This window comes from Bradyrhizobium sp. RD5-C2 (assembly GCF_019972155.1).
GTDB lineage: Bacteria > Pseudomonadota > Alphaproteobacteria > Rhizobiales > Xanthobacteraceae > Bradyrhizobium.
On sequence record NZ_BOVL01000019.1, the window covers coordinates 267,665 to 351,817 of the forward strand.

The window sequence follows — 84,153 nt, forward strand, 5'->3', positions numbered from 1 at the left end:
ACAACGGCACGATCACGACGCAGAACGGCACCTCGCGCGGGCTTGCCATCACCGGTCTCGCGCAGCACAACAACAACACGCTGATCAATACCGGGACCATCACGACCCAGGGCCCGCAGTCGCACGGCATGTACGTGCAGACCGGCGACAGCAACAGCTTCACCAATAGCGGCACCATCACCACCGCCGGCGCGGGTGCGCGTGCGATCTTCTCCACCGGACAATTCGTGACCATCACCAACACCGGCACGCTGCTGACGACCGGCGGCGATGCGGGTGGCACCGCCAACAACACCGTCTTCATGCAAGGCAATGCCGGCGTGCTGCGGAACAGCGGCACCATCGAGGCGCGCGGCGTCAATGCCGACGGCGTGTTCTCCAACACCGCGGGATCGTCCTTCACGGCGACGATCCAGAATCTCGCCGGCGGCAGGATCATCAGCCAGAACGGGCCCGCGATTCGCACGCTCAACGGCGCCACCACCATCGTCAATGCCGGCCTGATCGCCGGCAACAGCGGCACGGCGCTCGCGGGCGGCGGCGGTGCGGTGACCATGATCCTGCAGACCGGCTCGCAGATATCAGGCCTTGCCGATGGCGGCGGCGGCAACAACCAGGTGCGGCTGCAGGGCAGCGGCACGGTCGACAATGCGTTCGCGCGATTCCAGACGCTGACGATGGAAGGCTCTGACTGGACCTGGGCCGGCACCGGCACGTTCGCCAACACCTTCATCAACAGCGGCTCGCTGACCTTGCAGACCTCGCTGACCGGCAATGTGTCGATCGCGGCAGGGACCAGCCTGCTGGCCGGCAACGGCGCCAATCCGTCGATCACGTCGTTTCCGGGTGGACCGCCGGTCACCGTCACCAATGCCGGCGTCATCAACCTCACCAATGGCGGCGCCACCGCAGCGAACAACCTGACGATAGCAGGCAACTATGTTGGCACTGGCGGCGGCCTTTTTCTGCGCAGCGTGCTCGGTGGCGACGGTTCGCCGTCGGATCGGCTCGTCATCTCCGGCGGCAACGCGTCGGGCTTGACCGCGGTGACCGTCAGTAATGCCGGCGGCGCAGGCGCGCTGACCACCGCCGATGGAATCATGGTGGTGCAAGCCGTCAACGGCGGCAGCACGGCGCCGGGTGCATTCGGCCTCTCAAGCGCCGTCGTTGCCGGCGCGCACGAATATCTGCTGTTTCGCGGCGGCGTCTCCGCGGGCAGCGGCGACAATTGGTACCTGCGCTCGCAGCTGTTGCCCGGCACATCGCCGCCTGCGCCACCGGCAGCGCTCGGCGGGGGCGTGACGCCATCAGGGCTGCCGGCAGAGGATCTGTCGTCGCTGACGCCGCCGCCGGCAGGCGCTGCGCCGGTCGAGCTCTACCGCGAGGAAGTCGCGGTCTATTCGGCGTTGCCGCAAGTCGCGCAGAAGCTCGGGCTCGCGACGCTCGGCACCTTCCATCAGCGCCAGGGCGATCAGGCCTTGCTGACGGGTGGCGGCGAACAGCCGGCGGCGTGGGCGCGCGCGTACGGCTCGCACAGCACGCAGAGCTGGGCCGGCACGGTCAGCCCCTCCTTCGACGGCACCATGGCGGGCGTGCAGGTCGGCGTCGACATCCTGCGCTTTGAGTCCGCTCCCGGGCATCATGATCGCGCGGGCTTGTTCTATGCGTATGGCTGGGCCAGCGGCAGCATCAACGGCTTCGCGCTCGGCATGAACAACGTCCGCACCGGCACGCTCTCGATCGACAGCCAGAATGTCGGCGGCTACTGGACCCATATCGGCCCCTCAGGCTGGTACGTCGACGCCGTGCTGATGGGCAGCTTCTATGGTGCAAGCCCGCGGTCGGATCGTCAGGTCGGCGCGCTCGTGTCGGGCACCGGCGTTGCGGCGTCGCTGGAAACCGGCGCGCCGCTACAGCTGAACCGCTTCCTCGCGATCGAGCCGCAGGCGCAGCTGATCTGGCAGCGCCAGTCGTTCGACAGCTTCAACGACATCTTCTCGAGCGTCGCGCCCGGCAGCGCCGATACGCTGACCGGCCGGCTCGGCGTGCGCGTTCCCGCGACCTTCATTGTCGGCACCGCCGAACTGCGCCCCTATCTCGAGGCCAATCTCTGGCACACCGCCGCGAACGACCGCAGCATCGCCTTCGCAACGACCGACTTGATCGGCGTGCAAAGCCGCGGCACCGCGGTCGAGATCGGCGCCGGCGTTACCGCGCAGCTCAATCGCACGATCAGCGCCTATGCCAGCGCGGGTTACACGACGTCGGTGGACAGCCTCCGTCGCGACGACATCACCGGCCGGTTCGGGCTGCGCGTCAGCTGGCAATAATGGTGCGCTTGCGTGGGCGCTCTGGAGTGCCCAAGCCATTGTCTCCGCTGCACAATGGCGCTAAACCCGGAACCATCTGTGCGTGCGCAATGAGGTTCGCGTTGCCGGTGCTCCGCCCTTGATGGGCTCGGATACCGAGATGCAACAAGGCTTGATGCACGCTCGCCTGTCGGGGAATTGAACGATAGCTTGTCCCGAGAGCGATTCGACGAGGTTTTTGACAGCATGACCATCCGCCTGCATCGCGGCGACCTGCCCGATCTCACTCGCTACACCGATTCCGTTGCGATCGACACCGAGACCATGGGACTGCATCCGCATCGCGACCGGCTCTGCGTGGTGCAGATGTCGAACGGCGACGGCACCGCCGACGTGATCCAGATTCCGAAGGGACACACCGACTCGCCGAACCTGAAGGCGCTGCTCGCCAACCCTGCGATCACCAAGATCTTCCATTTCGCCCGGTTCGACGTCGCGGTGCTCTACAACACGTTCGGCGTGATGCCGGCGCCGGTGTATTGCACCAAGATCGCCTCGCGCCTGTCGCGCACCTATACCGACCGTCATGGCCTGAAGGATCTGGTGCGCGAGGTGCTGAACGTCGACTTGTCGAAGCAGCAGCAGTCGAGCGACTGGGGTGCGCAAAGCCTCACCGAAGCCCAGCTCGCCTATGCCGCCTCCGACGTGCTGCACCTGCATGCGCTGCGCGAAAAGTTGAATGTGATGCTGGCGCGCGAGGGACGCACTGATCTCGCCAAAGCCTGCTTCGATTTCCTGCCGACGCGCGCGAGACTCGATCTCGACGGCTGGGAGGCCGAGGACATCTTCGCCCATTCCTGATTTCGTCCGTTCCTGATGGGCGCCGAATTCGTCGCAGTGGGGCCGGTTCCGCCCCGTTTCGGCCAAACTGTTCACGCGTGGTCCGCCTTGAAGTCGGCTTGGGGGGCGCGACGCGAGGTCCGGGCTGCATATTGGGGCGGCTCCGGCTAGAATAGGGGCAATTTCGCGCCTCTGGAGCTCAGGTGAATTCGGTTCAGAATCCAGCCCAGCATCCCAGCTATGTCACGGGCCTCGAGGCGCGCTTTGCCGCCGCCGCGCGGCACAGCCGCATGGTGCGGATCCTGCGCATCGCCGTGCCTGCGGTGGTGGGGCTGTCGATGGCCTCGATCATCTTCGTCTCGGTCTACAATCCATTCCGCGAGATGATCCCCAAGCTGCCGGTCGAGATGGACAACCTCGTGGTGTCAGGCACCAAGATCACGATGGAATCGCCGCATATCGCCGGCTTCTCGGCCGACGGCCGACCCTATGAGATGTGGGCAAAGGCGGCGATCCAGGACGTCACCGATCCTGATCACGTCGAGCTGAAGACGATCCGCGCCAAGGTCGCGCAGCAGGATCAGTCGACGGTGACGATGGATGCGCGCACCGGCTTCTTCGACAACAAGAAGCAGCTGCTCGACCTGCGCCAGGATATCTTCCTGCAGTCGTCCACCGGCTATGAGGCCAAGCTGACGCAGGCCCTCGTCGACATCAACAAGGGCAACGTGTCGTCGGACGAGCATGTCGACGTCAAGCTGCTCCAAGGCACGCTGACTGCCGACCGCCTCAGGATCTACAACAGCGGCGAGCTCGTGCGGTTCGAAGGCAATGTCGTGATGAATCTGGACAAGCTCGGCGACAACAATCCGAGCCCGGCCGCCGAGCCCGCGCCACCTCCGCCGTCACCGAAGCCGCGCAAATCCGCCAACCCGAAATGAATTTGATGATGAAACGTTTTCCGCATGGCATCGCGATCGCGGCCTTTCTGCTTACCTTGTTCGCAGTTGGCGCCGCGTCCGCGCAGGGCTCGATGAGTGGCGTTCCCAACGCCATGCAGGGCTTTTCGCAGAACCGCGACCAGCCGATCCAGATCGAGGCCGCCTCGCTCGAAATGCGCGACAAGAAGAAGGAGGCGACCTTCGCCGGCAATGTGAAGGTCGTGCAGGGCGACACCACCATGACCTCGAAGGTGCTGGTGGTGTTCTACGAGGATAAGTCGACCCAGACGCCGGCGCCTGCTCCGGCCGGCACCAAAGGCGCGGCCGCCAAGGGCGCTGCGCCGATACAGTCGGCAACGCCCGGCCCCGGCGGCGCGTCCTCGATCAAGCGGCTGGAGGCGAAGGGCAATGTCGTCGTCACCCAGAAGGATCAGGTCGTCACCGGCGAGACCGCGATCTTCGACACCAAGACCAATCTGATCACCATGCTCGGCGGCGGTGGCGGCCAGGTGGTGCTGACCCAATGCCAGAACGTGCTGCGCGGCGACCGCCTGCTGGTCGACATGACCACCGGCGTCTCGCGGGTGGAATCCGACAGCGGCAAGGTGCAGGGCCTGTTCATGCAGTCGCAGGGCGGACAGAACGGCAAGGGTGGCTGCGGCACGCCGGCGGCCCCCGGCACGGCCCCTGCAGCCCCGTCGCCGCTTCAACTGCTTCCGGGTAGCAAGTCGAAATAGGATCCACAAAGTAAGCTTCACGTAAGGTGAAGTAGAATCAATAAGTTAGATAATATTTTGCGACCGCGAGGTTGAAGCGCGCGGGGCGAGACTGTATCTACTCCAGCGGCCCGGCCGGACGATGTGCCTTTGAGGGGAGTTATTTCGGCCGGGACAGGGGCATCCATTCATTCAAGGCGCGGGTGATCGCGCTTTGCCGTGCGAATCGATCGGTCCGCAGGCAAGGTCGCGGGATCACCGTGAAAGGCTGAAGCGAAGCGGGGATGGTGGATTTTCTCGGCATGTTCCGGCGGCGCCCTGCGAAACGCAGTTCCGGATTTGCGCGTGCGCATGACGACATCACGGCGCTCGACGACCAGTTCGGCGAGATGCTGACGTCACCGGTGCGCGACGCGCCGCCGATGGCGCGTGCCGCTCCGGTTCCCGCCGTCGAGCTGCCGCGATCCCAACCCGCAGCAGCGCCCGCCCCGGCGCGGGCGAGGCCCGCCAGGAACAACGCCGCTTCGGCGCCGCAGCTCATCAAGCGGCCGGGCTATCTGGCTGTGCACAGCGTGGAAAAGAGTTTTGGCAGCCGCCAGGTGGTGCGCGGCGTCAGCATCTATGTGCGCCGCGGCGAGGCGGTCGGCCTGCTCGGGCCGAACGGCGCCGGCAAGACCACGGTGTTCTACATGATCACCGGCCTGATCAAGGCGGATCGTGGCGCGATCGAGCTCGACGGCCACGACGTCACCAAGCTGCCGATGTATCAGCGCGCGCGCCTCGGCATCGGCTATCTGCCGCAGGAAGCCTCGATCTTCCGCGGCCTGACGGTCGAGCAGAACATCCGCGCGGTGCTCGAGGTCGTCGAGCCCTCGAAGAAGAAGCGCGAGCATGAGCTGGATTCGCTGCTCGACGAATTCAACATCACGCGGCTGCGCAAGAGCCCGTCGATCGCGCTGTCCGGCGGCGAGCGCCGCCGCGTCGAGATTGCGCGCGCGCTGGCGACGCGTCCGAATTACATGCTGCTCGACGAGCCGTTCGCCGGCATCGACCCGATCGCGGTCGGCGACATTCAGGACCTCGTCCGACATCTGACCAATCGCGGCATCGGCGTGCTCATCACCGACCACAATGTCCGCGAGACGCTCGGCCTGACCGACCGCGCCTACATCGTCTATGCCGGTGAGATCTTGACTGAGGGAAGCCCGGAGGAGATCGTTAACGATCCCGATGTACGCAGGCTTTACCTTGGCGAGGAATTCCGCCTTTAGCCCAAATTTTGCATACGTCAAGCCGTGTACATCCCAAGCGGACTAAGATAAGCAAGAATCGAGCCAATTTTTGGAATCGATCTTGCCTCCATGGCACTGACGCAAAGACTAGAGTTCCGCCAGTCGCAGTCGCTGGTGATGACGCCGCAGCTGATGCAGGCGATCAAGCTGCTGCAACTGTCGAACCTGGATCTGTCGGCCTTTGTCGAGGAAGAGCTGGAGCGCAATCCGCTGCTCGATCGGGCCGCCGATGGGCCGGAACCGCCGGTGGCGGGCGAGCCGGCCATGGAGCGGCCGGACTACGGCGATTCCGACGGTTCCTCGAGCTATGGAGACGACGGCGACGCGTCCGACATGGCCGCAGGCTCGGGCGGCGAGGCCGCCTTTGAGCCCGGCCAGGAGGAATGGCTGAACCGCGACCTCGGCACCCGCGCCGAGATCGAGCAGACGCTCGATACCGGGCTCGACAACGTGTTCTCCGAGGAACCGGCCGAAGCCGCCGCGCGCGCCGCGCAGGACGCAGCTCCGTCGGTCTATACCGAATGGGGCGGTGGCGCCTCCAGCGACGACGAATACAATCTCGAAGCCTTCGTGGCCGCCGAGCTGACGCTTGCCGACCACCTCGCCGAACAGCTCGCGGTGGCGTTCTCGGCGCCGGCGCAGCGCATGATCGGGCAGTATCTGATCGACCTGGTCGACGACGCCGGCTACCTGCCGGCCGATCTCGGCCAGGCCGCCGAGCGGCTCGGTGCCTCGCAGCAGGCAGTCGACGAGGTCGTCGCGGTGCTGCAGAAGTTCGATCCGCCGGGCGTGTGCGCGCGAAACCTCAGCGAGTGCCTGGCGATCCAGCTGCGCGAGCTCGATCGCTACGATCCGGCGATGCAGGCGCTGGTCGAGCATCTCGATCTGCTCGCCAAGCGCGATATCGCGGCCTTGCGAAAGCTGTGCGGCGTCGATGACGAAGACATCACCGACATGATCGCCGAGATCCGCCGGCTCGATCCGAAGCCCGGGCTGAAGTTCGGCACCGCGCGGACGCAGACCATGGTGCCCGACGTCTATGTGCGTCCGGGCCCCGACGGCGGCTGGCATGTCGAGCTCAACAGCGACACTCTGCCGCGCGTCCTGGTCAACCAGACCTATTACTCTGAGCTGTCGAAGACGATCCGCAAGGACGGTGACAAGTCGTACTTCACCGATTGCCTGCAGAACGCGACCTGGCTGGTCCGCGCGCTCGATCAGCGCGCCCGAACCATCCTGAAGGTCGCAACCGAAATCGTCCGCCAGCAGGACGGATTCTTCACCTATGGCGTCGCGCACCTCCGGCCGCTCAATCTGAAGGCGGTGGCGGATGCGATCCAGATGCATGAATCGACAGTGTCGCGCGTCACCGCCAACAAATACATGGCGACCAATCGCGGCAGTTTTGAATTGAAGTATTTTTTCACCGCGTCGATCGCGTCCGCCGACGGCGGCGAGGCGCATTCGGCCGAAGCGGTGCGTCACCACATCAAGCAGTTGATCGACGGCGAGGCGCCGTCGGCGATCCTGTCTGACGACACGATCGTGGAACGTTTGCGCGCTTCAGGCATTGATATTGCTCGCCGCACCGTCGCGAAGTACCGCGAGGCGATGCGGATACCATCCTCGGTGCAGCGCCGCCGTGACAAACAGAGCATGCTCGGTAATGCCCTTTCGGCTCCTGCCGCCTCGCCCGACCGCTCGCGCGATACAGCCCCCGTTTAGGTTACTTCTAGAGCATGACCCCGTCCGAGTACGGGCAGGTTCATGCGCTCGTTGCGTTCGCGTCAAATCGCGATAGTCTCAATCTTTCCTGGCGAAGCGTCGTCCAGCAAGGGAGGTGACCGGAAGCCCAGCAAAAATCATGCTCCTGCAAGAGTGATCGAGGCATCCAGCAATTGAGGCATCAAATGACCCTTCGAATCTCGGGAAAGAGCATCAGCATCGGCGAGGCGCTTCGTGCGCGCGTCAGCGAGCGCACCGACGAGGTCCTGCGAAAGTATTTTGATGGCAACTATTCCGGTCACATCACGCTGAGCAAGGATGGCTTCGGTTTCCGCACCGACTGCTCGCTGCATCTGGATTCCGGCATCACATTGGAAGCTGAGTCCAACGCCGCCGACGCCTATGCCAGCGCGGACGCCGCGCTCCTGATGATCGAGAAGCGCCTGCGCCGCTACAAGAGTCGGCTCAAGGACCGCTCCGCCCGCAAGACCTACACCGCGAACGCTGCGTTTGCCGAATTGAACGGCGTCGGGCTCGACGCGCCGAGCTACGTCATCGAGGCGCCGGAGAACGAGGACGAGGTCACCGAATACAGCCCCGTGATCATTGCCGAGGCAACCACTGCGCTGAAGCGGCTGTCGGTCAGCGAAGCCGTCATGGAGCTCGATCTGACCGGCGCCTCCTGCCTGGTATTCCAGCATGGCGGCAGTGGCCGGTTGAACATCATATACCGCCGTACGGACGGCAATGTCGGCTGGGTCGATCCGCCGGCGGTGAGCCCCTGAGGATAGTTGGCCCATGGCATTGACGTCCGAAGCCAGCCCTGCTTATGGTCCGCCGCCTCCAGCAATAATGGGGGCGGAACAGGGTTCGCAGGTGTTGGCACCGCCGATACGTTGGAGTAGAAGCCCTGCCAGTTGGACCCGGGCTAAGCCCGCATCCCGCCTCAACTTCTTGACGCCGCCGCTGTAAAGCCTATTTCGCAACCTGACGGTTCATTCACCTCGGAACGCCCCAATGCCGATTACCGATTTGGTCGCACCCGAGGCGATACTTCCGGCTTTGAAAGTCATCAGCAAGAAGCAGGCGCTGCAGGAACTCGCGGCGCGCGCGTCTGCGCTGACCGGGCAGAACGAACGCGCCGTGTTCGAGGTGCTGCTGCAACGCGAGAAGCTCGGCACCACGGCGGTCGGCTATGGCGTCGCCATTCCGCACGGCAAGCTGCCCAAGCTTGAGAAGCTGTTCGGCTTCTTCGCCCGCCTCGAGCGCCCGATCGATTTCGAGGCGATGGATGGCCAGCCGGTCGATCTGATCTTCCTGCTGCTGGCACCGGAAGGTGCCGGCGCCGATCACCTCAAGGCGCTGGCGCGCATCGCTCGCCTGCTGCGCGACCAGGACGTCGCCAAGAAGCTGCGTGCCTCGCGCGACGCGCAGGCGATCTACTCGGTGCTCGCGCTGCCGCCGGCGAGCGCGGCGTAGTCATCCGCACTCGCGAATTCGCTCGCGCGACTGACATCGGTGCGTAGTCAATACGTCACGCATTGACGCATGCCGATGCGCAATCGTCGGGCTACGAAGCGTTCGCAATTCTCTCAGCAGATCGTCGGCAGCAGACGGCGGACTTCGTCGAGCAGATCGGGGACGGCCTTCTCGTCGCTGGCGAGGTGCCTGAGCAGCGCGCTCTGGAACAGGCCGTCGAACAGCGCGTAGAGCGCGGCCGGAGACGATGCCGGCTTCCTGTTGCCCAACTCTGCGTAGCGCGTGGCGATGCGCCAGATCATTGCTTCCAGGCTCTTGTCGATCTCGAGCACGTCCTTGCGGAACGCCGGCTCGAACATCGCCTGCGAGCGCAGATCGTACCAGAGCCGGTGCATGCGGGCTTCGTCCTGCAACGTCGCCGCGAGCTTGGCGAGGAAGCCTTCGGTCAATTCGTCGCGGCTTCGTGCCGTCGTCACCACCTCGTCGTAGCGCGTCACGCATTTCGCCTTGTAGTGACGGACACAGCAGCAGATCAGATCGAGCTTGTCGCTGAAGTAGTAGTGAAACACGCCATGCGTGAACGCGGAGTTTTGCGCGATCTCGCGCAGGCTGGTGCGCGCGAAGCCGAGCTCGCCGAGCGTTTCCAGCGCGGCCTCCGCAAGTTCGATGCGCCGCGCGTTGAACTTCTCGTCGCGCAGCGTCTCGGCCGCCACCGCCACGCGTTGGGCCGCTCCTGTCGCTTGCCGCGCCATCTCGTGCCTTTCCTGTCTCTTCCCTCAAGCAAACTTATACCGCGCGAACCGCGGCGCACTCCACCTCTTCACAATCATCCTCTTTGACACTTGTCAAATTCAGGCTTGACAAGTGTCAAGTTACTGGACGAGGGTTGGCCCAATAATTTGGACAACCGTCAAGACGGCTGACCTAACGACATCAGGAGGAAATGCACTGCCCGGGCGCGCCTACGCTGCGCCCCGCCGACGCCGGCCGCCACCACCAATGCGCTGAGAATCTGCAGACCGCCGGCCCGTGCTGCCGCCGGCTGCGGCACCGATCAAAATCATCAAGCAAAGGGAGGACTACGTCATGAGTGGGAAGAGCCTTGAAGGCAGGAAAGCCCTGGTCACCGGCGGTGCCCGGGGAATTGGCGCAGCCATCGCGCAGGCGCTGGCGCGGTCCGGCGCCGCGGTCATGATCGGCGACATCCTTGACGATGCCGGCAAGGCAAGCGCCGCCGAGATCGCCAAGGCTGGCGTCAAGACCGGCTTCATCAAGCTCGACGTCACCGACGACGCGCAATGGGAGCGGGCCGCCGCTGCGACGGTCGAAACGCTGGGCGGCTACGACATCCTGATCAACAATGCCGGCATCGAGATCACCTCGCTGGTCGCCGACATCAAGGCCGAGGACGCGCGCCGCATGTGCGAGGTCAACATCGTCGGCACCGTGCTCGGCATGAAGCACGCCTTCCGCGCGATGCGGCCGGGCGGAGCCGCGGGCAAAGGCGGCGCGGTCGTCAACATCGCCTCGGTCGCGGCGACGATCGCCTTTCCGAGCATCGCGGTCTATTCCGGCACCAAGTCCGCAGTCGATCGCATGACGCGGGTCGGCGCGATGGAAGCCGGCAAGCTCGGCTATGGGGTGCGGGTGAACTGCATCTACCCAGGCCTGATCCCGACCGACATGGGCCTCCAGCTCGCCAATGACATCGTGAAGATCGGTCTCGCGCCCGACGTCAACGCCGCCGTCGGCTCGGTGGTGGAGCAGACGCCGCTCGGCAAGCTCGCCGAGGTCTCCGACATCGCCGACGCCGCGGTGTTCCTGTGCTCGAACGAGGCCCGCTTCATCACCGGTATCGGTCTGCCGGTCGATGGCGGAATGGGCATGTAGCAACAAAGCCGACAACACACATTTCGGAGGATCGCAATGAGCGAGAAGAAGCCCGTCATCGTCTATGGCGCATCCGGCTACACCGGCCGGCTGGTCTGCGAATATCTGCGCGAGTACAACATCCCCTTCATCGCCGCCGGCCGCAGCGGCGAGAAGCTCAATGCCGCGATGAAGTCGAACGTGGCCGGCATCGAGACCGCCGACTACGAGGTGGTGACGGTGCCGCACACCGCGGCCGCGCTGACCGAATTGTTCAAAGGCGCCTCGGTGGTGCTCAACACCGTGGGTCCGTTCGCCAAATTCGGCACCGAGGTGGTGCAGGCCTGTCTGGCTGCCAAGTGCCACTACACCGACACGACAGGCGAACAGGACTGGCTGATCACGCTCGAACAGGAGTTCGGCACCAAGTTCGCCAATGCCGGCCTGCTGCTCGCGCCGGGCATCGCGCAGATGTACACCACCGGCGAGATCGCCGCGCAGCTGTGCCTGGAAACGCCCGGCCTCGACACGCTTGATATCGCCGTGTTCTGGGGCGGCAGCCCGACCATTGCCTCGACGCAGACCATCCTGGTCAACGCCGCGATGGCCAAGGCCTACTACCTGGAGCAGAACAAGTACGTCGAGCATCAGCCCGATGCCGGCCTCTACAATCTCGCCATCCCCGGCCAGCACGAGCTGGCGCTGGCGCTGCCTTGGGGCGGCACCTCGCACCCGGTGTGGTTCAAGCGCGATCCGCGCGTGGCCAACGTGAAGGTGCTGGGCGGCGTGTTCAACCGCGCGCTGATGCTGGGCGTGCCGCAGATCGTCGCCGCCGCGCTGGAGGCGACCAAGGACATGAAGCCCGACGAGCGCTACGCCGCGCTGGCGCAGACCGCGGCCGGCGTGATGAACACCATGCCGCCGCGCGAGAACCCGCGCGTCAACAAGTCGATGGATTCGGTGTACGCCTCCGGCCCGCTGGGGCGCGCGCACTGCGTCATCTACGGCAACAGCAACTACAAGCAGACCGGCCTGATGCAGGCCTTTGCCGCGGCGTATTTGCTGCAGCAGCCGCCCAAGCGCGTCGGCTTCGCCTCCGGCTGCCAGGCGTTCGGGCATCACGAGCTGCTCGGGCAATTGCGCAGCTTCGGTCTGGTCGGCAAGCCGGTCCTGACCGTGCACGATTGAGCTTGAACCCCGATCGGATCGGGGCTCAACACGCCGCTCCCTGAAGCGTTTTCGTCAATCGGACCGGTATCCGATTTGCTCGAAAACGCCGCCTCCGCGGGTGACGCAGTCGCGCGTCACCCGCCCCTCGCGCGAGACCTGCCATGCGCTTCATCGATTATCTCGACAAGGGTGCCTCGCTAGGCGCCGACGCGCCGTGCCTCACCATGGACGGTCGCGACCTCAGCTATGGCGACGTACAGCGGCTGAGCTACCGGGTCGCGCGCGGGCTCGAGCGATCGGGCGTCGCGCCCGGTGAGAAAGTCGCGATCCTGTCCGGCAACGATCCACTCGCCTTCGCCTGTGTGTTCGGCATCTCGCGCGCGGCCGCGGTGTGGTGCCCGATCAATCCGCGCAACGAGGCGACCGAGAACAAGTTCATCCTCGACCAGTTCGATTGCAGCCTGCTGTTGTTTCATTCGAGCTTCGCGCCGATGGTTGAAGCCGTGCGGCAGGATCTGCCCAAGCTGCGCGCGCTGGTCTGCCTCGATACTGAATTGCCGTTCGCGCCGTCGTTCGAGCGCTGGCTCGGCGGTCTCGCCGATGATGTCTATCAGCGCGACACGATCGACGATCTCGCGATGATCCCGGGCACCGGCGGGACCACCGGCAAGCCCAAGGGCGTGATGCTCTCCGGGCGCAACATCGAGGCGATGACCGCGCTGACCCTGATGGGCTACCCGTTCAAGGGCCGTCCGATCTATCTCGCGCTGGCGCCGCTGACCCATGCCGCCGGCGTGCTTTGTTTTCCGATCATGACGTTGGGCGGCCGCGTCGTGATCATGCACCACCCTGACATTGGCGAATTCCTCGCGCTGATCGCGCGCTATCGCGTCACGCATACGTTCTTGCCGCCGACCGTGATCTACATGCTGCTCGATCATCCCGGGCTCGATGCAGCCGATCGCAGCTCGCTGCAATGCTTCTGGTATGGCGCGGCGCCGATCTCGGCGACGCGGCTCGCCGAGGCCCTGAAGCGGATCGGGCCGATGGCGCAGCTGTTCGGCCAGACCGAGGCGCCGATGATGATCTCGATGATGGCACCCGCCGATCACTACAATCCGGACGGCAGCATCGCGATGGAGCGCCTTGCCTCCGCGGGGCGGATCGGCCCGCTGGTGCAGGCCGGCATCATGGATGGCGACGGCAAGCTGTTGCCCGCCGGATCGCGCGGCGAGATCGTGGTGCGTGGTTCGCTTGTCATGGAAGGCTACTACAAGAACCCGGAGGCCACGCGCGAAGCTTCGGCGCATGGCTGGCACCACACCGGCGATATCGGCTACATCGACGGCGACGGCTACCTCTATATCGTCGACCGCGCCAAGGACATGATCATCACCGGCGGCTTCAACGTCTATTCGATCGAGGTCGAGAACGCGTTGCGTGCCCACGAGGCGGTGCAGGATTGTGCCGTCATCGGGCTGCCCGACGACAAATGGGGCGAGCGCATCGTCGCGGTGGTGCAGCCGCGCGCCGGCCAATCCGTCGACGCGACGGCGCTGGCTGCGTTCGTCAAGCAGCAGATCGGCAGCATCAAGACCCCGAAGCAGATCGAGGTCTGGGACGATCTTCCGCGGTCCAAGGTCGGCAAGGTGCTCAAGCCGGACATCCGCGCGCGTCTGGCGGAGCGTTCGAGCAGCTAGGGCAGCGCTTGATGTCGATGCTGTCGACCAGACGCTGTTGCCGCACCGGGTTTTAAACGCTCGCTATTCGCCGGCCTTGAGCGTAGAGTCGCGTCATCACCGCCTATCCACGGCATCCACCGGTGACTGAGGGTAACGTAGGGCTCCCGCCAACAGATGAGGAGCATACGTGTCTGGATTTCGTCTGGCCGATTGGATCGTGCCGCCGGTGATCGTTCCCCTGTTTCTTCTGCTCCTGGTGGCCGCTGCCGCTCTCCTGCATGGATAGGGCGACACGACGATGAATTCGGCAGCGCCGGCGTTTGGCCACGCCAGCGCTTGATGTGGCCGGCAACGCGCAAGCGCGCAGCCGGCGCACAACCAAAATCATGAAATGCTCAGTGTGATGATCGCCCGGAAAGGCACTTGTATGAAAACGCTGCTATTCGCCGCGGTTGCGGCCGGCCTGCTTGCACAAGGCGCGTTCGCCGCCGAACCGGCCTGCCACAAGATCGAAGGCACGGTCGGTCGTCTCGCCTGCTATGATGCAGCGTTCCCTCCGACGGTCAAGCAGCCTCCGGCCATCGATAGCAACGCGCCGCGATCCGAATACAAGGACCCGTTGATCGCGGAGGATGCCCGCGTTGCGGCGAAGCTGAAGAATATCTGTCGCGGTTGTTGAGATTTGCGACGAGATATGCGCGTGGCCGGCGACGAGCGCACCGCGTCGTCCTTGGCGTCACCGCGTCCGGCGGAAGGAGCCTTGATGGCAAGCGAAACAACCTACGTCGTACAGGCGTTCAACGCCGGCAAGGGCGGGCATCTCAAGCCGGACCCTCCGATCGTCTGCAAGACGGCAAATGGCGCACTGCGAACGGCAGAGCGCCTGGCGCTGAGCAAGCTCGCAGTTGTTGCATTCTCGTCTACCGGCGATCCCGAAATGGGTGACTATGATGATGAGCCGATGGTCTTCTTCCGGAAAGGCGATCTTCCAGCGGTGTTCGGCTAAAGGCCCGGTTGCGAAAGCTACGTAAGGGAGAACCCGGATGAGCGAACGACTCGAAACGCTGAAGAAAGCCCGCGATCGCATGATCGAGGAGAGGGACGCGCATGCGAAAGTGCTGGCCGCTCCGTTCGATCGTGACAAGGCGGAGCGGGCCCGCAGCAAGTTCGTCGAGGTTCAGGCGTTGGTCGAAGCCCTCGACCGCGCAATCAGCGCCGAGAACTCCGTTCCAACGAGAAGCTGAAGCTTGATATCCGCACGCGGCTAACGGAGCGCCAGCTCGCGCGATCGGCATTCACCTCTTGCCGTATTCGGTGAACACGTAATCGCGATTCTGTACCACGGTGTGGCACGCATACCCGCACTTCGCGTCGTTCTCCTGCGGCGGATTGTCCGCCGTGGTGGCGGGCTTGAATACATCCGAGGCCGCGTCATACTCGAACGCGCCGTATCCCCATCCGCCGCTATCCGCAAACCGCTTGCTGTCCTTCAGCATGAAGTCGACATCGTGTTGTACGCCCGGCACCGTTGGCTGACCGGGATACGCTTCCTGCTTTTTCGGAATCCAATGGATCTTCGCCATCCTGGCGCCGTCCGGGAACGGCTTGCCATTGCCGGGCACGCCCTCGCGGTAGGCGCCGATCATCGCCGGATTGCCCAGGATCACGGCGATGACGCCTTCGTTCTCGCTGATCGCGATCACCGACCAGTCCTCGTATCCCCTGAACTCGGAGAACGCGAGCCCACCGGGCACTTGCAGGCTATATTTGTCCTGTGCGGAAATCGCGACGCCGGTCGCGAGGACCGAAATCGACACCGAAGCAACGAGATTGATCAGCGAGCTCCTCTGCATGGTCGCATCTCCCTCAATCGATAATCTCTTGCTGGAAATTCTTCTTTATCGCGTTGCCTTCTCCGAGGCTCAGGACTGCGCGGACCGTTGGTCACGGGAACGAATTACAGCATGGAATGGCGCGGAGCGAAATGGGGCCGCTGCCATGGTCGGCGGCCCGAAGCACCGGCGTGAGCGCCTATTGACAACCGTCCCATCGCGCCAGAAGAGTCAAGGGTCATCGTCGTGCATGCGCCCGTAGGGGATAACCGATGTCCCTCGACTTTCGCTTCCATCGCACTCCCGTCGACGTTCTCGCTTACGAGCTCGCCGAGGAGAAGGCCTCCGCGCTCGGACGCATGGGCCGCGCGCTTGAGCAGGCGCTTGTCAAGCTGCGCGAGTTCGATGCCGCTCATCCGCGCGCCGAAGCACCGGCATCCGTCCAACAGGCCCGGCGCATCCTGGTGCGGGAAGCCGGCCACGCGCTCTGGATGTTCGTGGTGCAGCGGGAAGCTTGCGGCATGCGCGACAGCCGCGCGATCATGCGCACCTACAATGTGCCCGGCGAAGTGCAGCACTGCATGGGCCCGATGCTCGCCACATCGACCGCATCGCCATAAAGGCGCGGACCGCCACCGCGCTGCAGCAGTGGTCGACGAGCATGTTCGACGAGCATTCCCACAGACCAAGGTCGAATTTACCGGGCGGACCGAAGGACTAGATTTCGTCGTGCAAGACCGTGTCATGAGGGATGTCGTACTCCCGCGATGGCGATCGGTTAGGCCGCGCGCAATCCAGGACCGGCTTCCTTAAGGCCTGCATGGGCACGCCCCGCGCATTTGCGGCCCTGCCCCAACCAAACAAATAACCGGGCATCGATACCGCCTTCCACTGCCGTGGACGGTGGATGAAACGCATTCCAGATGGCCCGAACATGTCGGGCCAGGGAGATGTACGATGACGACATTGGACATTGCGGTCGCCCCGCTCCCGGAAGCCGAGCATCATGCGCAATTGCGTCGCGCATTGATTGCCAGCACGGTAGGTACCACCATCGAATGGTACGACTTTCTGCTCTACAGCACGGTGACCGGCCTGGTCTTCGGCAAGCTGTTCTTTCCCAAGTCCGATCCCCTGGTTGGCGTGCTGGAGGCCTTCGCCATCTACACGGTGGGCTTCATCGCGCGGCCGATCGGTGCCGCGATCTTCGGCCACTTCGGCGATCGCATCGGCCGCAAGGCGACGCTGATCGCCACGCTGCTGATGACCGGCATCGCCACCGCGGCGGTTGGCCTCGTCCCCACCTATGACCAGATCGGCATCTGGGGTGCCGTCATCCTGACCGTCATCCGTTTCATCCAGGGTATCGGTGTCGGTGGCGAGTGGGGTGGCTCGGTGCTGCTCTCGATGGAGTGGGCGCGGACCAACCAGCACCGCGGCTTCATCACCTCGTGGCCGCAGCTCGGCGGCCCCGCCGGGTTGCTGCTGGCAAATATCGCGGTGCTGGTGTTCAGCCGAATCTCCGGCGACCAGTTCCTGGTCTGGGGCTGGCGCATCCCGTTCCTGCTCAGCCTCGTGATGATCGCGATCGGGCTCTACATCCGGCTCGGCATCATGGAGACGCCGACGTTCCGGCGGATCGTGGCCGAGAATCGCGTCGCACGCGTTCCGGTCCTCGAGGTGATCAAGCGGCAGCCGCGGTCGATCATCCTCGCGGCGCTGGCGCGGATGGCCGAACAGGCGCCGGCCTACATCTATCTCGCCTTCGTGTTCGCCTACGGCACCCAGGTCATCCATCAGGACCGCGACTTCCTGCTGATCTGCCTGATCTGTGCCGGTCTCGTCTCGCTCGTCACCATCCCGCTGGCCGGGCACCTGTCGGACCGCATCGGGCGCAAGCGGATGTATCTGATCGGCGCAGTTCTGACCGGGCTGTTTGGCTTCGCCTATTTCGGCCTGCTCAACACCGCGGCGCCGGCGCTGATCTTCATCGCCATCGTGCTGTCATTCGTGCCGCACGACCTGATGTATGGTCCGCAGGCGGCGCTGATCGCCGAATGCTTCACGCCGCGACTGCGCTACAGCGGCTGCTCGATGGGCTACCAGCTCTCCTCGGTCATATCGGGCGGACCGGCACCGTTGATCGCCACCGCGCTGCTGGCCGCCACCGGCTCCGGCTACGTGATCGCGCTCTACATTCTGTTCTGCGCGGTGGTCAGCATTGTCGCGACCGCGATGATGCCCGACTACACCAACAAGGACATTTCGGAGGAGCACGACAGGTCCTGATCGATTGATCCGGGCGGCGTCGTCATAAAAAATGCGCGGGCCGCCTCGATCGGTGTCGAGGCGAGCCCGCGCATTGAACTCGCGGATGCTGAATTAGCCGTCCTTCAGTAGATTTGCGTTAGTGAACGCTGACGGCCTGCAACTCGTTGCTCCAGGCGTTCGCGATCGCGGCTTCGCGGCTGTCGGTCAGCATGATCGGCGTGCCGTCGGCGGCATGCAGTGCGAACAGCTTGAGGCCCGGCGCGATCTTCGGCGCCTGCGGAAAGAGATCCGGCACGTCTTCGGAACGGACCTGCTTCACATAGGCGATATGGCCCTCGCCCAGATGGGCCAGTGCTTCCGGCGTGACGCTCTCGGACTGGTAGATGATATTGGCTTCACTCATGGTCTCGACTCCTCAGTCAGATAAGCGGTCGAGTCCGCTCGTTGTTTCTATTATTCGTGCTCATTGATAGCGATTGTCTTAACGACCCGTTCAGGTTCTGGCCTGGCCAGGTCGATCGACAACAACCCGTTCTTCAGATCCGCGCCCAGCACCTGCATCCCCTCCGCCAGCACGAAGGTGCGCTGGAAGTGGCGCGCGGCGATGCCGCGATGGATGTATTGCCGAGCCTTGTCGTCCTGCTGGCGGCCGCGGATGACGAGCTGATTTTCCTCAATAGTTACATCGAGTTGGTCGCGGGTGAAGCCCGCCACCGCCAACGTGATGCGCAGCCTTTCGGGCTGCCCGTTGGTACGGTCGCACCGCTCGATATTGTACGGAGGATAGCCGTCAGCGCCCTTCACGACGCGGTCGAGCGCACGCTCGATCTCGTCGAATCCCAGAAGGAACGGACTGGACAACGATGGAACACGAGACATTACAAAGTCCTCTCGAAGCGACTTTGAGGGGCCCTTGCGGCACCCCATGCAACCGGCGGGCCGCTTGCCCGTCGGTCATAAGCCAATATGGGAGTGATCTGGATAGCGTTCAAGCGCCTCTGAAACCAGCGTAAATGCCGCCTGGCGCATATCGGTTCTGATCAAATCAGGACCGATATGCTCCACTATTTGTTTTGGGCGCGTTTTCTTCGCGCGAACCGGTGTCCACTTCGCTCCAAAACGCGCCAGGATGGCCCCCAATCGTTCCTGATCGGTTACGGGCCGACGCGCTTGCGACCGTCAGCGGTAAAAAGATGCAGTTTGTCGCGGGGCGCGACCGCCCGGATCTGCTCGCCGATCGCAGGCCCCGTGGCGCCGGGAACCCGGACGATCACTTCGCCCGGCGGCAGCTCGCCCGGATTGGCGGCGATGGCCCGTTCCTCGCGCTGGCGGCTGCCGTAGACGAAGGTCTCGGCGCCGACGTGCTCGATCGCCTCGACCGTCAGGCCGAGCGCGACGCCGCCGGATGCGGTCTCGCTTGTGATCACGAAATCCTCCGGCCGGATGCCGACGATGCCGGCGCCGTCGGCGCCCGCGATCTGGGAGGTCAGCTCGTCCGAACGCAGCGGCATCAGGTTCATCGGCGGGGCGCCGATGAAGGAGGCGACGAAGGTGGTCGCCGGCTTCTGATAGATATCCAGCGGATTGCCGATCTGCTCGACCTGGCCACCATTCATGACCACGAGGATGTCCGCGAGCGTCATCGCCTCGAGCTGGTCGTGGGTGACATAGATCGAGGTGGTGTTGAGCCGGCGCTGCAGCTTGCGGATCTCGACTCGCATCGCGATGCGTAGCTTGGCGTCGAGGTTCGACAGCGGCTCGTCGAACAGGAAGACTTTCGGCTGCCGCACGATGGCACGGCCCATCGCGACGCGCTGGCGCTGGCCGCCGGAAAGCTGCCGCGGCTTGCGCTCCAGCATCGGCGACAGCTCGAGGACGCGCGCGGCTTCCTCGACGCGGGTCTTGATCTCGGCTTCGGCCATGCCGCGGTTGCGCAGGCCGTAGGCCATGTTGTTGTAGACGCTCATATGCGGATAGAGCGCATAGTTCTGGAACACCATCGCGATGTCGCGATCGGCGGGCTCGATCTGGTTGACGATGCGGCCGCCGATGTCGATCTCGCCGCCGGTGATGGTCTCGAGGCCAGCGACCATGCGCAGCAGGGTGGACTTGCCGCAGCCGCTTGGCCCGACCAGCACGCAGAACTGGCCGTCGCCGACGTCGACATCGACGCCCTTGATGGCCTCGAAGCCGCCGGGATAGGTCTTGCGGACGCTGCGCAGCGTGACGTTAGCCATTACTTTTCCGTCTCCACCAATCCGCGCACGAACAGTTTCTGCATCACGACGACGACGAACACCGGCGGCAGCATCGCGAGCAGCGCGGTCGCCATCACCACGGGCCATTCGGTCAGCGCGTCGGTCGTGGTGATCATCTTGCGGATGCCGACCTGGATGGTCTGCATGTCATCGCGCGTGGTGATCAAGAGCGGCCAGAGATACTGATTCCAGCCGAGGATGAACAGGATCACGAACAACGCGGCCATGTTGGTGCGCGACAGCGGCAGCAGCGTATCCCAGAAGAAGCGGAACGGGCCCGCGCCGTCGATCCGCGAGGCTTCCAGCAACTCGTCCGGCACGGTCATGAAGAACTGCCGGAACAGCAGCGTCGCGGTGGCGGAGGCGATCAGCGGCAGCGACAGGCCGGCATAGCTGTCGAGCAGATGCAGATCGGCGACGATCTTGTAGGTCGGATAGATGCGCACCTCGACCGGCAGCATCAAGGTGATGAAGATGATCCAGAAGATCGCCATCCGGAACGGAAAGCGGAAATAGACGATCGCGTAGGCCGAGATGATCGAGATCGCGATTTTGCCGACCGCGATCAGGAGCGCCATGATCAGCGAGTTCAGCATCATGTTGAGCACCGGCTCGCGGGTCGAGCCGCTCGTGCCGACAAACAGTGTCTGGTAGTAGGTCTCGAAGAAATGGCCGCCGGGCAACAGCGACATCTGGCCGTTGGCGATGACGGCGTTGTCCTGGGTCGAGGCGACGATTGCCAGATAGACCGGGAAGGCGACGATCGCGATCCCGATCCACAGGATGGCGTGAGCCAGATAGCGCTGGAAGCCCTCCTCCTCGACCATCAGTAGGTTACCTTGCGTTCGACGAAGCGGAACTGGATGCCGGTCAGCACGATGACGATGACCATCAGGATGACCGACTGCGCCGCCGAGGAGCCGAGATTGCCGCCGAGCAGGCCATCGGTATAGACCTTGTAGACCAGCGTTTCGGTTGCCTTGCCGGGGCCGCCGCGGGTCATCGTGTCGATGATGCCGAAGGTGTCGAAGAAGGCGTAGACGATGTTGATGACCAGCAGGAAGAAGATGGTCGGCGACAGCAGCGGGAAGATCACGGTCCAGAACCGCCGCATCGGGCGGGCGCCGTCGATCGCGGCGGCCTCGATCACGCTCTTCGGTATGCTCTGCAGCCCGGCAAGGAAGAACAGGAAATTGTAGGAAATCTGCTTCCAGGCCGCGGCGAGGATGATCAGGGCCGCCGCCTGGTCGCCGTTGAGCAGCGGATTCCAGTCGACGCCCATGGCGCGCAGATAGCGCGACAGCACGCCGAGCGAGGGGTGCAGCATGAACACCCAGAGCACGCCGACCACTGGCGGGGCGACGGCATACGGCCAGATCAGCAGCGTACGGTAGAGCATCGAGCCGCGCAGCGGCTTGTCGGCCATGACAGCGAGCAGCAGCGCGAACGACAGCGAGGAGACCGCGATCGCAAGCGAGAACGCGAAGGTTCGGACGATCGCCGCGAAATAGGCCGGGTCCTTGAACAATTCGAGATAGTTCTCGAACCACACGAAGGTGGTCGAAAGGCCGAAGGCGTCCTGCAGCAGGAAGGATTGGATCACCGCCTGCGCGGCCGGCCAGTAGAAAAAGATCAGAACGATTGCGAGTTGCGGGGCAACCAGCGCGTAAGGCAACAGCTTTGATTGGAAAATCGATTGCTTTTGCATGATCTCGGCAAAATGGCAGGCCGCTTGTCGCGGCCTGCCGGTTGAGGTCTCAAGACATCATGTCAGTGGACGGCGGTCTTTTCAAACTGCCGCAGCATCTGGTTGCCGCGCTCGACGGCCGAGTCCAGCGCCTGCTTGGCGGTCTTCTTGCCGGCCAGCGCCTGCTCGATCTCTTCCGACCACATGTCGCGCAGCTGCACCATGTTGCCGAGGCGTAGACCGCGGGAATTCTCGGTCGGCTCCTTGTTGGTGAGCTCGAGCAGCGGCGTCTCCAGATAGGGCTGGTCCTTGTAGAAGCCCTCTTCCTTGGCCTTGGCGTAGGCTGCCTTGGTGATCGGCAGATAGCCCGAGGCCTTGTGGATCCAGATTTGGCGATCGGTGTCCGAGAGGAAGGTCAGGAACTTGGCCACGCCCTTGTATTCCTCGGCCGACTTGCCGCCCATCACCCAGAGCGAGGCGCCGCCGATGATCGAGTTTTGCGGCGCGCCCTTGACGTCGGGATAATACGGCATCGGCGCGGCGGTGAAGTTGAACTTGGCCTGCGCCTTGACGTTGCCGAAGAAGGCCGACGAGGTCAGGTAGATCGGACACTCACCCGCGGTAAAGCGGCCTTCGCCGGTGTTGGTGCGGCCGGCGTAGTCGTAGGTCTTGTCCTTCTGCAGCTCGACCAGGTTCTCGAGATGCTTGACTTGCAACGGGCCGTTGAATTCGAGCACGGTGTCGAAGCCGTCGAGGCCGTTGGCCTTGCTGGCGAGCGGCACGTTGTGCCAGGCCGAGAGCTGCTCGAGATTGACCCAGGTGACCCACGAGCCGGAGAAGCCGCAGTTGGTGTAGCCGGCCGCCTTCAGCTTCTTGGCGTCCTCGAACACTTGCGGCCAGGTCTTCGGGATCTCCGCGATGTTGGCCTTCTTCAGCGCGTCGAGATTGACCCACATCACGGTCGACGACGAGTTGAAGGGGAACGACAGCATCTCGCCCTTCGAGGTCGAGTAGTAGCCGGTGATCGCGGGCAGATAGACACTCGGATCGAACTTCTCGCCGGCATCGGCCATCAGCTTGTAGACCGGTTTGACGGCGCCGGTGGCGGCCATCATGGTCGCGGTGCCGACCTCGAACACCTGCATGATGTGCGGCGCGTTGCCGGCGCGGAATGCGGCGATGCCGGCGTTCATGGTGTCGGCGTAGCCGCCCTTGTAGGTCGGGATCACCTTGTAGTCGGACTGCGAGGCGTTGAAGTCGTTGGCCAGCTTGACGATGACGTCGTTGTTGGCGCCGGTCATCGCGTGCCACCACTGAATCTCGGTCACAGCAAACGCAGGCGACGCGAATACAAGCGTGGCAGCGGCTGCCGCAGCAGCGCCGAGTCGTCGAAGAATCATCAAAAGCCCCTCCCGGTTGGAACGTCATCTTTCGTTGCGCGCGTTAACAGCGCCGGATGACGTTCAAATGACCGTATAAACGAAAGCCATGGTAGGGGGGAAGCCGAAGCAAAGGGAAGCGGTAAAAAAGGCTGACATCGCGGCCCACGTGCGTGCGGTGCAACGCCGGACGCGACGTTGCACCGCAGGGGCTGATGTGCTGGCGTGACGCGAACCGGTGCCCATCCCGCATCAGGTGCGGGACGGGCTTTGCTCGAATACGCTGTCAGCGCTTGCGCTGGGGACCGCAGACCACGCCCTTGTCGACCAGGCCGTTGATCTCGTCCTTGGAGTAGCCGAACTCGCCGAGCACTTCCGCAGCGTGCTGGCTGAACTTCGGCGGCGTGCGGCGCAGGCTCGGCTTGGTGCGTTCGAGCCGGATCGGCGAGGCGACGCCCTTGTACCAATCCTTCTCGATGACGTCGCCGCGATGGATCGTGTGCGGGTTGGTCAGCGCCTGGTCGATCTTCTGTACCGGGCCGGCCGGCAGGCCGGCGGCGAGCAGCCGGTTGCACAGCGGCTCGGCCTCGTGCTGGCTGAAGACAGCGGCAAGCTCGGCGCGCAGCGCATCGCGGTTGGCGATGCGGTCCTTGTTGCGGGCAAAGCGCGGATCGGTGCCGAGCTCGGGCTTGCCGATCTCCTTGGCGAGCTTGCGGAAGGTGCCGTCATTGCCGACGCCGATGAAGATGTTGTCGGTCTTGGTCGGGAAGATCGCATAAGGCACAAGGTTCGGATGCTCGTTGCCGGTGAGCGATGGCGGCTTGCCATGCATGAAATAGTTCGCGGTGTGCGGATGCATGATCGCAAGCCCGGTTTCATACAGCGTGGTTTCGATGAACTGGCCGAGCCCGGAGCGCTGCCGCTCCGACAGCGCCATCAGGATGCCGATCGCCGCATAGAGCCCGGTCGTGATGTCGACCAGCGGCACGCCGATGCGCATCGGGCCGCTCTCCGGCGAGCCGGTCGCCGCGATCATGCCGGTCATCGCCTGGATGATCGCGTCATAGCCGGGATTGCCGCCGCGCGGGCCGTCGGCGCCGAAGCCGGAGATCCGGCAATGCACGAGGCGCGGAAATTTCGCGCGCAGCACGTCGTTGCCGATGCCCCATTTGTCGAGCGTGCCCGGCTTGAAATTCTCGATCAGCACGTCGGCGGTCTCGAGCATCTTCATCAGCACCGCGCGGCCGCCCTCGGAGGCGAGGTCGAGGCCGATCGAGCGCTTGTTGCGGTTAATGCCGACGAAATAGGCCGCGTCTTCCTCATGGAAGGGAGGGCCCCAGTCGCGCACCTCGTCGCCGGCAGGCGGCTCGACCTTGATTACGTCGGCGCCGTGGTCGGCAAGGATCTGGGTGCAATACGGGCCGCCGAGCACGCGCGTCAGATCGATCACGCGCAGTCCGGTCATCGCGCCCGTAGCCGCTGGGGTATTCATGGAAACAACCTTCGCTCAGTTGGGACTAGAAGACGAGGTCCCAGAGCTAACGGTCTTCAGGCGAGGCAGCAATGCTTCCGTCGGCGCAGGCCCATGCAGCAGGCGGCGCATGCGTTCGCCAAGCGAACTGAAAAGAGCGAACTGGCATTTGCAATGCAATGCTCTCTTGAATGCAATAGTCCGCCACGCGGGACGTGGCGGACTATTGGCGTCGGTGAATTAGACGACGCTCAGCTTGACGTCGACATTGCCGCGGGTCGCGTTGGAATACGGGCACACATGGTGGGCCTTCTCGACCAGCGCTTCGGCGTCGGCGCGGGACAGGCCGGGCAGCGAGACGGCGAGGTCAACGGCAAGGCCGAAGCCGCCTTCCGAGCGCGGGCCGATGCCGACCGTCGAGGTCACCGAGGCGTCGGCGGGAACCTTGGGGCCGCCCTGTGAGGCCACGAACTTCATGGCGCCGATGAAGCAGGCGGCATAGCCGGCTGCGAACAGCTGCTCCGGATTGTTGCCGGCGCCACCGCCGCCACCGAGCTCCTTCGGGGTCGTGAGCTTGACGTCGAGTGCGCCGTCGAGCGTTGCCGCATGGCCATCGCGGCCGCCGGTTGCCTTGGCGCTGGTCTTGTAGAGCACGTTCACAGACATCGTGGTCTCCCTTGGGTTTTGCACTTGGGTAGTTTCGACTTGGGTTTGAATTCGATCTCAGATGTATTGCATGCGGTTAAATTGTGCGCAATATAATTTATGCGGCCTCACATTTAATTGTTCGCAATTGAATCCGTGGTCCCGAGAGGCCAGAATGACGCGGAAACGAGATGGATTCGATGGGAATCATGGTCAGGAAACAGACGGCGGCGGATCAGGCGCTGCGGCTCGATAACCAGATCTGCTTTGCGGTCTATTCGACCGCGCACGCCTTCAACCGCGTCTACAAGCCGCTGCTCGACCGGCTCGGGCTGACCTACCCGCAGTATCTCGTGATGCTGGCGCTGTGGGAGCGCGACGACGTGCCGGTGAAGGACCTCGGCGAGCGGCTGTTCCTGGATTCCGGTACGCTGACGCCGCTCTTGAAGCGGCTGGAGGCGGCGGAGCTGATCAAGCGGACCCGCAGCACCGAAGACGAGCGCGTTGTGCTGATCGCGCTGACGCCGCAGGGCCACGCGCTGCGCGAAAAGGCCAAGGCCGTTCCGCAGTCGATCCTCGCGGCCTCGGACTGCACGGTTGGCGAGTTGATGACGATGAAGAACGAGATCGTCGCGTTGCGCGACCGGCTCAATGCGGTGCTGGGGGAGTAGGCGGCGTGCAACGAGCCGCGCCCGTCAGGGCAGCACCGGCACGCGACAAGTCGCGCACTGGAAATCGCTGCCGCGCTCGTCGTGACGAATCTCAAAGCCCTCCGGGACCCGATCGATCCGATTTCTAAAGGGAGCGATTTCCGAAAGCCGGGCATGGCCCGTGCGTTGGCACCTCGGGCACCGCAAGAATTCCGTCCAGCTGGAATCGCGCATGGCTTGGCGTCCGTTGGCGACGGACAAGATAGCAACCAATGGACGCTCGAGCTTTGTTCTGGATCAAAGATGCGGGGCGGAGGCTGCTAAAGGCGCTTCTTGGCGAAGGCGCGGCCACTGTGGGACTTGAGGTATTTCTCGAACGCCAGCGCTTTGTACTTGTCGGGAAACGCGCAGTACCAGACGAGCTGCCACGGCTTGAATTTTGAAGTGTGCGCGGACTTGCCGGCATTGTGCTCGGGAATCCGTCGTTTCAGATCCTCGGTGGCGCCAACGTATTCCTGATCAGGGAAGTCGATGCTGCGGATGATGTAGACGTACCACATGCGCATCCACAGTTGGCCGGAGTACCGAACCGTTCGTGATATCGATAAAGGGGTGTGTTGACCCGTCCGTCTTCGCCCTTCGGGCTACGCCGGACACCACGCTTCGCCCTTCAGGCAACCCGTGGCTGCGCCACGCGTAGCCCGAAGGGCGAAGCGTGGTGGAGCCAGGCGGGATCGAACCGCCGACCTCTTGCATGCCATGCAAGCGCTCTCCCAGCTGAGCTATGGCCCCTTATCCAGTTGGGATGATCCTGGGGGGATCAATCCCGGCCCGCGCGGCCTGGATGACTCGCGCGGCAGCACCGTTGATCATAGATCGGCGCCGATCTCAAGTCTCTTCGTCGCCGCCGACGTCACCAATAATATCGGTCACGTCCTCATCGCCCTCTTCCTCGTCGGCGATGAAGGTCGAATCGTCGTCGTCATCGTCGTCGATGGTCTCATCGACCTCGATATCGTCCTCGGATTCGGGAACCACGGCCTTGACCTTGCCGGTGTTCTCCTCGGCATCGGCCTCCTCGAGCGAGACCAACTCTTCGGTCTCGGCCGCCTCGGGCATCTCGGCGGCGGTCGCAGGCGAACTGACGGTGGCGCCACGGCCGCCCCGCGGCGGGGCGACAGGCGCGATCGGCACGACCTCACCGGTGTAGGGCGAAATCACCGGATTCTTGTTGAGGTCGTAGAACTTCTTGCCCGTGGTCGGGCAAATGCGCTTGGTTCCGAGCTCGGACTTAGCCAACGTGGTCATCCCAGAATTTTGCTGAAAAACGGTGCTTCACTTGGCTAGTTGAGGAGCCGCTGTCAATAGCGGTTTGCGCGCAAGTGACGGGCGCGTGACGCGGTGTTGCCTATGTGATACCTGCCGCGGCGCGAGAGGACACAATCTTGGCCCATTCCGACACCCCGACCCCGCTGGAATCGCGCGTTTGCGGCCCCCTGGCCGGCAAGGTCCGCGTTCCCGGCGACAAATCGATTTCCCACCGTGCCCTGATCCTCGGGGCGCTTTCGGTAGGCGAAACCCGCATTTCCGGCCTTCTGGAGGGCGAGGACGTCATCAATACCGCCAAATCCATGCGCGCGCTGGGCGCCAAGGTGGAGCGGACGGCGCCGTTTGCCTGGTCGGTCTCGGGCGTCGGGGTCGGCGGCTTCGCGCAGCCCGCAGCCCCGCTCGATTTCGGCAATTCCGGCACCGGCTGCCGGCTGGTGATGGGCGCGGTGGCCGGTTGCCCGATCGCGGCCATTTTCGACGGCGACGCCTCGCTGCGTACGCGGCCGATGCGCCGGATTCTCGATCCCCTGGAGCTGATGGGGGCCCGGACCAGCGACATCCGGGACGGTGGCCGGCTGCCGCTCACCCTGCACGGCGCCCGCTATCCGGTGCCGATCGTCTACAAGACCCCGGTCGCCTCGGCCCAGATCAAGTCCGCGGTGCTGCTGGCGGGCCTGTCCGCGCCCGGCATCACCACGGTCATCGAGCAGGAGGCGAGCCGCGACCACACCGAGCTGATGCTGAAGCATTTCGGCGCCGAGATCTCCACGGAGAAGGAAGGCAGCCACGGCCGCAGGATCTCGCTGAACGGCGAGCCCGAGCTGCACGGCGCCGAGGTCGTGGTGCCCGCCGATCCGTCCTCGGCGTCGTTCCCGATCGTGGCGGCGCTGATCGTCGAAGGATCCGACGTCGTGTTCTCCGACGTGATGACCAATCCGCTTCGCACCGGCCTGTTCACCACGTTGCGTGAAATGGGCGCCTCGATCGAGGAGAGCGATCTGCGCGGCGATGCCGGCGAGCCGATGGCGCAATTGCGCGTGCGTGCCTCGAAGCTGAAGGGCGTCGAGGTGCCGCCGGAGCGCGCGCCGTCGATGATCGACGAATATCTGGTGCTGGCCGTCGCCGCCGCATTTGCCGAGGGCACCACGATCATGCGCGGCTTGCAGGAGCTGCGCGTCAAAGAGTCCGACCGTCTCGAAGCCACCGCCGACATGCTGCGCGTCAACGGCGTCAAGGTCGAGGTTTCCGGCGATGACCTGATCGTCGAGGGCCGCGGCCACGTTCCAGGCGGCGGCCTCGTTGCCACCCACATGGATCATCGCATCGCGATGTCGGCGCTGGTGATGGGCTGCGCTTCGGATCGGCCGGTGAAGATCGATGACACCGCCTTCATCGCCACCAGTTTCCCGGATTTCATTCCGATGATGCGCGCGCTCGGAGCTGACTTCGCATGATCATCGCCATCGACGGACCCGCCGCCTCCGGCAAGGGCACGCTCGGCAAGCGGCTCGCCCACCACTACGGCTACCGCCATCTCGACACCGGCGTGATCTACCGCGCGGTGGCCTATGCGATGATGGCGCAGGGCGCCGACCTCAACGATGAGGCGCTGGCGGTGGCCGTCGCGCTCGAGCTCGATCCCGAGAAATTCGGCAATCCGATCCTGAAGACCCAGAAGGTCGGCGAGGGCGCATCCGTCGTCTCGGCCTTTCCGAGGGTGCGCGAGGCGCTGGTCAGCTTCCAGCGCCAGTTCGCCGCCGATCCGCCCGGTGCGGTGCTGGATGGGCGCGACATCGGCACCGTGATCTGTCCGGACGCCGACGTGAAGATCTTCGTGGTCGCCGATCCGCGCGTGCGGGCGCGGCGGCGCACCCTGGAGGCCCGCGCCCGCGGCGAGGATGCCGACGAGGAGGCGGTGCTGGCCGACATCCTCAAGCGTGACGATCGGGACAAGAACCGCGCGATTGCGCCCCTGCGGCCGGCGGCGGACGCCCACACGCTGGACAATTCCAATCTCGACATCGAGGCCGGTGTCCGCGCCGCTATCGCCATTGTCGAGGCGGCGCGCGCCCGGCGCTGATCGGTCAGGCTCCGGACAAGAAAAAGCGCGATGACGAGGTCATCGCGCCAAGCTCGTTTTTAGACCGGCCCGCTTTGGACCGTCTGCTTTTGGACCCGTTGGATCAGTTCTTCGACCAGTAGCGGTCGAACGGCAATTCCTGCTCGGCCATGCTGAGCAGCGGCTGCGCCACCGTGGCAGACGCGCCGTCCGCGGCCGGAGCAGCGCCGGGCATCCCGGCAATCGCATTTCCGATCGTCAGGACGGCGATCGCCGCCAGCACCACAAAGCTTTTCATTGGTAATCCCCCTGTTTTGAACGGTGCTATCGTATGGGGTGCTGCTTAAGGGCGGGTTCCGCGGCGTTCTCCTGCGGGGGCATTTCACGCGACTCGGTCAACAGCGCGTTGCGAGGCCGGATCTGGAGCGCCGTCGGGGCGAGATTAGCCTTAAGCGCCCGTAAATCGGGCATTTCCGGCTTGCCCAAAATGGGCCCCGGAGCTATATCAGCGCCGTTCGGAGCGCCATCGACCGTGTCGAGGCCGTGTCTGAGCGGGCCGGCGCCGGGTTTGAACCCTCGCCGCATCTGGAGGAACGCCCGCTCCCAGGTCTTGAAGTCGATATTTTCGTTTCAGGCTCCGGACAATTCAAACGTACCGAACGTGCAGTTTTACTGCCGGCCCGCTGTTGCACCTCCTGCAATGAGCGGTCGTCAGGGTTTGCGGAACCCTGACACTTCACGCGCGGTGCGCCCATCAACCCGAACGGCCGGCACGATCCCGCATTTGGAGAACAAATGGCTTCGAATACTGTGTCTTCCTATACCCCCACCCGCGACGACTTCGCGGCGATGCTTGATGAATCCTTTGCCGGCGGCAATTTGCAGGAAAGCTCGGTCATCAAGGGCAAGGTGGTTGCAATTGAGAAGGACATGGCCGTCATCGACGTCGGCCTGAAGACCGAAGGCCGCGTGGCGCTGCGCGAATTCGCCGGCCCCGGCCGTGAAAGCGATCTGAAAGTCGGCGACGAGGTCGAGGTGTTCCTCGACCGGATCGAGAATGCGCTCGGTGAAGCCGTGCTGTCGCGCGACAAGGCGCGCCGCGAGGAAAGCTGGGGCAAGCTCGAGAAGGCGTTCCAGAACAACGAAAAGGTCAACGGCGTCATCTTCAACCAGGTCAAGGGCGGCTTCACGGTCGACCTCGACGGTGCGGTGGCCTTCCTGCCGCGCTCGCAGGTCGACATTCGCCCGATCCGCGACGTCGCGCCGCTGATGAACAACTCGCAGCCGTTCCAGATCCTCAAGATGGACCGCCGCCGCGGCAACATCGTGGTGTCGCGCCGCACGGTTCTCGAAGAGACCCGCGCCGAGCAGCGCCAGGAGCTGGTGCAGAACCTCGAAGAGGGTCAGGTGATCGACGGCGTGGTCAAGAACATCACCGATTACGGTGCGTTCGTTGATCTCGGCGGCATCGACGGCCTGCTCCACGTGACCGATATCGCCTGGCGTCGCGTCAACCACCCGACCGAGGTGCTGACCATCGGCCAGACCGTGAAGGTCAAGATCATCAAGATCAACCACGAGACGCACCGCATCTCGCTGGGCATGAAGCAGCTGCTGGATGATCCGTGGCAGGGTATCGAAGCCAAGTACCCGCTGGGTGCCCGCTTCACCGGCCGCGTCACCAACATCACCGACTACGGCGCGTTCGTCGAGCTCGAGCCGGGCATCGAAGGCCTGATCCACGTCTCCGAGATGTCGTGGACCAAGAAGAACATGCACCCCGGCAAGATCGTTTCGACCTCGCAGGAAGTCGAAGTGCAGGTGCTCGAAGTGGATTCGGTCAAGCGCCGCATCTCGCTCGGCCTCAAGCAGACCATGCGCAATCCCTGGGAAGTCTTCGTCGAGAAGTTCCCGGTCGGTTCGGTGGTCGAGGGCGAGGTCAAGAACAAGACCGAGTTCGGTCTGTTCCTCGGTCTCGAGGGCGACGTCGACGGCATGGTCCACCTCTCCGACCTCGACTGGAAGCTTCCGGGCGAGCAGGTCATCGACAACTTCAAGAAGGGCGACATGGTCAAGGCCGTGGTGCTCGATGTCGATGTCGAGAAGGAGCGTATCTCGCTCGGCGTCAAGCAGCTCGAAGGCGACCCCTTCGCCGAGCCGGGTGACGTCAAGAAGGGCGCGGTCGTGACCTGCGAAGTGCTCGAAGTGAAGGAGAGCGGCATCGAGGTCCGGATTTCGGGCACCGAGTTCACCACCTTCATCAAGCGGTCCGAGCTGGCCCGCGATCGCAACGACCAGCGCGCCGAACGCTTCGCCGTCGGCGAGAAGGTCGATGCCCGCGTCATCCAGTTCGACAAGAAGGCCCGCAAGGTGCAGGTCTCGATCAAGGCGCTGGAAGTTGCCGAAGAGAAGGAAGCCATCGCGCAGTACGGCTCCTCCGATTCGGGAGCGACGCTTGGCGACATCCTCGGCACCGCGCTGAAGAACCGCGGCACCGACAAGTAAGCATTCGTCTCGTTGAGGCGAACATCGGGGCCCCGGCGCAAGCCGGGGCCTTTTTTGTTGTCCCGTAGCCCGGATGAAGCGCAGCGAAATCCGGCAGGTACCGTCAGGTCGCGGGCCTTGTTTTCTTCATATTGCGTCGCAATTGATGTATTTGGCTAAGCTGATAGTGACGCTGCGACGGCAAAACGCGCGGATTGCGCGCTGACTATTTCTGGAGAGATCGGATGTCGCTGGATTCAGACGTGATCGTCGACCGTCGCCGGATCAGGCGCAAGCTGACATTTTGGCGCGTCGCCGCTGCGGTCATTGCAATCGCGGCCATCGTCGGCGTGGGTGTGATCGCCGCCGGCGGACGCGGCGCCTTCTCGACGTCGAACGCGATCGCGCGGATCAATATCGACGGACTGATCCGCAGCGACCAGGAGCGCGTCGAGGCGCTGGAGCGGCTCGGCAAGTCGAGCTATGCGGCCGTTGTCGTGCACATCAATTCGCCCGGCGGCACCACCGCGGGCTCCGAGCAGCTTTACGATTCGCTGGTGCAGTTGAAGGCGAAGAAGCCGCTTGTCGTCGTGGTCGAGGGATTGGCGGCCTCGGGCGGCTACATCACGGCGATCGCCTCCGACCATATCGTCGCCCAGCAGACCTCGCTGGTCGGCTCGATTGGCGTGCTGTTCCAGTTTCCCAACGTGTCCGAATTGCTCAAGACCGTCGGCGTGAAGATGGAAGAGATCAAATCTTCCCCGCTGAAGGCGGCGCCCAACGGCTTCGAGCCGACCAGCCCGGAGGCCCGCGCCGCGATCGACGGCCTGGTCAAGGATTCCTATGCCTGGTTCCGTGGATTGGTGAAGGAACGGCGCGGCATGGATGACGCCCTGCTGGAGAAGGTCGCGGACGGCCGCGTCTTCACCGGCCGGCAGGCGGTCGATCTCAAGCTGATCGATCAGCTCGGGGATGAAAAGACCGCGATCGCCTGGCTGGTTGCGGAGAAGAAGGTCAAAAGCGACCTGCCGGTGCGCAATTACAAGCTTAATCCGCGATTCAGCGACCTGACCTTCCTGCGCACCGCCGCGTCGATGACGCTCGATGCGTTCGGTCTTGGTGGCATCGCGCGGCGGATCGAGCAGGGTGGCGTGGCCCAGGCGGTCGACCGATTCGGGCTCGACGGCATGCTGGCGCTGTGGACTCCCGGAGGAACCGACTAGTCGAGAGCGAAAGGCGTACTGATCAGGGTATTCCCGCTCAGCGGGAATCGCCGCATGCCCCAATTGGGCTATTTGTCACGCGATTTCGCGGCGCCCTAAATCGATTTAGCGTCTTGACAGTGCACGGCATTTTCACGGAAATGGGTTTCCGCAAGAGCCCGGATCCCATTTTCGATGATCAAATCCGAACTTGTTCAGCGTATCGCCGAGCACAACCCGCACCTCTACCAGCGGGACGTCGAGAACATTGTGAATGCGATTCTCGATGAAATCGTCGCGGCGCTGGCGCGTGGCGACCGCGTCGAGCTACGCGGTTTTGGCGCGTTCTCGGTGAAGCATCGCCCGGCCCGTGCCGGCCGCAACCCGCGTACCGGCGAGCATGTGCCGGTCGACCAGAAGAGCGTGCCGTTCTTCAAGACCGGCAAGGAAATGCGCGAGCGCCTCAATCGCGACGAGGCTGAGGCGGGAGCCTCCAAGATCGACGCGCCCAAGGCTGACGCCTAACAAGGCGGACGGTTGGCGCGCGACGTCCGGCGTTGCCGTGCGGCGGGCGATGCGCCCGCACTTTCTCCATCGCTGCGAGAGACGGTCATGCGAAAGTTCTTCACGGCAGTCGTCGTCGTTCCGCTCGGACTGATCTTCATCATCTTCGCCGTCGCCAACCGTCACTGGGTGACGGTGTCGTTCGATCCCTTCAACTCTGTGACGCCGACGGTTGCGGTCACACTGCCGCTGTTCGTCGTCATCATCGCGTCCGCCATTCTTGGCGTGATCGCCGGTGGCATCGGAACCTGGTTCAAGCAGGGGCGCTGGCGCCGTGCCGCCCGCCAGCATGAGGCCGACGCCCGCCACGTCCGTGCCGAGCTCGCCGACCTCAGGGCCGTTGCCTCCCGGGACGACGCGCAGCGTCGTTCGGCCCCGGCCCAGCTTGGGTTTTACGGGCCCAATGGGCGAGACAAGCAGGGCGCGACGTTGTAGAACCCGCCCCGTCGGACCGGGTTCAGCCCTGTTCCGGACGCCCGAAAACCCGCTTTGAGACCCGTTTCGAGACCATGCCCCTGCTCGTCAAAATCTGCGGCCTGTCCACGCGCGAGACGCTCGACGTCGCGCTTGAGGGCGGCGCGGACATGGTGGGGTTCGTGTTCTTCCCGCCGTCGCCGCGCCATATCAGCCTCGAGACCGCGCGTGAGCTTGGCAAACAGGCCAAGGGCCGCGCCGTCAAGGTCGCGCTGACCGTCGATGCCGACGACGCTACGCTGGAAAACATCGTCGAGACGCTGCGGCCGGATATCCTGCAATTGCACGGCAAGGAAACCACCGCGCGGCTGCGCGACATCAAGCAGAAGTTCGGCCTGCCGCTGATGAAGGCGCTCCCGGTCGAGACCGCGGCCGACCTCGCCCCGCTGCCGGGCTATGCCGGCGTCGCCGACCGTATCCTGTTCGATGCCCGCGCGCCGAAGGATGCCACGCGGCCGGGCGGTCTCGGTGCGCCGTTTGATTGGCACCTGCTGGAAAATCTCGATCTCGCGCTGCCCTACATGGTCTCCGGCGGGCTCAACGCCGACAACGTCGCCGAAGCTGTCCGCGTCACCCGCGCCGGCGGGGTCGACGTGTCGTCGGGCGTCGAGCGCACGCCGGGCGTCAAGGATCCCGAGCTGATCCGCGCCTTCATCCGCGCCGCACGCGCAACCCAAAGAACGACCCAAGAACTGATGGTTCGATGAATCAAAACCTGCCCAATTCCTTCCGCAGCGGCCCCGACGAACGCGGGCATTTCGGCATCTTCGGCGGACGCTTCGTCGCGGAAACGCTGATGCCGCTGATCCTCGATCTCGAAAAGGCCTATGCCGACGCCAAGGCCGATCCGGCGTTCCAGGCCGAGATGAATGTCTATCTGAAGGATTATGTCGGCCGGCCCTCGCCGCTGTATTTCGCCGAACGGCTCACCGAGCATCTCGGCGGCGCCAAGATTTATCTGAAGCGCGAGGAGCTCAACCACACCGGTTCGCACAAGGTCAACAACGTGCTCGGCCAGATCATGGTCGCGCGCCGCATGGGCAAGAAGCGCATCATCGCCGAGACCGGCGCGGGCCAGCATGGCGTGGCGACGGCGACGCTGTGCGCGCGCTTCGGGCTCGAATGCGTGGTCTATATGGGCGCCGTCGACGTCGAGCGGCAGCAGCCCAACGTGATCCGCATGGAGATGCTGGGCGCCAAGGTCGTCCCGGTGCAGTCGGGTGCGCGCACGCTGAAGGACGCGATGAACGACGCGCTGCGCGACTGGGTCACCAACGTGCACAACACCTTCTATTGCATCGGCACGGTGGCGGGTCCGCACCCCTATCCGATGATGGTGCGTGACTTCCAGTCGATCATTGGCCACGAGACGCGCAACCAGATGCAGGAGGCCGAGGGCCGCCTGCCGGACTCGCTGATCGCCTGCATCGGCGGCGGCTCCAATGCGATGGGCCTGTTCCATCCGTTCCTCGACGATCCCTCGGTCGAGATTTTTGGCGTCGAGGCGGCCGGTCACGGTCTGACGCAGCTGCATGCGGCCTCGCTCGCCGGCGGGCGCCCCGGCGTGCTGCACGGCAACCGCACCTATCTTTTGATGGACGCCGACGGCCAGATCGAGGAAGCGCATTCGATCTCGGCCGGCCTCGACTATCCCGGCATCGGCCCCGAGCACGCATGGCTGCATGAGGCAGGCCGCGTCAAATATCTCTCGGCCACCGACGAGGAAGCGCTGGCAGCATTCCAGCTGCTGTCGCGCCTCGAAGGCATCATCCCCGCGCTGGAATCCGCGCACGCGATCGCAAAGCTGTCCGAACTCGCGCCGCAGCGGCCGAAGGATCACCTGATGGTGGTCAACCTCTCGGGCCGTGGCGACAAGGACGTGCCGCAGGTCGGCGATATCTTGAAGGCGAGGCAAAAGTGACCACCCGTATCGACGCACGTTTCGCCGAGCTGAAGCAGCAGGGCCGCTCCGCCTTCGTCACCTTCGTGATGGCCGGCGACCCCGACGCAAAAACCTCGCTCGACATCCTCAAGGCGCTGCCGAAGGCCGGCGCCGACGTCATCGAGATCGGCATGCCGTTCACCGATCCGATGGCCGATGGCCCGTCGATCCAGGCCGCCGGTTTGCGCGCGCTCAAGGGCGGCATGACGCTGCGCAAGACGCTGGCGATGGTCCGCGACTTCCGCAAGGACGACAACGCGACGCCGATCGTGCTGATGGGCTACTACAATCCGATCTATATCTACGGCGTCGAGAGCTTCCTCGCCGATGCCAAGGCCGCCGGCGTCGATGGCCTGATCATCGTCGATTTGCCGCCGGAGGAAGACACCGAGCTCTGCATCCCCGCGCTGAAGGCCGGTTTGAATTTCATTCGCCTCGCGACGCCGACCACCGACGACAAGCGTCTGCCGGCGGTGCTCGCGAACACCTCGGGCTTTGTCTATTACGTCTCGATCACCGGCATCACCGGCGCTGCGACGGCCGATTCGAACGCGGTTGCGGAAGCTGTCGCCCGCATCAAGCGCCACACCAAGCTGCCGGTCTGCGTCGGCTTCGGCATCCGCACCCCGGAAACGGCGCGCGCGATCGCCGAGAACGCCAACGGCGCCGTGGTCGGCACCGCGATCGTCGATGTGGTGCGGGCCAATCTCGATGCCGAGGGCCGCGCGACGCCGAAGACCGTGAGCGCGGTGGCGGATCTGGTGTCCGCGCTGGCGCAGGGGGTCCGGGGCGCCAAACAGGCCGCTGAATAAGCCACATTTTGCGGCAACAAGGCCGCCAACGGCGGCTTGCCGGGTTCGCCCGGCCTGCCATATATCCAGCTGGTGCTGGGACCGACCCGCATTTCGGAGCGAACCATGAACTGGCTCACCAACGTCGTCCGGCCGAAGATCCGCAACATCCTGCGGCGCGAGACGCCGGAAAACCTCTGGATCAAGTGCCCGGATTCCGGGCAGCTGGTGTTCTACAAGGACGTCGAGGCCAACCAGTTCGTCATCCCCGGCTCGAACTACCACATGCGCATGGGCGCGGTGGCGCGGCTGAAGTCGATCTTCGACAACGAGACCTGGTTCGATGTCGCGCTGCCTGAGGTAACGGCTGATCCGCTGAAATTCCGCGACGAGCGCAAATATGTCGACAAGATCAGGGATGCGCGGGCCAAGACCGGCCTGAACGACGCGGTCAAGGTCGGCTACGGCAAGTTAGAGGGCACCGGCGTCGTGGTCGCGGTGCAGGATTTCGATTTCATGGGCGGCTCGCTCGGCATGGCCGCCGGTGAAGCGATCGTGCGCGGGCTCGAACTCGCGGTCGAGAAGAAGTCGCCCTTCATCGTGTTCGCCGCATCCGGCGGCGCGCGGATGCAGGAAGGCATCCTGTCGCTGATGCAGATGCCGCGCACCACGGTCGGCGTGCAGATGCTGCGCGAGGCGAAGCAGCCCTATATCGTGGTGCTGACCAATCCGACCACCGGCGGCGTCACCGCCTCCTATGCGATGCTCGGCGACGTCCAGATTGCCGAACCCGGTGCGCTGATCGGCTTTGCCGGCGCGCGCGTGATCGAGCAGACCATCCGCGAGAAGCTGCCGGAAGGTTTCCAGCGCGCCGAATATCTGCGTGAGCACGGCATGGTCGACATGGTCGTGCACCGCCATGAGATGAAGGCCACGCTGGCGCGGCTGTGCCGCCTGCTGACCAGGGCACCGGCGCCTGAAACCGCGTCCAAGCCCACGGTCGCCGTCACCGAACCGGCCCAGATCGTCACGGCCCCGGAGACGGTGCCGGCCGCGCCGCACGCGTGACCGCAAGCGCCGCCCCATCGCAACCCTCGTTCGAGGCGTTGATCGCGCGGATATCGGCGCTGCATCCGAAGCGCATCGATCTCAGCCTCGATCGCATGCGCGGCCTGATGGAGCGGCTCGATCACCCCGAGCGCAAGCTGCCGCCGGTGATCCATGTCGCCGGCACCAACGGCAAGGGCTCGACGATCGCCTATCTGCGCGCGATCCTCGAAGCCGCCGGCCTGCGCGTGCACGTCTTCACCTCGCCCTATCTGGTGCGGCTCAACGAATGCTACCGGCTGGGTGCGACCGGCGGCGGCAAGCTCGTCGGTGACGACGAGCTGCGCACGACGTTCGAGCATTGCGAGCGCGTCAACGCCGGCCATCCCATCACCATCTTCGAGATGGAGACGGCAGTGGCGTTCTGCCTGTTCGCAAAGCATCCGGCCGACGTCGCGCTGCTCGAGGTCGGCCTCGGCGGCCGGCTCGATTCGACCAATGTGGTCGAGACGCCGCTCGCTTCGGTGATTACGCCGGTCAGCATGGACCACATGGAATTCCTCGGCGATACCTTGACTTTGATCGCCGGCGAGAAGGCCGCGATCATCAAGCGCAAGGTGCCAGTGGTGTGCGGCGAGCAGGCGCCGGACGCGATGGCCGTGATCGAGGCGGAGGCGAACCGCATGCGCGCGCCGCTGCATGCGGCCGGCCAGCAATGGCATGTCGGCGTCGAGCGCGGCCGGCTGGTCTATCAGGACGAGCGCGGCTTGATGGATCTCGCCGCGCCAAGACTGTTCGGCCGGCACCAGTTCGACAATGCGGGCCTCGCGATCGCGACCTTGCGTGCGATCGACACCTTCAAGCTCAACATCGCAGCCTTCGAGGCCGGCATCGTCAATGCGGAATGGCCGGCGCGGATGCAGCGGCTGGTTTCCGGCGCGCTGGTCTGCCAGGGACCGCAGGGCTCCGAGGTCTGGCTCGATGGCGGGCACAATGCCGAGGGCGGCCGCGTTGCGGCGGCGGCGCTCGGCGATCTCGAGGAGCGGGTGTCGCGACCGCTGGTCGTTATCGCAGGCATGATGGCCAACAAGGATGCCAACGCCTTCCTCGCCAATTTCGCCGGACTGACGCGCCACATCATCGCGGTCCCGGTGCCCGGCCGCGACAACGGCATGGCGCCGGACAAGCTCGCCGATGCCGCGCGTGCGCTCGGCATGCGCGTCGAGATCGCATCCGGCGTCGACGCCGCGCTGCAACGGCTTGCCACGCTGGCCTATGAGGTGCCGCCGCGCATCCTGATCACGGGCTCGCTGTACCTCGCCGGCCCGGTGCTTGCGGCCAACGGCACGCCTCCTGCATAACAGCGCTTGCGTCCCGGATGTGGTGCGCATCAGGAAGGACGAGACACCATGCGTTTTGCTGCGATCGCCGACATCCACGGCAACCATCTCGCGCTTCAAGCCGTGCTCTCGGACATCCGTGCGCAGGGCGTTTCCGACATCGTCGATCTCGGCGACATGGTGAGCGGGCCGCTCGACGCGCGGCCGACCATCGACATGCTGATGGCGCTCGATGCGGTCCGTCTGCTCGGCAATCACGACCGCTATCTGATCGACCGCCCGCACGACAAAATGGGCTCCTGGGAGCGGCTGACCTACACCCAGCTCGAGCCGCGGCATCTCGACTGGCTGCGCACACTGCCCGCGAATGCGGTCTATCGCGACGATGTGTTCCTCTGTCACGCCACGCCGCAGGACGACGAGACCTATTGGCTCGAAACCGTGCTGCCGAGCGGTGAAGTCTGCATGTCGACGCTGGAATCGATCGAGGCGAGGGCGGCCGGCGTGACGCAATCGCTGCTTCTCTGCGCACACACCCATACCGCGCGCGCGGTGCGGCTTCGCGATGGCCGGCTGATCGTCAATCCCGGCAGCGTCGGCTCGCCCGGCTATCGCGCCGGCAAGCCGCATCCGCATGTCGTGGAGGCCGGTTCGCCGGATGCGCGCTACGCGATCCTTGAAAAGGTTGATGGCGACTGGGACGTCACCTTCCGCCACATCCCCTACGATCACGCCGCGATGGCAGCGCTGGCGCGGCAGCACGGCCAGGCCGAGCTCGCGTCAGCGCTGGCGACCGGATGGATCAGGTAGTCTGCCTGCGTGCAACCTTCGTCACACGCGGGCTTGACCCGCGTGTCCATCAATCTTCGCACGAACCTCTTTCCAAAGCGGATGGATGGCCGGGTCAAGCCCGGCCATGACGCGCCAGAATCAATCGGCTCACACAAAACAAAACGGCCGGCATGACGCCGGCCGCTTCGCAAAATCAGCTAATTCGAATTGGATCAGACCGCAGCGGTGATCCACTGCTGCAGCTTGGCCTTCGGCGCGGCGCCGACCTGACGGGACGCCATCTCGCCGCCCTTGAAGATCATCAGGGTCGGGATCGACATCACGCCGTACTTCGACGCGGTCTTCGGGCTCTCGTCGACGTTGAGCTTCACGATCTTGACCTTGTCGCCCATCGCGCCGGAAATCTCATCGAGAGCGGGCGCGATCATGCGGCAGGGTCCGCACCATTCGGCCCAGAAGTCGACGACCACCGGCCCGGTCGCCTTGAGCACTTCGGCTTCGAAATCGGCGTCAGAAACCTTGCCAACGGCCATGTGAGTACCTCGTTCAGTTGAGACAAAAGGGCGGTTGAGAATCGCGCCCGGGAGCATGGGGCAAACGTATGAATGCCCCCTTGCCGGGTCAAGCTCGCTCACGCCGACATGACCTTATGCCAGCCCGGCGTCCAGCGCGGAGGCCGAAATCTCCATCATTTCAGGGGTTTCGGTCCAGAGCAGGGCGGCGTGGATGATCCTTTGGGGATAAAGCTTGGCCAGTACCGCACGATAAAGCGCGAGCTGCCGGATATAGCCCTTGGGAGCCTCGGCGGCGGTCTTTGGCGGGGCGTGGTTGGTCTTGAAATCGACGATCAGGACCTCGTTCGGCGTCACCACCAGCCGGTCGATCTGGCCCGAGACCAGCACCTTCGGCTGGCCCGGCCGCTCCAGCCGGCCCACGATCGAGACCTCGGCACGGCTGCCGGGGGCAAACACCGGCGCGAAGCGCAGATCGACGGTCAGGGCGACCACTTGCCGAGCCAGCGCCGCCCGCTCGTCCTCGCTCCAGCCGTCGGCGTTACGAGCTAGGTAGCCGAGCGCCGCGCCGAGCCGTCGTTCCACCGCGACATCGGGCAGCGATTGCAACAGCCGGTGCACCAGCGTGCCGCGTTGCAGGGCGCGGGCGCGCAGCAGCACCGATTCGCCCGTGCGTATCGGATGGCTGTCGCCTTCAGCCGGATCGGACGGGCGCAGCACGCCGGCGGCGGAGGCTTCAGGTGCGGCCGCGGTCCGCAGCCAGGACGGCAGCGCGATCGGTGCCGTGGCCGTTGACGCCGCAGTGCCGGTGAGATCGGCAACGTCGTCGGGCCGCGAATAGCGCGTCACCTTGCCGGCCGGCGTCTCGAGCTCTTCGAGCTTGAGCCCGGAATTGGCGAGCCCCTTGGTGATCAGATCGTACCAGCAGGATTTCCGCACCGTGTTCATGTTGCCGGGCATGCAGCCGCCGACGATCAGCCGGTCGGCCGCCCGTGTCATGGCGACATAGAGCAGGCGGCGATATTCGTCCTCGGTATCGCCGAGCATCGCCTTGCGCGCGTCGGCGACATTGGGCGGATCCTCGGCCTTCTTGCCGGCCCACACCACGACGCCGGGCGCGTTCGGTGCGGCGTTGCCCTGCGGCAGATGGACCAGCCGCAGCCGCTGCGTGTCCGACGGCGAGGTCGTGGTGTCGACTAGGAACACCACCGACGCCTCGAGGCCCTTGGCGCCGTGCACGGTCATGACGCGGACCTCGTCGCGCGAAATCTCCATGTCGCGCTTCACCTCGGTGTCGGCGGCACGCAGCCAGGCGATGAAACCCTGCAGCGAGGCCGGCGCCTTGCGCTCATAGCCGAGCGCGAGTTCGAGGAATTCGTCGAGCGCGTCATTGGCCTCGTGGCCGAGCCGGCGCAGGATGCGCGCCCGTCCGCCGTCGCCGCCGAGCAGCCAGGCGTAGAACGCGAACGGCGTCTCCTCGCAGAAGCGGCGCTCGCATTGTACGAGGCGGCGCAGCGCGGCCGAGAATCGCTCTTCGGTCGGCGCCTGCGCGGCCAGCGCCTCGCGCAGCGCACCGCGACGCTGATACGTCAGTTTGAACAGATCGTCGTCGTCGAGGCCGAACAGCGGGCTCTTCAGCGCCACCGCGAGCGCGAGATCGTCCTGCGGCAGCAGCAGCGCGTCGGCGAGGTTCATCAGGTCGATGATCGCGATGTGCTCGGTCAGCTTCAGCCGGTCGGCGCCGGCGACCGGAATGTTGGCGTGCTTCAGCGCCTGGATCACCGCGTCGAAGGCGTTGCCGCGCCGCCGCACCAGGATCAGCATGTCGCCATAGCGCAATGGCCGTCGTCCGCCTTCGCTGCCGGTCATGGTGCCGCTCTCGACCAGGCGCCTGATCTCGGCCTGGATGCGCCGCGCGAGCTTCACCTCCGGGCTGGTTACCGAGACGCCGTCGAACGGCGCGCGCCAGCCTTCGATGTCCTGGCGGTCGTCGGCCACCGCGAGATCCCAGAGCTCGATCAGGCTGGGGCCGGCGTCAGTCATCGCATTGTGGATCGGATAGCCGTTCTCGACGGCATGGATGCTGCGGAAGATCTCCTGCTCGCGGAACACATGGTCGACCGAATGCAGGATCACCGGCCCCGAGCGGAACGAATAGGTGAAGGACACCGGATCGAATTTCAGCCCGGCCTCCTCGAACCGCCGCTTCAGCTCGCGCCGCCGCAGGTCGAATTCGCGCGGCGCGGCGCCCTGGAACGAGAAGATCGACTGCTTCTCGTCGCCGACCGCGAACACCGTGCGCACCAGGCCGTCGCGCGCGCCGGCGCCGGAGGTGAACTCCGAGATGATGTGCGCGACGATGTCCCATTGCCGCGGGCTGGTGTCCTGCGCCTCGTCGATCAGCACGTGATCGACGCCACGGTCGAGCTTGTAATGCACCCAGCCCGAGGAGACGCGGTCGAGCATCGCCAGCGTCTTGTCGATCAGGTCGTCGTAGTCGAGCAGGCCGCGCTCCAGCTTTTCGCGGCGATAGTGCGCGGCCGCCGCGGTCGCGATGTGGATCAGCGCCTCGGTGCGGTCGCGCGCGACCGCGGCGCGGCGGCGCTCGATCAGGGGGCCGAGCCGGTCGACCTCCGCCTCGAACCGGTGGCCCGCGACGGCATTCTTCTTGATGAAGTTGTTGGTGACCACAGACGCGCGCGGCGCGCGGTCATCGGTCAGGAAGACGCCGAGATATTCCTCAACCTGGGCCGCCCCGGTGAAGGTCAGCGCGCTCCGCAGCCGCTCGGCCTGCTTCTGGTCCGCCTTGCTGCTGGTGTCGAGGAGCGTCGCCATCTCTTTCCAGCTCGAGCGCGGCAGGTTCGGCCCGTCGACGATCTCACGCTCGACATCCTCGATGCGAATATCGGCGGAGACGCCCAGCGCCGCCGACATCTGCGCGGCGGCGGCTGCGGCGTTGCCGGCGGCATCGGTCCAGGCCATGAAATGGTCGCGGCTCAGGCAAGCCTCGCGGACCACTTCCTTGAAGGTGACGTCGGCGGCGTTTGCCATCGCCGTCCGCAGCGCGCGACCGATCGGACTGTCGGGAATCCGCGACGCCTCGAGGAACACCGCGAGATTGGCGCGCTCCATCATCTCGTTCTGGTCGCGGTCGTCCAGCACGGCGAAGCGCGCCGGCACGTTGGCCTCGAACGGAAACTGTTGCAGCAGGCGGGTGCACAGCGCGTGGATGGTCTGCACCTTCAAACCGCCTGGTGTCTCCAGCGCGCAAGCAAACAGCTTGCGCGCCTCGCGCCGCAGCGAGGCGGATGGATGTGCGATGCCGGCCTCGCGGATCGCGGTATCGAGTGCGGTGTCGTCGAGCGTGACCCAATGGCCGAGCGTCGTGAACACGCGTTCGGCCATGTTTGCGGCGGCGGCCTTGGTGAAGGTGATGCAGAGGATCTTCTCCGGCGGCACGCCGGACAGCAAAAGGCGGATCACGCGTTGCACCAGCACATGGGTCTTGCCGGAGCCGGCATTCGCCGACACGAAGGTCGACGCCTTCGGATCGGACGCGCGCGCCTGCGCGTCGCGCACCGCTGGCGGGATCGGGCGGGGCGCCTTCACCATTCCTCGATCCCCAGGCCGCCGGCGGCGGACCATTCCTTGATGCGCGCGAGGTCGTCATAGGCGCCGTAACGATTCGCCCACATCGAGAGGTTCAGCGAGGTGTAGGCCTGCTGCTCGTCGTCGAAGGCGCGAATCAAGGCTTCCAGCTTGCGCCGCGCGCTGTCGGCGGCTTCGTCGGGCGGCTGCGGCGTGTCGTTGGTCTTGATCTTCAGCTCCAGCGAGCGCTGCTCGCCCGGCGGGTTGTTGCCGCTCAGCCTGACATAGACGAGATCGCCGACCGAGGAGTCCGCCGGAATGTCGGCAAAGCCGCCCTCGCGCAGGATCGCGGCTTCCAGCGTCAGTTGCGGCGACAGGCCCATGCGCACCTGCTTGCCAGTCGGCGGCTGGCCGGTCTTGTAGTCGAGGATCGCGAAGCTGCCGTCAGCATGCCGCTCGATGCGGTCGGCGCGCGCCGAGAGCGTGAACGTCCTGGCATCGTCGAGCGGAATGCCGATCTCGCCGCGGATCTCGGCCTTGATCGCAGCAATATTGCCGCGCCGGGCCTGCTCCCATTCGGCAAACCACGCTGCGATGCGCTGGAAGCGCGGCCACCACAGCGCGCGCGCTTCGGGCCGCTCCATCAGTGGCGCAAAATGCTTGGCCCCGATGTCGCGCAGCGCGCTCTTGATGTCGTCAGGCAGCGCGTCGGCGTAAGTTTGCGTGAACTCGCCGAGCGATTCGTGGATCGCCGAGCCGCGATCGGCGGCCGACAGCGGCATGTCGACGGGATCGAGCGGATCGAGCTTGAGGATGTAGCGCGCATAGATCGTGTAGGGATCGCGCAGCCAGTCCTCGATTGCGGTGACCGACATTTTCAGCGGCCGTGCGTCGCGCGGTGGCCGTGGCTCCGGCTGCGGGATCGGCGCGACGGTGTCGGGCCGGTCGAGCTCGGCGGCATATTGCACGTAAGCTTCGCCGGCCGATGTCGCGGCCTTCCAGCGCGCTTCGCCCGCAACCGCCTCTAACCGGTGCAGGAAGCGCGAAGCGACCGCCGGCGCGCCGCCGACCTTGGCCGCATGGGTCAGGATCACCTCGTCATGGCCGAGCAACTGCGCAAAGTCGTGCGCGGAAAGGCCGATGCGCCGTTCGGGAAGATCAAGCCCGAGCTCGTGCCGCATCGGCCGGCTCAGCCACGGATCGATCCGCGGCGCCGGCGGCCAGACGCCCTCGACCAGCCCACCGAGGATGACGCGATCCGACTCGGTCAGACGCGCCTCGAGCTGGCCGAAGATGTTGAGCTGCGCACGCGCCGATTCCGGCCGCCGCACCATGCGGTCGGCGAACGCGGTCTGGAACACCTCGGGATAATCTGACAGCGGCGTCATCAGCCCGCTCGGCTGCTGCTTGGCGAGCAGCTCGTCGAAGGCCGACGCCAGCGATGCGCCGGCGCGCTCCTCGAACACCATGGCGACGGCGTTCTGGTCGGCCGACAGCGCGATCAGCGCCTCGCGGTGACGCGCGGCCAGCTCGGCGAAATCATAGGGTCTTGACGAGGCCATGCCTTCCAGCGGCGCCAGCGCCGTTTGCAATCTGGCGATCAGGTCCTGGGCCTGGTTGAGCTCGTTGTCGCGCAGCCGGGCGCGTGGCTCCATGGCGTGCAGCGACGAAGTCTCGCCACTGTTGAGTTTCACAAGTTCGGCGCGGAAGCGGGCGAAATCGCGCGCGAGGCCGCCGGTCGCAGCTTGCGGCCGCGTGCCGCGCAACAGCGCGATCTCCAGCACCTCGATCGCGCGCTTCAGCGCGCCATGGGCGCCGCCGAGCCGGAACAGCGGATGCTTGAGCAGCGCGAGCAATGTCGGCGGCTCCAGCCCCTTGGCCGCGGCCTCCGCGGTGAGGCGGGCGAACACGCCGGGCGGGGTTTCGATCAGCGCATCGCCGCCGGAATCGTCGAACTCCAGATTCCAGCGTGTCAGCGAGGCCATCACGCGGCGTGCGAGCGCGCGATCCGGCGTCACCAGCGCGGCTGACTTGCCGAGATGCCGCGCCTCGCGCATTGCGACTGCGATCGCGAGTGCCTCCATTTCGGGATTGGGCGCCTCGACCACGGTGAGATTGGTCATCCCGGCGGAAATCCGCGCCACGATCTCGGGCCGCTCGAGCCGGTCGTGCCATTGCGCGGTTGCGGTCGAGGGGCGCATCGTCTCAGATACCAGCACCTCGCGACCGAGCGGCGCAGGTTCGGCAAGGCTCTCGACATCGCGGCGCTTGATGCCGAAGCGGTCGAGCAACGCGTGCATCGCGAATTGCGGATGGTTCGACGAGGGCGGCGTGGTGAACCTGCCGTCGTCGCCGCGCTCGCCGCCGATCGTGTCCCAGGAATCTTCGTCGAGATCGGTGTCGAGCCCGGGCAGCACCACGGCGCCGTTCGCAAGCTTCGCCACTGCGTGGAGGAATTTTGCGGTGGCCGGCATCGAGCCGGTCGAACCGGCCGCGATCACCGGGCCAGTGGGATGCGCGGTGAGCCGCGCCGCTTCCGCCTCGATCAGGAGATCGCGGCGCGCCGCGGGCTCGATCCGGCCGATCTCCTTGAGGTAGTTCGGCCAGGCGTCGCGCGCGATGCGCAGGAAGTCGAGCGAGTGCTGCCAGTATTTGTCGAGCTGGTCCGGCACCAGCCGATCGAGCGCGCGCCAGTCGACGCCGCGCGTCACCATGTCGTCCATCAGCCGTGCCAGATCGCCGGCAAGCTGCAAGGTCGAGGCCGGGCCGCCGACCACTAGCGGCGCCGATACCGGCGTCTTCGCCCAGGCCGCGACCAGATGCGCCAGCGTCAGCCGGCGCTCGAGTTCGCCGAGCCGTGGCGGAATCTCCAGCGGCGCAGCGCCGCCGACATCGTCGCCCTGGTCGGCGAAGGCAAGCTCGTCCTCATCGATCTCGCCGAGCGCGACGATGCGCGGCAGCACGGCGGCATCGGAATCGAGCACATCGAGGAAGATTTCGCGCGCCAGCCGTCCGGCGCGACGGGTCGGCAGGTAGAGCGTGGCGCCGGCGAGCTTTGCGGGATCGTTGCGTGCCTCGAATCCCGCGACCAGCCGTCCATCGACCAGCGCCGAAATCACGGTGCGCAGGAACGGCGCGGAGACGGGAACGCTGAAAACGCGCATGGGCTGCCTGGTTCGAATCAGGCGCCAATATAGGGAGCGGCGGCTGTCGTTAGCCACCCCTGTAGATCAGCCATCACCGCTGATTATCGCAGCCGGCGGATGCTGCGATCGACGGCATCCAGGAACCAGCGCAGCGCCGGATCTTCTGCCGCGCGGACTGTATGGATCAGATCGATCGCAAAGGCAGGGATGTCGATCGGCGGCATCACGACGGTAATTTCGGCGAGATGCGTGAAGCGGCGGGCGACGCGTTCGGCCATCGTGGCGATGAGATCGGTGCCGGCCACGGCGAAGGGGACGGCCACCACGTGCGCCAGCGTCACGGCGACCCGCCGCTTCAGCCGATGCCGCGCCAGCAGCGCGTCGATCACGCTCGGCAGCCCGTCGCCGCCGGCCGCGGAGAACAGCGCATGCGGCAGGCTCGCATAATCTTCCAGGTTGAGCGTCTCCGATCGGCCCGCGCGCACGCCGTCGCGGATGCAGACGAAGCGTTCCTCGAACAGCCGGTGCCGGACGCAGCGTGGCGAGTCCGGCAGATGGCCGCCGATCAGCGCATCGAGCTCGGCGCGCTCGAGCTTCGCCAGGGCCGCCGTCGTGTCAGTCAGCGGACGCACGGCAAGGTCGATGCCCGGCGCCTCCATGCGCAACAGGCGGCTCAGTTCCGGCACCAGAACGAGGTCGCCGTAGTCGGTCGCAGCGATGGTGAAGCGCCTTCGCGCGGTGGCCGGATCGAAGCCCCGATCGGGCGCCAGCGCGCCCCTTATGTGCCGCAACGCCTCACCGATCGGCCCGGCCAGCGCCAGGGCCTTTTCGGTCGGCTGCATGCGGGCACCGGCGCGCAGGAACAGTTCGTCCGCAAACAGCGCGCGCAGCCTGCGCAACGCGCTGCTCATCGACGGCTGGGCGAGCCCAATGCGCTCGGCCGCGCGGGTAACGTGGCGCTCCTCCATCAGCGCTTCGAACGCGACCAGCAGGTTGAGATCGACGGCAGCTAAATTCATCACAGCAATAATGCTTATAAGAACAATCGATTTCAACAATGATCTGCATGCGCCTACGGTCGCGCCGGACACGACCACGAGGCGAAAAGACTTGAGACGTTCAGACTTGGGACGATCATTCGCGAAGCTGATGCCGCGCGGGCCGACCTTGCTGGTCATCGGCGTGCTGACCGGGCTGGCTTTCCCGGCCCTGGCGGCCGGCGTGCGCCCGCTGATGGCGGCCGCGATCTTCGTTCTCGTCCTCGGGACATTTCTCCAGGTCGACGGCGCGGCATTCCGGCGCGCGCTGGGGCGTCCGCTGGTCTCGCTGCTATTGCCGGCGCTGGCGATGTTGGCCTGCCCGCTCGCAGTCGGCTTCGCAGCGCGTGGCGCCGGATTTCGGCCGGAGCTGATAGTTGCGCTGGTGCTGTCGGTGTGTGCACCACCATCGACCGGCACGGCGGCGGTCGCACGCATGCTCGGCTTCGACGCGACCATTCCGCTCGCCGTGACGCTGCTGTCGATGGCGCTGGCGCCGGTCACGGTTCCGCTGATCGCGGCGGGATTTGCCGGTCTCGCGCTCGATCCGCTGGCGCTCGCCGCGCGGCTGGCGCTGCTGGTGGTCGGTGCCGGCGCGCTGGCGTTGCTGCTTCGTCGTCAGGCCGCAGCACAATTGGTGCGGCATTCGCGCATCATCGACGCGCTTGTGCTCGCCTCGCTGCTCGTGTTCGCGATTTCCACCATGGCGGGGGTGCCTGCACAGATCGCAGCGGAGCCGGCCACCGCGCTGACGTTGGTGGGCCTTGCCTTCGCCTGTAATCTTGCGCTGCAAGCGCTTGGCGCGCTGCTCACGCCGGGGCCGCTGGCGGAGCGATTGACCACGGGCCTCATTCTGAGCAACCGCAACGTCGGACTGGTCTGGTCGGCAATGGGCGCGGCGGTGTCGCCGATGACGGCGCTGTTCTTCGCCGCCACACAGTTTCCGATCTATATGATGCCGCGCCTGATCGAGCTGCTGCTGGTCCGGCGCGAGCGCAAGGAGAAAGCGCCATCATGAGCGCGACGATCCTGACCGAAGACCTCGCCGTCCGTTTCGCCCGCATCGCGCTCGGCCATGTCACACGCGAATATCCAAACAAGCCGGACCACGTGTTGGCCGGGCCACAGGATGCACGCACGCCGCGCGAGTTGCATCCGGTCTTCTTCGGCAGCTACGACTGGCACTCCTGCGTCCACAGCTACTGGATGCTCGCCCGGCTGCTGCGCCGCTATCCGGCGTCCGAGACGGCAAGTGAGATCCGCGCCTTGTTTGACACTCAGTTCGTTGCAGAGAAGGTTGCCGTCGAATGCGCCTATCTCGCCGCTCCGACGGCGCGCGGCTTCAAACGGCCTTACGGCTGGGGCTGGCTGTTGAAGCTCGCCGCAGAGCTCGCGCTGCTCGACGAGACGCGGTGGCGCGCGCAAATCACGCCGCTTGCCGCCATCTTCGCACAGCGCTTTCGCGACTTCCTGCCGCTCGCCACCTATCCGGTGCGGGTCGGCACGCATTTCAACACCGCGTTCGGGCTTCGCATGGCCGCCGACTACGCCGCAGTGACACAGGACGACGCGTTTGACGCGCTGTTGCGCGAGACGGCGCTGCGCTGGTACGGCGCCGATCAGGATTGTCCCGCCTGGGGCGAGCCGAGCGGCGATGATTTCCAGTCGTCGGCGCTGATCGAAGCCGAATGCATGCGCCGGCTCCTCGCGCCCGGCGACTTCCTACCCTGGTTTGATCGCTTCCTGCCGCGGCTCGCGCAACGCGAACCCGCAACCCTGTTCCGGCCGGCAACGGTCACCGATCGGTCGGATGGCAAGCTTGCGCATCTCGATGGACTCAATCTCAGCCGGGCATGGTGCTGGCGCACGCTGGCCGACGCCTTGCCGGAAGCCGATCCGCGACGCCCGATCCTGCTGGATGCTGCGCGAGGCCATCTCGATGCCGGCCTGCCGCATATCGCCAGCGACTATATGGGCGAACACTGGCTCGCGAGCTTTGCAGTGCTCGCCATCGACGTTGATGATTGATGGCAGCGTCGCTTACGCGACGCTTTCCAGGAAAGCTTCTTCCGCGGCCAGGATCGCGTCGGGGGTTCCGACATGCATCCAGACGCCGTCGAGGCGCAGGCCGAACAGCCGCTCCTGCTCGTTGGCGCGGTCGAACATCTTGGTCAGCGAGAACTCGCCGGCAGGGGCATCGGCGAACAGCGCAGGCGACATGATCGCGGCGCCGGCATAGACGAACGGCACCACCTGGTTTTCCCGGCGCTTGCGCAGCGCGCCGTCCGGCAACATCGAATAGTCGCCGCGGCCGCTATAGCCGATGCTCGAGGCGGTCGGCGCCATCAGCAGCAGAATATCCATCCGCGCCGGGTCGAAGGCTTCCGCCAGCCGCGCCAGATTGGAACGCACGCCGTCGATCCACATCGTGTCGGCGTTGAGATGGAAGAACGGCGCATCGCCGAGCAGCGGCAGCGCCTTCACCACCGCGCCGCCGGTGCCGAGCACCTGGTCGCGCTCGTCGGAGATGATCACATGCGGGCGGCTGCGGGTCTTGACGTGCTCGATGATCTGGTCGGGCAGATAATGCACGTTCACGACCGCTTCGCTGACGCCGGCGCCGGCGAGCTTGTCGAGCACATGGTCGAGCAGCGGCTGGCCGGCGACGCTCACCAGCGGCTTCGGCATCGTGTCGGTCAGGGGGCGCATGCGCACGCCGAGGCCCGCAGCGAGCACCATAGCCTTGTGGGGAGTGACGGGCATTTTCCTGATGTTCTCGGTCATCATCTCTCGGCGCCGATCATATCACGGCGATTCGGCAAGCGCATCGATCAGACGCCATAGTCACAGGACATGACGGCCGTAAGACGGCAATGGCGGCGATAGCCTAGACGTCGGCAGCCTGCGCGCCGCGTCTGGCAGTTTTCTTCTTCTTGTCGCCTTGTTTAAGGAAGTTGACGCCGATCTGGTCGCCGTTGACCCACGCCAGTTCGCAGCGGCGATAGGCCAATCCTGTGGACGACAGCAGCAGAAAAAACTCCTTCAGGTTCAGGCCCTCGACCGAGCCGTCGACGGAGAGCTTGGCGCCCGTCTCCGACACGTCTTCCATGGTGCAGTCGCGCCGCCAGGTGCCGTCGATGCCCATCATGTGCGCCGCTATGCCGCGCTCAAACGTGACACGATCGCCCTTGCGTCGTTCCGTCCCCATTGTGTGGTCCCGCTCCCGATCGGCCGCGCCCTGGATGATATGCGGCTTCCGCGACCTTAGGAGACCCAAGGCTAATAACCCGTAAACTACGGTACTGGGGGAGGGACGTTCGCTGTGTACCAGATGCGGAAGGTGGCTAGTGCCGGATGGGCCAGCGACCGCTCGAGGTAGGTCCAGATCCGCGGCTGGTGCTTGAGATATTGCGGCTTGCCGTCGCGGCGGTTGAGCCGCGCAAAGGTGCCGAGCAGGCGGGTGTTCCGCTGCGCCGACATGATCGCATACAGCTCGGCGAAGCCGGCGGGATCGAAGTTCTCGTCGGTGGCGCGCCGCGCCTTGATGTAGCGGGTCAAGAGCGACAGTTCGAGTTGCTCGGGCACGTCGATCCGCGCATCCTGCAGCAGCGACACCACGTCATAGGCAGCGGGGCCGAGCAGCGCGTCCTGGAAGTCGATGATGCCGACGCGCAGGATGCCGGTGCGCTCGGCAAGCCAGATGATGTTCGGCGAATGGAAGTCGCGGATCACCCAGGTCTGCGGCGCCGCGGCGGGCTTCTGCAAGAGGCCGCGCCACATCCCGAGGAAGTCGGTGCGGAGCTCCTCGTCCGGCTGCACGCCGCGGTCGGGCAGGTACCATTCCAGCATCAGCCCGATCTCGATCAGCCAGGCGTCGATATCGAACACGGGGATGTCGTAGCTCTCGTCTGGTGTCACCGGCAGCGTCTCGGGCAGCACCTCGCGATGCAGCGCCGCCAGCATGTCGACGGCGGCCTCGTAACGTTCGGCGATCGGCTGCGGCGGATCGCCCTCGATCACGCCTTCGGCGCCGAGATCCTCGGTGATCAGGAAGCCGGATTCGAGATCGGTGTGACGGATCGCCGGTGCGGAGAAGCCGTGCTTGCGCAGGCCGTTTCCGATGGCGACGAACGGCCTGACGTCTTCGGCGAGATGCACCGCTGCACTGTAGGACCGGCCGTTGTAGATCGCCGGGCCGTCGGGGCGGCGCGGCGAGTTCATCAGGATGACGCTGCCCTCGTCGTTGCGCAGCCGCGCGTAGGAGCGCGTCGAGGCGTCGCCCGGCATGCGCTCGCGCCGGGCGTTGAGGAAGCCGCCGTGCTCGAGGAACTGGCGGAGCTCGTTGAGCCGCGCAACCTTCGCCGCGCCTTTGCCATGGCCGGTGATCTCGGCGGCGCGTGCCGCCGATCCGAGCGCCGGGCGGTGGCTGAACGCGATGTCGATGCGATCCGCAGGCATGGCATCCGGCGCGCGTTCCGGCCACTCGATCAGCGCCACGATGTCGTCGGGCAGCGGCGACAGCCCGATCTCCTCGAGTTCGCTGGCATCGTTGATGCGGTAGAGGTCGGCATGAACCAGCGGAAACGACGGCAGTTCGTAAGTCTGCGCCAGCGTGAAGGTCGGGCTCGGCACTTCCAGCGTATCGTCGGTGGCGAGGTAGCGGATCAGCGCGCGGGCCGCCGCGGTCTTACCGGCGCCGAGGTCGCCCGACAGCGTGATGACGTCGCCGGCGCCGATCAATAGCGCGAGGTCGGCCATCAGCTCGGCCGTCGCGGTTTCGTTCGCGAGTGCCACCGAGAATGTCGAGGTCGCCGTCATTCCGCGGCGTTGCGATGTGCGGTCTGGTCGATCGGGAAGTCGCAGGTCACGGTCGTGCCGCGGCCTACGGTCGAATCGACCCGCACCCGTCCGCCATGCAGTTCGACAAAGGAGCGGACCAACGACAGGCCGAGGCCGGCGCCGCGATGCCGTGAGCCGTGCGAATGGCTCTCGAACCAGTTGAACACCTTGTCGCGCATCTCGGCCGGAATGCCGGGTCCTGCATCGGTCACCGAAAACACCACGCTGTGTTCGGTGCGGTGCGCGCTGATCGCGACGGTGGCGTCATGCGGCGAGAAGCCGACCGCATTGGCGAGCAGATTGTAGAGCACCTGCACCACGCGCCGCTCGTCGCCGACGAAGGCGCCGATGTTGGGCTCGATATCGACCTTGAGCGTGATGCGGTCGGTCGCGAGACGGTCCTGGATGCCTTCGGCGGCGGCCTCGATCGCCTGGCCGATATTGACCGGGCCGAGCTCGAGCTTCATCGCGCCGGCATCGATGGTGGCGAGATCGAGAATGTTGTTGGTCAGCGCCAGCAGCGCGTTGGTCGATTTGGTGACGTAGTCGAGATATTCGGCCTGCTTCGGCGTCAGCGGCCCGGTCGAGGGATCGCTGAGGAAATGCGCGAAGCCGATGATGGTGGTGAGCGGCGCGCGCAGCTCGTAGGAGACGTGGTGGACGAAATCCACCTTCATCTGGTCGGCGGCTTCCAGCGCCTCGTTGCGCTCGCGCAGCGCCCGCTCGACATTCTCGGTGTCGGTGATGTCCTGGAAGGCGAGCAGGGTCTTGCCGTCGGGCAGCGGGATCGTCATGCAATTCAGCACGCTGCCGTCCTTGCGCTCGAGCTTGAGCGCGACCTGGGCGCGGTTCTCGATCGCGGTGATCTGCTCGCGCAGCGTCCGCCAGGTCAGGGCGTCGTCGAACAGCGGCCGGCACAGCGCTTCCACCGCCTCGATATGCGGTTCGCCCTGCAGCGCGTCGGCCGGCAGCTTCCACATCTTCGCGAACGGCGGGTTGAACAGTTCGGCGCGGCCGTTGCTGCCGAACACCGCGACCGCTTCGCCGAGATTGTCGAGGGTCTCGCGCTGCACCCGCGTCAGGCGGTCGTAGCGCCGCGCGAGGTCGAGGCTCTCGGTGACGTTGTCGAACAGATAGGTGACGCCGCCCTCGAGGTTCGGCGTGGTGACGACGCTGATGGCGCGGCCGTCGGGCAGGAACCAGGTATAGGTCTCGGATTCGACCGCGCGATAGGCCTCGTGCAGCTTGGCCTTCCAGGCGCGGAAGTCAGGCTGCTCGGGCAGCTTGCGGTTGGCGCGCAGCCGGTCCAGCACGCTGGAATCGTCGGGATTGCTGTCGAGGAAGGCCTGGTCGAGGCCCCATAGCCGCCGATAGGACTCGTTGTAGAAGGTGAGCCGCCGGTCGGCATCAAACACCGCGACGCCCGAGGAGAGCTGATCGAGGGTGCGCCGGTGCGCGTCGACCATCCGCGCGATCGCGGCGCGCAGCGCCGCGGCCTCGCTGGCGTCGATCGCGATGCCGGCGCTGCCGCCGCTTAGCTTGAGCGCCTGCACGTCGTAGATCCGCCGCTCGCCGCTGACCACGATCGGCAGCCGCGCGGCATAATTGGCATTGTCGTTCAGCGCGCGGGTCAATTCGGTGCGCTGGTCGCTTTCGAGCAGTTCGAGGTTGCGCTGGAGCGCGTCCGACACGCTCTTGCCCTCGGTGGCGCGGACATAGGCCGCGTTGGCGTAGCGCAGATTGCCCTCGAGGCTCTTGGCCCAGATCGGCCACGGCGCTGCGGCGGCGAAATCGCGCAGCAGCTCGGTCTCCTCCTGCAGCGTCTTGTAGCGCAGGTTGGATTCGGCGAGTTCGCGGCGCAGGCCGCCGAGCTCGCGGATCCGCAGGATGGCCTGGCCGCCGATCGCGCGGCCCATCGCCTCGATGGCGCGGCCGGCCGAGGTCGAGAGGTTGAGCAGGAACGCCTCGCCCTTTTCGCGCAACGCGTCGACCGCGTGGTCCATCTGCAGCGCCGGCTCGGGCGGCAGCCAGGTTCCGAAGGCGAGGATGCGTTGCGGCGCGCTTTCCTGCGACATCACCAGCGAGACGTCGCCCGAGATCTGCGGCCGGTTGTCGCCGGCGGCCCAGGAGATCAGCACCTGCGGTTCGACGAACAGCAGCGCCCGCAGCCGGTCCGATTGCGCTTGCAGGTCCGTGATCTCGGACTGCAGCTGTTCCTCGTTCCTTGTGGCGCGCTGGCGGGTGCGCATCAAGAGGATCGCGGCGACGGCCGAGAAGCCGACCAGCGCGAACGACGTCGCGAGAACCGCGACCTCCTGATGATTGAAGCCGAAATGATCCGACAGCGCCTGGGTCACCAGGCTTTCGGCGGCAAACGAGGCGCGGGCGGGCAGCAATGCGGTGATGGCGAGCCCAAGCATGCCGTCGCGCGCCAGTGAGGTGCATGACAGCAGGGTTCGACGCATTGCCGCGACTACGCCCGACATATGTTGCCCCAGAACGCACAAACCTTAAGGCATGATCCGGAAACCAGGAGACCGGTATTCCCTCACGGAAAACGTACGACGTTTGTCCGGGGATCATGCCCAAGCAGGACCCGACAGCCCGACGAAGACCCCCCGTCGCGCTCGAATCAATCCAGAATAGTCCCAACCGGACTCGGCGAGTAAGAGTCCAGACCGTGAACGCAGAATCGGCTGTGAAAAAATGCGGCGCGCGATGTGGATTTTATGCAAATTGACTCCGTATTCACGCGGGGAGCGCGCCCGAAGCGTGATCTGCCGGAGACGGCCGCACACTTCTCCGATCGCGTCCTAGCGTCCGGTCGAGCCGAAGCCGCCGCTGCCGCGATCGGTCGACGACAGCACGTCGACCGGAACCAGCTCGGCCCGGGTCACCGGCGCGATCACCATCTGCGCGATGCGCTCGCCGCGCCGGATCGAGAACACCTCCTGGCCGTGATTGATCAGGAGCACATTGATCTCGCCGCGATAGTCGGCGTCGATCGTGCCGGGCGAGTTCAGCACCGTGACCCCGTATTTGGCGGCAAGGCCGGAGCGCGGCCGCACCTGCGCCTCATAGCCCGGTGGCAGCGCGATCGTCAGCCCGGTCGGAACCATCTCGTAGCGGCCCGGCAGCAGCAGCAGCGGCGCCGACCGCGGCACCGCGGCCAAGAGATCTAGCCCGGCGGCATCAGCGGTCTGATAGATCGGCAGCAGAAGATCTGCGCCATGCGGCAATTGGTGGACTTCGACCTTGATGGTGGCGCTCACGATGCGGTTCCTACGGCTCTTGCGATGCGCGACACCAGCGCGCTCGCGACTTCTTCCTTGGTCATGACCGGCCAGGAGTCGACGGTGACGTCCTTGCCCTCGCGCGAGAGCAAATGGACGGTGTTGCGGTCGCCGCCCATCACGCCGGTCGCCGGTGAAACGTCGTTGGCGACGATCCAGTCGCAGCCCTTGCGCGCGAACTTCGCCTTGGCGTTCTCGATCAGGTGCTCGGTCTCGGCGGCAAAGCCGATCACCAGCGGCGGCCGCTTTTCCTTCAGCTTGGAGATCGTCGCGAGGATGTCGGGGTTCTCGACGAGCTGCAGCGGCGGCATCCCCGCCGCGGCCTTTTTCAGTTTCTGGCTGCCTTCGGTGGCGACCCGCCAGTCGGCGACCGCGGCCGCGAAGATCGCGACGTCGACCGGCAGCGCCGCCTCGACCCGGTGCAGCATGTCGCGCGCGGATTCCACGCGCATGACGGAGATGCCGGCGGGATCGCCGAGCTCGACCGGGCCGGTCACCAGCACCACCTCGGCGCCGGCGGCGCGCGCCGCGGTGGCAATGGCAAAGCCCTGCTTGCCGGACGAGCGGTTGGCGATGTAGCGGACCGGATCGATCGCCTCATGGGTCGGGCCGGCGGTGATCAGCACGCGCTTGCCGGCCAGCGGGCGCGGCTGCGGCGGCCGCAGCATGCGGTCGGCGGCGGCGGCGATCTCGGTCGGCTCGGCCATCCGGCCGACGCCGGCTTCGCCGGCTTCCGCCATTTCCCCCGCATTGGGGCCAACGGTGTGGACGCCGTCGCGGCGCAGCTGCAGCACGTTGCGGCGGGTGGCCGGATTGTTCCACATCAAGGGGTTCATCGCCGGCGCCAGCAGGATCGGCCGGTTGGCCGCGAGCAGCGTGGCGGTGGCGAGATCGTCGGCGTGGCCCTGCGCCATCTTGGCCATCAGGTCGGCGGTCGCCGGCGCCACCACGATCAGGTTGCAGTCCCGCGCCAGGCGGATATGGCCGGCGTCGAACTCGCTCTCGGCGTCGAACAGGTCGGTGTAGACGCGCTCATGCGACAGCGCGCTGGCGGCCAGCGGGGTCACGAATTGCTGGGCCGCCTTGGTCAGAACGCAGCGGACCTGGATGTGCCGCTCCTTGAGCCGCCGGATCAAATCCAGCGCCTTGTAGGCCGCGATCCCGCCACCGATGATCAGGGTCACGCGGGGCTCGCCGGCCGCGCTGGCGACCCGTGGCGCAGGGGCCGCAACCGTCAGCGAACCTGCGCCCGGCGCCTCCGTGGGCTCCGTACCGCCCTCTGCGAGGTCCCGGAGGATCACCCGAATCTCCTCCTCGACGGAGCGGCCGTTTTTGGCGGAGCGAAGCCGCAGATAGGCCTTCAAGGCGTCGTCGAGTTTGCGGATGGTCAGGCTGGCCATGGCATGCCCTCAGCATCATGCTCAAATATGATAGCGATGCTATCACATGGTGCATGCATTGCAATCAGTGCGCGCGGATCGCGAAAAAGATTGCGATCAGGGCGGCGGCAATGACCCAGAGGCCGACGGTCTGCACCCGCGCCTTGCGGGCCTCGGCGCGGGCCATTTCGTCGATCGAGTCCGACGACAGCATGTGGCCCTCCCGCGTCATGGTCTCGAGCTGCTCGAGCACCGTCATGGCGCGGCTGGCGATCGACGGCAAATTGGCGATGACGCGGCTGAGCTCGCCCACACCTGAGATCGCGCCCTGGATGCGTCCGGCCGGGCCGAGATTGTGCGTGATCCATTCGCGCACCACGGGGTCGGCGATCCTCCAGATGTCGAGCTTGGGATCGAAGCCGCGCGCCACGCCCTCGACCACCACCATGGTCTTCTGCAGCAGGATCAGTTCGGGCCGCGTCTGCATGTCGAACAGGCCGGTGACCTCGAGCAGAAGCGTCAACAGCTTCGCCATCGAGATTTCCTCGGCGGTGCGGTTGTGGATCGGCTCGCCGATGGCGCGGATCGCCTGCGCGAAATTCTCCACCGAATGGTGGCCCGGCACATAGCCGGCCTCGAAATGCACCTCGGCGACGCGGCGATAGTCGCGGGTGATGAAGCCGAGCAGGATCTCGGCGAGGAAGCGCCGCTCCTTAAGCCCGAGCCGCCCCATGATGCCGAAATCCACGGCAACGAGCCGGCCGGCCTCGTCGAGGAACAGATTTCCCGGATGCATGTCGGCATGGAAGAAGCCGTCGCGCAGCGCGTGGCGCAGGAAGCTCTGGATCACCTTGCGGCCGAGGTCCGGCAGGTCGACCTGGGCTTCCGCAAGGCGAGCGTGATCGTTCAGCGCGATGCCGTCGATCCATTCCATCGTCAGCACGCTGTGCGCGGTGCGATCCCAATCCACCGCGGGCACCCGGAAATCCGGATCGTCGCGGATGTTCTCGGCCATCTCGGACAGCGCGGCCGCCTCGAGCCGCAGGTCCATCTCCATCGCGACCGAGCGCGACATCGTGTTGATGACCTCGATCAGCCGCAGCCGCCTCGCCTCGGCGGAATGTGCTTCCGCCTTGTGCGCGACAAAGAAGAAGTCGCTGAGGTCACGGCGGAAGCGCGCGGCGACATTGGGGCGGAGCACCTTGACCGCAACCTGATGCCGCACGCCGTCGCGCTCGACCTCGGCGCGGTGCACCTGTGCGATCGAGGCCGCGGCAACCGCCGGACCCAGATGCACGAAGGCTTGCGACAGCGGCCGTTCCAGCGATTGCGTGAGGACGGCTTCGGCCTCTTCCTGCGCGAAGGGCGGCAGCCGGTCTTGCAGGGCTTCGAGATCGCGCGCCATCGCGACGCCGACCACGTCGGGCCGGGTGGCGAGGAATTGCCCGAGCTTGAGATAGGCGGGCCCGAGCCGGGTCAGCGCGCGCGACAGCCGTGGACCGGACTTGGCGGAGCGGCGCTCGATCAGCCGCGCCAGCTTCAGCGCGAGCTGCCCGGGCGGCGGCACCAGCGCGGGATCGACGACGCCGAACACGCCCTCGCGCGCAAACACGAAACCGGCGCGGGCAAGGCGCGCAATGTGGGTCAGTGCAGAGATCACAAACGCCAGCCCGAATGCAGCGCCACGATGCCGCCGGAGAGGCTCTGCCACTTCACGCGCGAAAAGCCGGCGGCGCCGATCATGTCGGCGAACGCGCTGGGCCGCGGGAATTTGCGGATCGACTCGACGAGATATTGATAGGACTCGGCGTCACCGGTGACGGCGCGGCCGAGCGGCGGGATCACCTTGAAGGAGAACAGGTCGTAGATCCGGTCGAGGCCGGGCACGTCGACGGTGGAGAATTCTAGGCACAGGAAGCGGCTGCCGGGCTTGAGCACCCGGTAGGCTTCGCGCAGCGCGAGCTCGATCTGCGGCACGTTGCGGATGCCGAACGCGATGGTGTAGGCGTCGAACGAACGGTCGGCGAAACCCAACGCCTCGGCATTGCCCTCGACGAACGACACGCGGTCATCGAGGTGCTGCTTGGCTGCGCGTTCGCGGCCGACGGCGAGCATGTCGGTATTGATGTCGCAGACCGTGGCATGGAAGCCGGTGCCCGCGGTCTTGGCGGCCCGGAACGCGATATCGCCGGTGCCGCCGGCGACATCGAGCAGCGCGAACGGCCGGTCACCCTTCGGCGGGTCGAGTGTCGTGATCATGATGTCCTTCCAGGCCCGGTGCAGGCCTACCGACATCAGATCGTTCATCAGGTCGTAGCGCGACGCCACGCTGTGAAACACCTCGTTCACCAGCGTCTGCTTCTCGCCCAGGGGCACGTCCCTGAAGCCGAAATGGGTGGTTTGATCCGGCCGATCCATCACTCAGAACTCTTACCTTTTTGGTCGCGTTTTCTTCACGCGAACCGGTGCCCGCTTCGCTCGAAAACGCTCCAGCCGGACCATAGCGCGGCGGCCGCAATGGCGCTATCACGTCACTTCCAAAAGGTGAATGCCTACCATGCCGGAATTACCCGAAGTCGAGACCGTCCGCCGCGGCCTGCAACCGGCCATGGAAGGGTCCAAAATCCTCAAGGCCGAGGCCCGCCGCAAGGATTTGCGGTTTCCGTTTCAAAAAGACTTTATCGCCCGGCTCGAGGGCCAGACCATCACCGGGCTCGGCCGCCGTGCCAAATATCTGATGGCGGACCTGAACTCCGGCGACGTGCTGCTGATGCATCTGGGCATGTCGGGCTCGTTCCGCGTGTTGAAACAGGACGGCGCGGCGGCGCCGGGGAAGTTTCATTATCCGCGCAGCGAGGATCGCGCGCACGATCATGTCGTGTTCCACATGTCGTCGGGCGCGGCGGTCGTGTTCAACGATCCGCGGCGCTTCGGCTATATGAAGATCATCGCCCGCAACGCGATCGAAGATGAACCGCTGTTGAAGGGGCTCGGGCCGGAGCCGCTCGGCAACGAATTCGACGCGGCGATGCTGGCGCGCTCCTGCCACAACAAGAAGACCAGCCTGAAGGCCGCGCTGCTCGATCAGCGCGTGGTGGCGGGACTTGGCAACATCTATGTCTGCGAGGCGCTGTTTCGTTCGCATCTGTCGCCGCGGCGATTGGCCGCGACGCTTGCAACCAAGAAGGCCGAGCCCACCGACCATTCCAAACGTCTGGTCGATGCGATCCATTCGGTGCTCAACCAGGCGATCAAGGCCGGCGGCTCCTCGATCAGCGACCATCGGCTGACCAACGGCGATCTCGGCTATTTCCAGCATTCGTTCCAGGTCTACGACCGCGAAGGCGAGACCTGTCGCACGTCAGGCTGCGGTGGCATCGTCAGACGCTTCACCCAGAACGGCCGCTCCACGTTCTGGTGCCCGAAGTGCCAGAAATAACATGTTCGAGACGCCACGCATCGAGACGCGGCGCCTGATCCTGCGGCCGCTTGCGCTGTCGGATGCCGCGGCGATTCAACGTCATTTCAACAATTGGAACGTGATCAAGACTCTCGCCACGGTGGTGCCGTGGCCCTATCCAGACGACGGCGCTGAAAGCTTCATCAAGCGCGAGCTGGACAAGATCGCGGCCGGGCGAGGAGAGCTATCAATGGGTGCTGGTGCTGCGCGCCGGTGACGGCGAGGCGATCGGCAACATCAATTTCCGGCCGCGCGCCGACGGCCGCAAGGGCAATCGTGGGTTCTGGCTTGCCGAGCCATACTGGAATCAGGGTCTCATGACCGAGGCGATCGCTGCGGTGAATGATTTCGCCTTCCTGACGCTCGGCCTCGATCACTTCCACGTCTGCAACGCGCCGTCCAACGTCGCCTCGCGCCGGGTCAAGCAGAAGACCGGAGCCGAATCGTCGGCTTCGTCGAGCTTCCGCACCACAATGGCGAGTCTCGAGCGGAGAAGTGGAAGGTTACGCGCGAAACCTGGCTGCGCGATCGCCCGGCGACGTGACGCCGTTTGCGAATGCCGCCGTAGGGAAATTCGCGGCGGCTTGACCGCGGATGCGAGGCCGCAGAACATGGGTCCCATCGCTCCATCAACAACGAGAACACAATGGCGATGAACGGCAACTGGCGCGATCGCGCCGCGACAAGCTTTCAGTGCGAGAAACAGCCGGCCACCAGCAGCCGCGGCATGGTGGTGAGCAATCATCCGCTGGCATCGAGCGCCGGCGCCGAGATGCTGGCTGCCGGCGGCAATGCGATCGATGCGGCGATCGCGACCCTGTTCACGCTGACCGTGGTCGAGCCGATGATGGTCGGCATCATCGGCGGCGGCATGGCGCATATCCGCCTCACCGACGGCAGCCATCGCTTCATCGACGGCCAGAGCACGGTGCCGAAGGCGGTGCGGCCGGATACTTACACCTCGAAGCCCGGTTCGGCGCACGATGTGTTCGACACCGTCGGCAACGAGAATTTGAACGGGCCGAAGGCGGTCGCGGTGCCGGGCTCGCTGAAGGCGTGGTGCGAAACGCTGCGCCGTTTCGGCACGATGAGCCTCGCCGACGTGATGCAGCCCGCGATCAAGCATGCCGCGCGCGGCTACGCGGCGACACAGTACTTGCACGAATGCATTACCGACAGCGCCAAGGAGATGCTGAAGGACAAGCCGATTGCGGCGATCTATCTGCCTGGCGGCACTCCGCTGAAGCCGGGCGAGCGCGTGGTGCAGGCCGAATATGCCGAGACGCTGAAATACATCGCCGACCACGGCGACAACGCGCTCTACCAGGGACCGCTCGGCGACATCCTGGTCGACTACATGAAAAAGAACGGCGGCTTCGTCGCGCAAGAGGATCTCGCGGCTTATAAAACCGTCGAGCGGCAGCCGATCCGCTGCGACTACCGCGGCTGGGAAATCCTCGGGCCCCCGCCACCGGCAGCGTCGGGCGTGCACATCACGCAGATGCTGAACATCCTCGAAGGCTACGACCTCACGCGCCTCGGCTTCGGCACGACCGAGACGATCCATTATCTCGCCGAGGTCCTGAAAATCGCCTTTGCCGATCGCGCGGCCGCGAGCGGTGATCCCGCCTATATCAACGTGCCGGTGGAGCGGCTGACCTCGAAGGCCTATGCCGACGAGCGCCGCCGCGCGATCGATCCCGACCGCGCGCAGGCCTGGAGCGCCGGCGTCACCCAGCTTGAAAGCGCGCACACCACGCACATGACGGCAGCGGATGCGATGGGCAATGTGGTCGCGACCACCCAGACCATCAACAATCTGTTCGGGGCCAAGATCCTAATCCCGGGCCTCGGCACTGTGCCCAACAATTACATGAACCTGTTCGATCCGCGGCCGGGGCACGCGCTGTCGCTCGCCGCAGGCAAGCGCGTCACCACCTCGATGTCGCCGATGATGGCGCTGCGCGACGGCAAACTCGTTTACGCGCTCGGCCTGCCCGGCGGAAAGCGCATCTTCCCGAGCGCGATGCAGGCGCTGATCAACCTGATCGATCACGGCATGGACCTGCAAGAGGCGGTCGAGGCCCCACGGGTCTGGACCGAGGGCAATGCGCTCGAGGTCGAGCGGGCGGTCCCGGAGACCATCCGCGCGGCGCTGTCAGCGAAAGGCCACAAGGTGCAGGTCGTGCCGACGGTCGCCGGCGGCATGAACGCGATCCAGTTCCACGCCGACGGCACCATGTTAGGCGCGGCCTGCTGGCGCGCCGACGGCACGCCGGTCGGCATCGCCGGCGGTCTCGCCCGTGCAGGCGTGCGGTTTGCGTTGGAGTAAGGCCGACAAAGCTGCATCCTCATCCACAATTGTCATCGCCCGGCTCGACCGGGCGATCCAGTACGCCGCGGCTTCTCGGCTCTATCGTAACTGTCTCCGGAATACTGGATCGCCCGCCTTCGCGGGCGATGACAGCATCCTACTTCCTGACGCAGATCACGCGGACCACAGCGGCCTTGGCGTCCGCCGATTCGCCCGTCGCGTCGACGCCGTGCGCCTTCAGGAAGCTCCGCACCGTGCCGGCCGGCACCAGCGCGGCCTGCGCCGGCGGTGCGGCGTTGGCCGGGCCTGCAACGATGACCGGCTTCAGCACCGCGATGCCGGCAAATTTGCCGCCGCCGTCGAGTGCCGCCGCACCGGAGAATCCGATCGCGGGCGGCGGCGACAGCGCCTGATCGCCGCCGCCGAGTTGCGCAACCGAGGCCTTGACGCTGCTCGCGGCCGCGCCGCCACCCTGGTTCTGCGGATCGGCGATGCCGGTGATGTCGAGCGCGGTCTGCGTTGCCTGGCCTGCGATGTTGAGCGGCTTCAGCCCGCGCGCGCCGTAGATGCGCAGCAAGGCGAGATCGTGCTCCTTGTCCGCGGCGACCCGGTCGGCACTGCCGTAGCCCGGGATCGTCAGCGCGATGCAGTCGTCAGTCGCCACGCGATCGGTGATGACAGCGCCATCGTCGCTGACCACGACGCCGGTGGCATATTCGACGGTCTTGCGCGGCGGCGGCCCGGCCTGCACGCCGGACGGAAATGCGTTGAAGGCGCTCGACATCGCGATCACCACCGGCTCGACGGTGGTCTGCATCGCCTGATCATAGAGAATGGTGAGGATGCGGACCTCGTCGCCCTTCAAGGTGCCGCGTAGATAAAATTTCTTCAGCCCCTGCATGCCCGACAGCACGAAGAAATCCGGCTTCACCACGGTGTAGTCGATGGTGCGGCCGGCCGGCTCCTTCTTTTCCTGCTCGGCGAGCTTCGCGGTGGTCGGGCTCGCTTCCTTGCGCCGGGTCAGCAGCACCTGGACGGTGCCGGTCGGTGAGGTCCATTTGGCGCCCGAGGCATCGCTGGTGAGTTGCGGCAGCAGCTTGGTGGGAACGCCGAGCCGCGCGCCGGTGGCAGGCTCGGTGACGACCCTCCAGCCGACGCTCTCCTGCTTGCGCCGCGCAGTGTCGGCGAGCACGCCGCGCTCCTGCGGGTTCAGCACGCCGGTCGGCTTGCCGCCGCGGTTCTTCTGGAATTCCTTGATCGCATTGACCATGCGCTCGCTGACGTCGCCTGTGATCGCGCCGTTATATTCGCCGACCCAGGCGAGGTCGGATTGCAGCGCCAGCCGCTCGGCCTGCGCCATGGCATTGGCGGTATCCTCCGGCTTCTGCAAAGCGGGGCGGACCGGCACCGTCGTCACCGTCTTCGGCTTGGCCCCGGCGGTCGTCGGCGGCGTCAATTGGGCGCGCGCAGCGCCCATACCTGCGACCATCATGGCCGTGACCATCAATGTTGCCGAATGCACCAATCTCATGACAAATCCGGGGGAAATGACTGACACCATTGACGTCCACGCAATTAAGCACATCTGCTTGGTCGGCAACAACCGCGCTCCGGTTCAGGGAACAGCGCGCAGGACATCAAGATGCTGAGTGCCGACGAACTCGAACGCTATGCCCGCCACATCGTGCTGCGCGAGGTGGGCGGCCCCGGCCAGAATGCGTTGAAAAAGGCGTCGGTGCTGGTGATCGGCGCCGGCGGCCTTGGCGCGCCGGTGCTGATGTATCTGGCCGCCGCCGGCGTCGGCCGGCTCGGCGTGATCGATGACGATATCGTCTCGCTCTCCAATTTGCAGCGCCAGATCATCCATACGACGTCCGACATCGGCCAGCGCAAGGTCGACAGCGCGGCGGCGCAGATCCACGCGCTCAACCCGCATGTGGCGTTCGAGGCGCATCCAATGCGGCTCACGGCCGACAATGCGATGGCGCTGATCGGAAATTACGATCTCGTGCTCGACGGCTCCGATAATTTCGAAACCCGCTATCTCGTCGCCGATGCCTGCTTCCTCGCGAAGCGGCCGCTGATCACCGCGGCGCTCGGGCAGTTCGACGGTTCGCTGACCACGATCCGCGCCCATGAGAAGAATGCGGATGGCGTGTTCAACCCGACCTATCGCTGCCTGTTTCCGGAGGCGCCGCCGCCGGGCACGGTGCCGGCCTGCGCCGAGGCCGGCGTGATGGGGGCGCTCGCCGGCCTCATGGGGTCGATGATGGCGCTGGAGGCGATCCGCGAGATCGTCGGCTTCGGCGAGGGCCTGGTCGGCCGTCTCCTGATGGTGGATGCGCGCGCGATGCGGTTCGAAACCCTGCGCTACGCGCGCGATCCGCAGAACCCGCTCAATGGTGATGCACCTTTCATCACCGATCTGAGCGGGCATCGGTAGATCGTCAGGACGCAGTCGCGGGCTTCTCGCTGTCCATGTGCCGAAGGTGCTCCTCCGGATAGCGTCCGCCGGCGGCCGCGCCAGGCGGAAATGCTTCGGCCAGTGCGGCGAGATGCGCCGCGGTCAATCTCACATCGAGCGCGCCGAGCGCTTCAGTGAGCCGCTCGCGCCGCCGCGCGCCGACCAGCGGCACGATGTCCTTGCCCTGCGCCGCGACCAGGCGATCGCGACCTGCGCCGGCGAGGCGCCGATCTCGGCGGCGATGCCGCGCAGCCGATCGGCGAGCGCAAGGTTGGTGTCGATGTTGCCGGCCTGGAAGCGCGGGCTCATCAGGCGGAAATCTTTTTCGCCTGCCTCGTTCTTCGACCAGTGCCCGCTGATCAGCCCGCGTGCCAGCACGCCATAGGCGGTGACGCCGATGCCGAGCTCGCGGCAGGTCTTCAGGATGTCGGTCTCGATGCCGCGCGAGATCAGCGAATACTCGATCTGCAGATCGGCGATCGGATGCGCCTTGTGGGCGCGGCGGATGGTGTCGGAGCCGACCTCGGACAGGCCGATATGCCTGATCCAGCCGGCCTTGATCATGTCGGCCATCGCGCCGACCGTGTCCTCGATCGGCACGTTGGGGTCGAGCCGCGCCGGGCGATAGATATCGATGTGATCGACGCCGAGCCGCTGCAGCGAATAGGCGACGAAATTCTTCACGGCATTGGGCCGGCAGTCATAGCCGAGGAAGCCGTAGTTGCGATCGCGCAGCGCGCCGAACTTGACGCTGATCATGAGATTGTCGCGGCTGCGGCCCTTCAGCGCCTCGCCGATCAGCATCTCGTTGTGGCCCATGCCGTAGAAGTCGCCGGTGTCGAGCAGCGTGATGCCGGCCTCGAGCGCGGCATGTATGGTGGCGATGCTCTCGCTGCGGTCGCTCGGACCGTAGAAGTCGGACATGCCCATGCAGCCGAGGCCGATCAGCGAAACCGTCGGGCCGGTGGAACCGAGTTTGCGTGCGTCCATGGTGGTGTTCCCAAGATGTTGCGACGGATGATCCGCCGCCGAATGACGCGGCTGATATGGGCCGGTTTGGCTTTTGGGATAAGCTGGACAATCCCGAATGGGTTGTTCACTATATCGAACAATGCAGGATTTCGACCTTCGCGACCTCGACGCCTTCGTGGCGGTGGCGCGCACGCGCAACTTCCGGCGGGCGGCGCTGGAGAGCCGCGTCTCGGTATCGAGCCTCAGCCAGCGCCTGCGCGACATGGAGGAGCGGCTCGGCGTCCGCCTGATGAATCGCACCACCCGCAGCGTCGCGCTGACCGAAGCAGGCGAACTGCTGCTCGCCCGCGTCGCGCCGGCAATGGTCAACGTCGCCGACGCGATCACAGAGGTGCGCGGCCTGCGCGCCGAGCCGTCGGGGCGCCTGCGCATCAACGCGCCGCCGCCCGCGGTCGATCTGGTGCTGGCGCCGATGATCGCACCGTTCCTCGCCCGATATCCGCAAGTCGAGCTCGACGTGGTCGCCGAGAGTGCGTTCGTCGACGTCGTCGCGCAGGGCTTCGACGCCGGCGTGCGCTATGGCGAGCACCTGGCGCAGGACATGATTGCCGTCCAGCTCGGCGCGGCGCAGCGTTACGCGGTAGTGGCGTCACGCGACTATGTCGCGAAGCATGGCCGGCCGACGCATCCGAAGGATCTGCTGGCGCATGCCTGCATCCGCAGCCGCTTCAGCAACGGCGTGATGTTCGACTGGGAGTTCGAAAAGAGCGGCCGCGTGGTGAAGATTTCGCCGCCGGCCAAGCTGACTGCGACCTATCTCGGCCTCGCGCTGCGCGCGGTGCATGACGGTGTCGGTTACTGGGCGACGTTCGAGGGCTATGTCCGCTACGGCATCAAATCCGGCGCGCTGGTCAGCGTGCTCGACGACTGGTGTCCGCCGTTCGACGGGCCGTTCCTGTACTATCCGAGCCGCCGCCAGCCGCCCCCGGCGCTCGCCGCGTTCGTGTCGTTCGTCACCGACTGGCGCAAGCAGGCGCGGCGGAAGACGAAGTCGAGCTAGACCCACATCGTCGTCCCGGCGAAGGCCGGGACCCATAACCACAGCTCTCACAATGACGACGGCTGGAGCTCCAGCTCAGTCCAACCATTAACTTCGGTGGTTATGGGTCCCTGCGTTCGCAGGGACGACACCGAATGCGTGATTGCAGCATGCGCCGCCGGCCGCACCGGCTACTTTGCATGGGGTTGTTTTCGATATTTTGGGACCTAGAACCACATCGTCGTCCCGGCTTTCGCAGGGACGACACCGAGTGTTGGTCTTACAACATGCTCGGCAGCACGCGATCCGGCGGTTTGTGGGCGTCGAGGAAGGTTCGGATGTTGATGATCACCTTCTCGCCCATCTCGACGCGGCCCTCGATGGTGGCCGAGCCCATATGCGGCAGCAGCGTCACCTTGCCGGCCCTGGCGAGCCGCACCAGCTTCGGGTTCACCGCGGGCTCGTGCTCATAGACGTCCAAGCCTGCGCCGCCGACATCGCCGGCTTCGATCAGCTTGATCAGGGTGTCCTCGTCGATCACCTCGCCGCGCGCGGTGTTGACGATATAGGCCTCTTTCCGGATCAGCTTGAGCCGTCGTGCCGAGAGCAGATGATAAGTCGCAGGCGTGTGCGGGCAGTTCACCGAGATGATGTCCATCCGCGCCAGCATCTGGTCGAGGCTTTCCCAATAGGTCGCGCCCAATTCATCGGCGATCATGGGCGCGACCGGCCGGCGGTTGTGATAGTGGATCTGCAGGCCGAAGGCGCGGGCGCGGCGCGCCACGGCCTGGCCGATACGGCCCATGCCGATGATGCCGAGCCTTTTTCCGCCGATGCGGTGGCCCAGCATCCAGGTCGGCGACCAGCCGGCCCAGTGCTGCTTGCCTTCGGTCAGGATCGAGGCGCCCTCGATCAGCCGGCGCGGCACGGCCAGGATCAGCGCCATGGTCATGTCGGCGGTGTCCTCGGTCAGCACCTTCGGCGTATTGGTCACCGTGATGCCGCGAGCATGGGCGGCGGTGACGTCGATATTGTCGACGCCGTTGCCGAAATTGGCGATCAGCTTCAGCTTGCAGTCGGGCTGATTGATCACGTCCTCGCGGATCATGTCGGTCACGGTCGGCACCAGCACGTCGGCGGTCCTCGCCGCTTCGGCGATCTGTTCCGGCGTCATCGGCGTGTCGTCGAGATTCAGTCTGGCATCGAACAGCTCGCGCATCCGGGTCTCGATCGAGTCCGGCAGCTTGCGGGTGACGACGACGAGAGGCTTTTTCTTCACCGACATGTCCTGCTTTCATGAGGCGCGCGGCCCGTCAAAAACCGAGCCGTTGAGGCCTCATTAACCCGGTTGTTCGACACTGCTGATAGCCGCGCTGTCCCGGCGTTTCCTTCGCGTTTCCTAGGGTTCCCCGATACTTGCCCTGACTTTCGTCAGGGGAAATTCGGGTGTTCTGGCTCTCAGGCGTTCCGTCCTCTCTAGCAGAAGGCCGGGCCAAGACAAGAACCCCTCGGATCGATGCGGGCAGGGACCGAAGTGCACCGGCGCCGGGGCCTTCGGGCACGGGTTTAGGCTTGGGTTTGAATTTGGGTTTGGGTTGCAGCTCGCCGAATGCGGGTTGGCCATCTCGGCAGGAGACGAGTTGATGGTCTGGCGTTTGGGTTCATTGGTGGCTCTGGTCGGGAGCATGCTGAGTGCGTCGGTCATGCCCGGACATACTGCCAAGGATTTGAGCCCCACCACCAGCGGCCTGCCGATTCCGCGCTATGTCAGCCTGAAATCCGATCACGTGAACGTCCGGGGCGGCCCGACCAAGGACAATGACGTCGCCTGGGTCTACACACGGTCGGGGCTGCCGGTCGAGATCACCGCCGAGTTCGAGAACTGGCGCCGGGTCCGCGATTCCGAGGGCGCCGAAGGCTGGGTCTATCACTCCCTGCTGTCCGGCCGCCGCACCGCGGTCGTCACGATGAAGAACAAGGACGATCTGGCCTCGCTGTACGATCGTCCCGACGCCACCAGCGCCATCGCCGCGCGCCTGCAGGCCGGCGTCGTCGCGCAGGTCAAGAAATGCGCCAATAACTGGTGCCGGGTCACCGGCAACGGGTTCGACGGCTGGATCGAGCAGCAACGCCTGTGGGGCGTCTACGCCGACGAGAAGGTGGACTGAGTTTCTTCGTCCCAAATGAAAATGGCCGGGACGAGCCCGGCCATCACAACTCAAATCGACGTCAAGGCGGGATCAGCGCTTCTTGCGCAGCCGCACGACCATGTCGACGCGGGAAATCTCGTAGCCATCAGGCACGTTGGGCATCTTCGACAGCACGAGGTTCGGGTCGGGAATGTCGACCAGCTCGTGATTGTGCTCGAGATAGAAGTGGTGATGCGTCGACACGTTGGTGTCGAAATAGGTCTTGGTGCCGTCGACGCTGACCTGGCGCAGCAGGCCGGCATCGGTCAGCTGGTTGAGCGTGTTGTAGACGGTCGCCAGCGACACCGGAACCTTGGCCAGTGTGGCTTCCTCGTACAGCATTTCAGCGGTCAGGTGGCGGGCACCCTTGCCGAACAGCAGCCAGCCCAGCGCCATGCGCTGGCGGGTCGGCCGGAGACCGGCAGACTGCAGCATCTCGTTGACGTCATGCCACGGGCAGCCGGTCAGGGCAGGGTGATGCCCAGCGCCCCGGGCAGCCGGGTGCACGGCGTCATCATTCACGGCCGGTACTTCGTCGTTCATATCCACTCTATGCACCCAACTCAGGCAATATTCCTCATAAATATAAAAAGGATGCCCATCAGATGCAAGTTTTTCGCAACTAGAACGAATCCAAGCTGCGGTAGAAACCTAAGGAGAAGCGGTAATTTATCATTGGAATGCCGCTTTGCCGCCCAGTTAGCCCTATGTTAGAGAGCGCGCGGACCACATATGCGCTTTCGGCAGAGATAACAGGCCGGTAGCGTACCCAGGTAGCGCCAAGATGCGGGACGGGTTATTCCGGTTCCCGTGGGTAGATTAAGGTCCGACCAAGCAAAGCGCTTCATTGGGACATCAGAGGTGGAAAGAGGATGCTGGATCGGCGCGGCGGTTACGAATACGAGGATTTGCTGGCTTGCGGACGGGGCGAGCTCTTTGGTCCCGGCAACGCCCAGTTGCCGCTGCCACCGATGCTGATGTTCGATCGCATCAGTGAGATCTCGCAAACCGGCGGCGAGTACGGCAAGGGGCTGGTGCGCGCCGAGCTCGACGTGAAGCCGGATCTCTGGTTCTTCGGCTGCCATTTCAAGAACGATCCGGTGATGCCGGGCTGTCTCGGCCTCGATGCCATGTGGCAAATGGTCGGCTTTTACCTTGGCTGGAGTGGTGGCGAAGGTCGCGGCCGCGCGCTCGGCCTCGGCGAGCTGAAGTTCTCCGGACAGGTGCTGCCGCACGCGCGCAAGGTTGTGTACAACATCGATATCAAGCGTGTGATGCGGTCAAAGCTCGTGCTTGGAATTGCCGACGGGTGGCTTTCCATGGACGACGAGATTATTTATCGCGCCAAGGACTTGAAGGTCGGATTGTTCAAGCAGGGCACGTCGCCATCTTGAGCAGGATCATCATGCGGCAACATAAAGGCAGGGCGAGGCGAACATGAGGCGGGTTGTCATCACGGGGATGGGAATTGTCTCGTCCATCGGTAACAACACCCAGGAAGTGCTTGCGAGCCTCTACGAGGCCAAGTCGGGCATTTCGCGTGCGGAGAAGGCTGCTGAGCTCGGCTTCCGTTCGCAGGTGCACGGCGCGCCGACACTCAATCCCGCCGAGGTGATCGATCGCCGCGCGATGCGGTTCCTTGCCGAAGGCGCTGCCTGGAATCACGTCGCCATGGAGCAGGCGATCCGCGACTCCGGCCTCGAGGAGAACGAAGTCTCCAACATCCGCACCGGCATCATCATGGGATCCGGCGGACCGTCGACGCGCACGCTGGTGGAGGCCGCCGACATCGCGCGCGCCAAGGGCCCGAAACGGGTTGGCCCGTTCGCCGTGCCGAAGGGAATGTCTTCGACCGCGTCGGCGACGCTCGCGACCTGGTTCAAGATCAAGGGCGTGAACTACTCGATCTCTTCGGCTTGCGCGACGTCGAACCATTGCATCGGCAATGCCTACGAGACGATCCAGATCGGCAAGCAGGACATCATCTTCGCCGGCGGCTGCGAGGAACTCGACTGGACGCTGTCGGTGCTGTTCGACGCCATGGGCGCCATGTCGTCGAAGTACAACGACACGCCGGCGACCGCCTCGCGTCCCTACGACATCAGCCGCGACGGTTTCGTGATCGCCGGTGGCGCAGGTGTCGTGGTGCTCGAAGAGCTCGAGCATGCCAAGGCGCGCGGCGCCAGAATTTATGGTGAGGTCGTCGGCTACGGCGCGACCTCGGACGGGTACGACATGGTGGCGCCGTCGGGCGAGGGCGCCGAGCGCTGCATGCGCATGGCGATGTCGACGGTCGACACGCCGGTCGATTACATCAATCCGCACGCCACCTCGACGCCGGCCGGCGATCCGCCGGAGATCGAGGCGATCCGCAAGGTGTTCGGCACCGGCGACAAGTGCCCACCGATCTCGGCGACCAAGGCGCTGACCGGCCACTCGCTCGGCGCCACCGGCGTGCAGGAGGCGATCTACTCGCTGCTGATGCTGAACAACGGCTTCATCTGCGAAAGCGCGCATATCACCGAGCTCGATCCGGTGTTCGCCGACATGCCGATCGTGCGCAAGCGCGTCGACAACGCCAAGCTCACGACCGTGTTGTCGAACTCGTTCGGCTTCGGCGGTACCAACGCCACGCTGGTGTTCAGGCGGCTTGATGCCTGATTTCGCCTCTCCTCGCTTGCTGAGGGAGGTCCGCAGGCAGCGAATGGGGATATTGCAACGATCCGGAATGGGGTGGGAATGATTATTGAACCGCGCGTGCGAGGCTTCATCTGCACGACGGCACATCCCGTCGGCTGCGCGACGAATGTCCGCGAACAGATCGCTTACGTTCTCAAGCAGGGCCCGGTCGCCGACTGCCCGAAACGCGTTGCCGTGCTGGGCTGCTCGACGGGCTACGGCCTCGCGAGCCGCATCGTCGCGACCTTCGCAGGCGGCGCGGATACGATCGGCGTGTCGCTGGAGCGCGAGCCTTCGGAGAAAAGAAGCGCCAGCGCCGGCTGGTACAACAACCGCGCCTTCGAGATCGAGGCACAGAAGATCGGACGCTCGCCGCTCACGCTGGAGGGCGACGCCTTCTCCGACGAGATGAAGAAAGACTTCATCGAGCGTGTGCGCGAAAAGTTCGGACAGCTCGATTTGCTGGTCTACAGCATGGCGGCGCCGGTCCGCACCGATCCGGACACCGGGAAGACCTATCGCTCGGTCATCAAGCCGCTCGGCACCCCCGTCGAGATCAAGACGCTCGACACCGAGACCGGCGAGGTATTCCAGACCACCCTTGAGCCTGCGAACGAGGAGCAAACCGCGGCCACGGTCGCGGTGATGGGCGGCGATGACTGGAAACGCTGGATCGACCAGCTCGCCGATGCCGGCGTGCTGGCGCCGGGCTTCCGGACCCTCAACTACACCTATATCGGCAGCGAGCTGACCTGGCCGATCTACTGGAACGGCACGCTTGGCCGCGCCAAGGTCGACCTCGACAGCAAGGCGGAAGCGATCCGCGGCCGGCTCGGTGCGGACGCCGCCCGCGTCGTCGCGCTGAAGGCCGTGGTCACCCAGGCGAGCTCGGCCATTCCGGTGGTGCCGCTCTATGGCACGGTGCTGTTCAAGGTGATGAAGCAGCTCGGGCTCCATGAGGGCTGCATCGAGCAGATCGATCGCCTGTTCCGGACGAAGCTCGGCAAGGATGTCGCGCTCGACGATGCGCAGCGCATCCGGGTCGACGACTGGGAGCTTTCGTCCGACGTGCAGGCGGAAGTGTCGCGGCGCTGGCCGCTACTCACCACCGAGACGCTCGGCGAGCTGGCGGACCTCGGCGAATACAAGAGCCAGTTCCTCCGCCTGTTCGGCTTCGGCATCGATGGCGTCGACTATACGCAGGACGTCGATCCCCGCGTCGTCCCAGGTTAGGCCGTTCGAAGTTCGTTACTTCGTAGCCCGGATGAAGCGAAGCGAAATCCGGGGTCTTCCTCCGCTGAAGGACTTTCCCGGATTGCGCGGAGCCTGTCATCGAGCGCGCGTTCGCGCCACCCGTTGGCTGCATCCGGGCTACATCGCGCTACCCCGCCGCGATCTTCTCCGCGCGCTGGAATGCGGGCCGCGCCACGCAGCGGTCGATATAGGCCTCGAATGACGGCCGCGGCGGCACCATCTTGAACACGCGCACTGCGAAATTAAGTCCCGCGCCGATCGCGATGTCGGCGGCGGAGAACTGATCGCCGAGGATCCACGGCCCCTTCTGCAACTCGGCATCGAGCACGTCGAACACCTGTGCCGCGCTGCCCCACGCCGCGGTGCTGGTCGGCACTTCGAGCTTGGTGAAGAGCTGGATCAGCGCGGGCTCGATGCAGCTCGGCGAGAAGAACAGCCACTGCAGATAGCGTGCGCGCTGCGGATCGTTGGTGGCTGGCGCGAGCTTGGTCTCGGGATAGCGGTCGGCGATATAGGCGCAGATCGCGGCGGCCTCGGCGAGCCTGATATCGCCGTCGGTCAACGCCGGCACCTTGCCCATCGGGTTGATCTTGAGGAACTCCGGCGACTTCTGCGCGCCGGTGCTGATGTCGGTCAGCACCCGTTCGTAAGCCAGGCCGGATTCTTCCAGCAGCCAGATGGCGGAGAACGAGCGCGAGCGCGGCGACCAGTACAGCTTGATCATGGTGCGGTCCCTTTCTTCGGGGCAGGCGAACAGCGCCTGTTACATCGCGCGTCTGCATCCTGGTGGCAACGTACCATGGCTGCGGCAAACTCACCTGCGAAGGGTGGTTCGGCTCGTTGGCCTCGTCCGCGAGCCGATCTATTGGTCCTTCAGATAGTCCGGCAGCGCCTGGTCCAGCTGTTCCGCAACGAGCCCGCGGGCCTTCTCGCGAAGCGTCGCGCTGGAGGCAGCGGCCTCGGGAGGAGTGGGAAAGTCTGAATTGTCGAGATGCTTCAGCGGATTTTCCGTCATTTTCATGCTTTCGGAAAATCTGTTGCGCATATCCACCAATGTGCGGTCGATCCTCGCGTAGCTCCTGCCGTCGAGCAGCGTCAGCGCGACGTTGGCGAACACATGTGAGTGCCTGAGCATCGAGCCGAGGCCCTGATTGTAGGTGCCGATGCCGTGCAGATCGAGGTTGGTATTCTGCGGGCGCAATCTGAACTTGGTCACGACGAGGTAGCGTTCGCAGGTGGCATTCGACGTGAAGCCTTGAACGATCGCGGGCAGGTCCTCGCTCGGATCCGGCAGCAGATGTGGCTTCGGATGGTAGAATGGGTCGAACGCGTTTCTAGGATAGCCGATCCTGCGCACCGCGGGGTCATTGCCGGTTGCCGCGCGAACCCGCGCGAAGACGAGATCGTCCAGCGCCCAGTCGACCTGAACATCGGTGCCTTCGTACTCGAACGGGGTCACGCCGAATTTCTGTACGGCGAATTGATTTCCGAGCACCGAGATGACGCCGAGCCGGCACGGCCCGGTCTCGGCAGCAACGGACGGCTTCATGGCCGGCTTGGCCTTCGGCGCGGTCTTCTTCGCAGCGGACTTGATGGGCGCGGAAGGTGCGGGCGATGTCGAGGGAGACTGAGCCCATACCGCCGCGCCCAAGCATGACATGAGGACGGCAGCGACCGCGAAACGACGGATCATAATCGACTAACGAAAGGTTTATGGAATAGTTCAGCCTCACTAGAACGTGCAGGCGGTCTCCGCAAGGCGGATGATCGCGCTCATCGTTTCGTCCACCGGTAGTGCTTCATCATGAAGCCGATCGGACTGATCTCTTCCTTCTCGAAAACAAAGCCTTCGCGCTCGTACCAGCGCCAGGCCTTCTCGTTCTCGCGGACGCATCTCAGCTGAATCTCGTCGGGCAATTGCGTGCGGGCGAAGGCGAGCAGCTCGCGCCCGAGGCTCTTGCCCTGATGGCTGGGCGCAACCATCAACTGGTCAAGCACCAGGGTCGGCGGGTGCAGCGCCAGCATCGCGGCGAGGGTGCCGTGGTCGTCGGCGACGAACAGACGCCAACCATTGTCGATCTCGCGGCGCAGCCGCGCGCGCAGGTCGCTCAACAGGGCGTCGCTCCGCGGCGTGAGTCCAGTCGAGGTCCAGCTGTCCATCCAGAGGTGCGCGATCGCATCATATTCTTCGGGTCGACCACGGCGGATTGTCGGCTGCGTCATCATGGTTGCTCCGGCGGCACGGCCAAAGATGTCCAGACAAGAGAAAGCCCCGCGAGCGTCCCGCGGGGCATTCAAATCTAGCGCAACCGCTCGCGGTCAGCGAGCCTTGCCCGGCTCACACGCGGAGCGTACCGGCCTTGGCGGCGGCATAACGCTCGGCCACGGCCTTCCAGTTCACCGTACTCCACCACGCCTTGAGATAGTCCGGCCGTCGGTTCTGATAGGTCAGGTAATAGGCGTGCTCCCAGACGTCGTTGCCGAGCAGCGCGCGTTTACCGTCCATGATCGGATTGTCCTGGTTCGGCCGCGTCTCGATCGCGAGCTTGCCGTCCCTGGTCACGGTGACGAACACCCAGCCAGAGCCGAACACGCGTCCGCCGGCGGCGTTGAAATCGGTCTGCAATTTCTCCAAGCCGCCGAGGTCGCGGTCGATCGCGGCGAGCACTTCGCCATCGGGCTTGCCGCCGTTCGGTCCCATGATCTGCCAGAACATCGTGTGGTTGGCGTGGCCGCCCATGTTGTTGCGCACGCCGGTGCGGATCGCGTCCGGCACGTTGCCGAGATTGGCGAGCACCTCGGTGACCGGCTTCTCCGCGATCTGCGGATTGTCCTTGGCGAAATTGTTGAGGTTGGTGACATAGGCCTGGTGATGCCGGTCGTGATGGATCTCCATCGTCTTGGCGTCGATATGCGGCTCCAGCGCATTGGTGGGATAGGTCAGCGGATCGATCTTGAACGGTCCGGCTGGGGCCTGCGCCGCGGCCTGGGCGAGCACAAATCGTGGCGCCGCCGCGACCGCGGCAGCCGTGGTTGCCGCAAGCACGAGATGGCGTCGGGATATGGGTGACATCGGTTTCCTCCTGACCTGAAGCTCTGGTGTCGCTTTCGACAGAGCATAGCGAGATACGTGCAAGCCACCCTATGCCGTTTCGAACACGGTCATTGTGACGCTGCGTCGCAATCCCGCATTGCCTCGGCAGGGTACCGAGCGCGTTCAAGCATCGCACCAAACAAAAAGGGCGGCCTTTCGGCCGCCCTTCGTTGTTTCATTCCAAACAGGCTTACTCGCCGGCCGCTTCGCGCGGGGCTGGCGCGTCGGTCTTCTGCTTGGCCTCGAGGTCCTCGCCGGTCTCCTGGTCGACCGCCTTCATCGACAGGCGGGTCTTGCCGCGATCGTCGAAGCCGAGCAGCTTGACCTTGACCTTGTCGCCTTCCTTGACGACGTCGGAGGTCTTCTGCACGCGGCTGGCTGCGAGCTGGCTGATGTGGACCAGGCCGTCCTTGGCGCCGAAGAAGTTCACGAACGCGCCGAACTCCATCACCTTGACGACGGTGCCCTCGTAGATCTGGCCGATCTCCGGATCGGAGGCGATCGACTTGATCCACTTGATTGCGGCCTTCATCGCCTCGCCATCGTTGGAGGCAACCTTCACGGTGCCGTCGTCCTCGATGTTGACCTTGGCGCCGGTCTTCTCGACGATCTCGCGGATCACCTTGCCGCCGGTGCCGATCACTTCGCGGATCTTGTCGGTGGCGATCTTGAAGGTCTCGATGCGCGGCGCGTATTCGCCGAGCTCGGCGCGCGCCGCGGTCAGGGCCTTGGACATCTCACCCAGGATGTGGATGCGTCCTTCCTTGGCCTGGCCGAGCGCCACCTTCATGATCTCTTCGGTGATGCCCTCGATCTTGATGTCCATCTGGAGCGAGGTGATGCCCTGGTCGGTGCCGGCGACCTTGAAGTCCATGTCGCCGAGATGATCCTCGTCACCGAGGATGTCTGACAGCACCGCGAAGCGCTGACCTTCGAGGATCAGGCCCATGGCGATACCGGCGGTCGGCCGCTTCAGCGGCACGCCGGCATCCATCAGCGACAGCGAGGCGCCGCAGACCGAGGCCATTGAGGACGAGCCGTTCGACTCGGTGATTTCGGAGACCACGCGGATCGTGTACGGGAACTCGTGGTGCGGCGGCAGCACCGGGTGGATCGCGCGCCAGGCGAGCTTGCCGTGGCCGATCTCGCGGCGCTTGGTGCCGCCGAGGCGGCCGGTCTCACCGACCGAGTAGGGCGGGAAGTTGTAGTGCAGCAGGAACGTTTCCTTGTACGTCCCCGACAGCGCGTCGATGTACTGCTCGTCCTCGCCGGTGCCGAGCGTGGTGACCACCATCGCCTGGGTCTCACCGCGGGTGAACAGCGCCGAGCCGTGGGCGCGCGGCAGCACGCCGGCTTCGGCGATGATGTTGCGCACGGTCTTGGCGTCACGGCCGTCGATGCGCTTGCCGGTGTCGAGGATGTTCCAGCGAACGATCTTGGCTTCCAGTTCCTTGAACACGCCGGCGACGCGGAGCTTGTCGTATTTCGGCTCCTGGCCTTCCGGGAAGAAGTGCGCGAGCACCTTTTCCTTGACGGCGCCGACCGCGGCATAGCGTTCCTGCTTGACCGGGATCGCGTAGGCCTTGCGCAGCTCCTGCTCGGCGATGCCGAGCATCTCCTTCTCGATCTCCGAATTGTCGATCGTGGTGACTTCGCGCGGCTCCTTGGCGGCCTTCTCGGCGAGCTCGATGATCGCGTTGATGACCGGCTGGAAGTGGCGGTGGCCGAACATGACCGCGCCGAGCATCACGTCTTCGTTGAGCTCCTTGGCTTCCGATTCCACCATCAGCACGGCGTCGGCGGTGCCGGCGACGACGAGGTCGAGCTGGGTTTCGGCCATCTCGTCGAGCGTCGGGTTGAGGATGAACTCGTCATTGGCGAAGCCGACGCGCGCGGCGCCGATCGGGCCCTTGAACGGCGCGCCCGACAGCGTCAGGGCGGCGGAGGCGGCGACCAGCGACACGATGTCCGGATCGTTCTCCATGTCGTGCGACAGGACGGTGACGATCACCTGGGTCTCGTTGCGCCAGCCGTCGACGAACAGCGGACGGATCGGGCGGTCGATCAGGCGGGAGACCAGGGTCTCCTTCTCGGTCGGACGGCCCTCGCGCTTGAAATAGCCGCCGGGAATGCGGCCTGCGGCGTAGGTCTTCTCCTGGTAGTCGACGGTGAGCGGCAGGAAGTCGACGCCTTCGCGCGGCGACTTCGCGGCGACGACGGTGGCGAGCACCACGGTCTCGCCGTAGGTGGCCAGCACGGCGCCGTCGGCCTGGCGGGCGATCTTGCCGGTTTCAAGTTTGAGGGGACGTCCACCCCAGTCGATCTCGACGGAATGCGAATTGAACATTTCGGTTTTCTTTCATGGTTTCACGAAAGCACGGCGCCCTGAAACACAAAGACCATGCCAAGACGGCGAGACACTGATGCGCTGCTGCGGTCAGCATCCGGCGATCCTGCCATGGTCCCTGGATTTCGGATGGCGTCCATCCTTTCGGTCATCTGGGCATCTTGCCCGGTCCAGCGGCCGGATTGCTGCTGGACGCTAGTGTGCATGGCGCGATGGCCATGCTGTTGCGCATGATCATCTTTCGACAATTCGAAAGCCCGATTTCACGGACGACCATACGAAAACGCGCGCGAACCTCGCGCGCGTGCTTCTCAAATCAACGACGGATGTTGTGCTTCTCGAGCAGCGCCTTGTAGCGCGCCTCGTCCTTGCGCTTGATGTAGTCAAGCAGGGAGCGACGCGTCGACACGAGCTTCAGGAGGCCGCGGCGTGAATGGTTGTCCTTCACATGGCTCTTGAAGTGCTCGGTGAGGTTATTGATGCGTTCCGACAGGATCGCGACCTGAACCTCGGGCGAGCCGGTGTCGCCGGCCTTGTTGGCATTCGTCTTGATGACTTCCGCTTTGCGTTCGGCGGTAATCGACATCGTCAGTTACTTTCATCGTTGCGAGCCGGACTGGCAGTCAGTCCGTTCAGGTTGAACACGCGCTTGGGGATGAGTTCGCCATTGCCAATCTCGGCAAGCGCGAGAAGCCGGCCTGCCACCGTGACATAAACTGTGCCGCTGGTATTGGGCGCATCCCGTCCGCGCAACAAAACGGCCTGGCCCCGGTGGAGCCTTGCCGCATCAGCCCGTGTGACGGCCAGTGCCGGGATGTCGTCCAGCGCGGTCTCAACGGGCAAAAGCGCGTCGGCGAGGCTGCCCTCGCCAGACGCGGCTCTATTGCATAAAGCCTCCAACTGTTCCAGCGGAATCATGTCCCGCTCGGTAAACGGACCGACCAGGGTCCGCCGCAGGGCGCAGATATGGCCGAAACAGCCCAGAATCCGGCCCATATCGCGGGCCAGGGCCCGGACATAGGTTCCCTTGCCGCACTCGGCCTCGAACACGGATTGTCCGTTATCACCATGTTCGACAAGGGTTAATTCGTGAATCTCGACCGGGCGGGGCTTCAGTTCCACGGTTTCGCCGTCGCGCGCCAGATCATAGGCCCGCTCACCCTGCACCTTGATGGCCGAATATTGCGGCGGGATCTGCTCGATCACCCCGGTGAAGCGCGGCAGCAATTCTCGGATCGAATCGGCGGTCGGCCGGCTCTCGCTGGTCCTGACCGCCCGTCCCTCGGTGTCGTCGGTGTCGCGTTCCTCGCCCCAGCTGACCGTGAAGCGGTAGCGCTTGCGGCCGTCCATCACGAACGGCACCGTCTTGGTGGCTTCGCCGAGCGCGATCGGCAGACCGCCGGAGGCGAGCGGATCGAGCGTGCCGGCATGGCCGGCGCGCTTGGCCTGGAACAGGCGCTTGAGCACGGCGACGGCCTGCGTCGAGGTCATCCCGATCGGCTTGTCGAGCACCACCCAGCCATGGACGTCGCGCTTGTCGCGGCGCGGCTGCTGGTTCTGCCTGCCGTGCTTCTGGCGCGGGTCGTTGTTGGTGCGGCGCGCATCGTCGGTGCGCGGCCCGGCAAAGGCATCCCGCTCAGCGTCGCGCGCGTCGGCATCCTTCGCGTCGATCACGCTGTTGGTCGTCATCACAGTCATCACTCGTCGTCCGAATCGGGTGCAAGGTCTCGCTGCACCGCAGGTGTCTGCAGTAGTTTTTCGATGCGCTCCGCCTCGTCGAACCGCTCATCGACGCGGAAGCGAATGTCGGGTGCAAATTTCAGGTTGACGCGATGCGCGATCTCGCCGCGAAGGAACTTCTTGTTGCGCTCGAGTGCGGCGATCACCGCATCGGTGTCGCGTCCGCCGAGCGGCATCACGTAGACCGTGGCGAGCTTCAGATCCGGCGACATACGCACCTCGGGAACGGTGATGATGTGGCCTTCCAGATCGGGATCGTGAACCTGACCCTGTGACAGAATCTCGGCAACTGCATGGCGAACCGTTTCGCCGACCCGCAGCTGACGTTGCGATCCGCCGGGGCTGGAACTCTTCTTTTGACGAGGCATGACCTTCTTCCAAAACCGTCGCGCCCGCCGGCTTTGGCCGCGGGCATCAATGTCCTAGCTTTGCTTTCAATCGGACGATGCGCTGGTGGCCGGACTAAAGTCCGGCCACGTCGTCGCATTTTCAGTTAAATGGACCCAGGCTCTTCGTAAGATTTGGACTTACAGAGAGCGCTGGATCGTCTCGATGCGGTAACATTCGATCACGTCGCCGACACGCATGTCGCCGTAGTTCTCGAATGCCATGCCACATTCCTGGCCGGAGACCACTTCCTTCACTTCATCCTTGAAGCGCTTCAGTGTCGACAGCTTGCCTTCGTGCACCACGACGTTGTCGCGGATCAGGCGAACATTGGCGCCGCGTTCCACGGTGCCGTCGGTGACGCGGCAACCCGCGACCTTGCCGACCTTGGAAATGTTGAACACTTCCAGGATCTGCGCGTTGCCCAGCATGGTTTCGCGCAACGTGGGCGCGAGCAGGCCGGACATCGCCTTTTTGATGTCATCCACGAGATCGTAGATGATGTTGTAGTAGCGGATCTCGATGCCGTTGCGCTTGGCTGCGGCCGCGGCTTCCTTGTTGGCTCGGACCGAGAAGCCGATGATCGCGGCGTTGAAGCCTTCCGCCAGCGTGACGTCGGACTCCGAGATGCCGCCGACGCCGGCATGCAGGATGCGTGCGGCGACTTCGTCGGTGCCGAGCTTCTCGAGCGAGCCCAGGATCGCTTCCAGCGAGCCCTGCACGTCGGCCTTGACGATCAGCGGGAACTCCTTGCGGCCCGCGGTCTTGAGCTGCGACATCATCTGCTCGAGCGAGCCGCGCATGCCGGAGATCGAGGCAGCCGCGTTTTCGCGCTTCTGGTGCGCGCGGTAGCTCGTGACCTGGCGGGCGCGGGCTTCGTTCTCGACGACGGCGAGACGGTCGCCGGCTTCCGGCGGACCGTTGAAGCCGAGCACCTCGACCGGCACGGACGGGCCGGCCTCGTCGAGATTCTCGCCCTGGTCGGAGATCAAGGCGCGGACGCGGCCCATCTCGGCGCCGGCCACGATGATGTCGCCGATCCGCAGCGTGCCGCGCTGCACCAGCACGGTCGCAACCGGACCGCGGCCACGATCAAGCTTGGCTTCGATCACGGTGCCTTCCGCCGGACGCTGCGAATTGGTCTTCAGGTCGAGGATTTCGGCCTGCAGCGCGATCATCTCGAGCAACCGGTCGAGATTGGTCTTGTTCTTGGCCGAGACCTCGACGTCGACGACGTCGCCGCCGAGCGATTCGACCTGCACCTCGTATTGCAGCAATTCGGTACGCACGCGCTCCGGCCGTGCATCGGGCTTGTCGATCTTGTTGATCGCCACGATCATCGGCACCTTGGCCGCCTTAGCGTGGTTGATCGCTTCGATCGTCTGCGGCATCACGCCGTCATCGGCCGCAACCACCAGCACGACGATGTCGGTGACCTTGGCGCCGCGGGCGCGCATCGCGGTAAACGCGGCGTGGCCGGGCGTGTCGATGAAGGTGATCTTCTTGCCGCTTTCCGGCGAAGTCACCTGATAGGCACCGATGTGCTGGGTGATACCGCCGGCTTCGCCCGACACCACGTTGGCGTGGCGCAGCGCGTCCAGCAGCGAGGTCTTGCCGTGGTCGACGTGACCCATGACGGTGACCACGGGCGAACGCGGCTCGGTATCGGTGGAATCGTCGACGACGTCGAACAGGCCTTCCTCAACGTCGGACGCGGCGACGCGCTTGACGCTATGGCCGAGTTCTTCGGCGATCAGTTGCGCCGTGTCGGCGTCGATCACGTCGGTGATCTTGTGCATCGCGCCCTGCTTCATCAGCATGCGGATGACGTCGACCGCGCGCTCCGACATGCGGTTCGCGAGTTCCTGGATCGTGATCGCTTCCGGAATGACGACTTCGCGGATCAGCTTTTCCTTCTGCTCGTTCGCGGCGTGACCCTTCAGGCGCTGGGTACGGCGGCGGAACGAGGCGATCGAGCGCTCGCGGACGTCGTCGGCGGTGAGCGCTGTGACGACCGTGAGGCGTCCGCGTTGCTTCTGCGGGCCGGGCTTCTGGGTGGTCTTCGGGGCCGCGACGGGACGCACGGCGCCACCGGGGCGGCGCACCAGGCGCGGACCTTCGTCTTCGTCCGCCTCTGCAGCGACTCCCGGAGGCCTCGGCGCGATGATCGGCGGGGGCGC

Annotated in this window: 78 protein-coding genes, 1 tRNA gene and 1 pseudogene (1 of these 80 running past the window's edge); 41 read left to right on the forward strand and 39 right to left on the reverse strand. The window is 65.1% G+C overall.

What is annotated here, in order from left to right; translation table 11 throughout:
• The 8 genes from BraRD5C2_RS22305 to ptsN form a co-directional block, all read left to right on the forward strand.
• Nucleotides 1-2,330, forward strand: the 3' portion of a protein-coding gene (locus BraRD5C2_RS22305) for an autotransporter family protein (RefSeq protein WP_223971493.1). The gene continues 427 nt to the left of window position 1, outside the view; the window shows 2,330 of its 2,757 coding nt (coding positions 428-2,757); the start codon falls outside the window, past its left edge; it ends in the stop codon at nt 2,328-2,330.
• 225 nt (nt 2,331-2,555) lie between these two features.
• The gene (locus BraRD5C2_RS22310) at nt 2,556-3,170 is read left to right on the forward strand and encodes a ribonuclease H-like domain-containing protein (protein WP_223971494.1); all 615 of its coding nucleotides are present in this window, start codon (nt 2,556-2,558) and stop codon (nt 3,168-3,170) included.
• 182 nt (nt 3,171-3,352) lie between these two features.
• Nucleotides 3,353-4,090: an LPS export ABC transporter periplasmic protein LptC gene (gene lptC / locus BraRD5C2_RS22315; RefSeq protein ID WP_223971495.1), complete on the forward strand. Its 738-nt coding sequence runs from the start codon at nt 3,353-3,355 to the stop codon at nt 4,088-4,090.
• Between the two features lie 5 nt (nt 4,091-4,095).
• Entirely contained in the window at nt 4,096-4,827 is a 732-nt protein-coding gene (locus tag BraRD5C2_RS22320; protein WP_374708032.1) for an LptA/OstA family protein, read from the forward strand.
• Between the two features lie 263 nt (nt 4,828-5,090).
• A complete protein-coding gene (lptB, locus tag BraRD5C2_RS22325; protein ID WP_223971497.1) occupies nt 5,091-6,077 on the forward strand; it encodes an LPS export ABC transporter ATP-binding protein in 987 nt (328 codons plus the stop codon).
• Nucleotides 6,078-6,167: 90 nt separating this feature from the next.
• Complete coding sequence (gene rpoN / locus BraRD5C2_RS22330) at nt 6,168-7,823, forward strand: RNA polymerase factor sigma-54 (RefSeq protein WP_223971498.1); 1,656 nt, start codon at nt 6,168-6,170, stop codon at nt 7,821-7,823.
• Between the two features lie 185 nt (nt 7,824-8,008).
• Nucleotides 8,009-8,608, forward strand: a complete 600-nt coding sequence (gene hpf, locus BraRD5C2_RS22335; RefSeq protein WP_176534627.1) for a ribosome hibernation-promoting factor, HPF/YfiA family — start codon at nt 8,009-8,011, stop codon at nt 8,606-8,608.
• Between the two features lie 232 nt (nt 8,609-8,840).
• Nucleotides 8,841-9,302 carry a PTS IIA-like nitrogen regulatory protein PtsN gene (ptsN, locus tag BraRD5C2_RS22340; protein ID WP_029082506.1) on the forward strand — a complete coding sequence of 154 codons (462 nt, stop codon included), beginning with the start codon at nt 8,841-8,843 and terminating at the stop codon, nt 9,300-9,302.
• Nucleotides 9,303-9,415: 113 nt separating this feature from the next.
• On the opposite strand, the gene BraRD5C2_RS22345 is transcribed toward ptsN, so the two are convergent.
• On the reverse strand, nt 9,416-10,054 hold the full coding sequence (locus tag BraRD5C2_RS22345) for a TetR/AcrR family transcriptional regulator (protein ID WP_223971499.1): 639 nt from the start codon (nt 10,052-10,054) through the stop codon (nt 9,416-9,418).
• A 334-nt stretch (nt 10,055-10,388) separates the two neighbouring features.
• Here BraRD5C2_RS22345 and BraRD5C2_RS22350 point away from each other — a divergent pair, with 334 nt between their 5' ends.
• The 6 genes from BraRD5C2_RS22350 (at nt 10,389) to BraRD5C2_RS22375 (ending at nt 15,267) form a co-directional block, all read left to right on the forward strand.
• Entirely contained in the window at nt 10,389-11,192 is an 804-nt protein-coding gene (locus BraRD5C2_RS22350) for an SDR family NAD(P)-dependent oxidoreductase (protein WP_223971500.1), read from the forward strand.
• Nucleotides 11,193-11,228: 36 nt separating this feature from the next.
• Nucleotides 11,229-12,359, forward strand: coding sequence for a DUF5938 domain-containing protein (locus BraRD5C2_RS22355; RefSeq protein ID WP_223971501.1), 1,131 nt, complete (start codon nt 11,229-11,231; stop codon nt 12,357-12,359).
• A 143-nt stretch (nt 12,360-12,502) separates the two neighbouring features.
• Nucleotides 12,503-14,041 carry an AMP-binding protein gene (locus BraRD5C2_RS22360; protein ID WP_223971502.1) on the forward strand — a complete coding sequence of 513 codons (1,539 nt, stop codon included), beginning with the start codon at nt 12,503-12,505 and terminating at the stop codon, nt 14,039-14,041.
• A 385-nt stretch (nt 14,042-14,426) separates the two neighbouring features.
• Nucleotides 14,427-14,702, forward strand: coding sequence for a type VI secretion protein (locus BraRD5C2_RS22365; RefSeq protein WP_223972531.1), 276 nt, complete (start codon nt 14,427-14,429; stop codon nt 14,700-14,702).
• Between the two features lie 84 nt (nt 14,703-14,786).
• Nucleotides 14,787-15,029, forward strand: a complete 243-nt coding sequence (locus BraRD5C2_RS22370) for a hypothetical protein (protein ID WP_176534631.1) — start codon at nt 14,787-14,789, stop codon at nt 15,027-15,029.
• A gap of 37 nt (nt 15,030-15,066) precedes the next feature.
• Nucleotides 15,067-15,267: a hypothetical protein gene (locus BraRD5C2_RS22375; RefSeq protein ID WP_223971503.1), complete on the forward strand. Its 201-nt coding sequence runs from the start codon at nt 15,067-15,069 to the stop codon at nt 15,265-15,267.
• A gap of 51 nt (nt 15,268-15,318) precedes the next feature.
• Here BraRD5C2_RS22375 and BraRD5C2_RS22380 read toward each other — a convergent pair whose 3' ends face one another.
• A complete protein-coding gene (locus tag BraRD5C2_RS22380; RefSeq protein ID WP_223971504.1) occupies nt 15,319-15,876 on the reverse strand; it encodes a cytochrome P460 family protein in 558 nt (185 codons plus the stop codon).
• A gap of 251 nt (nt 15,877-16,127) precedes the next feature.
• On the opposite strand from BraRD5C2_RS22380, the gene BraRD5C2_RS22385 reads away from it, so the two are divergent.
• Both BraRD5C2_RS22385 and BraRD5C2_RS22390 read left to right on the forward strand, forming a co-directional pair.
• Entirely contained in the window at nt 16,128-16,475 is a 348-nt protein-coding gene (locus BraRD5C2_RS22385; protein ID WP_223971505.1) for a DUF6665 family protein, read from the forward strand.
• 337 nt (nt 16,476-16,812) lie between these two features.
• Entirely contained in the window at nt 16,813-18,144 is a 1,332-nt protein-coding gene (locus BraRD5C2_RS22390; RefSeq protein WP_223971507.1) for an MFS transporter, read from the forward strand.
• 118 nt (nt 18,145-18,262) lie between these two features.
• Here the strand turns inward: BraRD5C2_RS22390 and BraRD5C2_RS22395 are convergent, their stop codons facing one another.
• The 8 genes from BraRD5C2_RS22395 to BraRD5C2_RS22430 form a co-directional block, all read right to left on the reverse strand.
• Entirely contained in the window at nt 18,263-18,529 is a 267-nt protein-coding gene (locus BraRD5C2_RS22395) for a BQ00720 family protein (RefSeq protein ID WP_092120817.1), read from the reverse strand.
• Between the two features lie 50 nt (nt 18,530-18,579).
• Nucleotides 18,580-19,005, reverse strand: a complete 426-nt coding sequence (locus BraRD5C2_RS22400; RefSeq protein ID WP_092120814.1) for an Hsp20 family protein — start codon at nt 19,003-19,005, stop codon at nt 18,580-18,582.
• Between the two features lie 275 nt (nt 19,006-19,280).
• A complete protein-coding gene (locus BraRD5C2_RS22405; RefSeq protein ID WP_223971510.1) occupies nt 19,281-20,363 on the reverse strand; it encodes a sn-glycerol-3-phosphate import ATP-binding protein UgpC in 1,083 nt (360 codons plus the stop codon).
• Nucleotides 20,363-21,211 carry a sn-glycerol-3-phosphate ABC transporter permease UgpE gene (gene ugpE / locus BraRD5C2_RS22410; RefSeq protein ID WP_223971514.1) on the reverse strand — a complete coding sequence of 283 codons (849 nt, stop codon included), beginning with the start codon at nt 21,209-21,211 and terminating at the stop codon, nt 20,363-20,365. Before ugpE ends, BraRD5C2_RS22405 begins: the two co-directional genes overlap by 1 nt.
• The gene (ugpA, locus tag BraRD5C2_RS22415) at nt 21,211-22,092 is read right to left on the reverse strand and encodes a sn-glycerol-3-phosphate ABC transporter permease UgpA (RefSeq protein WP_223971515.1); all 882 of its coding nucleotides are present in this window, start codon (nt 22,090-22,092) and stop codon (nt 21,211-21,213) included. The genes ugpE and ugpA overlap by 1 nt, the downstream gene beginning before the upstream one ends.
• Before the next feature lie 62 nt (nt 22,093-22,154).
• Nucleotides 22,155-23,471: a sn-glycerol-3-phosphate ABC transporter substrate-binding protein UgpB gene (ugpB, locus tag BraRD5C2_RS22420; protein WP_223971517.1), complete on the reverse strand. Its 1,317-nt coding sequence runs from the start codon at nt 23,469-23,471 to the stop codon at nt 22,155-22,157.
• A gap of 265 nt (nt 23,472-23,736) precedes the next feature.
• The gene (locus BraRD5C2_RS22425; protein WP_223971519.1) at nt 23,737-24,942 is read right to left on the reverse strand and encodes a CaiB/BaiF CoA transferase family protein; all 1,206 of its coding nucleotides are present in this window, start codon (nt 24,940-24,942) and stop codon (nt 23,737-23,739) included.
• 219 nt (nt 24,943-25,161) lie between these two features.
• A complete protein-coding gene (locus tag BraRD5C2_RS22430; RefSeq protein WP_076863571.1) occupies nt 25,162-25,587 on the reverse strand; it encodes an organic hydroperoxide resistance protein in 426 nt (141 codons plus the stop codon).
• A gap of 188 nt (nt 25,588-25,775) precedes the next feature.
• Here BraRD5C2_RS22430 and BraRD5C2_RS22435 point away from each other — a divergent pair, with 188 nt between their 5' ends.
• Complete coding sequence (locus BraRD5C2_RS22435) at nt 25,776-26,237, forward strand: MarR family winged helix-turn-helix transcriptional regulator (RefSeq protein WP_223971521.1); 462 nt, start codon at nt 25,776-25,778, stop codon at nt 26,235-26,237.
• 299 nt (nt 26,238-26,536) lie between these two features.
• Here the strand turns inward: BraRD5C2_RS22435 and BraRD5C2_RS22440 are convergent, their stop codons facing one another.
• The 3 genes from BraRD5C2_RS22440 to BraRD5C2_RS22450 all read right to left on the reverse strand — a co-directional run bounded on the left by BraRD5C2_RS22440 (nt 26,537) and on the right by BraRD5C2_RS22450 (nt 27,515).
• The gene (locus BraRD5C2_RS22440) at nt 26,537-26,776 is read right to left on the reverse strand and encodes a GIY-YIG nuclease family protein (RefSeq protein WP_050426575.1); all 240 of its coding nucleotides are present in this window, start codon (nt 26,774-26,776) and stop codon (nt 26,537-26,539) included.
• Between the two features lie 156 nt (nt 26,777-26,932).
• Nucleotides 26,933-27,008, reverse strand: a tRNA-Ala gene (locus BraRD5C2_RS22445).
• Between the two features lie 96 nt (nt 27,009-27,104).
• Nucleotides 27,105-27,515, reverse strand: coding sequence for a TIGR02300 family protein (locus BraRD5C2_RS22450; RefSeq protein WP_092126373.1), 411 nt, complete (start codon nt 27,513-27,515; stop codon nt 27,105-27,107).
• A 146-nt stretch (nt 27,516-27,661) separates the two neighbouring features.
• Here BraRD5C2_RS22450 and aroA point away from each other — a divergent pair, with 146 nt between their 5' ends.
• On the forward strand, nt 27,662-28,999 hold the full coding sequence (aroA, locus tag BraRD5C2_RS22455; RefSeq protein WP_223971523.1) for a 3-phosphoshikimate 1-carboxyvinyltransferase: 1,338 nt from the start codon (nt 27,662-27,664) through the stop codon (nt 28,997-28,999).
• On the forward strand, nt 28,996-29,625 hold the full coding sequence (cmk, locus tag BraRD5C2_RS22460) for a (d)CMP kinase (RefSeq protein ID WP_223971525.1): 630 nt from the start codon (nt 28,996-28,998) through the stop codon (nt 29,623-29,625). The genes aroA and cmk overlap by 4 nt, the downstream gene beginning before the upstream one ends.
• A 103-nt stretch (nt 29,626-29,728) precedes the next feature.
• Here cmk and BraRD5C2_RS22465 read toward each other — a convergent pair whose 3' ends face one another.
• A complete protein-coding gene (locus tag BraRD5C2_RS22465; protein WP_223971527.1) occupies nt 29,729-29,902 on the reverse strand; it encodes a hypothetical protein in 174 nt (57 codons plus the stop codon).
• A gap of 497 nt (nt 29,903-30,399) precedes the next feature.
• On the opposite strand from BraRD5C2_RS22465, the gene rpsA reads away from it, so the two are divergent.
• From rpsA to BraRD5C2_RS22515, 10 genes are all read left to right on the forward strand, one after another.
• Nucleotides 30,400-32,109: a 30S ribosomal protein S1 gene (gene rpsA / locus BraRD5C2_RS22470; RefSeq protein ID WP_050404279.1), complete on the forward strand. Its 1,710-nt coding sequence runs from the start codon at nt 30,400-30,402 to the stop codon at nt 32,107-32,109.
• A 224-nt stretch (nt 32,110-32,333) separates the two neighbouring features.
• On the forward strand, nt 32,334-33,311 hold the full coding sequence (gene sppA / locus BraRD5C2_RS22475) for a signal peptide peptidase SppA (RefSeq protein WP_223971530.1): 978 nt from the start codon (nt 32,334-32,336) through the stop codon (nt 33,309-33,311).
• Between the two features lie 174 nt (nt 33,312-33,485).
• On the forward strand, nt 33,486-33,815 hold the full coding sequence (locus BraRD5C2_RS22480) for an integration host factor subunit beta (RefSeq protein WP_050426527.1): 330 nt from the start codon (nt 33,486-33,488) through the stop codon (nt 33,813-33,815).
• An 87-nt stretch (nt 33,816-33,902) separates the two neighbouring features.
• On the forward strand, nt 33,903-34,289 hold the full coding sequence (locus BraRD5C2_RS22485; RefSeq protein ID WP_223971532.1) for a LapA family protein: 387 nt from the start codon (nt 33,903-33,905) through the stop codon (nt 34,287-34,289).
• A 74-nt stretch (nt 34,290-34,363) separates the two neighbouring features.
• The gene (locus tag BraRD5C2_RS22490; protein ID WP_223971533.1) at nt 34,364-35,035 is read left to right on the forward strand and encodes a phosphoribosylanthranilate isomerase; all 672 of its coding nucleotides are present in this window, start codon (nt 34,364-34,366) and stop codon (nt 35,033-35,035) included.
• Nucleotides 35,032-36,249, forward strand: a complete 1,218-nt coding sequence (trpB, locus tag BraRD5C2_RS22495; protein ID WP_223971535.1) for a tryptophan synthase subunit beta — start codon at nt 35,032-35,034, stop codon at nt 36,247-36,249. The genes BraRD5C2_RS22490 and trpB overlap by 4 nt, the downstream gene beginning before the upstream one ends.
• On the forward strand, nt 36,246-37,082 hold the full coding sequence (gene trpA / locus BraRD5C2_RS22500) for a tryptophan synthase subunit alpha (protein WP_223971537.1): 837 nt from the start codon (nt 36,246-36,248) through the stop codon (nt 37,080-37,082). The genes trpB and trpA overlap by 4 nt, the downstream gene beginning before the upstream one ends.
• A gap of 105 nt (nt 37,083-37,187) precedes the next feature.
• Entirely contained in the window at nt 37,188-38,129 is a 942-nt protein-coding gene (gene accD / locus BraRD5C2_RS22505) for an acetyl-CoA carboxylase, carboxyltransferase subunit beta (RefSeq protein WP_223971538.1), read from the forward strand.
• A gap of 95 nt (nt 38,130-38,224) precedes the next feature.
• The gene (locus BraRD5C2_RS22510; RefSeq protein WP_374708042.1) at nt 38,225-39,469 is read left to right on the forward strand and encodes a bifunctional folylpolyglutamate synthase/dihydrofolate synthase; all 1,245 of its coding nucleotides are present in this window, start codon (nt 38,225-38,227) and stop codon (nt 39,467-39,469) included.
• A gap of 48 nt (nt 39,470-39,517) precedes the next feature.
• Nucleotides 39,518-40,258 carry a metallophosphoesterase family protein gene (locus BraRD5C2_RS22515; RefSeq protein WP_223971543.1) on the forward strand — a complete coding sequence of 247 codons (741 nt, stop codon included), beginning with the start codon at nt 39,518-39,520 and terminating at the stop codon, nt 40,256-40,258.
• Between the two features lie 194 nt (nt 40,259-40,452).
• Here the strand turns inward: BraRD5C2_RS22515 and trxA are convergent, their stop codons facing one another.
• From trxA to BraRD5C2_RS22535, 4 genes are all read right to left on the reverse strand, one after another.
• Nucleotides 40,453-40,773 carry a thioredoxin gene (gene trxA / locus BraRD5C2_RS22520; protein WP_016847387.1) on the reverse strand — a complete coding sequence of 107 codons (321 nt, stop codon included), beginning with the start codon at nt 40,771-40,773 and terminating at the stop codon, nt 40,453-40,455.
• A gap of 114 nt (nt 40,774-40,887) precedes the next feature.
• A complete protein-coding gene (gene addA, locus BraRD5C2_RS22525; protein WP_223971545.1) occupies nt 40,888-44,364 on the reverse strand; it encodes a double-strand break repair helicase AddA in 3,477 nt (1,158 codons plus the stop codon).
• A complete protein-coding gene (addB, locus tag BraRD5C2_RS22530) occupies nt 44,358-47,504 on the reverse strand; it encodes a double-strand break repair protein AddB (RefSeq protein ID WP_223971547.1) in 3,147 nt (1,048 codons plus the stop codon). Before addB ends, addA begins: the two co-directional genes overlap by 7 nt.
• Nucleotides 47,505-47,587: 83 nt before the next feature.
• Nucleotides 47,588-48,664, reverse strand: coding sequence for a LysR family transcriptional regulator (locus BraRD5C2_RS22535; RefSeq protein WP_223971550.1), 1,077 nt, complete (start codon nt 48,662-48,664; stop codon nt 47,588-47,590).
• On the opposite strand from BraRD5C2_RS22535, the gene BraRD5C2_RS22540 reads away from it, so the two are divergent.
• Together BraRD5C2_RS22540 and BraRD5C2_RS22545 are read left to right on the forward strand one after the other, a co-directional pair.
• Nucleotides 48,636-49,541, forward strand: a complete 906-nt coding sequence (locus BraRD5C2_RS22540) for a hypothetical protein (protein ID WP_223971552.1) — start codon at nt 48,636-48,638, stop codon at nt 49,539-49,541. The genes BraRD5C2_RS22535 and BraRD5C2_RS22540 overlap by 29 nt on opposite strands.
• Nucleotides 49,538-50,551 (forward strand): DUF2891 domain-containing protein, encoded by a 1,014-nt coding sequence (locus tag BraRD5C2_RS22545; protein WP_223971553.1) that lies wholly within the window; start codon nt 49,538-49,540, stop codon nt 50,549-50,551. The genes BraRD5C2_RS22540 and BraRD5C2_RS22545 overlap by 4 nt, the downstream gene beginning before the upstream one ends.
• Before the next feature lie 12 nt (nt 50,552-50,563).
• Here the strand turns inward: BraRD5C2_RS22545 and BraRD5C2_RS22550 are convergent, their stop codons facing one another.
• The 8 genes from BraRD5C2_RS22550 to ubiE all read right to left on the reverse strand — a co-directional run bounded on the left by BraRD5C2_RS22550 (nt 50,564) and on the right by ubiE (nt 60,452).
• Nucleotides 50,564-51,286 carry a nucleotidyltransferase family protein gene (locus BraRD5C2_RS22550; protein ID WP_223971555.1) on the reverse strand — a complete coding sequence of 241 codons (723 nt, stop codon included), beginning with the start codon at nt 51,284-51,286 and terminating at the stop codon, nt 50,564-50,566.
• Nucleotides 51,287-51,410: 124 nt separating this feature from the next.
• Nucleotides 51,411-51,731 (reverse strand): PilZ domain-containing protein, encoded by a 321-nt coding sequence (locus BraRD5C2_RS22555; RefSeq protein WP_092120760.1) that lies wholly within the window; start codon nt 51,729-51,731, stop codon nt 51,411-51,413.
• An 86-nt stretch (nt 51,732-51,817) separates the two neighbouring features.
• Nucleotides 51,818-53,341: a tRNA (adenosine(37)-N6)-threonylcarbamoyltransferase complex ATPase subunit type 1 TsaE gene (gene tsaE, locus BraRD5C2_RS22560; protein ID WP_223971557.1), complete on the reverse strand. Its 1,524-nt coding sequence runs from the start codon at nt 53,339-53,341 to the stop codon at nt 51,818-51,820.
• Nucleotides 53,338-55,848, reverse strand: a complete 2,511-nt coding sequence (locus tag BraRD5C2_RS22565) for a sensor histidine kinase (protein WP_223971559.1) — start codon at nt 55,846-55,848, stop codon at nt 53,338-53,340. Before BraRD5C2_RS22565 ends, tsaE begins: the two co-directional genes overlap by 4 nt.
• A 327-nt stretch (nt 55,849-56,175) precedes the next feature.
• Complete coding sequence (dut, locus tag BraRD5C2_RS22570) at nt 56,176-56,634, reverse strand: dUTP diphosphatase (RefSeq protein WP_173639734.1); 459 nt, start codon at nt 56,632-56,634, stop codon at nt 56,176-56,178.
• The gene (gene coaBC / locus BraRD5C2_RS22575; protein WP_223971562.1) at nt 56,631-58,055 is read right to left on the reverse strand and encodes a bifunctional phosphopantothenoylcysteine decarboxylase/phosphopantothenate--cysteine ligase CoaBC; all 1,425 of its coding nucleotides are present in this window, start codon (nt 58,053-58,055) and stop codon (nt 56,631-56,633) included. The genes dut and coaBC overlap by 4 nt, the downstream gene beginning before the upstream one ends.
• A 64-nt stretch (nt 58,056-58,119) precedes the next feature.
• Nucleotides 58,120-59,694, reverse strand: coding sequence for a 2-polyprenylphenol 6-hydroxylase (gene ubiB, locus BraRD5C2_RS22580; protein WP_223971564.1), 1,575 nt, complete (start codon nt 59,692-59,694; stop codon nt 58,120-58,122).
• Nucleotides 59,691-60,452, reverse strand: coding sequence for a bifunctional demethylmenaquinone methyltransferase/2-methoxy-6-polyprenyl-1,4-benzoquinol methylase UbiE (ubiE, locus tag BraRD5C2_RS22585; RefSeq protein WP_223971567.1), 762 nt, complete (start codon nt 60,450-60,452; stop codon nt 59,691-59,693). Before ubiE ends, ubiB begins: the two co-directional genes overlap by 4 nt.
• Nucleotides 60,453-60,591: 139 nt before the next feature.
• Between ubiE and mutM the strand changes: the two genes are divergently transcribed.
• From mutM to ggt, 4 genes are read left to right on the forward strand one after another with little or no spacing between them, the layout of a single operon-like run.
• The gene (gene mutM, locus BraRD5C2_RS22590; protein ID WP_223971570.1) at nt 60,592-61,473 is read left to right on the forward strand and encodes a bifunctional DNA-formamidopyrimidine glycosylase/DNA-(apurinic or apyrimidinic site) lyase; all 882 of its coding nucleotides are present in this window, start codon (nt 60,592-60,594) and stop codon (nt 61,471-61,473) included.
• Between the two features lies 1 nt (nt 61,474).
• Nucleotides 61,475-61,711 (forward strand): GNAT family N-acetyltransferase, encoded by a 237-nt coding sequence (locus BraRD5C2_RS39540; protein ID WP_308444448.1) that lies wholly within the window; start codon nt 61,475-61,477, stop codon nt 61,709-61,711.
• Nucleotides 61,689-62,150: a GNAT family N-acetyltransferase gene (locus BraRD5C2_RS39545; RefSeq protein ID WP_308444449.1), complete on the forward strand. Its 462-nt coding sequence runs from the start codon at nt 61,689-61,691 to the stop codon at nt 62,148-62,150. The genes BraRD5C2_RS39540 and BraRD5C2_RS39545 overlap by 23 nt, the downstream gene beginning before the upstream one ends.
• Nucleotides 62,147-63,826: a gamma-glutamyltransferase gene (gene ggt / locus BraRD5C2_RS22600; RefSeq protein WP_223972533.1), complete on the forward strand. Its 1,680-nt coding sequence runs from the start codon at nt 62,147-62,149 to the stop codon at nt 63,824-63,826. The genes BraRD5C2_RS39545 and ggt overlap by 4 nt, the downstream gene beginning before the upstream one ends.
• Nucleotides 63,827-63,965: 139 nt before the next feature.
• Here the strand turns inward: ggt and BraRD5C2_RS22605 are convergent, their stop codons facing one another.
• Nucleotides 63,966-65,339, reverse strand: a complete 1,374-nt coding sequence (locus tag BraRD5C2_RS22605; protein ID WP_374708033.1) for a serine protease — start codon at nt 65,337-65,339, stop codon at nt 63,966-63,968.
• A gap of 111 nt (nt 65,340-65,450) precedes the next feature.
• Here BraRD5C2_RS22605 and BraRD5C2_RS22610 point away from each other — a divergent pair, with 111 nt between their 5' ends.
• Nucleotides 65,451-66,251 (forward strand): HesA/MoeB/ThiF family protein, encoded by an 801-nt coding sequence (locus tag BraRD5C2_RS22610; RefSeq protein WP_223971572.1) that lies wholly within the window; start codon nt 65,451-65,453, stop codon nt 66,249-66,251.
• A 4-nt stretch (nt 66,252-66,255) separates the two neighbouring features.
• On the opposite strand, the pseudogene BraRD5C2_RS22615 reads toward BraRD5C2_RS22610, so the two are convergent.
• Nucleotides 66,256-67,262, reverse strand: a pseudogene (locus tag BraRD5C2_RS22615) (aldo/keto reductase).
• 121 nt (nt 67,263-67,383) lie between these two features.
• Between BraRD5C2_RS22615 and BraRD5C2_RS22620 the strand changes: the two are divergent.
• Nucleotides 67,384-68,304 carry a LysR family transcriptional regulator gene (locus BraRD5C2_RS22620; protein ID WP_223971575.1) on the forward strand — a complete coding sequence of 307 codons (921 nt, stop codon included), beginning with the start codon at nt 67,384-67,386 and terminating at the stop codon, nt 68,302-68,304.
• Between the two features lie 259 nt (nt 68,305-68,563).
• Here BraRD5C2_RS22620 and BraRD5C2_RS22625 read toward each other — a convergent pair whose 3' ends face one another.
• Entirely contained in the window at nt 68,564-69,568 is a 1,005-nt protein-coding gene (locus tag BraRD5C2_RS22625) for a 2-hydroxyacid dehydrogenase (protein ID WP_223971578.1), read from the reverse strand.
• Nucleotides 69,569-69,926: 358 nt separating this feature from the next.
• Here BraRD5C2_RS22625 and BraRD5C2_RS22630 point away from each other — a divergent pair, with 358 nt between their 5' ends.
• On the forward strand, nt 69,927-70,451 hold the full coding sequence (locus BraRD5C2_RS22630) for an SH3 domain-containing protein (RefSeq protein ID WP_100555005.1): 525 nt from the start codon (nt 69,927-69,929) through the stop codon (nt 70,449-70,451).
• A gap of 72 nt (nt 70,452-70,523) precedes the next feature.
• On the opposite strand, the gene irrA is transcribed toward BraRD5C2_RS22630, so the two are convergent.
• A complete protein-coding gene (gene irrA, locus BraRD5C2_RS22635; RefSeq protein ID WP_163156898.1) occupies nt 70,524-71,015 on the reverse strand; it encodes an iron response transcriptional regulator IrrA in 492 nt (163 codons plus the stop codon).
• A 329-nt stretch (nt 71,016-71,344) separates the two neighbouring features.
• Here irrA and fabA point away from each other — a divergent pair, with 329 nt between their 5' ends.
• The 3 genes from fabA (at nt 71,345) to fabV (ending at nt 74,384) form a co-directional block, all read left to right on the forward strand.
• Entirely contained in the window at nt 71,345-71,866 is a 522-nt protein-coding gene (fabA, locus tag BraRD5C2_RS22640; protein WP_223971579.1) for a 3-hydroxyacyl-[acyl-carrier-protein] dehydratase FabA, read from the forward strand.
• Between the two features lie 43 nt (nt 71,867-71,909).
• On the forward strand, nt 71,910-73,133 hold the full coding sequence (gene fabB / locus BraRD5C2_RS22645; RefSeq protein ID WP_223971581.1) for a beta-ketoacyl-ACP synthase I: 1,224 nt from the start codon (nt 71,910-71,912) through the stop codon (nt 73,131-73,133).
• Nucleotides 73,134-73,211: 78 nt separating this feature from the next.
• Nucleotides 73,212-74,384 (forward strand): enoyl-ACP reductase FabV, encoded by a 1,173-nt coding sequence (gene fabV / locus BraRD5C2_RS22650; protein WP_223971583.1) that lies wholly within the window; start codon nt 73,212-73,214, stop codon nt 74,382-74,384.
• 148 nt (nt 74,385-74,532) lie between these two features.
• Here the strand turns inward: fabV and BraRD5C2_RS22655 are convergent, their stop codons facing one another.
• From BraRD5C2_RS22655 to infB, 9 genes are all read right to left on the reverse strand, one after another.
• Nucleotides 74,533-75,129 carry a glutathione S-transferase family protein gene (locus BraRD5C2_RS22655; protein WP_223971585.1) on the reverse strand — a complete coding sequence of 199 codons (597 nt, stop codon included), beginning with the start codon at nt 75,127-75,129 and terminating at the stop codon, nt 74,533-74,535.
• A 138-nt stretch (nt 75,130-75,267) separates the two neighbouring features.
• Nucleotides 75,268-75,954: a hypothetical protein gene (locus BraRD5C2_RS22660; RefSeq protein WP_223971587.1), complete on the reverse strand. Its 687-nt coding sequence runs from the start codon at nt 75,952-75,954 to the stop codon at nt 75,268-75,270.
• Between the two features lie 224 nt (nt 75,955-76,178).
• Nucleotides 76,179-76,628: a GNAT family N-acetyltransferase gene (locus BraRD5C2_RS22665; protein ID WP_223971589.1), complete on the reverse strand. Its 450-nt coding sequence runs from the start codon at nt 76,626-76,628 to the stop codon at nt 76,179-76,181.
• A gap of 115 nt (nt 76,629-76,743) precedes the next feature.
• Nucleotides 76,744-77,478, reverse strand: coding sequence for a superoxide dismutase (locus BraRD5C2_RS22670; protein WP_223971590.1), 735 nt, complete (start codon nt 77,476-77,478; stop codon nt 76,744-76,746).
• A 211-nt stretch (nt 77,479-77,689) separates the two neighbouring features.
• A complete protein-coding gene (gene pnp / locus BraRD5C2_RS22675) occupies nt 77,690-79,846 on the reverse strand; it encodes a polyribonucleotide nucleotidyltransferase (RefSeq protein ID WP_223971593.1) in 2,157 nt (718 codons plus the stop codon).
• Between the two features lie 316 nt (nt 79,847-80,162).
• Nucleotides 80,163-80,432 (reverse strand): 30S ribosomal protein S15, encoded by a 270-nt coding sequence (rpsO, locus tag BraRD5C2_RS22680; RefSeq protein WP_016844725.1) that lies wholly within the window; start codon nt 80,430-80,432, stop codon nt 80,163-80,165.
• 2 nt (nt 80,433-80,434) lie between these two features.
• On the reverse strand, nt 80,435-81,544 hold the full coding sequence (gene truB, locus BraRD5C2_RS22685) for a tRNA pseudouridine(55) synthase TruB (protein ID WP_223971595.1): 1,110 nt from the start codon (nt 81,542-81,544) through the stop codon (nt 80,435-80,437).
• Nucleotides 81,544-81,954: a 30S ribosome-binding factor RbfA gene (gene rbfA / locus BraRD5C2_RS22690; protein WP_223971598.1), complete on the reverse strand. Its 411-nt coding sequence runs from the start codon at nt 81,952-81,954 to the stop codon at nt 81,544-81,546. Before rbfA ends, truB begins: the two co-directional genes overlap by 1 nt.
• A gap of 159 nt (nt 81,955-82,113) precedes the next feature.
• A partial coding sequence (gene infB / locus BraRD5C2_RS22695; protein WP_223971601.1) for a translation initiation factor IF-2 occupies nt 82,114-84,153 on the reverse strand: 2,040 nt, incomplete at its 5' end.

Coding starts and splice junctions, on each gene's coding strand:
- BraRD5C2_RS22310 (WP_223971494.1), top strand. CDS start 2,556: ATGACCATCCGCCTGCATCGCGGCGACCTGCCCGATCTCACTCGCTAC.
- BraRD5C2_RS22320 (WP_374708032.1), top strand. CDS start 4,096: ATGATGAAACGTTTTCCGCATGGCATCGCGATCGCGGCCTTTCTGCTT.
- lptB (WP_223971497.1), top strand. CDS start 5,091: ATGGTGGATTTTCTCGGCATGTTCCGGCGGCGCCCTGCGAAACGCAGT.
- rpoN (WP_223971498.1), top strand. CDS start 6,168: ATGGCACTGACGCAAAGACTAGAGTTCCGCCAGTCGCAGTCGCTGGTG.
- hpf (WP_176534627.1), top strand. CDS start 8,009: ATGACCCTTCGAATCTCGGGAAAGAGCATCAGCATCGGCGAGGCGCTT.
- ptsN (WP_029082506.1), top strand. CDS start 8,841: ATGCCGATTACCGATTTGGTCGCACCCGAGGCGATACTTCCGGCTTTG.
- BraRD5C2_RS22345 (WP_223971499.1), bottom strand. CDS start 10,054: ATGGCGCGGCAAGCGACAGGAGCGGCCCAACGCGTGGCGGTGGCGGCC.
- BraRD5C2_RS22350 (WP_223971500.1), top strand. CDS start 10,389: ATGAGTGGGAAGAGCCTTGAAGGCAGGAAAGCCCTGGTCACCGGCGGT.
- BraRD5C2_RS22355 (WP_223971501.1), top strand. CDS start 11,229: ATGAGCGAGAAGAAGCCCGTCATCGTCTATGGCGCATCCGGCTACACC.
- BraRD5C2_RS22360 (WP_223971502.1), top strand. CDS start 12,503: ATGCGCTTCATCGATTATCTCGACAAGGGTGCCTCGCTAGGCGCCGAC.
- BraRD5C2_RS22365 (WP_223972531.1), top strand. CDS start 14,427: ATGATCGCCCGGAAAGGCACTTGTATGAAAACGCTGCTATTCGCCGCG.
- BraRD5C2_RS22370 (WP_176534631.1), top strand. CDS start 14,787: ATGGCAAGCGAAACAACCTACGTCGTACAGGCGTTCAACGCCGGCAAG.
- BraRD5C2_RS22375 (WP_223971503.1), top strand. CDS start 15,067: ATGAGCGAACGACTCGAAACGCTGAAGAAAGCCCGCGATCGCATGATC.
- BraRD5C2_RS22380 (WP_223971504.1), bottom strand. CDS start 15,876: ATGCAGAGGAGCTCGCTGATCAATCTCGTTGCTTCGGTGTCGATTTCG.
- BraRD5C2_RS22385 (WP_223971505.1), top strand. CDS start 16,128: ATGTCCCTCGACTTTCGCTTCCATCGCACTCCCGTCGACGTTCTCGCT.
- BraRD5C2_RS22390 (WP_223971507.1), top strand. CDS start 16,813: ATGACGACATTGGACATTGCGGTCGCCCCGCTCCCGGAAGCCGAGCAT.
- BraRD5C2_RS22395 (WP_092120817.1), bottom strand. CDS start 18,529: ATGAGTGAAGCCAATATCATCTACCAGTCCGAGAGCGTCACGCCGGAA.
- BraRD5C2_RS22400 (WP_092120814.1), bottom strand. CDS start 19,005: ATGTCTCGTGTTCCATCGTTGTCCAGTCCGTTCCTTCTGGGATTCGAC.
- BraRD5C2_RS22405 (WP_223971510.1), bottom strand. CDS start 20,363: ATGGCTAACGTCACGCTGCGCAGCGTCCGCAAGACCTATCCCGGCGGC.
- ugpE (WP_223971514.1), bottom strand. CDS start 21,211: ATGGTCGAGGAGGAGGGCTTCCAGCGCTATCTGGCTCACGCCATCCTG.
- ugpA (WP_223971515.1), bottom strand. CDS start 22,092: ATGCAAAAGCAATCGATTTTCCAATCAAAGCTGTTGCCTTACGCGCTG.
- ugpB (WP_223971517.1), bottom strand. CDS start 23,471: ATGATTCTTCGACGACTCGGCGCTGCTGCGGCAGCCGCTGCCACGCTT.
- BraRD5C2_RS22425 (WP_223971519.1), bottom strand. CDS start 24,942: ATGAATACCCCAGCGGCTACGGGCGCGATGACCGGACTGCGCGTGATC.
- BraRD5C2_RS22430 (WP_076863571.1), bottom strand. CDS start 25,587: ATGTCTGTGAACGTGCTCTACAAGACCAGCGCCAAGGCAACCGGCGGC.
- BraRD5C2_RS22435 (WP_223971521.1), top strand. CDS start 25,776: ATGGTCAGGAAACAGACGGCGGCGGATCAGGCGCTGCGGCTCGATAAC.
- BraRD5C2_RS22440 (WP_050426575.1), bottom strand. CDS start 26,776: ATGTGGTACGTCTACATCATCCGCAGCATCGACTTCCCTGATCAGGAA.
- cmk (WP_223971525.1), top strand. CDS start 28,996: ATGATCATCGCCATCGACGGACCCGCCGCCTCCGGCAAGGGCACGCTC.
- BraRD5C2_RS22465 (WP_223971527.1), bottom strand. CDS start 29,902: ATGAAAAGCTTTGTGGTGCTGGCGGCGATCGCCGTCCTGACGATCGGA.
- rpsA (WP_050404279.1), top strand. CDS start 30,400: ATGGCTTCGAATACTGTGTCTTCCTATACCCCCACCCGCGACGACTTC.
- sppA (WP_223971530.1), top strand. CDS start 32,334: ATGTCGCTGGATTCAGACGTGATCGTCGACCGTCGCCGGATCAGGCGC.
- BraRD5C2_RS22480 (WP_050426527.1), top strand. CDS start 33,486: ATGATCAAATCCGAACTTGTTCAGCGTATCGCCGAGCACAACCCGCAC.
- BraRD5C2_RS22485 (WP_223971532.1), top strand. CDS start 33,903: ATGCGAAAGTTCTTCACGGCAGTCGTCGTCGTTCCGCTCGGACTGATC.
- BraRD5C2_RS22490 (WP_223971533.1), top strand. CDS start 34,364: ATGCCCCTGCTCGTCAAAATCTGCGGCCTGTCCACGCGCGAGACGCTC.
- trpB (WP_223971535.1), top strand. CDS start 35,032: ATGAATCAAAACCTGCCCAATTCCTTCCGCAGCGGCCCCGACGAACGC.
- accD (WP_223971538.1), top strand. CDS start 37,188: ATGAACTGGCTCACCAACGTCGTCCGGCCGAAGATCCGCAACATCCTG.
- BraRD5C2_RS22510 (WP_374708042.1), top strand. CDS start 38,225: ATGCGCGGCCTGATGGAGCGGCTCGATCACCCCGAGCGCAAGCTGCCG.
- BraRD5C2_RS22515 (WP_223971543.1), top strand. CDS start 39,518: ATGCGTTTTGCTGCGATCGCCGACATCCACGGCAACCATCTCGCGCTT.
- trxA (WP_016847387.1), bottom strand. CDS start 40,773: ATGGCCGTTGGCAAGGTTTCTGACGCCGATTTCGAAGCCGAAGTGCTC.
- addA (WP_223971545.1), bottom strand. CDS start 44,364: ATGGTGAAGGCGCCCCGCCCGATCCCGCCAGCGGTGCGCGACGCGCAG.
- addB (WP_223971547.1), bottom strand. CDS start 47,504: ATGCGCGTTTTCAGCGTTCCCGTCTCCGCGCCGTTCCTGCGCACCGTG.
- BraRD5C2_RS22540 (WP_223971552.1), top strand. CDS start 48,636: ATGCCGCGCGGGCCGACCTTGCTGGTCATCGGCGTGCTGACCGGGCTG.
- BraRD5C2_RS22535 (WP_223971550.1), bottom strand. CDS start 48,664: ATGACCAGCAAGGTCGGCCCGCGCGGCATCAGCTTCGCGAATGATCGT.
- BraRD5C2_RS22545 (WP_223971553.1), top strand. CDS start 49,538: ATGAGCGCGACGATCCTGACCGAAGACCTCGCCGTCCGTTTCGCCCGC.
- BraRD5C2_RS22550 (WP_223971555.1), bottom strand. CDS start 51,286: ATGCCCGTCACTCCCCACAAGGCTATGGTGCTCGCTGCGGGCCTCGGC.
- BraRD5C2_RS22555 (WP_092120760.1), bottom strand. CDS start 51,731: ATGGGGACGGAACGACGCAAGGGCGATCGTGTCACGTTTGAGCGCGGC.
- tsaE (WP_223971557.1), bottom strand. CDS start 53,341: ATGACGGCGACCTCGACATTCTCGGTGGCACTCGCGAACGAAACCGCG.
- BraRD5C2_RS22565 (WP_223971559.1), bottom strand. CDS start 55,848: ATGTCGGGCGTAGTCGCGGCAATGCGTCGAACCCTGCTGTCATGCACC.
- coaBC (WP_223971562.1), bottom strand. CDS start 58,055: ATGGCCAGCCTGACCATCCGCAAACTCGACGACGCCTTGAAGGCCTAT.
- ubiE (WP_223971567.1), bottom strand. CDS start 60,452: ATGGATCGGCCGGATCAAACCACCCATTTCGGCTTCAGGGACGTGCCC.
- mutM (WP_223971570.1), top strand. CDS start 60,592: ATGCCGGAATTACCCGAAGTCGAGACCGTCCGCCGCGGCCTGCAACCG.
- BraRD5C2_RS39540 (WP_308444448.1), top strand. CDS start 61,475: ATGTTCGAGACGCCACGCATCGAGACGCGGCGCCTGATCCTGCGGCCG.
- ggt (WP_223972533.1), top strand. CDS start 62,147: ATGAACGGCAACTGGCGCGATCGCGCCGCGACAAGCTTTCAGTGCGAG.
- BraRD5C2_RS22605 (WP_374708033.1), bottom strand. CDS start 65,339: ATGAGATTGGTGCATTCGGCAACATTGATGGTCACGGCCATGATGGTC.
- BraRD5C2_RS22610 (WP_223971572.1), top strand. CDS start 65,451: ATGCTGAGTGCCGACGAACTCGAACGCTATGCCCGCCACATCGTGCTG.
- BraRD5C2_RS22620 (WP_223971575.1), top strand. CDS start 67,384: ATGCAGGATTTCGACCTTCGCGACCTCGACGCCTTCGTGGCGGTGGCG.
- BraRD5C2_RS22625 (WP_223971578.1), bottom strand. CDS start 69,568: ATGTCGGTGAAGAAAAAGCCTCTCGTCGTCGTCACCCGCAAGCTGCCG.
- BraRD5C2_RS22630 (WP_100555005.1), top strand. CDS start 69,927: ATGGTCTGGCGTTTGGGTTCATTGGTGGCTCTGGTCGGGAGCATGCTG.
- irrA (WP_163156898.1), bottom strand. CDS start 71,015: ATGAACGACGAAGTACCGGCCGTGAATGATGACGCCGTGCACCCGGCT.
- fabA (WP_223971579.1), top strand. CDS start 71,345: ATGCTGGATCGGCGCGGCGGTTACGAATACGAGGATTTGCTGGCTTGC.
- fabB (WP_223971581.1), top strand. CDS start 71,910: ATGAGGCGGGTTGTCATCACGGGGATGGGAATTGTCTCGTCCATCGGT.
- fabV (WP_223971583.1), top strand. CDS start 73,212: ATGATTATTGAACCGCGCGTGCGAGGCTTCATCTGCACGACGGCACAT.
- BraRD5C2_RS22655 (WP_223971585.1), bottom strand. CDS start 75,129: ATGATCAAGCTGTACTGGTCGCCGCGCTCGCGCTCGTTCTCCGCCATC.
- BraRD5C2_RS22660 (WP_223971587.1), bottom strand. CDS start 75,954: ATGAAGCCGTCCGTTGCTGCCGAGACCGGGCCGTGCCGGCTCGGCGTC.
- BraRD5C2_RS22665 (WP_223971589.1), bottom strand. CDS start 76,628: ATGACGCAGCCGACAATCCGCCGTGGTCGACCCGAAGAATATGATGCG.
- BraRD5C2_RS22670 (WP_223971590.1), bottom strand. CDS start 77,478: ATGTCACCCATATCCCGACGCCATCTCGTGCTTGCGGCAACCACGGCT.
- pnp (WP_223971593.1), bottom strand. CDS start 79,846: ATGTTCAATTCGCATTCCGTCGAGATCGACTGGGGTGGACGTCCCCTC.
- rpsO (WP_016844725.1), bottom strand. CDS start 80,432: ATGTCGATTACCGCCGAACGCAAAGCGGAAGTCATCAAGACGAATGCC.
- truB (WP_223971595.1), bottom strand. CDS start 81,544: ATGACTGTGATGACGACCAACAGCGTGATCGACGCGAAGGATGCCGAC.
- rbfA (WP_223971598.1), bottom strand. CDS start 81,954: ATGCCTCGTCAAAAGAAGAGTTCCAGCCCCGGCGGATCGCAACGTCAG.